This is a genomic window from Caballeronia temeraria (assembly GCF_001544795.2).
Taxonomy (GTDB): Bacteria; Pseudomonadota; Gammaproteobacteria; order Burkholderiales; family Burkholderiaceae; genus Caballeronia; species Caballeronia temeraria.
Map to the genome: position 1 here is coordinate 57,476 of NZ_FCOI02000018.1, position 98,663 is coordinate 156,138.

Here is a 98,663-nt window from a genome sequence, read left to right on the forward strand (position 1 = left end):
GAGGAGATAGAGAAGGGACCCATTCTCGACGCTGCTTTGATTGCAGCGGCGCAGAAGGTCGAGCACTACGAGATCGCGACCTACGGGACCTTGGCAGCACTTGCGAAAAAGCTCGGCTACACCGATGCGATGAATCTCTTGCTCGACACCTTAAAAGAGGAAAAGGCGACCGACGAGAAGTTGACGCTGCTGGCAGAGCAGGAAGTATCGGAAGAGCAGGCCGGCAAGCAAGGCACCAAGTAGTGCAGGGGCGCCACGGTCCATAACGGAACGCGGCGCGTCGGGACCGCCTTCGGACCCAGGCCAAATTATCGTCAGCGCAAGACCCACTGCAACTACTATGACGCCGCAGTTCGTTGCGCGATGTTGACCCTTCCGGCACCCGTGACCGCCCGCATGTCGAGGACGATTTCCTCGGGAATCGTGTATCGGACTATGTGGCCTGCTGCACGGGCGACGCTCACGTGCTATGGGATACATCGCGGTCAGCCGAAACGGAATGAGCGTCTGTACCGATCGGCATCCGAAGCCATCGGGCGCGGCGCATTCCTTGGCGGCGCAGGGGCAGCCGTCTGATGCAGCTGCGCAAGCGAGCGGTCCTGTTGCAATTCGTCGTTCATCAGCGAACGCTTGATTCCGCCGCACGAGAGTGCGCAAGGGAACCACGGCATCGTCCGGAAGGGCCACGGTAAGAGGGATCTTTGAATGGAGTACGTTATCCCATCTAGGGGTGAGCCGATAGAGGAAATTAATGCCTGCTATTCGACGATGCTGGCCGTTTGGGAAGAGCTGGCGGGAAGGTTTGATATTCCGCGGCTTTTAAACCTGCGCGCCGAGGCTGAGGCGATTTGCGAAGAAATCATCGCCCCCGCGGCTCATGCCGTTGATGGCAATGCGGCTTGGCCCCGGCGCATCATTGTCCGCGCTTAGACAGGCGGGACTCCCAGGCTTGAGCGTTCCGGCCAAGTTTGGCGGGCTCGGCGAGGGGACTACTTGGCTTGGTGACTATCACCGAAGCGCTGGGTGCCGCGTGCTCGTCGACGTCGATTGTGCTTTGGCATGCATTGCGTTGCCTCTGCGGTGATCGGCGCCAAGAGCAGCGCCCACTGCGACGAGAAGTATCAGCGGCCTATTGCAGAGGCGCGGCCCGGGTCCTGATCCCATAATACCGACGCTGACCAGCATGGCTTCGCCTGCGAGCCGTGACGCCGCTGTGCGCAAGTCAGGACATCGGTGGTGACCGCATGCGAGTCGCAGCTCAGCGGCGGGCTTTCGACTTCATGCGCGATGCGCGAATACAGGAGGCAAGTTCCATCGCGTAGGGCGCAACGCCGAAGAGCAGACAAAGCAAGAGCACCGTCGCGACGCGCAGCGGGGGAAGAGGCGGCTCATGCGGTGCCATTGCAAAGCTTGCGTTCGAGTGAGTCACGGAGGCCAACGCGTCTGGATGAGAGAGGCAGACAATCGCGAAACCCATGATCGGCGCCATCTCGAGCACGCTGTGCACCATCTGCTCGACGGGCGTGATGACGCGCTGTCCGCCCGCATATCTCAAGTCGAAGTATACGGTGAACTCGTGAGCGTCGATGAGCGCGGCCATCGTACAGATCGCGAACGCGTTGATGGTAAGAAATAGCGCACATAGCACGAGCCCGGCCCCCTCAGCGAGCTGCGCGACATGCATTAGCGACTCGCGTACGCCAGCGTTGTTCGGCAGATCGGACCATCGGTGGCAAAGTGCATCCGCGGTTCCAGCGGCGAGCCACAGTGGAAGAACGCAGTAGAGGAGGAACTGGCCTGCAATTTCCTGGTTCATGTTCGGTTACCCGCTGACGTTTTTCCGTGTGAAGCAATCATTGGGCGCAGTCCGACGGCATTTAGAGTTCGCCTTAGCGGCGCGTCTTTTTCAGGATGCGAAAGTAGGGAGCGGAACAGCGGGCCCTGCGCCCAACGCACATGGCGGCAAGATTTATGGCGGAAGGACGCTCATGATGACCGTCATGCTGCCAGTGAAAGGCGATGCCAGTGATAACGCGGCACGCTCGTTGCGCGTTGATATCTGGCGCGGTCTGCGCCAAATGACTGCGGAGAAGCCATGCCAACGAAGACATTGAATGACCTTTTTATCCACGCGCTTTCAGACGTATATAGCGCGGAAATACAACTGACCAAGGCTTTGCCGAAACTGGCGAAAGCTGCCACTAATCCGGAGCTAGCTGCGGCTTTTACTACCCATTTGGAGGAAACCCAAGGACAGATTCAACGGATTGACCAAGTTGTCGAAATCTCTGAGATCAGGTTGAAGCGAGTTAAGTGTGTGGCGATGGAAGGACTCGTCGAAGACGGCCAAGAGCAAATCGACGAAATTGAAAAAGGTCCGATCTTGGACGCCGCCATCATTGCCGCTGCCCAGAAGGTCGAGCACTATGAGATCGCGACCTACGGAACGTTGGCCACGCTCGCCAAGAAGCTTGGATATACGGAAGGCATGAATCTGCTGCTGGAGACCCTGCAAGAAGAAAAGGCGACCGACGAAAAGCTCACGATGCTTGCTAAGCAAGAGCTTTCCAAGGAACAGGTCGGAAAGTAAGCTCCACTATGTGAGTGTTGGGCGACGCAAGACGCCGGCATTTAACGACTTAAGGGGATAGGAACATGACTGACCCGAAAGAGCATCTTCTGGACTGGCTACGGGATGCGCATGCCATGGAGCAACAAGCTGAGCAAATGTTGCGCGCGCAATCCGGACGGCTCGAGCACTATCCGGAACTCAAGGCGAGAATTGACCAACACCTGGAAGAGACGCTCGGACAGCAGAAACTGGTGGCCAGGTGTATCGAGCGGTTGGGCGGGAGCACGTCGACGATCAAAGACATTGCTGCCAAAGTCATGGCTTTTGGCCAGGCCGCCGGTGGTATGGCCATGTCCGATGAGGTCGTTAAGGGAGCGATCTCTAGTTATGTGTTTGAAAATCTGGAAATCGCATCGTACACGTCGCTGATTGCGGCGGCCGAGGCGGTTGGGGACAGGGAAACGAAGGCCGCCTGCGAGCAAATCCTGCCACAGGAAGTTGCGATGGCGCAGTGGTTGTTAGAGCATGTTCCGGCCGTCACGCAAAAGTACCTCATGCGCGCCGCGACGCCCGGAGCAGAAGCAAAGAAATAGCAGCGCCTCGTTACCAATGTGTCTGTCAGGTGAAGCGGTGAAGGGTCGATCGATGAATGAAGAACCGCCCTCTAATTGAGCGTTACAGGGTCGACCCTGACCGACAGCACGCCTCTGACGGTAAGGAGCTGTTCAGCAAATATGCGTACCGCTCGGGGTTCGGCACTTCCGGCGAATCTTATATTGGAAGAGGTTGCCACGAGAGTTGTCAAAACGCACAAGCCACATTGCGTCGCGATCTGTTCGACCGCGTCCTTGGGTAGCGCTTCCGACGGGCGACACGTGATCGTGAAATCAAAGGTCAACATCACGGCTCCGCTGGAATTGGCGCGACTAGGCAAGAGTTCTGACTTCATCGCAATCGGCGGACCGCGTTCGCAGTTTTGGTTAGACCTGAATCAGTTGCAGCACCAAAGGGAGGCCAGATGTTCGATTAATACCATCCGGAGTTCGGCTTCGACCTGAGCTGGGACTTCGCCCGCTACGGACGGTTCCTGGACCCTGGAAGCGCTAACGCCGATGTGCTGGCCGGATACAGCGCGGGAAAAGCGCACTTTCGGGTGGCGCAGCACAAGCCAACCCGCTATCAGGCGAAGTGGGTTCGGTTGAGGCTTAGCGACATGCGGCGGCGTCGGATCGTGCATACTGATGTCACACCGGAATACCCTAAGCGGATCGACTGCGACAGATGTGTTGTGACCCTCGAGCCGTGAGCCATTCGGGTCGTGCTGGATTGGTCTATCGATCGTATCAACAACAACGGCGCCTGCGCGGCCGGTAATTTGATGGTGATCAGCACGCGTGCGAATCGCGCGACGGGCGCAAAGAGCTATGCCGAGGTGGCAGAATCAGCGCAGGCCACTTCAACGCCGACCGAGAAAGGCCTGAATTATGCCCAGTGGGCGCGCCTCGCCTGCGTGATGGTTGGTTCCGAAGAAACAGTCGACCCTCGTGCGACTCTCGCGCCACTTCTAACGCGCATCACGGAGGATAGCAGGGGCCGCTTTATTTTTCTGTTCCAGCAGTTCCTGCTGTTTGCGCGCGTCGAGCGGCGAACAGAAACCATTGCTCAAGGCCCTAAATGGCTTCCATCCGGACCGTTCTGAGCAAGAGCGGCTTAGGATTGAAGCTGAGCGGCTGGCGCTATTGCAGACCGTTGCATACCCGGATGGACGCGCTGAACGACAAGCAGATTCAAGGCGCCCGTCGTCATACAACGAGGAATTCATGGAAAGACGAGATATTGTCGTAGTCGCAGCCTCTACCGGCGGCCTGGAAGCGCTCAAGCAGTTGTTTGGTGCGTTACCAAGGGATATGCCGGCTACTGTGTTTGCGGTGATGCATATCGGTGCGCACCCCAGTATTCTGCCGGCTATCTTGCAGAGCACGTGCGATTTACCCGTGAGACACGCCTGCGACGGCGAGGTGTTTGCACAGTCGACGATCTACATAGCGCCTCCCGACCGCCACCTTTTGCTGTTCGACGGAAAGACGCTACTCTCGAACGGACCGAAAGAGAACTTTACCCGTCCTGCGGCAGACCCGCTTTTTCGTTCGGCCGCCGTTTTGCATGGGCGACGCGTCATCGGTGTTGTGTTGACAGGTGACCTCGACGACGGCGCCGCAGGACTCAAGGCAGTGCGGGCCTGTGGCGGATACGCGATCGTCCAGGATCCGACTGATTGTCGCTCGCCCAGTATGCCCATCAATGCGCTGCGGGCTACGACCGCAGACGTCGTCGCCCCAATCGCGGAGCTAGGGGCCGCCATCGTTAATGCGCTGGAGCCGACCATGAACAGTCCACAGCCGCGAAATCAAACGGACGTGTTAGTAGCGGAGACCGAAGACAGGATGATTCGCACGGGGAACATCGAGCTTGCTGAACTCGAGGCCATTGGCGCGCGAAGCGCGCTTACCTGTCCGGACTGCGGCGGCGTCATATGGCGAATCGGCAGCGGCTTTCCGCTGCGCTACCGCTGTCATACAGGTCACGCTTTTTCTGCTGTTTCGCTCGAAGATGAGCAACGCAGGCAGTCGGAGAACGCAATATGGCAGGCCATCCGGGGAATAGAGGAACGCATATTCCTTGCGAATGAGTTGCTCGAGCAAGGAAAACAGGTCCGCAACGACGTCTCTGACCTCGTTGCGCGAATCGCTACTCTGGAGGATGCAAAAGCATCGGTCATGCGCATCTTGCAAGACTGCTTGGCCGACAACGCTACCTGTGGGACGGGCGAGGCGGAGCGACGTTGAAGAGCTTATTTATCCTCGCCCATCCTGCACTGCTCGCATTCCGGTGTCGGCTTCATCCGAGTGTCGGGCGAAAAGATCAAGAGCCTGTGTGTGTTTGTGCTTTTGCGAGTCGACGCGCGATGTCTGAGGCGGCGCCAAAGTCCGTGTCGTGAGAAGCAGACTGTTGCGTGTTTTCCGAAGCGAGTTTCAGGTAAGCCGCCGCGAGCTTGCGAAGCTCCTGTTCTGACGCATCTTCGATGCCGATGAGCTGATTGTTTGCAGAGCGATGTGACGCGAGCAATTCATTGAGCTTGAGATGGACAGCAACACTATCCTTGTTGGCGCTTTGCTGAATAAGAAAGACCATCAGAAACGTAACGATCGTTGTTCCCGTGTTGATGACCAGCTGCCAGTTCTCGGAGTAGTGGAAGAACGGTCCCGAGACGAGCCAAACGACGACTGAGACGACTGCCAATCCAAAAGCGAGGGGCGAACCTGCCCATCGGGTTACAGCGCTGGCGAACGCATCAAAAGCCTTTGTAACGGGATGCGGATTCGCGTAGGCGGGCGTCGATGTCGCGGGTACGGTATCAATCGCGTCGGTTTCTGGGAAACGACTCTCTTCACTCATCTTTTTCTCCAACAACGGAACCTTCACTTTAACCCGGCGAACTTTCGACCAACCTACAGCTGTAGCGTAATCGAGGGCGCGCCGCTCTCCGTTGGCCGGTGGCGCTTTATGCAAAAGGCGCGGAGCCATGGTGAGAGGGTGTGCCGTTCGTCACCGAGGAGCGAGATGCCGCCAGCAGGCTTGGTGCAACGCTGAGTCGAGCAATGGGGCGAGAAGTCCGAGACGAGCCTTCGTCCCTTTGCCTGCGCAAGACTATAAGGACCCTTAGATCGAGAACGAATGCTCTTCGTCGTTGTGACCGTTCAGATGGATGATGGCCGACGGTCCACCACGTTAGTCACATCGCAAAGGACAGCCTGCAGCTGATCGAGGGAGTAAGGTTTGGCGAGTTGAAACCATGCAAAATTTCGCGAATTGTCGTTGTCGATCGGCGCGCCTGAGGCGAAAATCACACTCAAGCCTGGGCAAAAAGCGCTCGCCTGCGCGGCAAGCTCAAGGCCAGACATATCGGGCAGATGAACGTCAGTAAATAGCACGTCAAATGGATGCCGAGCGATTTCGCCAAAAGCCTCAGTCGCGGTTCCTACCGCCAGCGGGTGATGACCCAGCGCCGACAGAAGCTCTGTGACCGCATCGCGCGCCAGATCGTTATCTTCGACGACCAGGATGTTGAGCTCGACAATCTTGCCCGGGTGCCGTAGCGGATGTTCGTTGTTGGATGGCGATAGCGTACGACCGGGCGTCCCAAGGACTTGCCGAACCTTGTGTGACAAATCAGCGCGGCTATAGGGTTTGCTGAGAAGTTCGACACCCTCGTCTAGCCGCCCGGCGTGCACGATGGCGTTTTGGGTGTAACCGGAGGTGAAAAGCACTTTCAAGTGCGGCTGAAGCCTCACGGCCTGTCGCGCCATCTCAGGGCTTTTGAGTGAGCCTGGCATGACGACGTCAGTGAAGAGAAGATCGATATGCACGCCGCTGCTGAGAACGGCTAACGCTAGCTCCGCGTTGTCTGCCTTCAGCACGCCATACCCGAATCCGGCTAGCATCTCGATTACGGTTGCCTGGACGTTAAGGTCGTCCTCGACTACCAAGACGGTCTCGCTACCACCCATGAGATCAGCGCTTGCCCGAGTTACAGGCGTGGAGGCTTCCGTAGACGATTTCGGTAAGTAGATACGCACGGTAGTCCCGTGCCCGACTTCGCTGTAGATCCGGATATGACCGCCGCTTTGCTTAACGAAACCGTAGGCCATGCTCAGACCCAAGCCACTGCCTGCACCCTCCGGCTTCGTGGTGAAAAACGGATCGAATGCGCGCTCGATGACGTCCTGCGACATTCCGCTCCCGGTGTCGGTGACGCCTAACATCACGTACTGACCGGCGGGCACATCGGACAGAGCGCGAACGTAGCGGTCGTCGAGCATCGAATTGGAGAGCTCAAGCGTCAGTTTCCCACCATCGGGCATCGCATCGCGCGCGTTGATGGCCAAGTTCAACAAGACGTTTTCGAGTTGATGCGTGTCCACCATGGCGTTCCATAAACCACCTGATATCACGGTCTCAACAAGGATGGTCTCGCCGAGCGCACGGCGAAGGAGATCGTCCATCCCGCGAATCATGGCCGCGAGGTTAACCGATACCGGGCGCAGCGCCTGCCGGCGACCAAACGCGAGCAGCTGCGAGGCGAGCTTGGCGCCTCGGTCAACCGCTGCGAGGGCGCTGAGAAGTCGGTTCATGAGCCACTCCTCGCGCGAGTAGCGGCTGGTCACGAGTTCAAGATTGCCGCGCAGGATCTGCAAGACGTTGTTGAAGTCGTGCGCGACACCGCCGGTAAGCTTGCCGATAGCCTCCATTTTCTGCGACTGCAAGAGGGCCGCCCGAATTTGATCGAGCGTTTCGGCCGCTTCGTGCTTTTCGGTTACATCGCGCGTGATCTTGGCGAAGCCTATTAGCGAGCCGGCTTCATCATGGATCGCATCAATGATCACATGCGCCCGAAAACGTGAGCCGTCGCGACGCAGGCGCCAGCCTTCCGCTTCAAAGCGTCCTTCGCTGGCGGCAGTGCTCAACGCCCGCACTGGCACGCCGGCCGATATGTCCTCCGGCGCATAAAATCGAGAAAAGTGGGAGCCGAGAATCTCCTCAGCGGCATAGCCCTTAATGCGTTGAGCACCCAAATTCCAGCTGGTCACGCGTCCTTCGGGTGACAGCATGAAGATCGCATAGTCGGTTACGCCTTGCACAAGCAATCTGAAGTTGCGCTCGCTTTCGATAACGGCGTCGTGCGCTCGACGCTTTTCCGTCTCATCACGCACAATCTTCACGAATCCGCCCGGTTCACCGTTCTCCTCTAAAAGCACAGATGTGACGACACTTGCCCAAAAAACCGATCCGTCTTTGCGCTTGCGCCACCCTTCAATCGCACAACTGCCGCGCTCGCGAGCGCGGTCAAGCTCAGCGTCGACCACCGGCATGCCGTCGCCCACTGCTCCATCGAGAAAGAGAACCGAGTAGTGTTGGCCGACGATTTCTTCCGCTTTGTAGCCATACATTAAGGCGCCGCCGGAATTCCAGGAAGCAATCGTTCCGTCTGGCGTCAGGGAAAGCACCGCAAGGTCGAGCGTGTTTTGAGCCCAATCTGTGGGCGACCTTGCGCGTGTTTTTCGGGTTTTTTTACTTGTGCTGCTGTCCATGAGAATGTATCCGTCGTTTTTTCTCTTCTAGAGCTTGTGCCGTATTGTTCGCCGCGATTTTAGCGGCTTGCTGGTGTTTTGATTTGAGGCATTATGCTTGCGCAGCAGAGGTTGAAAACGCTGCTGATGGTAAGGCAGCGTTTGAGAGAGCGGCGAACGGGCGCCCGGACGGGATGTAAGAACTTCTGGCGCGCCTACATGCGCTGGCTCACATTCCGCTGATTGCAATGAGCGCTTTGAAGCGCGATCATCTCGCGCTTCGGGCGTTTTTTTGCGGAAGCCGTTTCCAGTTCTCGCCATGCCTGCCTTCATACGACAGGCTATCTGCAAAACGAGCGAGACATGCTCCGCAACTGTGGGAATCGCCATCAGCGGCATGTTGAGATCGGACACAATGACGTGGTCCAAATGTGATTGGCCTATGCGGTCCCCGTATCGATGTCCTCGGCGACCTCGTGCCGCTGACCGCTGCGCGTCTGTCTAAGAAGGATCGCGGCAATCCCTTTGGTTGGAATACTCGCTGCGGCACGCAATAAATCGGTGGGCAGCATCCAGCAACAACGCACGATCTCGTTTGACGGTATCGCTTCGTCTAACCTTCCGACGAGCGCAAGAAAGACATAGTGCCGCGTTCGTAATCCGCGGAATTGAAAGGCATAGCAAATACCTTTCGGGTCGAGGCCGGTTTCCTCTCGAAGTTCACGCCGTGCAGTTTCGCCAATGTCTTCTCCGCGCTTCTGCCGTCCGCCAGGGAATGCCCAACGTCCTTGCTCCCGCGCGACCAGCAGAACTTTGCCGTCGCGTTCACAAATGACTGTGGCTCTGCGCTTCATCGATGACGCTCCTGTCAGTGCCCGGGCGTGCCTTGCATGTAGCCGACCTTGCGCCATGGTCGGCCGCTCACATCGGCGCGCAGTCAATTGCATAACGCTTACTATCAACCTTATCACCAACCTTACTATCGACTTCGCGAGAATGGTGATGCGCCGCCGGTGATGTTCGAGTCGCAAGAGCCGTGTGGGTGATGACTTGTCCGCTGGCGCGCACGCATGCTACACCGTACCGGTAGCTCGTCTTCCGCTGGAGGTCACGATGCGAGCACGTTCCGCCGTGAAGGTTTTTTTCCTCACGCTTCTTTCGCTGGCAGCGCTGGTTGCCACATGGTCCACGCGCGTCGTTGCCGCAATCTGGCTAACGGCTGGGGTAATTGTCATTGGCCATCGATCGCTTGACAGGTTTCCGTCACTCGGACTTGGTCCGGTCTGGCGGGAGGGTCCACGGTCTGTATTTGTTTTGATATCCGCGACTGTGGGTGTATCGAAGGAGGAAGTGGAGGTGCTGCAAGCAATGACAGCGCGCACCGCTTCAGATCCGACATCAGACCCGACGACCGGCGCGGACCTCGGCGCAGGTCAGGCCCCCGATAGAGGCCCATCCATGGCCCGTCGGATTGATGCAGAAGAACTTGACGGGTGTTTTGATTACGGCCGTCTACGGCGATCGACCCAGGAGAAATCCCATGGCTGTAAAGACCTTAAACGACCTTGAAATTACCCACATCTCTATCAGAAATTCTGTTAACCTTTTAATAGGTAGTATACCTACATGAATAGATGAAAAAACGAGATCAAGCAGATGATCAATCGTGGTTGGATCCCGAGATTGCAGGGAGCGAATTTAGGGACGTCCGGCTTCGAAAACGGTTTGGAATGGTGCTAGAGCAATTATGGAAGGGTATGGGGCAGACCATCCCTCTTGCCTGCCAGGACTGGGCCAATACCAAGGCAGCTTATCGCTTCATGGACAACGATCGCGTAAGTGAGCATGACATTCTGAGTGGACATTTCCGGGCAACTGCGCAGCGTTTTTCCATGACCGATGGACCTATTCTTGTACTCCAGGACACCACCACGTTTTCATACGAAAGGGACCGTCCTGAGCTCGTTGGTTACGCTGGTACCGCGATAACTTCAGCCGAGCGACGAGGCCAGGCGAAACCGAGCTCGCAATGCGGCATCCTGATGCATTCAAGTCTCGCCGTCACAACTGAAGGTCTGCCGCTCGGACTGACAGCCATAAAGTTCTGGAGCCGAAAGGAGTTCAAAGACACCGCGACGATGCGGAGCAAAGTCAATTTCACACGCATACCGATCGAGAAAAAGGAAAGCTTTCGCTGGATTGAGAATCTGCGGCAGTCAACGACTCGACTCGGCGATCCGGATCGCTGTGTGCATATCGGTGACCGGGAAAGCGACATCTTTGAACTGTTTTGTGCCGCTTGTGAGCTTGGAACGCATTTTCTGGTGCGTACCTGCTCTAACCGGTTAGCCGGCGACGACGGCGAGCAAACCGTTGCAGATGAAATGTCAGAGGTACGGGTGAAGGGCTTGCATCGGATCGAATTTCGCGACGCCAAAGGACACCCCCAGCAGGCGCTTCTGGAGATCAGATATCGACGCCTCACGGTTTGGCCGCCCCTCGCAAAGCAGCGGCACTACCCGGCGCTCAGACTGACTGTCATCCATGCCACTAGCGCGGCGCGCCCGCGGACCGACCACGCATCGAATGGAAGCTGCTCACCGATCTGCCGGTGAACTCACGTGTGGACGCGATCGAAAAGATCGATTGGTACGCGATGCGCTGGAAAATTGAGACGTTTCACAAAAACCTGAAGTCCGGCTGCAAGGCCGAAGAGTCGCAATTGCGCACAGCCAGCCGGTTGACCAATCTGATCGCCATCTTCTGCATTCTTGCCTGGCGAGTATTCTGGCTGACCGAGATCAATCGCTCTGCACCACAAGCCCCACCGGAGGTGGCGCTTACCGCAACCGAGCTGACGCTTCTTGACGAGCTCGTCAAAGATACGGCGCGCACCGCACAGGCGCCTCCCCTGTCTCGCAGCCTCATCAAGCTCGCCCAACTGGGCGGCTATCTCGCACGCGCCAACGATTCCCCGCCGGGCAATAAGGTCATCTGGCGCGGCATGCATCGTCTTATCGACATTGAACTCGGATACCGCCTGGGCCGTGGAAAATATGGGTAATTTCAAGCTTAAACGACTTGTTTACCCACGCCTTGTCGGACGTGTTAGCGCAGAGAAGCAATTGACCAAGGCGCTTCCGAAGCTGGCTCGAGCGGCAACCAATCCGGATCTTGCTGCCGCCTTCACGACCCACCTAGAGGAAACGCAGGGACAGATTGAACGGATCGATCAGGCGGTCGAAAGCACCAACGTGAAACTCAAGCGCATTAAATGCGTTGCAATGGAAGGGCTTGTCGAGGAAGGGCAGGAACAGATCGAAGAGATTGAAAAGGGCCCTATTCTCGATGCTGCGCTGATCGCAGCGGCCCAGAAAGTCGAGCATTATGAGATTGCCACGTATGGAACACTGGCGGCGCTCGCCAAAAAGCTTGGCTACACCGCCGCGACGCAACTGCTTCTTGAGACCCTGAAGGAAGAGAAGGCAACAGACGAAAAGTTGACGTTGTTAGCTGAACAAGAAGTTTCCAAAGAGCAAGCCGGGAAGAAGGTAACTAGCTAGCAGAAGAGCGCGCCGCTAACCTCTGTGGGACGCGGCGCGGTTTGATCTTCTGTAGCCTCGCCAGAACTACGCCGCCGCAATGGTCGGTTGGTAGTTCACCATCTTCACGCAATGTGCGACCGATCCGTCAGCTGGCTGAAGGCAGCGTGAACATGACGAGAGCTTCGACGGTATTCGCCGCCGGTGAAACGGAGCGACGTATGATTCGGTTAATACTGATCGTCGCCTCGATACCGTCTTGGGTAAGAACGCCGTGGCGTCGAATTTGCCGTAGCCCATACCGCACCCAACAAGAATCCCAATCCCGCGGCTACAGCAAGTGCGCTGAACGGACTCTCAACCGTCTTGCCTCGGACAATTTCCGTCGTGTCCGCGCAGAGTTGTTGTGCCTTGCCGCCAAGTTCGCGCGCCTTGCCAGCCGCCTGCGTGCCCGTTGCCCCCAGTAATTCACCGGCGGCGTCCTGCATCTTTCCCGCCATTTCTTTGATGTTTCCCTCTGCTGCATACGAGTCCATTTCGTCCCCCTGATCAGGTTTGAGAGATGCAGGATGTTCGGTTGCGCGTTGAGTTGCGGGGCGGCCATCCCGTCGTTTCTAGTGCAAATTGTATTCCTGTAGGGAAGCCGGCGGAGCGGCGCAGACCGGCAGACTTGTCGAGCAACTGCCACGAGCCCAACGCTTATCCTCAGATCGTTCGAGAACGCTTATGACGCACACGTTTTGCAATAGACGCTCGCTTGCACGCGTTAGCTTTGTGTCGTCGTTCCTGGCCTAGAGGGCGGGAGGCCGGCTGCACGGCGTTTTACACGGGCACAATGGTCTTATGGCTTGCCTCGGCCCTTCGGTGTTGGACTTGTTTCTGGTATTCACGTCGAAGTGGCACTTGATAAACGCCGGTGAGGTGCGAACGACTGGGGCAAACGACGCTGCACTGATGCTGACTGGGGCCGAACGATCGAACGATCGAGACTCGGGGAAGAGGCGCCCGCGGCTGGAAAAATGGCTGCGCACGAGCGCGATTATCGGGGAGGACTGAAGGCGGCGCTACCGCGTGGCGAATTGGCAAGCGTCGAGCCGCTGGCGCTTATCGCACCATCAACACAAGTCAGTTGCGCAGCGCATCAAGTACGTTTCCGACCACCCGATGGGTCGATGCGCCCAGTCCTGCTCCGACTGCCGTCTGCACCGTGCGACGGAGCCCGAGGATGCAGATGCCGACGAGCGCAAGCGCAATCAATTCGGCGTTGGGTGTGCGCAGGAACCACGGTGCGGCACGGGTGCTGCCCGGCAATGTGCGCGGCGCGCGAGTGACCCTTGCGGGTTCGCTTGCGATTCGCGCGGCCACCAGTTCGGCGCGTGATTCCGCCATGCGCGCGAGAAGCGCTCCCTGAGCTTCAGCGTGCTTCATTGCGCCGCCTCTCTGATGGCATCGGCGTCGTGACGCAACTCGTCGCGCAGTAGGCGAAAGGGCTCAGCGGGCTTGCGCGTCAACATGACGATTAAAGCAATCACTGCCACAGCCAGCCAAACACCCGCCACGCACCACGCCGTCAGCACGAGATACGGCGTGCCGGCTGCTGTTACGATCACCGCGATCGAGACGAATGACAGCGTGAACAGCAGGCCAATCGTCAGCGCGATGAGCGCGACAACTTCGTGCAGCATGCGCTTCTTCGTCTCAACCAGTTCGATAGGAATCAGCTCGCCGTAATCGATGAGCCGTCCCGCGCAGAAATGGCTGATCTTGCGCCAAGTGGCGATTCTTCCCTGGATTGTCATCCTTCCTCCAGCGCGTCTCAGTCGAGAGGTGGTGCTATGCGATGACTCTTAGGAGCAGCGTGCGTGCCAGCGCCTGACTGCGCCGCAGTCTTTGATAAACCGACCATCCTCCGTATCTATCTACCAAACGCCGGAAGGCTCATGGGCAGGCGGCTGATGATCGGCAGCGAAGATCTTGGGTGGATTGCTGGACGCGTCTCTCGTTCGGAGGAGCACCGAGTCGCCGCGCTCGCCGTCGCCCAAGGCGACGCCGCGCCCCATCGACCGACGAGCTGTCTCACAACCCGCATGCGTCAGATATCCCATCTCTCCGCTTCAATCTTCGAGCTTGAGCGACCACTTTCTGCGCACACGAATGATGGTCTGTCGTGCGACGCCATACTGTCGCGCGAGCTCAGTGACAGTGCGGCCGCTCGAGAGTGCGCGGACGACCGCCTCTTGTTGAGCAAAACTCAAGCTACAAGCGCGTCCGATGCGCAGGCCTTGTCGCACAGCCGCGTCCGACGCCTCCTTGGCTCGCTTTTGACGCACAACATGATCGAGTTCGGCGACCAGTTCAAGACTTTTCATCAGAAGCTCGTCATCTAGAGGCGCGGCGTCTTTGCGCTCGTAGACCAGGCAGACGACGGTCGCGCCGGCTTTCTTCACTGAGCGAAGCGTAGTAAGAGCGTCGAGAGCGCTGTTACCGAGCGAGGACACTGAATTGATGACCAACAGGTCTCCCGACCGCAGCCCGCGGAGCGTCCGCTGCAGTATTGGGCGCTCCGGCGCAGGTAGCGTGCACTTTTCTTCGTCTATGCACACATTGTTTTCTTCACAAGGGATACCGTTCGCGCTCAGCGCTTCCAAGGTTTCCTTTTTGCTCGCCGTCGCGACTTCGACTATGACGTAAACAGACATCGATATCGCTTTCCGAATGCCAACACAACGGCACACTCGTCCTCGACAGGAAGGCCAGCCCAGCAGGTCCGTAGTGTTGAGACAAGCCCAGGCGTTTCGCTCAGCCTTCGCGACTCGTAACCAAGCCATGACAATGTTGGGCGGCGGCGCACCCGCATAGACCCGTCGTTGCGCAATCTCAACCGATACGCCGCGTACAGCTACGTTAATGAAGCAGCCAACGAAAAGTTTAAAGCTTTGCAACAGAGCCAACGCCGTCATGCGGAAGGATAGCTCAACGCCCGTCCGCCTCTTCAACGACTTTCCGAATGACGGCATGAAGCTCTTCAACCGTGTAGGGCTTCTGCAGCTCGAACCATGCGAAGCTGCGTGTTTCGTCCCTCTCAACGGGCTCACCGGAGGCAAAATCACACTCAGTCCGGGGCAAAATGAGCTGGCCTGCGCGGCAAGCTCAATCCCTGACAGGTCGGGCAGATTGATGTCAGTGAGCAGCACATCGAAAGGGTGGCGCGCGACGTCCGCGAGCGCCTGAGTCTGTCCCTGCCGCCACGGGACGATGACCGAGCATCAGCAGCAGTTCACACACCGCTTCGCGCGCGAGTTCGTTGTCTTCGACTACCAGGATATTCAGTTCGGCCGCCTTGCCTTGGTGTTCTGCCGGGCGCGCACTGTTGAAAGATGATAGCGCTCGACCGGTGTACCCAAGACGTGTCGAACTTTGGCGGCCAGATCAGCGCGGCTATATGGTTTGCTAAGAAGCTCGACACCATCATCCAGCTTCCCGCGTGAACGATCGCATCCTGTGTGTAGCCCGAGGTAAAAAGGACTTTCAAGTCAGGTTGAAGCAACATGGCTCGGCGGACCATCTCCGGGCACTTGAGTGAACCCGGCATCACGACATCGGTGAAGAGGAGATCGATGTGCGCGCCGCTGCGTGCCTTCTGGCGTCAAAGCGATTACCGCAAGGTCAACGGTGGCTTGTGCCCAGAGGGCAGTCCACTTGGTCGAGGCCAAGTCTTTCCTAAGTCCACCACCATCCATGAGTGTCGACCCTCGCGGTTTTGCTGCCCGCCAAGATGGGCGAACATCGTTGCTCGTCGCAGAATTTTAGCGGCTCGGCTCGGCTCGGCTCGGCTCGGCTCGGCGCGACGCGGAGGTTTTGCACTCGGTACACTCAGTTGGCAGCGTGCTCGAGGCGGTTGCGGCTTGCTCTTAGCGCCACCGGTCGCCGTCCCCGCCGTCCCTTGTGTGATTAGCACCATCGAAGCACCTCACCCGGCCGGGAATGCCAGACAACGAAGTTGTCCCGCGCGACAATGAGCATGAAGGCTAGGCACTTGCGCCGCGACGTTGCTCAATGCCGCCTTCTTAGAGCTGAGACGGGCAACGCGCTGTACACGTCTCGGCGTTCGATTGACAAAACGCCCGCACGGCTTCGGTCTTCGCGGTCGTCAGCGTGTCGTGACTGTCGCCAAAATCACGTGGAGACGCCGAATGAAAAGTTCCTGGTTCCTCAAGTTCTCGAATACGCTCGCGAAACTGGCTGGCCGGGCTTCGACCTTCGTCATTGCGGTGGTCCTCGTGATCGTCTGGGGCCTGTCCGGGCCATTGTTTCACTTCAGCGATACATGGCAGTTGGTTATCAACACGTCGACGACCATCGTCACATTCCTCATGGTCTTTCTAATCCAGAACACGCAGAACCGCGATACGGCCGCAATGCAGATCAAGCTGGACGAGATCATCCGGGCGATCGACACTGCGCATAACGCGCTGCTCGATCTGGAGGAGCTCGATCAAAAGGAACTTGGCAATTTCCGCAAGCGTTACGAGAAGCTTGCACAAGAGGCGCGTGACAACCTGCGTTCGGAAGATCGGGACATTGACGTGTCCCCATTGCGCGACGATCGCGCCGGAGGCGGCGAGCGCAGACGCTAGTTTTTTGAAGAAGGGAAGACGTCGCGCAGGGCTCCGTTCATCGCAGGTACTACAGCAATTTTTTGAGCGCCGGCTTCGTACAGAGCCGGTCCTGGTCTGGTTGTTCGGCCGCCGAGCCTTCGCACGAGCCTCAGTAGTAGCGAGGTTAGTTCGTGAGCTCCCAGCACGGGAACCCGCGTCGAGGGGGTGGTCGCCTCCATCGGTATGGTGATTGCTGCCCTTGCTTACCCCATACCTTCAGGGAGAAAATTATGCTTACGCAAAAGACGAAGGACATTGTCAAAGCGACGGCGCCCGTGCTGGCCGAGCACGGATACCCGATTATCAAGCGGTTTTATACGAGACTTTTCGAAGCTCATCCGGAGCTCAGGAACGTCTTCAACATGACGCATCAGGAGCGAGGCGAGCAGCAGCAAGCGCTCGCTCGTGCGGTCTACGCCTACGCCGAGAACATCGAAAATCCGGAGAGCCTGGCGGCGGTCTTGAAGAACATTGCCAACAAGCACGCCAGCCTCGATGTGCGGCCGGAGCATTACCCCATTGTGGGTGAGCACCTCCTGGGCGCTATCAAGGACGTGCTGGGCGACGCTGCAACGGAGGAGATCATCTCGGCGTGGGCACAAGCCTACGGAAATCTCGCTGACCTCCTCATGGGTATGGAGAGCGAACTGCGCGAGCGCTCTGGAGGTTTACTGGGCGGCTGGAACGGATGGCGAGCGTTCGTCGTCAAGGAAAAACGCCCCGAAAGCAGCGTCATTACCTCGTTCATTCTGGAGCCTGTCGACGGGCAGCCCGTGCCCAACTTCGAGCCGGGGCAGTACATCAGTATCGCCGTGAATGTGCCCGCACTTGGCCTGCAACAGATCCGTCAATACAGCCTCTCCGATATGCCCAATGGGCGCAGCTACCGAATCTCGGTTAAACGGGAAGAGGGCGATGCAACGCGCCCGCCCGGTCAGGTCTCCTCCCTGCTGCACGAGCACGTCAACATAGGCGATGAAGTCAAGCTGGCCGCGCCTTATGGGACCTTCTACATCGACGTGAATGCGACAACCCCGCTGGTGTTGATCAGCGGCGGCGTCGGTTTGACGCCAATGGTCAGCATGCTCAAGCGCGCCATCCTGAACCCGCAACGACAGGTCGTTTTCATTCATGGCGCCCGCAACAGTAACGTTCATGCGATGCGCGACCGACTCAAACAGACCGTCGCAACCTATCCCAACTTTAAGGCTGTTGTGTACTACGATGATCCGCTGGCGGGTGATGTACAAGGCGTTGATTTCGATCGCAAGGGATTTATCAACCTCGGCGAAATCAAAAACATCATATTGTTACCGGATGCCGACTACTATGTGTGCGGTCCGATTCCCTTCATGCGCGTGCAGCATGACGCCTTGAGGCAGCTAGACGTTCCTGAATCGAGAATCCATTATGAGGTTTTCGGTCCGGATCTTTTCGCTGAATAGACAGCGGCATCTCTGCATAGTGCGCGGTCACGGTGCCGGCACGGGCCGTGACGCACGGCGGGCGCCTTGAGCGGCGCTCCGCTTTTTTGTTCGGATCGCAGGACTTCGACCCTCGCAGCGCGACATGGACGCGCAACCTTGCATCATTTGCGGACGCACGCGATCACCGGGATGAATTCTCGACTCGACACATGCTCGCAGGGTGGCGGTGATGCAACGCAGGCAAAAAATTGATTCGCTCCAGTAGCACGTCCCGGTGTTGAACGCTGGCGTACCGGGAGTCATGGATCACTTGCAATACCCGCACGGTCAACGTAATGTCCAAGCCGTCCGCGCCAATTCATCGATGCGCTTCGCCTGTTGCCGAATGCGCCCGTCCGCAGCCTCGACGTTTGCGGTCGCTCTCTCGAGAGCCCGTCGAATTTCCTTAAATTTCGTCTTCGTAGTTTGCATTTTCGGATTTGTGAGGAAGTTGCGCACCGCTTCACTTTAGACCCGCGACGCCATAGAGACGCTGTCACTAATGCAAGCATATCGGTCGGTCTCTAACCCTCTAATCGATTGCTAGGCATGCACACTCTCGGTCTTCTTCAGTGACTGTGAGCAATTCTGGCGGCCGACACTGCGGCTGAGAACGACTTGGCGCCTCCCGATACCGACGCACGAATGCTCACGCCTCAGAGGCAGGACCCGGTCAGTCCCTTCAGAATTGGCTTTTCCCGCCGTAAATGGCGAGGAGCGCTTCCTTCAATAGCGAGCCCGGGTCGCCAGTCGACTGGCCGGTCAGCACGGGCGGCAGCATCACGATTGAACAACCTGAGAGAGCAAAGTGACAATAAAAGACTTAACCATTAAGGCGAAGCTGACTGTTGGATTTGGCGTCTTGACGATGCTGGTGGCGCTTGTAGCCGGCATGTCCCTGTACGCGCTGTCGACGGCGAAGAACGGGTTTGCGCACTACGTGAACGGCATCAACGCGCGAGCCGACGTAGCTAGTCAGATCCGCGCGGCGGTCGACCGTCGCGCCATCGCGGCACGCAACCTCGTGCTCGTCACCAAGCCGGCCGATGTCGATCTTGAGAAGTCTGAGGTGACGCGTGCGCACGAGGACGTGCAGGCGCGTCTGAAACAACTGCACGACATGCTCGCTACCGCGACCGACACGAGCGAGAAAGCAAAGAGCCTCGCGGCCGAGATGGCGCGCGTCGAGGCGCTGTACGGGCCGGTCGCGACGAAGATCGTCGAGCTTGCGCTCGCGGCCAGGCACGAGGAGGCGGTGCAGGCGCTCGACGATGAATGCCGCCCGCTGCTCGCGCAGTTGGTGAAGGCCACTGACGACTACGCGACCTACACGGCTGCGCGTCGCGAAGACATCGTGCGCGAGCACGAAGCCAGCTATCGAATGCAGCGCGCCGCGCTGATCGCCCTGTGCGCGGTGGCGGCACTGTTCGCGATCGGCGCAGGTGTGACCGTCACGCGTTCAATCACGCGGCCGATCGGCGAGGCGGTCGGCATTGCGCAGACGGTGGCGCGCGGCGATCTGACGAGCCGCATCGTCGCCGGGACGAAGGACGAAACCGGCGACCTGCTGCGCGCGCTCGCTACGATGAACGCGCGCCTCACCGAAATCGTCAGCCGCGTGCGTGAAAGCAGTGGGGCGGTGGGCGGGGCGGCCAAGGAGCTCGCGACCGGCAATACCGATTTAAGCCAGCGCACCGAGGAACAGGCCGCGTCGCTTCAGGAGACGGCGGCGAGCATGGAGGAACTGACGTCCACGGTGCGTCAGAACGCCGAAAACGCGCAGCAGGCGAGTACCCTTGCATCGAACGCTTCGGAGATTGCGAGAAAAGGTAGCGATGTGGTCGGCCGCGTCGTCGACACGATGAACGGCATCAGCGAAAGCTCGGACAAAATCGCGGAGATCACCGGGATCATCGAAGGCATCGCGTTCCAGACCAACATTCTCGCGCTCAACGCGGCGGTCGAGGCCGCGCGGGCGGGCGAGCAGGGCCGAGGCTTCGCGGTCGTGGCGGGCGAAGTGCGTAGCCTCGCGCAGCGCTCATCGACGGCGGCGAAGGAAATCAAGGAACTGATTGCCGACTCCACTAACAAGGTGCGCGGCGGCTCCGTGCTCGCGGGCGAAGCCGGAACGACGATGGCCGCAGTCATGCACGCCGTCGCGCGCGTGACGGACATCATGCAGGACATCTCGGCGGCGTCGGCGGAACAGGGACGCGGCATCGAGCAGGTGAATCAGGCAATCACACAGATGGACGAAGTCACGCAGCAAAACGCTGCACTCGTCGAAGAAGCGGCGGCTGCCGCGCAGTCCCTCGAACAGCAGGGACGGAACTTGAATCAGGCCGTCGCATTCTTTTGTGTTTAGTCGAGTTCGGGACGTTTGTGTGGTAAGTGCGCTACAGAATGGGCGCGGAAGTCGGTGCAAATTGGGTGTGGTGGCGGGCGACTGAGATTCGAGACCGTCGCCCGGTGACGGTGGCAGGTGCCGAAGAGCTCTTGAAGATGCTGCGGCTTCGAACGCCGCAGCGTGAATCGTCACCGCGCAGCAGTTGAGAAGTTGAGAAGGGTGAGCTGATCGCGTATTCTGTGGGACCTACCCGAACACCGGGGCGACATGCTCAATGAGATCGAGCAGCGGGCGGATCGAGGTACCTTTCCGACAAAAGGCGTCGATTTGTGCTTGCTTGCCACGGTCGACGACGTCCGCCTCGGGCAGAGAGGTATAGGCGATGATGGGTGTGTTCGCAAATCGGCTCGAGCCGCGCATGGCCGAAGCCACCGCGTACCCGTCGCACCCGGGCATCTCTATGTCGAGGATCACAACATGTGGCGTCCAGGCTGCCGGCGTCTCGAAAGCGGCCTCGCCCCCAGCTACGACCGTCGCTCGGTAACCCTCAATGACAAGCACCGCGGCTAATGCCTGCGCACCCGCAGGGTCGTCGTCGACAATGAGCACGACAACCGGCGGCGAAACACTCGCGAAAGAACGATCGATCCAGAGACCAGGCATTGAGAACATGACGTGGTTTAACAGAGTCATGTTCAGCTTTTAGGCTTTTAGCAACGGGTATGCCCTTACCTCTATGGGTGCACGAGGGATTTGATGTAGTGGACGGGTAACGCCCGTGCTGCGTCGTGCCGTGCGGCTGCTTCCGTGGGAAACCCTCGGGCAGACTGTCCGACCACGAGCGTTGAACCCTCCGTATGCAAAAGCGCGGCCCAGACCCAGCCGCCCGGTTGGCGTTCCAGTGCGATTTCGAATAATTGCGACATCTCGCACCTCCTATCTACAGAATAGACGACCCGATGCTCATTAAAACTGCCATCTAGAAAGAGACAGCCATGAATCAGACCTCGTACCTTTTAAGCGCTCTCCTTCTCACGGTAAGTGCGGCCGCGGCCGCGCAGAACACTCAGACCGCGCCAACACCAGCGACCCAGCACGGCGCGTCTGCCGCGGACCAGACAAGCGGAGGTGCTTCCGCGGGGGCAAGCAGCCCGAGCGGGCCCACGCTGATGCAAAAACGAGAGAAAGGAATGGCGCCAGACGGGAAGACTGGCGTGAATGGAAAGGCGACTGGAAAAATGAAGCAGAACTAGAGCGACGTTGCGTCGAACTCGTCCCGTGAGGATTGACGACCGCGCTTGTCTAGGCCAATGCGAGCGCGCCCATTCTTTGCCGAAAACCGGATGGCGGGAACTGCGCCAAAGTTCCCGCACATCGCAACGTTATTTCAAAGAGGAGGCTGCTTGGCCGGTGGGACGACGGAACCATCCCCCGAACCCACCGTTCTTTCCACGTCAACCTCAGTCCCCCGCACCGTATCGTTGATGGTTTCCGTTCTGGTCGAGGCTTCCTTACCCACCACGACCTCTTCGACGACCCGCGCAGTTTTGGCAACCACGGGTTGCTCTTGTGTCTCGCGGATTTCCACAGAGCCTTCCTTGAGATCGGCGGCTGTTGCCGGACGGTCCACGGCCTTGCGCTCGATGGTCGCGTGTTCTTCGCGTAGATTGACGGTTTCGCTGACCGGTGTCTCCGTCACGCGCGAGTAGATCCGGACGCCGCCTGTCTGCACTTCGCGCTTGCCGACTTCCAGCGACTCCTGAACCACTGGAAACGCCTTGCGCTCCGCCGCTATTTCGTCGGCAGTGTAGGCCGGTGCGTTTCGGTCATAGCCGGTGTATCCGGTGCTGCGCCACTGCGCGACACGGGAGTCAATGTCAACCGCGCCCGCGGCATAGAGTGAGTCCCTCACGCGCTCGAGGGCTGTCTCGTCATTGACGTCCACGGAAAGCAATGCGCCGCCGCGACGAACTGCTTCATGATAGTGACCGGCTTCTTCAGGCTCGTCGCTGCTGCCGAACAACCTCTTGAAGAAGTGCTCGATGCCGCCAACGACTCCTTCGTGAGGGCGGTCTCCCGCTGTCTCACTCGTAACGGACCGCGTCGTCGCATCGTCGCTTAGGCCGGGCGTGTCGCCGCTATTCGAGCTATGTACTTGCATATCTGTGCGCGCGATGCCTTCTGTTTCCAAGCGACTTTGAGCGCGCTGCGCATCCTCGAACGAATTAAATACACCGATGACTGTCTGTACCATTTTAATTCTCCGAAACGGGCATAAACGATTAATGGGAGCCTGCGCAAGCGCATGACGCGATGAGTGTTCCGGGTCTCCGTTCAGGGCTTGTCAGTGCGGTCCCGCTTCCACGGACCGTCCCGGCCTTCGCGGCGCTCGACAACAAGCTCTTTCGAGTTCGTCAGCACCTGATGGATCACGTCTTCTTGAACCTCGGTCGTCTTCACGTGCACTTCCTCCTTCAAGGTCAGTTGCATTCGTACGACGGGAACGTACTCGTAGATCGGGATGATGAGCGTGTCGCCTGCGCGCCGCGGCTCCTTGCGCTCATCCACCGGCCGGTTCACCGGAATGCGTTTAACCTCGACCTGCTGATCGCGCACGCGCAGCGGGATAGCGTGCATTTCTTCATGGACGACTTTGCGCACCCGCACGGCGCCGGTTTCAACTGTTTTGACATCGACCGCGATCTCTTCCTTGACCGCCGACACGCGCACTGCGTCGGACGGATCGGTCGTGGATGCGGCATTAAACGGCTCTTGGTCACGCATTTTGTTCCCCTCAGCGAGACACGTCCGGACGCGGCCGGGTGGCGGAAAGCGGCTCAATCAAAGACGACCACGTTCCGGCACTGCCCGGCTGCGCACCGGCGGGGAATCGCCGCCTGTTGCCGTACCGCCGCTTTCCTCAAAGGGCGGCTGGTGGCGAAAGCCTGCACCGCCCGAGACGATGGCGATGATCGCTCCGACAATGAGCGCGGCGAAAGAGAACCAGCTCGCTCGTGCGACGCCTCGTGCCGCACTATCCGCCGCTTCGCGCGCCGTCTGCTCGGCCTGCGGAGTTGAAGCGGCCGACGCTGCGGAGGCGACTGCCGCTTGGACCTGCTGCTTGGCGGAGTCCACGATGGACGGGGTCGTGCCCGATTGATTTGCGGCCGTTGCGCTGACCTGTGCGGTCGTCGCGGCGACGCTTCCCGCAGTGCTGACCGCTCCGGTGATGAGGGACGTCATGCCGTACACAACGAGCAGCGTCATCACCGCCCACGACAACAGACCGTGCAGCCATCCAAGCACTGGCGCACAGCGGCCTGCGTAATATGAGCCGACAAACACCGCCAAGACGGTAGTAACGATGACCCAAACCCCGGACCCGAAGCCGAACCCGTGCAATGGATCGGGCTTTGACATCGGCGATAGCAGTGATGCGCCAATGGCCGTGCCGAGCACGCTCATAATCAGGTAGACAATCATCGAAAGAATGACGCCGGCGATGATCGCCCCCCACGAAAGCCGGGGCAGTCCATCGCGAGTAGTGAGCAGCTTCATGGGATCATCCTAAAAGAGACGAGAACGCGCGCGCGTAGGCAGGCGGCTTCCCGTAATGCGCAACCTCTGTGCCTATCTGGCAGCGGGTAAGAACACGACCGAACGTTCATCGGCGGCTACGGCTTGACGCTTATTAAATGAAAATCACTTTGTTGCCGACAAATTGGTTTGGAATGCTTTATACATATCCGACCCGATGAGCGGCCCTCTTCCCGCGTTTTCCCTTAACCCTCGTAGGCGTCTTCCTACTGATTCAGCGGATGCGAGAAACGGGCGTGCTGCCCGATTGCGAAGTCCAAGGCGGGTGCATGCGAAGACGAACCGACGGTGACACGTCGCGTCCGTTATACGCGACGTCCGACTGTCATCAAGCAGCATTCGGAGGAAAGCGCGACCCTGTCAGTCTGTTAGCCAGCCGCTGCCAATGCATAGCGACGACAGTGTTCGAGGTAACCGACCTCGTGACTCCCGACTAATTCAAGGATGCTGCTCCAAAGCCACATCGGCGCATCCATCGATTTCGTTCTGGTGCGTTTCATTTCCGAGAGCCAGTTGCGGCGCGTTTCCTTGTCCATCTGCCGCGCATGTGCCCGTCCAACAATGAGGGCAAGATAACGGGCGACGCTCATCGCCTCGGTTTCCCCGACTTGCTCGATCTCGAGCTTAAGGTCCTGAGGCAACAGCTCACGCAGGATGACGGGGCGGCCTTGCAGGGTTGCCGATCTCATCCGCTCGCCCAGGTGAGGGGAGAGGTTGCGCGCGCCTTCCACGACGCGCTCCGCATTGTCACGCGGCATCACGACATCGGGATAACGTGGCGCTGCCGCCTTAACGCCTTCCTTGATGTCGATCAGGCACAAATCATCGCCGTCGATGACGCCCCCATCAACGTCAAGCAACACCGCATACCGGAGTCGTCCGAGGGAACTGCAGCCCTTCACCCAATAAGCAGCATCCAGTACGGTGACATCGCCCGTGTTCGGGCGACCGCGCAGGCTTGTAGCCAGGCTCGCGATCGTATCCTTTTCAAACAGCGCTTCAATCTCCGCGCGCTCGTCGCTGCTGATGGGCCAGAAGCGATCGCCCAAAGGAATGGTGGGCTGGATGTCCTCAAGCCGTTCACGCGCCAGGTGCTTCCAGGAGCGCCGTACCGCCTCACGCATCACGACACGCGCGACCTCGGGTCTCTTCGCCGCGTCCGCTTCCTGTGCCGATTGATCATCAAATGCTTCCGCGTAGCCGGCGAACAGCGCCTCGATCATGTTGATCGTCTTGACGCCAGGCAGAGCCGAGCCGCGAGCCGCGGTCGCAAGCGATAGTCCGAGCCGGATAAGGTCGTGCGCTGGGTCGCCAATAACGGTCTGATCCAGATCGCGAATTTGGATTTCAATGCGGCCTTTGGCGTCGGCGATGGGGCCGAGATTTCCGGTATGACAGTCGCCGCAAATCCAGGTAGCGGGTCCATGGGGCAAGCTACGTATTTCCGCTTTTTCGAGCCAATCATAAAATTGGATCGTATTGCCCCGGACGTAAGCATGCGTGGAGCGGGCCATCTTCGCATTACGTTTAGCTGTCAGTAGATCCTGGCGGCTTTCAACTCCGGGGATCTTGAGCTTTCGTTTCTTGGGCATGGAGTCTATGTGCAGTTGGTTCAAGACCGACTTCAACCGCTGCTTGTAGGCGTTCGTCGTCGTAGGCATGACAACGCATGCTATGTGCCCATGCCCTGAAGAGGAGCCGACCTATCGTCTCGTCACGCCGCAGACGGGCTCGTGAACTGAGAGTCGCCCTGACGAGCTTGATTGTGACGCCCGGCCGTAACAAGCCGGTGGAATATCGAGGTATTCAAACCGTGGAAACCGTGGAGCGTACGCATGAATCAAGGTAGCAGTCGGCGTCCGAAGCTCGTTGTCTATCCAGCGCGCAACGCGTCGCCGATCCCCGGTTCCAGCCCAGCTGATTACCAGATTTATGCGTCTTACTACGGCTCGGCCGGAGGTGGGTTCTTTGGCAAATTGAAAGTCGTCCGGCAGACCGACGGCAGACTGCTGTATCCCTACGACGGCTCGGACACGATCGGGCCGTTTGCGACGACGGCGCAAGCCGTAGCTGCCGCACGAGCGCGGGGCGAAGAGATCATAAATGGCGATCTGCTTTCGCCTGAACTTTGATGCCTTCGACTACCGAGCGATAGATAGACGAGTAAGTTCGGGCGGAATTAAGAATCTTTTCCACGCGGTGCCGTCACTAACGTTTTAGCCGTTCTCCGCAGCGTTTCGCCCTCTGGAACGACGCAAGAAGGTGCCTCGGAAACGCTCACAACGGTGCCCCAACAGCGCGTGCATGCTGGCCGGTCGTCGAAGCATGCCCAGCGCTCAAGTCGCGCATTCCGATTGCGCTATCAAGACAGCACGAACGCTGCGACCGTGTTCCGACCAGCGGTTTTCGCGTTATACAGCGCCTCATCCGCAGCCCGGATGACAGTACTGACGTCGCTATCCTGCTCCGGAATGCAGCTCGCGGTACCGATGCTCGCGGTGACGCGCCCGTATTCGCTGCCTGCGTGCTCGATCGCAAGTTCGCTGATGGCTACGCGGATCCTCTCGGCGATCTGCACGGCGCCGGTCCGCGATGTGTCGGGCAGGACGACGACGAATTCCTCGCCGCCGTAACGGGCTGCTGTGTCCGCGGGCCGTCGCAGGTTGCCGCTGATGCACTGGGCGACGGCGGCGAGCGCATCGTCGCCGGCCTGGTGGCCATAGGTGTCGTTGTATGCCTTAAACCGGTCGATGTCGACGAACAGCAGGGAAAATGTGCTGCGCGTTCGACGCGCCCGGCGCCACTCCTGCTCAAGGATCTCGCCGAGGGTACGGCGATTGTTGAGACCCGTCAGACCGTCTGTTCTTGCGAGCATCTGCAGTTGCGACTCCGCGCGCATCCGGCGTCGCAGCTGTAAACTGAGCAGAATTGATAGCAGGACCAAGCCCAGGCCGAGTGCCCCCGTTAGTGAACCGATGACCAGCGCGCGAGTGCGCCACGCGGCATAAATATCCTGTTCCGCCTCGGCCACCATGATGATCAGCGGCACGTCGGGAAGGTTCTTGAAATAGTAGAGCCGTCGCACGCCGTCGATTGACGCCGTCTCAGAAAACGAGCCCTCGGGCGCACTACGGAACCGTCGAAAAGTTGCGGCCTGGCTAATGTTGCGGCCAATAATACGCATGTCGAATGGCTGGCGCATGATCATAATGCCGTCCTTGCTGATCAGGGACATCGAGCCATGCGGACCCAGCTTCAGACCGGCGAACAGCTGGTGGAAATAGTCGAGGTTGATTGCGATCACCACGATGCCGCCAAACGAGCCATCCGGGTTTGAGATCCGGCGAGTGAGCGCGATGCTGGGTGTGCCGCCGCGAAGCCGGGACGCGAACGGATCGCTGACATACAGCCCGACGTCCGGGTGGTCCCGATGCACTGTGAAGTAGGCGCGATCGGCAAAATTCCCTTTGCGCGGCAGATCGTTGATCGAATCCAGGATTACATTGCCGGCTGCGTCCATCACAAGCATGGAGCCAAGGAATTGGGCCGTCATCGCATGGTCGAACAGCACACCGCGCCGCAACGCTGGAGGTGCGGCCATCACGTCGGGTCGTTGCAGCCCCTGAATCACCGCTTGCAACGAGAGGTCATAGAGTTCGAAATTGCGTTTGATATCACGCTCGGCCACGAGACCAAGATTGCGCGAGGTTTCGCGGGCTCGGTCGAGCGCGTCCTGACGGCTTTCGTAGAGTACAGTTGCGCACAGGCTAACTAGCAGCAGCGCGATGATCGTCCCACCGAGGACGATTGCATGCGGCGCTGATAACGCATATTGTGCAAAACTGCCCGCCCGCCAGAGAAGGTTTCTGTCTTGCTTTTCCACTGATCCTCCGGGGTTGGTTGGCCATTAACGGCATATGACATCCCCGCGCGGGAGGCCGGACGATTTAGAAAAATTGAACATGCGGGGCCCAGCAGTTTCCCCACTATTCGCACTAGTTCGTCCACTGACCGTAATACAGCGCCGGAAAGTAGGCTTCTTACGTTGCGCCGCACTGGTTAACGTGATGTCCGAGGTCACCGGCGGGAAGCACCAGTGTCGGCAAACGGTCTTTCTCCGTTTATCGACCAGACCAAGACAGACTTGAGCTCCGCGGAACGCTGCAACGCGACGGCGGCGTCAACCGTCGGCTCCTTATTTACTGCCTGACAGACGTCCCGGCCGTTGCACCGGTCTGCGGCGAGCCCCCCGTCGAGCCGCATCGATCAGCCGTTCTTCGTTTGGCTCTTCTCGGCCGACATCTCGGGCGACTGCGGATCTATTCGCGCCTCATTCAATTCACGTTCCCACATCTCCCACATTTTTTTATCGCTGCCACGATCGAGCAAAAACGCCACGAGCCAGATGCCAAGAAGCAGCAAAAGAGCGGTCGTCACTAGCATCGTCAACCCCTTACGAAGTCTTCCTTAAAGCGTTCTTCAAAAACGGCGGGTGAAATGGCGTAAGACCTTGCGATAATGGTAGCAAGTGTTGCTCCACGACGTGAGGCGTTGACGATTGTTTTCAACTCAACGGGGACGTAGCAGCCTGTCCTGCTCGCTTCATCCGCGCCTCGCGTTTGCCGTTTAGGAAACCAGATTGGGAATTTGAGCAATGTCGTCGTCAAAGCGAAAACCGGGAAGCCGTGCAGGACACTCGCAGCTGCGCTCAAAGGTTATGCTGTTACCGATGCCTCAAAAGGACGCGGACGAGATGGGACTTCAGTCTCGCCTCGCGTTCGAAGCAGTGCTTCACGGGAAAGCTTCGCGGCGCGATGTGCTCGGGGTGGTGCAGGCCACCCTATTGACCGGATTTATCACGGAAGCTGGGCATGGTTTGCTCGAGCTGGGCTTCATTCGCCAAGTCGAAGACGAGGTCTTGTCGATCCTTCACAGCGGCGAGAAGGATGCCACGTGGGAATTCTCCGAAGCGCTATTGACATCGCTCAGGCAGATCATCAACGAGCATGACCGCCAGCTTCGCGAAACCCGCCTGGGGATAGTGATCGCGGCGGTCCAAAAGCTCGACAGGCGTATCGCGTCTTCGTCGTCCAAGTTGTCCGCTGCCTAAAGCAATAAAAAGCTTTCTTAGCAGTGTTGGACGATCGCAGGCGACGCCACCGAAGCACCAGTCCGTCGACGGCCCACCGTGCCCTGTTTCCGAACCGACCTGTCATAAGATAAAGCCGCAGAGACGGACGATGAATTCCTCGAAGATGAAGCAAGGCGAGGCGCCTGCCGAGACGCGGGGACGAGTGTGACGGACCTGGGAGGGCTGCCCTTTCGCCCGGCAGCCAGCTGTCTGGGCTCAGACGGACGCTACCTGCGTCTCGGCAGCTCCCCGGCGTTCGGCCTATCGGTTGCGAATGGTATAGCGAACTGTCGCAAGTCTACAAGAGCAACTGCTCGAGTTCGTCCATACGCGGGGGCTTTAGAAGCCAGGCATCAATGCATCGCCGCTCTTTGTCGATGAGCTCATTACTTCCGGTAAGTGCGATTATACGAGCCGACTGTGAACGGCCTTTTCGGATCTCCAGGCATACAGCGATGCCATCTGTATCCGGCAGCATAAGATCCAGAAAAACTATATCGTAGGTGTCTTCTGCGGCCTGACTTACTGCAGATTCACCGTTATAGGCGACGGCGCATGTGTGCCCAAGTGCTGACCCGAAAGCGCACAGCGCATCGGCGGTATCCTTTGAGTCGTCGACAAATAGAATCTTTTTCATTCCGTGCCTCAATACCATGCTGTCGGACGCAACGCATAGCGTGCGGTCGGGCGAGCGTTGAGTTCCCGCGGGTATAAGTGTAGTGCCTTTCCCGCCGGCTCAGAGGCGGAATCGAGTTCGACTTCGATGTCTGTCAGCGACGTGGGAACGGAAAACACCCGGATCGTCCCGTCTGAGCGCTGGCGACCGCTAACTGGCCTTTACGGCGCGCACTGAGGGCACGTCACGCGTGAGCCTTGCAAGAAGCATCATCAACGGTTGGAGCAAGTGACCCTTCTGGCAATAGGCGTCGAAGTCCGTTTCGGAAGCTTTTCGCCGAACAAAGTCATCGTCGTGCGCCGTCAACGCAACGATGATTGTCTCAGCCGTTCGAGAATCGTTTCGGAGGATCCTCGCGACCTGAAAACCGTCGATCTGCGGCATCGAGATATCGAGAAGCACGACGTCTGGCTGCCAGTCGCCTGCGGCCGCGACCGCGGCGCCGCCGCCGTACACGGGTTTTACTTCGAGCTCACAGAGTGCAAGGTATGCAGCTAGTGCGTCGGCTGCGTTACGGTTGTCGTCAACGATCAGAACGCGGGGGTCTCGGCCTATTACGGTCGTCGTCCGAGACGTCCAACGTCGCGCAAGTGGAGGAAGCGAGGGCACGGCGATCCTAAGTAAACTGCTAAACCATGCATCGAGTTTACCTCATTTCCTGACGTTCAGTTTTCGGACCTCAGTGGTTAGCCGCTCACAAGTTGGCACTTGGCGGGCTGGGTTCCAGGAGGGAATGATCAGGGCCAGCATCGGTCCGGACACCGGGCGTGCGCCATTGTGAGCTGGCTACGCAAGCAGCAGGCATCACTGCAACTAACGATCGAAGTCGACGCCGCCTCCAAGAGCCGAGCGCGCCGTCGCGACCTTGACCTTATGGTAGATGGCATATACAATTTGTATATACGTAGGGAGGTGCGACTGTGCCGATTTCATCGCCATCGACGCGGCCCAAAGAGGCCAAGCTTTTCCGCAATAATCGCAGCCAAGCGGTGCGTATTCCCGTCGAGTTCGAGTTGCCGGGTGATCGTGTTTTGATTCATCGTGAGGGCGACAAGCTCATCATCGAACCGGTGAAAACGCCCGCGAACATTCTGGAATTATTGGCCGAGTGGAGACAGGAGCCACCGCTTGGGCCCGAAGATCAGTTTCCGGAAATCGACGACATGCCTGCTCGCCCCGAGGATATATTTTGAGCGGCTATCTGCTGGACACGAACATCATCAGCGACATGATCCGTAATCCTTTCGGGCAAGTTGCAAGTCATATCGAACAAATTGATCCAAAGACGATATGCACGAGCATCATCGTTGCGGCGGAATTGCGCTATGGATGCGCTAAAAAAGGCTCCGCGAAGTTGCTTGCCAAGGTAGACGCTGTCCTCGCAAGAATTCCGGTATTGCCGCTAGATGCCCCCGCCGACGCAGAATATGGCGGCGTCCGGGCCGAGTTGGAGGCGGCAGGCCAACCGATAGGCGGTAACGATCTCTTGATTAGCGCTCACGCCCGTGCCTTGCGGCTCATACTCGTGACCGACAATACCAAAGAGTTCAGCCGTATTCGAGGACTCACGATTGAGAACTGGCTGGAACGATAGCTGACTTCAGGGTCTCCTTAGCACAACCACCCGCCGGGGGCGCGAGTCAAGGGCCTGACCTAACGCCGACGTGTCGATCGCGCGGTTGCAGAAGCAACGTGAGAATGTCGGTGTTCGACATTTAAAAAAGCCTCGCACGCGGCACACGACGGCGCTCGAAGATTGTGGGCCGCGATCTCGGTCGCCCGAGCTCCACGCCTCGAACCATGTCGCACTTGATCGTTTGCCAGACGATCGCGTGCGGCCATGTGTGGCCTTTCGGGCACGTGTTCACATTCCTTCTTGAGAGGCTGCTGAGGGATGCGCAATGAGCCGATCGACCCTGCGGCCCAACCGCGTATGAATCCAATGCGATGGGCGGCTGCAGGGCAATGTTTTTTCGGTCAGCGCGTCCCTAACGTCGCTATGAGTTTTAGCAAGTCTGTGCCCGCGAAGGGTTTGACCAGAAAGTGCACACCGCCCGCGTTCGCTACCGCGAGGCGCGTCGTCTCGTTGTCGTGCGATGTGACGAAGATCGCCGGAGGGCGCGGTTCGCGGAGTTGTGCGTACAGAGTCGGCCCCGAAGCTCCGGGAAGCTGGACGTCCAGGACAAGGCACCCAGCGCGCTCTATACCACTTGCCGCGTCGAGGGCTTCAGCGCTCTCGTAAGCAAGCGCGTTGTATCCCGCTAGTGTTAGCAGCCGCTCTAGCGCACGCCGCATGCCGTCATTGTCTTCGACAATAACGATCGTCTGTTTGGTATCGCTCATGGCCGGCCACGGGGAGATACCTCAAGTGTGCTACCGGGGGAGCTGCCTGACTATCGGGATGAGGGGCAACGGAGTTGCCCTTGCGGGCAAGCCAAGTTCATCTACACATCCGCCGCGCGGGTAATCGGTCCCGCGCGTCGAATGAGGTCTGCAAGTGAGTGTGCGTCAAATTTGCGCATGAGGTCGGCTCGGCAAGATTTGATTGTTCTTTCGCTTAGACCGAGTTCCGCGGCAATCTGTTTATTCAATTTGCCGGCGATGATGCCGCGTAACACGACTTGCTCGCGCTCGCTGAGCACAGCATCACTAGGCAACGGTGATTCATGTTCCACAGTAGCGCCGTCGGCTGCGGCGAGCGCGCTTTCGATAGCCGCGAGCAACGCTTGCGAATCGATGGGTTTCAAAAGAAAGTCGCTGGCACCAGCTTTTATAGCGAGGACCGTTTTTGGAATGTCCTGATAGGCGCTGATGAAAACGATCGGAATCGCGTGCTTCCTGCGTTGCAGCGCGTGCTGCAATTCTAGACCGCTGGGACCGGGAAGTTCCAAGTCCAAGAGTAGGCAGCCCGGAAGCGGATCGGGTTCTACCACGAAGAAGTCGCCCGCGCTCGCATAGGCTTGCACCGCATAGCCGGCGTTCTTCAAGAGCCGCGACAAGGCGGTGCGCATGGCTTCGTCGTCATCCACGATGTGGACGACCGCTTCGGCATGATTGATCAACTCTCGCGTCCTCGTATTGTCGCCATTTTCGTACCATGTCCGATCACGCTCGGAACTCACCGATTCGGCGCACCGCGTGTGTTGTTGCGTCATCCCACACTCACACAGATACCACAAGTTTGGGCGAGGCTGTGCGCCTCTCCGATGCCGCCACGGACTGGGATCGAAGCCGCAGTCGCTATCAGGTTTTGCGGTTTCACCGTATCCGTCAGCGCATCCCGTGTTGACAGGCCTTCAATCAGATATCGAGGATTTTCCTCAATAGACCGTACGAGACGCGCCAGTGTCCTTCGGAGTCTGTCACGGCGATCGACGCCGTTTTGGAGTTCAACCTGACGACGGTGCCAACACGCTCGTTCAGATGCTTGTCGGTGAATCCCACGGTGTCGCCGATGAAGAACTCTTCGGGGCGCGGGCGAGGTGGCGGTGCTTCCTTTTGAGTTGGGGCTGCGGTGGCATCGAGGAGAATCGCCGCATACAACACTGCCCATCGGCGGCGAGTCGCGTTGTCCTGTACGACCGCTTGCGTATGTCGCAGCTCGGTGACAGTGCCTTCCAAAGGCGGTCCCAACGGATTGTCACCGATGTATCTGACGGTCATCCCAATGTGCAGTCGTTGACGGACTTCGAGAATGCGTCGCGGGTCATCTAGCATTTTACCGATGGTCAGATAGAGGCGATATAACTCAGCGCTGGGCGCCTGCCGAAGGGAGTCCAGGATGTCCATGAATGTCGGGGTAGTTAGCGGGCAAGCGGCAGCAGTTCGTGCACGCGATTGACGGGATACGACGGCAACTTCTCTAGTGTTTCCTTCAGCCATGCATACGGTTCGAAACCGTTTAAGCGAGCCGTCCCGAGCAATGAATACATGGTGGCCGTCGCACGAGCGCCTCGCGGTGAGCCCGCGAACGTCCAGTTGACTCTTCCAAGCGCGATCGGCCGGATTTGCCGTTCCAACGCGTTGTTGTCGGGTAACAGAACACCGCTCTCTGTGTAGCGTATCAGCGCTTGCCAATGACGTAACGCGTAGCCGAACGCTTTGGCGAGCGGTGCCTGAGTCGGCAAACCCATGACGTTTCCTTCCAACCATTGCCGGAACTGCGCTAATACCGGCAAGGTCTCCGCTTGCCGCGCCGCATATTTGCGGTCAGGGGTCTGGTGGTTGATTCGCGACTCAATGGCGTATAGCTGGGCGATCCACTGCAGCGCCTGTGCCGCAAGTCCCGGCTTGCTTTGGGTCTTGGCGATTTCAAAGAACCGACGGCGGCAATGCGCCCAACAACCGACCGCGATGATGTCGCCGGTCTCATAAAGGGCCTCGTGCCCGCTGTATGCGTCGGCCTGCAAGTAGCCCTTGTAAGTTTTTAGGTAACCTTGCGGATGCGAGCCCGCGCGCGATTCAGCGAACTGGAACACGACCGCCGGAGGGTGATCGACCCAAACGCCGTTCTCCTCGCGTTGGCCCGCGCCCAGATAGCCCCATAATCGAGCAGTGCGGGTGGTCTTGCGGCCCTTCTCAAGCAAAGGCAGCGTCGTGTCGTCGACGTGCATGCGCGGCGCCTGCAACTGGTGCGCACGCAGCGGTGGCAGAAGCGCAGCGAGCAATTCTGCTGCGGCCAGCTTCCATTCGCACAGCGTGGCCCGCGGCAGGTGAATACCACGGCGCGCATAGCGCATCTCTTGCCGATTCAACGGCAGATGATCGACGTAGGTGCTCACCAGGATGTTTGCGAGCAGACTCGCGCTCGCGTTACTCTTGGGCAGCGGCGAGGGCTGAGCGCTCGCCGTCACGATGGTCGACTCGCCATCCTTCTTCGCCGCATACTTGAAGCGAATATGTTCGATGACCGTGAGCCTTGACGGCTCGTAATGCAGCGTCTCGCTACGCTCTTCGCCGATGCGCTCAAGCGCGTCGAATGCGGCCTTCTGTTCGTCGCTCAGGTCATATTCGATGCGCGTGCGTGGCAAGTCCTTTGGCAGCGCGGGGCGTCCCTTGCGGCTGTGCCCTGTGACTTGAACCTTCGCCGGCTCGGGAGGAACGGGAATATCTATGGCGGCGTCAAACAGCTCGGCCTGACCCGCCAGGCGCTCAGAGCTCGCGCCGAAGCGTGCGCGATTGAGTTGTGCAATCTGATGCTGAAGGCTTTCCAGTTGCTCCCACAACACGCACGCGAGCCGGTTCTGTTCGAGTGCAAAGGCTTGCAGAGCCTCGAGCTCCAGTGGCAGATCCCCGGCAGTGACGGCGGCGGGCAGCATGTCAACCATGATGCCCAACATGCGCGACGTTTACAAGCTTCGTAAGCGCTGCGCGCGATTCCGGGCAGCGCTTAAGCCACGCGCGTCACGGCGACGGCGCGATGAGGTTCGCGCGCTGGAATCTCTATACCTTCGAGCCATGCATTGAGCTCCGCGAGCGTGAATCCACGTTGCGCCAGCGCTGCGGGTGATGGGAAATGCCCATGTTCAAGCCGCTTGTACCAGAGCGCGAACCCCGTTCGATCCCAATACAGGCACTTCACCTTCGTGCGGTCCCGGCCGACGAACACGAACAGGTTGCCCGAAGCCGGCTTCTGAGCAAGAAGCGGTTCGACCAGATAAGACAGCGTGTCGATCGACTTGCGCATGTCGACCGGCTCGCGGCAGATGTAGGCTCGGACGTCAGCGGCGATCAGCACCGTGCACCGCCAAGCTGTCCGAGCACGAAGCGCACAATGCGCTCAGCATGCACGCCACTCATTTCGATGCGAACGCCGGCAATCGATAACGTCACGCGATCACGCGTCGATGACGATGACGACGGCGTATCGGCGGAAGCAGATGATGGTGTCGCCGCAGGCTCACCTTCCAGGCGAGCAATGACGAACGCGGCGTCGGCCGTCACGGCCAGCGGACTCGTTGCAGGCGTCTCGCCCGCAAACTTCTTGCGCCACAATCCAAAAGTGCTGACGGCAAGACCTTGTTCGCGACAGAAGCGCCGAGTGCCAACGCCGCTCATCTTCCATGCGGCGACCATCTCGCGCCAGAATGCTTCGCCTTGGCGAGGGCGCCGAGCCCCCGTTCGCACGACAGCTCGCCCCATCACGTCGTCGTCCATCGCATCACTCCCATCACTACGATGGCGAAACCTTCGCATCATGCACCCTGACACTCAAGACGGGATGCGCTGACAGATACTTTCCTTCAGCCATGCATACGGTTCGAAACCGTTTAAGCGAGCCGTCCCGAGCAATGAATACATGGTGGCCGTCGCACGAGCGCCTCGCGGTGAGCCCGCGAACGTCCAGTTGACTCTTCCAAGCGCGATCGGCCGGATTTGCCGTTCCAACGCGTTGTTGTCGGGTAACAGAACACCGCTCTCTGTGTAGCGTATCAGCGCTTGCCAATGACGTAACGCGTAGCCGAACGCTTTGGCGAGCGGTGCCTGAGTCGGCAAACCCATGACGTTTCCTTCCAACCATTGCCGGAACTGCGCTAATACCGGCAAGGTCTCCGCTTGCCGCGCCGCATATTTGCGGTCAGGGGTCTGGTGGTTGATTCGCGACTCAATGGCGTATAGCTGGGCGATCCACTGCAGCGCCTGTGCCGCAAGTCCCGGCTTGCTTTGGGTCTTGGCGATTTCAAAGAACCGACGGCGGCAATGCGCCCAACAACCGACCGCGATGATGTCGCCGGTCTCATAAAGGGCCTCGTGCCCGCTGTATGCGTCGGCCTGCAAGTAGCCCTTGTAAGTTTTTAGGTAACCTTGCGGATGCGAGCCCGCGCGCGATTCAGCGAACTGGAACACGACCGCCGGAGGGTGATCGACCCAAACGCCGTTCTCCTCGCGTTGGCCCGCGCCCAGATAGCCCCATAATCGAGCAGTGCGGGTGGTCTTGCGGCCCTTCTCAAGCAAAGGCAGCGTCGTGTCGTCGACGTGCATGCGCGGCGCCTGCAACTGGTGCGCACGCAGCGGTGGCAGAAGCGCAGCGAGCAATTCTGCTGCGGCCAGCTTCCATTCGCACAGCGTGGCCCGCGGCAGGTGAATACCACGGCGCGCATAGCGCATCTCTTGCCGATTCAACGGCAGATGATCGACGTAGGTGCTCACCAGGATGTTTGCGAGCAGACTCGCGCTCGCGTTACTCTTGGGCAGCGGCGAGGGCTGAGCGCTCGCCGTCACGATGGTCGACTCGCCATCCTTCTTCGCCGCATACTTGAAGCGAATATGTTCGATGACCGTGAGCCTTGACGGCTCGTAATGCAGCGTCTCGCTACGCTCTTCGCCGATGCGCTCAAGCGCGTCGAATGCGGCCTTCTGTTCGTCGCTCAGGTCATATTCGATGCGCGTGCGTGGCAAGTCCTTTGGCAGCGCGGGGCGTCCCTTGCGGCTGTGCCCTGTGACTTGAACCTTCGCCGGCTCGGGAGGAACGGGAATATCTATGGCGGCGTCAAACAGCTCGGCCTGACCCGCCAGGCGCTCAGAGCTCGCGCCGAAGCGTGCGCGATTGAGTTGTGCAATCTGATGCTGAAGGCTTTCCAGTTGCTCCCACAACACGCACGCGAGCCGGTTCTGTTCGAGTGCAAAGGCTTGCAGAGCCTCGAGCTCCAGTGGCAGATCCCCGGCAGTGACGGCGGCGGGCAGCATGTCAACCATGATGCCCAACATGCGCGACGTTTACAAGCTTCGTAAGCGCTGCGCGCGATTCCGGGCAGCGCTTAAGCCACGCGCGTCACGGCGACGGCGCGATGAGGTTCGCGCGCTGGAATCTCTATACCTTCGAGCCATGCATTGAGCTCCGCGAGCGTGAATCCACGTTGCGCCAGCGCTGCGGGTGATGGGAAATGCCCATGTTCAAGCCGCTTGTACCAGAGCGCGAACCCCGTTCGATCCCAATACAGGCACTTCACCTTCGTGCGGTCCCGGCCGACGAACACGAACAGGTTGCCCGAAGCCGGCTTCTGAGCAAGAAGCGGTTCGACCAGATAAGACAGCGCGTCGATCGACTTGCGCATGTCGACCGGCTCGCGGCAGATGTAGGCTCGGACGTCAGCGGCGATCAGCACCGTGCACCGCCAAGCTGTCCGAGCACGAAGCGCACAATGCGCTCAGCATGCACGCCACTCATTTCGATGCGAACGCCGGCAATCGATAACGTCACGCGATCACGCGTCGATGACGATGACGACGGCGTATCGGCGGAAGCAGATGATGGTGTCGCCGCAGGCTCACCTTCCAGGCGAGCAATGACGAACGCGGCGTCGGCCGTCACGGCCAGCGGACTCGTTGCAGGCGTCTCGCCCGCAAACTTCTTGCGCCACAATCCAAAAGTGCTGACGGCAAGACCTTGTTCGCGACAGAAGCGCCGAGTGCCAACGCCGCTCATCTTCCATGCGGCGACCATCTCGCGCCAGAATGCTTCGCCTTGGCGAGGGCGCCGAGCCCCCGTTCGCACGACAGCTCGCCCCATCACGTCGTCGTCCATCGCATCACTCCCATCACTACGATGGCGAAACCTTCGCATCATGCACCCTGACACTCAAGACGGGATGCGCTGACAGATACGTTTCACCCGGATGAGGCCGTTTCGCGGGCTATCAATGTCAGCGATGAGTGTGAACGAAATCGAAACATTCAACGGCATGATCATGAGGAAGCGTCTCCCCGGTCTTGAACTCCGCGTGCCGTATCCGATCAGGACGTTGCAGAAGAAACCGATGATGACCATGAGCGCCCATGCCAAGGCCGGGATATGGTTCCACCAGGCAGCTTGTGTATAGCCCTGCGTATTGATGACATCGTTCATTCCGGCGGTCGCCAGTGCGGTGAGCGGACTTGGTTGCGCGTTCGCGCCGGAGCGCGCGGCCGTCCAAAGTTTCGATTGCAACTGAGCCGTCGTCGTATTGATGCTGAAGTTCATCGCCGTCACCGGTCTGATAAAACTTGATTCGCTGAGCGATATGCGCTCCAAGAAGCGTACGGATCTCCGAAGCCTGGGCTGTCGGGAGGAGTTCGGCACGCAGCAACTCCGTCCCGATCGCATTCGCTTCCTCTTCTTCTAGGTTTTTCCGCTGATCGTAGCGTCCCACCGCCATCGAAAGGCTGAAGCCGATGACCAGAGCGAGAAGGGTTAAAGCCGCCGACTGCACAACCCCGAAGTCCTCACGCATGTCGTCTGCCATCGGTCGCGCTCGGCGTAATACCGAGCCGAGGTAGGCAGCTACGGACATCAGGAACAAAGTGAGCACGAGAAAGGTAATTGGATGGCTAACCAGCTTTGGCACGTTCGGCTCCTTCCGGGTCTGTCGCAGGTAGCGCTCAAAGAAGCGCCTTCACAATTTTTCCGATCACGGCGGGAAGGGGAAACTGCATGACGGCTATGAAGAGCATGGGTGCCGAGGCAGGCGCCACAATGGCCAGCAACCCGAGCTTGGTAAACGGAAAGGGCTTGATGCGACGGACCGCCTCATAGATGCTGTGCACGTCGGCGACGGGGCCGAGCTCCGGTGCGTCGAGGATCTCTGGCGACCCAATATCCTCGCCGGTAGTCCAGCGCCGGTGTACAAGCCGACCGTGCCGTCCGACCAAAGACCCATACTCGAGCGTGGCGCGATGTTCAAGCCGCGTGAGCATGAGAACAAGCGGCGCGAACGGAAGCAAAAGGACGATCGAGACCAGAGCGGCGGCGCCCAACAACAAGCCCTTCATGGTCATCGGATCGACGCCATGGTAGACAACGTCGTGGGCGAACGCCGCAGCGACGACCGCGGAGACTGCGAAGGCGACAGGACTAAACACGAAGGCCAGTCGTTCAACGAAGGCAAGTCCCCCGGCCCGATCGGGATGGGTCGGGACGAGCGAGAGCGGAAGTCTCGCCAGATTCAGCATCAGGATGAAGACGATGCAGGCCCGCCAGATCCACGCCAACACAAGAGCGGTGAAGATTGGGCGGACAACGAGGATGAACCACCAACCCGCAAACGGTATTCGGTCGGACGTATTGATCCAGCCAACGTCCTCGTTGGGGGAAAGGAGAACGCCGGCACTAGCCCACGCGACGACACAACCCAGAATTAAGACCCACGGCAAGACGCGACGCTTAAGCCGAACGACGCCCGCAATGGCCCCGTCGAATTTGGGCATGTCGGCAGGTAAGACAAGGCCCGTCTCCAGGAAGTATCGTAGGAACGGCCGAAATGATCGTTGCGCCGTTTGCTCGGCGATGATGAGCAGCGGGATCGCGATAAGGCAGCGGACATGAATACCGAAGTGTGAAGCAAGCGAGTCCTCGCCATGAGTCAGTGACGCGCGGCCAGTCGCAAGAGCCCATAGAGCGATGGGAAGCCAGCAAATGGCGGCCAGGAAAAGCGCGCGCCTAGCGACGCCTAAACCTTCAGACGGTATCAGGCCGATTCGTCGCTGGAAGCGAAAGGCGGCATCGTCGCCGACGATCGAGAACGCCAACGAGGGATGCTCAGATCCCGCACTCAAAGCGCCATTCGGATGTTCGTCTGATGCGCGCATCTCCGACTCTCCATGAACGGTTTGTCGTGGAATATGGCATCAGACGGTCGACCAATGCTATTGGGATGACGGGCAATGCCATTGCCCTTAGGGGCAGTTCGTTTCTCGGTGGGTAGCCATTGCCCCGAGGGGCAATGCCGTTGCCCAATATCCCTATGGTGCTCCCCAGCGTTGGCGTGAATGATTCTTAACGTCGTTCTTTCCAACAGGGGTAGAACATGTCCATGAAACGTAGCTGGCTGGCCGCTCTTGCCATCTTGGCTTTCAACGCGACTGTGACCGTGACGAGCGCCGCGCCCAACCCGGCGACCGACGCCACACGCAAGGCCAACCAGGCAGTCGCCGACTACCTGCCGTTTTCGAACACCCAGGACCTCGAGGACGTGCGGCGCGGCTTCATTGCCGATTTGCCGAGTGCAGTGATCAAAGGCAGCGCCGGCAACACCGTTATCGATCTCTCCCAATATGATTTTCTGCACCAGAGCGGCCCCGCTCCGGCCACGGTGAATCCCAGCCTATGGCGGCAGTCGGAACTGCTGTCGACGCGCGGACTCTTCAAGGTGATCGATGGTATCTATCAGGTGCGCAACATCGACCTCGCGAACATGACCTTCATTCGCGGAAAGACGGGCTGGGTCGTCATCGATCCGCTGACGTCGACCGAGACCGCGAAGGCCGCGCTCGATTTGGTCAACGACAAGGTTGAGCGTTTGCCCGTGACCGGCGTCATCTTCACGCATTCGCACGTCGATCACTTCGCGGGTATTCGGGCGGTCGTCGACGAAGCGGACGCGCGCTCAGGCAAGATACCGGTCGTCGCGCCCGAAGGTTTCATGGAAGAAGCCGTCAGCGAAAACGTCTTCGCCGGCAACGTGATGAGTCGGCGCGCGTCGTACATGTACGGCAATCTGCTGCCGAAGAATCCCGAAGGCACAGTCGGCGGTGGTCTCGGACTCACGACCGCGGCGGGCACCATCACGCTGTTCCCGCCGAACAAGATCATCGACAAGACCGGCGAGAAGATGACCATCGACGGCATCGACATCGTCTTCCAGATGGCGCCCGGCACCGAAGCACCCGCCGAGATGCTGTTCTACTTCCCGCAGTTCAAGGCAATCGACCTGGCCGAGGATGCCAATCACACGCTGCACAACCTCCTGACGCTGCGCGGCGCGAAAGTGCGCAGCGCGCAGAAATGGACGAGCACGCTCGACGAAACCATCGACATGTGGGGCAGCGACGCCGTCGTGTCTTTCGGCAGTCACCACTGGCCGCAGTGGGGCAATCAGCGCGTCGTCGAACATCTGGAGAAGCAGCGCGACCTATACAAGTACATCAACGACCAGGTGTTGCGCATGGCCAACCAGGGCTTGACGATGAACGAGATCGCCGAGCAGTTCAAGCTGCCCGACAGCCTCGCCAAGGAGTTCTACAACCGCGGCTATTACGGTGATCTCAAGCACAACGTACGCGCGACATACCAACTGTATCTCGGTTTCTGGGACGGCAACCCGGCGAACTTCAACCCGTATCCGCCGGCGGAAGAGGCCAAGAAGTACGTCGCCATGGTTGGCGCGGCCAAAATGATCGACACCGCGAAGGCCGCATACAGGCAAGGAGATTACCGCTGGGCTGCGACCGTTGCAAACGAGGTTGTCTTCGCCGATCCGCAGAATCGTGAGGCGCGCAGCGTCGAAGCAGACGCGCTGGAACAACTGGGCTATCAGGCGGAATCGGGACCGGCGCGCAACTTTTATCTATCGGGCGCGCAGGAGTTGCGCGGCGGTGTACAGAAGGCGGCGACCCCCAACACGAGTTCGCCCGACATCATTCGCGGCATGACGACGGATATGTTCCTCGACTTCCTGGCCATTCACCTCAACGGACCGCGAGCGGGCAACAAGTCATATGTCTACAATCTGAGCTTCCCTGACACGAAAGAGCAGTACGTGTTGACAGTGAAAAATGGGGTGATGAACTATCGAAAGAACAAGCAACTCGACAAGACGGACGGCACCGTCACGTTGAATCGCACAACGCTTGACGACATTGCCCTCGGAAAAATCAAGCTTGGCAATCTCGCCGAGAGCGGTCAGGTTAAGATCGATGGCGACTCGGCGAAGTTCAAGGACATGCTCGGAAACTTCGACAAGTTTGATTTCTGGTTCACGATCGCCGAGCCTTGATACGCGGGTGGTGTACTCCGCATTCGTGGGTCACGTTTCACGCGCCGCATTACGAAGATGCAGATGCCGCGCGTGAGAACCACTTCGTCTTGCACACGGCAGCCATACGAGAAATGCGCTGCCGCCGCCCTCTCTGGATTGAGATGTGATGGTACCCCCATGACTCTCGACGATCGTCCGCGCGATCGAAAGCCCCAGCCCCATGCCATGTGCTTTGGTCGTGAAAAAGGAGTCGAAAAGCTTCGATCGCATTGCTTCGGGGATGCCGTGACCGCGATCTGCGACCGTCAGTTTGACGCCGTGATCGGCAGACTGCGTCATTATCGTGAGAATGCGCTTCGAGTTTTCCGTTTCATGCATTGCGTCCATCGCATTCACTGAGAGATTCAGAAGCACCTGCTGAAGCTGAACCCGATCGCCGACGATACCAGGACACGCTGTGCCAAGCTCCGATTGGATCGCGATACGGCGGCGCCGAGCTTCAGGCGCCAACAATGTCAGGGTTTCGTCGACTGTCAGATTCAAGTTCAATTCGGCGAACTCGACGGGCTGCTTTCTCAGCAAATCGCGCAAGCGTTGTACAACCTGACTCGCGCGCACGGCATCACGGCGCACATCGGCGAGAATCTGCTGTAGCTCGAGCACTTCGGGCTCGCGATGCTCCAGAATGAAACCAGCCGCATCGGCGTTGCTCAGAATGGCACCTAGCGGTTGACCGACTTCGTGCGCAATCGAGGCGCTCAACTCACCGGCAGACGAGATGCGTGCGGCTCTGGCGAGTTCGTTGGCACGTACCGTTGCGGCTTCTTCGGCAACTCTTCGCTTGCGATGCTGCCAGAGCAAGGCGGCAATTGTTAAGGCTTGCAGCGCCACCACAGCAGCCACGAAGAGAACAGTGCCTCGATACTGATTCCAGAGAGACCGAGGCACATTGAGTTGTTCACAGTCCTCTGGAATCAGGGAAGGGCGAACCGCCAACCTGTCGGCCTGGCCCCTGTCCACGATGCAATGAGAACGTTCCGTCGGCAAAGTCGCGCCGTGGGGCGAGACCTTGCCAAGCAAGATGGATGCGGCGAGCTCGCCGGCGCGACGTCCGTTGTCCTCGTAGCTTATGACCGCACCGCCTAGCAGACCTTGATTCAGGTAAGTCGGATACCACCCGTAAATCGGAGCACGCGATGCACGTGCAATCGGAGCAACAACCTCGAACGGGAAGAAGGTTCGACCCTCGCGGTCGCGATACATCGTCGTGTAGAGGACCGCCGCGGCGAACGGATCAAGGTCACCCAGCCGGGTTTGCAGTTCCTTTAGGGTCAGTCCGCTCCATACGTTGACGTCCCATTTCCGGGATCGGCGGGAGCGAGCCGTCTGTTCGGCCAACCGTGCGGTGAAGTCGTCGAAAGCGCTGCTTCCTGCCACGATCACCAGGTGCGTCGCTTGCGGCTGGAGCGCTTCTGCAAGTGCGATTGTATTGTCCGCGTCAAAATGCCAGGCGATATAAGCGAAATCTGGAGGCATTCGAGCGACACGGCTTTCGTCGATGCTTGTGATCAGGATGGATGCCTTGGGCCAGATGTCCTTGTGATATCGCGTGGTGAACTCGAGCGCGAAGTCGGCGATGCCAATCACCAGATCGATTCGTTTGTTCTCGTACTTCTTTTTAAGGAGCGCGAGAAACTGCGGAGTCAAGTCGTTACGGTCGAATCGCAACTCGTCAAGAGAGTCGGTATAAAACTCGACGCCATCCGGTGCGGCTGCGGTCAGCGCGCTACGCAGCGCTCGAATTTGGATGGCTACCGCTGGCTGCGTAGGGTCGGCACCCGGAAGAATAACGACTCGCCACCGCTCGCCGGTATGGACGGCCGGGGAGAACAAGCCAAGAAGTAGAACTAGGCAGTACAGGCTCCAACGTCGCTGCAATTGTGCGGGGCAAAGCGAAGCAACGCGCCGTGTCGCAGTTCCCTCTGGCATATCAACTCCGAAAGTTGGCGAGCCGATTCGGTCGTACGCACAATCGGAGCAGCCTGCGGTTTTTTCATGTCCGATGATCGTACGACGTCCAATATAGCAAGAAGCTTACATTGACATACCAAGGAACGGGCCGTTGTCGAGGGCTGCGAAACCGTCATCGTCGATCGAGGCAGCGGCATGAATATCGGTTAGTCTTACTTGGTCGGGAATCGATTGTCGCAAAATTCCCACAAAGAACCGGGAGCTTTCAAAACGTCAACCGTAGAATCGAAGCACTTCGCCCAGTCACATGACCTCATGTCCGGTTCTTACAGTCTCCCCTTAGTCTTTCTATCGATCTTGCTGGCGACCGCGATGTCGTTCGTCGCTTTGCGCATGGTCGACGCGCGGTCTTCGCAGGTTCACGGGACCAACGCGGTTTGGGTCGCGGTCATCGCGCTGGTATTGGGCACGGGGATATGGTCGATGCATTTTGTCGGCATGCTGGCGTTCCGGTTGCCGGTACCCGTGGGCTTTGGCTTCACGACGACTTTGGCCTCGTGGGCGGCGGCGGTGCTCGTCTGCTGGCTAGGACTGACTTTTGTCACGCCACCCAATCCTTCGGGCGGTTCGGTGTTGGTCGGCGCGATGCTGATGGGCGTCGGCATCGCCGTCATGCATTATTCCGGCATGTCGGCCATGCAGATGAGCCCTCCAATTCGTTATAGGCCGGTCCTCGCCGCACTGTCCGTGATCATCGGGATGGCCGCGTCCTATGTGGCGCTTCGAATGGTCACGCAGTTGCGGGCGACCGAGCATGCCAAACGCGTGAAGCAAGTTGGCGCTGCGTGCGTGATGGGACTGGCGGTGTCCGGTTTGCACTATACGGCGATGGCCGCCGCGATATTCGCGCCCAACTGCATTAGCCGGGCCGCAACGGATTTCGACGAACGCGGCTTTGTATTCGAGATCTTCATCGCCATTCTTGCGGTGCTTGGCCTGGCGTTGATGGCGGCGCTGGTCCAGACCCGTAAGGAAGCGCGTATTCGTCAAAACGAGCAGTCGCGCGAACTGTCGCTGAGGTCAAACCAGTTGATGGCGAGCGAGCAGCGCTTCAAGGCAGCGCAGGAAGTCGCGGTTGATCCTTTTGTGATTTTGAAGGCCGTCCGTGCGGGAACCACCGTCGCAGATTTTTCATTCGACTATGCCAATCCCGCCGCACTTCGCTTTTGGGGCGTCACCGAGCGCGACGTTATCGGGCAGCGGTTCCTTAGCCGCTTCCCGAGCACACTGGCAAATGGTCTCTTTGCCGTCTATGCGCGTGTGCTGGCGGACGGCGTGCCGACGACGGTTGAACAGGAATACGTCGGGGACGGTATCTCAGGGTGGTTTCGCATCACCTGCGTCAGACTTTTCGACGGTGTTGCCATCACGTTTGCCGATATCACGGAGCGAAAGGCATTTGAAAAGCTCACCGCGATCATGCTTGACGAGCAAAGTCGGGCCCGTGAGCTTGCCGAGAAGGAAAATGTGACCAAAGACGCCTTCATTGCGGCAGTCAGCCACGAACTGCGTAATCCGCTCAATGTCGTTTTGTCGTGGGTAGAAGTGCTGAAGCGCACCGCGGCGAGCTCGCCCTCGACGATCGACAATGCGCTCCGAAGAATCGAAGACAGCACGAGGGCGCAAGCCCGTCTGGTGAACGACCTGCTGGACGCGTCTGCGGTAGCCCAAGGCAAAGTGCATCTGGCGACGCAGCCAGTAAATTTGGCGGAACTGGTTCGACTGAGCGTCGCGGACGCGGCGACCCTCGCCTCGAAGAACGGCATCACGGTGCGTCTTGAAACTGCGCACACCTGCGTGGTGGCGGGCGATGAACAGCGTCTTCGGCAGGTCTTGGCCAACGTGCTTCAAAACGCGGTGAAATTCTCGAATCACGGCGACGCTGTGACGGCGAGTGTCGAATGTCACGCGACACAGGCTACGATCGAGGTGAAGGACAACGGGATGGGCGTCGATGCCGCGGCGCTCCCGCACATCTTCGAGCGCTTCGCACAGGCAGACACGGCCGACCAAGGCAGATTTCGTGGCGGAGTAGGACTGGGTCTGGCAATCAGCAAGCGCCTCGTGGAGGCGCATGGTGGCACAATCGAGGCTTTCAGCAAAGGGCTGGGAATGGGCACAACGGTGAGAATTTCGTTGCCCGTCGCCGCGGACAGCCACGTCGGGGAAAAAGAGCGTTCCGCCAATTATTTTTAGGAGCGACGCTAGCCATCGCGGCTGCCAATCAGTCGTCGATAACTTTCGATTGCGATCAGCGGGGCGAGACCGTTGATGACCTGTGAATCACGGCGCGCCTGAACAGAATAGAGCTCTCGCTTACGCTGCAGCGAGCATCACCAGCGCGCAGTGGAAAAGCAGGCTTCGCGAATGCAATTCCGCGCGGTCGAATGCCTCTTCTTCGGTGCAGTAGGACCCAGCGCCTCGGAGGATGCAGGCCTCGGTCGGCGGTCGGAACGATTGCCTTTGCCGCGTAACCTCCGGATTCCGCCCAGACAAGCTGAGGTGGTTTCATGAGATTTTTTTTGGCACAGAACAGGCAACGCGAGGGGTCAGTCAGGAGTGAAGACGCGTCCGATGAGCTCATCGAAGGTTCTTCCGTCAGCAGCGGCGATCGCGACCACCATTTCCATGAATGCGGTCGTAGGAGCGAGTTCCCGGGCGAGCACGCGTGCCGTCCGAAGTGAGATCGAAGTGATCCTCGCCCCGTTTTCGTCGACGAGCTCGAATACGAATCGATGCAACTCGTCGGTCGATGATTCAGGGTCCGCCTCGTGCAAAATGATCCTTGCTGTAACATCCACGCGATTCCCCGGCGGTCTCTTTCGTTAGTCCGCGGTGCAAAAAATATTCCACTTGGAATTTGCGTTCATAAAATGCGGATCGGAATGAAAGAACTGAGCGATCCCCGCCTCAAAAATGAAAGCCGCCGTGCATCGATGCGATGATGAGTCGTCCCCGAGCAAACTTTCTGCTCGACGCTTTTAACCCTCGTTGGCGATTTTAGTTTTTTCGTTTCACGAGAAGTCGAGGGGAACCCCGACAGCGGGACGCGTCGTATTGCCGTTCTTTAGCATGTAGTTGCGCAAGGCGCGCAATAGGAGGTCCTTAATGACCTGATCACTCGCGCCGTCACCGGCTTTCAAAAACAGGTCGGAGAGGGCTGCGTCGGTGAGGGTGCCGATGCCCACGTGGCTATTCAAACGAAAGCCGAAGAGAATCCAGTCCCCTGCGGTTCTTTCATTAACAAGCCAGACGTCGTCCATTTCGTTCATAGCTGCTGCTCACACCGGACGAATATTTGGGCGTTGTGCGTCGTTGTCAGTTGCCGGTGGCTAGAACTGACCCCACGAAGCCTTCAAACGGTGCAGGGGTCGTTGTCGTTGACCAAATCTTTTAGACGAGATGCCCGTGCAGCAGCAGAGAAAACATCGCAGTATCAAGACGCTGCGACTTTGTTCCGGCCAGCGGCCTTCGCGCTGTACAGCGCCTCATCGGCGGCTCGGATCACGGTACTGACATCGCCTTCCTGCTCCGGTACCCAACTCGCGGTTCCAATGCTGGCGGTAACGCGCCCATATTCGCTAGCTGCGTGTTCGATCGCCAGTTCGCTGATCGCCGTGCGGATCGTCTCAGCAATCTGCACAGCGCCAGCGGGCGAGGTGTCGGGCAGCACAACCACGAATTCTTCGCCGCCGTAACGGGCCGCCGTATCAGCGGGCCGCCGGAGATTCCCGCTGATGCATCGCGCGATCGCGGCCAGCGCATCGTCGCCGGCCTGGTGGCCGTAGGTGTCGTTGTAGGCCTTGAACCGGTCGATGTCGACAAACAGCAGTGAGAGGGTACTGCGCGTGCGGCGCGCCCGGCGCCACTCCTGCTCAAGGATCTCACCGAGGGTGCGACGATTATTGAGGCCGGTCAGCCCGTCCGTTCTCGCGAGCATCTGCAGTTGTGACTCGGCGCGCATTCGGCGCCGCAACTGTGCTCCGAGCAGGACTGAAAGCAAGACGAATCCCAGACCGAGTGCGCCCGTCAGTGAGCCGATGATCAGCGCGCGCGTCCGCCACGCAGCATAAATATCCTGCTCGGCCTCGGCGACCATGATGATCAGCGGCACATCGGGCAGGTTCTTGAAATAGTAGAGCCGGCGCACGCCGTCGATCGACGCCGTTTCGGGAAACGTACCCTCCGGCGCGATGCGGAATCGCCGGAACGTCGCAGCCTGGCTGATGTCCCGGCCAATAATGCGCGCGTCGAACGGCTGGCGCATGACCATGATGCCGTCCTTGCCGATCAGCGACATCGAACCATGGGGCCCAAGCTTCAGACCGGCGAACAACTCGTGGAAATACTCAAGGTTAATGGCGATTACCACGATGCCGGCGAACGAGCCGTCCGGATTCGAGATGCGGCGCGTCAGCGCGATGCTAGCTGTGTTGCCGCGCAGGCGTGATGCGTACGGATCGCTCACGTACAGCCCGACGTTCGGGTGGTCGCGGTGGATCGTGAAGTATTCGCGATCGGCGAAGTTCCCATGTCGCGGCACGTCGCTCGCCGAATCCAGGACGACATTGCCTGCCGCATCCAACACCAGCATCGAGCCGAGAAACTGGGCTGTCATCGCGTGGTCGAACAGCACGCCGCGTCGCAAAGCTGGGGCTGCGGCCATGACGTCGGGGCGTTGCAGGCCTTGGATCACCGCCTGCAACGACAGGTCATACAACTCAAAATTGCGTTTGATGTCGCGCTCGGCGATGAGCCCCAGATTGCGTGAGGTTTCACGAGCGCGGTCAAGCGCATCCTGCCGACTTTGGTACAGCACCGTCGCGCACAGGCCAACCAGCAGCAGCGCGATGAGGGTTCCGCCAAGGACGATGGCATGGGGCGCTGATAACGCGTATTGAGTGAATCTGCTCGCTTGCCAGAGACGTTTCCTGTCTTCCTTCTCCACCGATTCTCCATGTCTCGGTCGACGTACGGACGGCTGCCCCCCAGTTCCGCCCATGATCGTCAGAGCACTGCCCAAGTACCAATGCGGCATCGACCGAAGTGCCGACCCGACGCCGCAATGGTGACTCGACATCCGCTGCGAGCCAAAAGCGTAAAGCACGGCACGCCACCGGATGGCCTCTCTCCGTTTATCGGCCTCGGTACAACGGACTTAACCCCGCAAAGCGGGGCTGCGTCGTGATACGAGCCAAAGCCTTAGCACATATTACCGACAGCCGTTGCCGGTCATGTCACTCAACCGGTGCGGCACGCTTAGGTCGCACCCAACAGGTTGCCGATGCCCGATGCGACGCCCATGGATAGCGCGCTCCAGAACATGACCCTGAGCATGCCCGGCATCAACGGTGCGCCGCCGGCCCGCGCTGCCAAGCCGCCCAGGGTCGCGAGAAAAAGCAACGAGGTTCCCGCGATGGCCGGAACGGTCCACCGATCCGGCGATATCGTCGTCACAACGAGGGGTAAGGACGCGCCCACTGCAAAACTGGATGCGGAAGAAAGCGCCGCCTGCAAAGGCTTAGCTGTGGTGATCTCAGTTATGCCGAGTTCGTCGCGGGCATGCGCGCCAAGCGCGTCGTGCGCCATCAGTGCGTGGGCGACCTCGTCGGCAAGCCCTCGCTCGAGCCCTCGCCGCTCGTATATTGCCGCCAGCTCACGATGCTCGTGGGGGCCATCGTTTTCGAGCTCTGCCTTTTCCTCAGCCAGCGCGGCCCTCTCGGTGTCGGCTTGTGACGATACTGAAACGTATTCACCGGTCGCCATCGACATTGCTCCAGCGATAAGTCCTGCCACGCCGGTAAGCAATAAATTTCCGTGAGAAGCGTGCGCCGATGCGACACCGATGATCAGGCTGGCCGTCGAAATGATGCCGTCATTCGCACCAAGGACCGCCGCTCGGAGCCAACCGATTGACTTTATCTTGTGAGATTCCCGATGTCCTCTCGTCATGTTTCCGGATCTGTGTTAGTTGTCGACTCGTGGTTCACGTGCTGTGCTCAGGGTAACATTCGACGCACCACGCCATCGCGGAGAACAAAGTGATGGAACAATGTCGCCGCAACATGAAGGCAGATGAGCCCGGCAGCATCCATGCGAGGATGCCATGGACGTCTCCCATCCGGTGACCAAATGGCGAGCCAGTTGCGGAAAGGCTCGGATAGGGACGATCTATCCCTGCCGATCTGACAGTCCACGGCGATAATGCATTGATCCATCCCAGCAGCAGGACTGCCACGAGCGCTGCATAAAGCAAAAAATGAGTGGTTGTGCCGAGCGGATAGCCCGCGTTATTGACGAGCGGTGGGCTGGCGGCTAGCGGACGTTTTGGACAATCATCGGAGGGCGTTCAGCCCCACGCGGCATCGAACAGCCCAATCTGGACGTAAGTCAGATGGACAAAGTCACGCAGCAAGACGCCGCGATTGTCGAACAGGCCTCGGCGGCGGCGCACGTCGGCGGGGAGGATATTGGCTCTTTCGACGGATACGAGAGCCCTGAGGCTCTAGAGGAGGCCGCGCGGGAAACGGGCACGTACCCGGACCGTGGAAGTGTATTAGGCCGTCCAAGTCGAGCACGAGGAGGAATAATGGAACAAGAAAAAGACCAGCCGGTGATCCTGCGTATATACCGCCTCCCGAGCGGCCTATGGGGCGGTCGGCTCTCGGCGGGGGAAGATGACATTGGCGAGTTAGGGGCTTTTCCGTCCACGAAGGAGGTCGAGCAGGCCGCCGCGGATACCGGCCTTTACCCCGATCGTGTAGAGATAGAAGAGGACTAGTACACCTGCCCCCCACCACAGCAAATCGGCTCGCCTCCAGGCTCGTTTGACGTTGCCATAACGCCGTCGTGTCGCTCCAACGTTTTTCTGAATGGCGCCTGCGTAGTAGTGGACGGCCTTTTAATAAGGTCACGAAGAGTCCGTCATCCCGTCATCCCGTCATCTGGCAGGTGCGACCGTTGTGTATGCGTCCTGCGTGAGACGCTACCTGCTTCGCAAAATGCGCGAAAACGCACTTCGAAGAGCGCAGGTAGCATTCATGGTTCACGCCGCTACGCGATGCTTCCGGATGAGTTGAACAGCCACTGCAGCGGTGCAGGCAACCACAACAGCGCTGACGAGGAAAACGGCGCGAAGGCCGGCGTGGCCGCCCACCCATCCGAGAGCGGGACTGCCAACGGCCATCGCGACATCGAGAAAAACGGTGTAGACGCCCATCGCCATGCCGCGGTTTTTGGGCGTAATCCCTCGGACCGCTTCGACGCCTAGCCCCGGATAGACGAGCGAATAGCCGAAGCCTGCAAGCGCTGCCCCTGCGGAGGCCAGCAACGTGGTCTGCGCCAACCACATGAGCAGCAAGCCCGTCGCCTGAACGATGACGAATATCGCAGCAACTCTCGCCCCTCCAAACCGGTCAGGAAGATGCCCTGCCGTCGCGCGTGCCGCGATCAGTGCGACACCGAAGGCGGTAAAGGCCATCCACACCGGCTGCCAGTGCATGTCGGTGAAAAAAAGCGAGCCGAACGCCAGGATCGCGCAGTAACCAATACTCGCGAGCGCTGCTCCCAGACCGTCCTGCGACGACACCGACGACGAACGGGCTAAACCCCAAATCGTTGATGACATGCAAGGGCAGTACGGGGAGCGCGACGCCAATGATAATGAAGCCGGCGAGAACGGCGGTCATCACCGGAATCAGCGTCGCAACAACGGAATGCACGGCAGCTTCCGCCGGCGGTGACTTGGACAAGGGCCTACATCCTGTAGCCGGGTTGCTTGTACAGCGTTTCAGGCCGTGCCTCGATGTCCGGTCCATAAACTTCATCCTTCCATCGGTCCGACATGACTTCTTCGAAGCCCACTGAGACGGACTCCTCTCCATAGCCGAGAATGTCCATCACATCGCGAGTGATGGACTCGGCCAGCCGACGCTTTTGCTGCTCCGTCTTCCCAGGCCACGCTTTGACGATGACATGAGGCATGATTTTTCTCTCCAATGGTCGAACCGACCGGGCAGGCGAGAAGTGCGCGCCGGGTCGACAGCGCTCAATACGCTTGACTGGTAGGGCGGAAGAGCACTTCGTTGATGTCCACGTCTTCGGGCTGGCCAATCGCAAAGGCGATCACGCGCGCAAACGAGCTGGCCGGAATCGCCTTTTCATACGTCTTGGCCATACCCGCGGCGATGTCCTGGTCGGTGATCGTGTCGATCAGTTCAGTCGCGACCGCTCCAGGCGAAACGATGGTCGTGCGGATGTTCCAGGGTTTGACTTCCTGGCGAAGTCCTTCCGAAATCGCCCGTACTGCCCACTTCGTACCGGCGTAGACTGCGCCTCCTGGGCCGACCTTATGGCCAGCGACAGACGAGACGTTGATGATCTGGCCGCCTTTCTGCGCCTGCATGTGGGGCAGCGCAGCGCCGATACCGTACAGCACGCCCTTGATATTGACGTCGATCATCCGGTCCCACTCGTCGATCTTCAGCTTGTCGAGCATTGAGCTCGGCATCAGACCGGCGTTGTTGAGAAGAACGTCGATGCGGCCGTGCAGTTCGACCGCGCGATCGACCAGCGCCTTGACCTGATTGCGATCGGTCACGTCGGTCTGCAGGATGGCCTTTTCATCGAGTCCCAGTTCGCTCGCCAATCCCTTGAGTCGATCAAGGCGACGCGCGCCGAGGACAACCGTGGCGCCTTCCTTTGCGAGATGACGCGCGGTCTCTGCACCGAGCCCGCTGCTGGCGCCGGTAATGACGACCACTTTGCCGTTGATGTTTTCACTCATCGCTATTTCCTCGTGAGATTCTGATGATGTCGATCATGTTGCTCGCTTCGAAAATACATCCTTGAACACGGGCATCGCGGAGAAGACGTTCGGCCAGCCCGCGTAAAAAGCGAGCTGCGTGAGGACCTCGGACGCCCCATCCTTGGTGAGCCCGTTGTCCATCGCGCGGTTGAGGTGATACGGGATCTGCGCGACCTGACCGTTCGCCACGAGGGCGCTTACCGTCACAAGACTTCGGTCGCGCGGTGCAAGTCCCGGACGCAGCCACAGGTCCCGGAAGAGGGCGTCAGTCGTGTACTGAACAACGCCCGGGGCGACGGAGCCAAAATTATCATTGACCGTCTTCGCACGCTGTTGCTCTGCGGCTTCGTTCAGCGGCAGCGGTGCAACGTCGGCGGACGACAATTGGTCCGCACCGATGCCACGTTCATCGAAGACTTGCTTGACGGCCGTTGACGCGGCGGTGGCATTCGCCCATCCCGAATAGAAAGCGAGATGCGCGATCATTTCGGAGATCTCCGCTGGCTTCACGCCGTTGTCGAGCGCGCGTCGAAGGTGGAACGGCGTCTCGATGGTCTGGTTGCGGGCGATGAGCACGGCGAGCGTCACGATGCTCCGGTCGCGCGGGGAGAGTTGCGGCCGCTTCCAGAGACCGTCGAGCACGATTTGGCTCGTGTAACGCTCGAAAGCCGGAGAAACCGACTTGAGCTCGTTGGGTGATAGCGGTTCTTGCATAGATTCCTCCCTTTCATGCGCACAAGCGGACATGAGCAGCGCTGCGCACGTAACTGCCACTGCGCACGTAACTGCACCTACACGCGCAAAACGGCGCGTCTTCAGGTCACGGTTTGCAATATTGCTCATCGGTGACCTGTTCAAGCCAGTTGACGTTTTTACTATCGAGAGCCTCTTGGAGCGCGATGTGCGTCATTCCGGTGGTGGACGTGGCGCCATGCCAATGCTTCACACCCGCCGGGATCGACACCACGTCGCCTGCGGCGATCTCCTGCCTTTCGTCGCCCCACGCTTGTATCCATCCCCTGCCGGACGTGACAATCAAGGTCTGTCCAAGCGGATGGGTGTGCCACGCTGTCCGCGCGCCTTGCTCAAACGTCACCCGTCCCCCGGACACGCGCGATGGCGCTTTGGGCTGAAAGAGAGGATCGATGCGTACCTGACCAGCGAAGCGTTGGGTGCTTCCGGACACCGATGGCTGCGAGCCGCTATGCGCGATCGTGATCGGCTCAGAGCCGCTGTCAGCGGCGCGGGCTGCCAATGACAAAGAGACGACGACCGAGGCGATGAGTGCGGCGCGCCACATTACTTCTCGCCGCTGCCGAGGTATTGCTTGTCGGTCACCTTTTCCAGCCACTCAACGTTTTTGCCATCGAGCGCTTCCTGAATCGCGATATGCGTCATCGCGGTCGTCGACGTGGCGCCGTGCCAGTGCTTGTGGCCCGGCGGGCACCAGATCACGTCGCCAGCACGAATTTCCACGCGCGACTCGCCCTCGCATTGTGTCCACCCGCATCCCGCCGTCACCACTAACGTCTGGCCGAGCGGGTGCGTATGCCACGCCGTGCGCGCACCAGGTTCGAACGTCACGCTTGCGCACGAGACCCGCGCGGGAGGCGGCGGAGCGTTCAGCGGATCAATCCGCACCGTGCCCGTGAACCATTCGTCCGGCCCCTTCATTGAAGGCTGAGAGCCTGCGCGCTTCAGTTCCATGGTCGTTCCTTGTCGAAGTCGTTAAGGCATATGCCCACCGACGTTAATCTACTCGCTGGCCATTGATGCGACTAGATGGCAATATCGGGATGCCCTTATGCATGGGAGCATGAATTGAAGGAAGATTTCAACGATCTGGTCGGTTTCATGACGGTCGCCCGCGAGCGCAACTTCACGCGGGCGGCGGCGCAGTTGGGCGTCTCGCAATCAGCATTGAGTCGTACAGTAGCCGCCCTTGAAAAACGGATGGGCCTGCAGTTGTTGATGCGCACAACTCGCAGCGTAGCTCCGACAGACGCGGGCGAGCGGTTGCTTTCGGCGATCGCACCTCGCTTTGAAGAGATTGCGGCAGAGGTGGACTCGTTGCGCGCGATGACGAATCGGCCTGCGGGAACAGTGAGAATCACCACCACGGACTACGCGGCGAACGCGCATGTATGGCCTCGGTTGCAGCCGCTGCTGCGCCAGTATCCGGAACTGCACATTGAACTGGTGAACGATTACGGATTAGCTGACATCGTTGCAGACCGATATGACATCGGCGTGCGGCTCGGCGACCAGGTCGCCAAAGACATGGTCGCAGTGCGTATTGCGCCCGATATGACGATGGCGATCGTCGCGTCACCGTCATATTTGGAAGCAAGGCCGCCCGCCAAAACACCACAGGAGCTCACGCTGCACAACTGCATCAATCTCAGGTTGCCGACAAGGAACGCCCTGCTTCCTTGGGAATTGCGAAAGGGACGGCGCGAATTGCAGGTTTGGGTGGAAGGGCAACTCACCTTCAATAACGTCTATCAGATGGTCGACGCATCGCTTGCCGGCTTTGGGCTCGCCTACGTGCCCCAGGACCTTGTCGAGGAGCATGTGCGTGGAGGGCGTCTTCGATGGGTGTTGGAAGACTGGTTTCCTACATTCGTCGGGCATCACGTCTATTACCCGAGTCGCCGCAAATCCTCGCGGGCGGTTGAGCTTGTTGTCGACGCATTGAAGACGGGTTATCAGCCGCGAGTGCGATGACCGACCGATACCTCGGAACCGGCCTATGGCCGCAAGTCGTCTCCGCCCGCTTGCCAGCAGCGTCCGCCGAGAATCCACCAACCACCCACAGCCAACATCGCGGCGTCAACAGCGTGACGAAGGCCGTGCCGGCCAGTCAGTTGCCGCTCACGCGAGCGGCCGAACGCGGCGCGAGGTCGCCGCGCTTACGAACGGTTAGTCGCTGATCACTTGCTCGATCCGTTCCGGATGGACCGAACATCGGCCCGACCGCTGCGAGCATCGATGCCTCAGTCGGCCAGCGACGCGCTATCAATGACGAAGCGATACTTCACATCGCCTTTTAGCATGCGCTCGTAGGCGTCGTTGATCTCGTCCGCGCGGATCATCTCGATGTCCGAGACGATGCCGTGCTCGGCGCAGAAATCGAGCATCTCCTGCGTCTCAGGGATGCCGCCGATCATTGAACCGGCGAGGCTTCGCCGTTTCATAATCAGGTTGAAGACCTGCGGGGACGGGTGCGGTGAAGCTGGCGCACCCACCAACGTCATGCTGCCGTCGCGCTTCAAAAGCGCAAGAAACGCATCAAGATCATGCGGCGCTGCAACCGTGTTAAGGATGAAGTCGAGGCTCGCTGCATGCGCGGCCAATTCATCGGCGTTGCGCGACACCACCGCCTCATGCGCGCCGAGCGCTCTCGCTGCGTCCCGCTTCGACTCCGAAGTGGTGAATGCCACCACATGCGCGCCCATTGCATTGGCCAGTTTAATGCCCATATGGCCGAGCCCGCCGATACCGACGATGCCGACCTTGTGCCCCGGTCCGACTTTCCAATGGCGCAACGGGGACCAGGTCGTTATACCCGCGCATAGCAGCGGCGCGACCGCGGCGAGTTGCGCTGCGTTGTGCCGGATCCGCAGAACGTAGCGTTCATGCACCACAATCTGTTGCGAATAGCCGCCCAGCGTATGGCCGGGAGCGTCGGCCGTCGGTCCGTTATAAGTGGGGACCATGTGGTCGCAATAATTTTCCAGCCCTTCATTGCAATCCGCGCAGTGCTGGCAGCTGTCCACCATGCAACCGACCCCGACCAGATCACCTTCCTTGAAGCCGGAAACATGTTCGCCGACCGCCGACACCCGGCCGACGATTTCATGTCCTGGCACACAAGGAAACAGCGTGCCGGCCCACTCGGCGCGTACCTGATGAATGTCCGAATGGCAAACGCCACAATAGGCGATGTCGATCTTCACATCGTGCGGGCCCGCTATGCGACGGACGATGTCCATCGATTCGAGAGGTTTGTCGCCGGCATAGGCGCCATATGCTTTTACAGTCACGTTGAATCCTTGAGAGCGATTGTTTACTCGGACGAAGTCGTGTCGGAGGGAGGAGAGGATCGCGGTCTGGACCGTCGCGCCGCGCGCCTTTAGCGCATGATGAATCCGCCATCCACCGAAATCGACTGCCCCGTCACGTAGCTTGCCGCCGAGCTGCACAGCCACAGCACTGCGTCGGCGATCTCATCCGGGCGGCCATGTCGGCGCATTGGGATGCCTTCTACCATTGCGTCCAGTGCTTCCTTCTGGCCAGAGTCAGCCATTTGTTGCGCCATCGGGGTCCAGATCAGGCCAGGGCACACAGCGTTGACGCGGATGCCCCGCGTGGCGTATTCCAGTGCCGCACTCTTGGTCAGGCCGAGAACGCCATGCTTGGCCGCGTGATACGTGCCTCGCTCAGCACCACCCACCAGGCCGCCAAGCGAAGAGCAGTTGACAATGGCGCCGCTGCCCTGCTGACGCATGTGTGTCAGCTCGTACTTCATACAGGCCCAGGTACCGCGCAGGTTGACCGAGTTCACGCGGTCAAAGTCCTCGGGTGTGGCGTCAGCGGTTTCCGCGAGGGCATTCTGGATACCGGCGTTGTTGAAGGCCACATCAAGGCGACCGAACGCGGAAACCGTTTCCTTGACCATCGCCTCGACCTGCTCGAGTTCTGCCACGTTGCAACCGATACCAATGGCCTTGTATCCGGCCGCTACGATCTCATCTGCGGCTGCCCGCGCACCGTCCTTGTTCACATCCGCCAAAGCGACAGCAGCGCCTGACTGCGCGAATGCCTTGGCGGTCGCGAGGCCAATGCCCGACGCGGCGCCGGTCACGAGTGCGACCTGGTTCTCGAAGGAGATTTTCATGATGTCATTTCCGTAGTAAGAGGAATGGTCTGGATACCGATGGCCCACGGCCAGGCTTTCTTTTCCGAGCCTCGCCTATTGGTTGTACGGGCAGACGATTTGCCGACTTGGCATGTCAGGCACTTTAGATGGCCGTGCGAACGTGCGGTAGGCGGCAGAATTGGCATGGCACCATAAAATGTGTTCATGAATGCGGCAGGATGCGCTGCCGACCGTACAATATGGGAAGCCCCATAAATCGGTCTCATCAATGCCGCGCGACAGTTTCAGCGATCTTCTGGCCTTCATCGCCGTTGCCCGCGCACGCAGCTTCACGCGCGCGGCGGCCCGGCTTCGGGTGACACAACCCGCCTTGAGCTTCACGGTCCGGGCGTTGGAAGAAAGGCTGGGCGTCAGCCTGCTCGTCAGGAGCACGCGCGGCGTCTCGCCGACCGAGGCAGGCCAACGTCTGCTGAGTCGTCTGGCTCCCGAGTTCGACGGGATTGAGTCCGAGATTCAAGCGCTTGCTGAACTTCGGGACGAGCCCATGGGAACGATCCGGATCAGCGCCATCGATTACGCCATCAGGAGCACGCTTTGGCCCAAACTAGCGACGTTCCTTCCCAGGTTCCCCAAGATCAAGGTCGAGTTGACCAACGAATATGAGCGCGTCGATATTGTCGAGCGCGGCTACGACGCCGGTGTCCGGTTCGGCCAGGAACTGGCTCAGGACATGATTTCAGTGCAGATCGGCCCGGACGTTCGCAACACGGTCGTGGGATCGAAGTCGTACTTCGCAGGGCGGTCGCGACCCAGGACACCCGGCGACCTCACAGAACACGTCTGCATTAATTTGCGAACGTCCACGTATGGCGGCCTCTACGAATGGGAGTTCTCAAAGGGAAAGCGCAGGCTGAATGCCCGGGTGGAGGGAACGGTCACCTTCAACAACGCCTATGACATCTTCGAGGCGGCCAAGGGGGGCTTCGGGTTAGCCTATTTGCCAGAAGACATGGTCCGGCCCCGCGTCTCGGATGGGCAGCTTATCTCCGTACTGGAGGATTGGTGCCCGGTGTGGCCCGGATTCCATCTTTATTATCCGAACCGGCGCCAGCCTTCACGCGCGATGACTTTGTTGGTCGAAGCGTTGCGCTATCGACCATAACGGCGGAGTCCCTTGCATGTCTGGTGACAAAATCAGCGACATACAGGCTTTTCTCCAAGTCGCCCGGGAACGTAGCTTTACCCGCGCAGCCGCTCAACTCGGCGTATCTCAATCAGCGCTTAGCCATACCATTCGAGCCCTGGAGGCGCGGCTAGGGCTGCGTCTATTAACACGCACCACCCGGAGTGTAGCGCCGACGGAGGCAGGAGAACGCTTGATTCAGAGAGTAGTCCCTCGATTTGAGGCGATCGCAGAGGAGCTGGCGTCGTTCGAAGAGCTACGCGACAAACCCGCTGGAACTGTACGCATCACAACCCCTGATTTCGCTGCAAACACGATTCTTTGGCCTAAGCTGTCCAAGCTTCAACCGAAGTATCCCAAACTCAAGATCGAGGTTGCGATTGAGCCCGGACTCACCGACATTGTGGCTGATCGCTTTGATGCGGGCGTTCGTTTCGGCGATCAGATATCCAAGGGCATGACGGCGGTTCGTATCTCGCCGGACATTCGCATGGTGATTGTCGGTGCGCCTTCCTACCTGAAAGGGCGTCCGCTGCCGAGGACCCCGTCGGACCTGACCGCGCACGAGTGCATCAACATGCGCTTCTCGGTGCGTGGCGGGGAGTACGCGTGGGAACTCAAGAAGGGCAAACGAAACCTGCAGGTGCGGGTTCAAGGTCCGTGGACTTTCAACAGCATCTACCCGGTTATTGACGCCGCGCTGGCGGGATTCGGCCTCGCATATATGCCCGAAGAACTTGCGCTGCCCCACATCCGGAGCGGCCGGCTTCAAACCGTACTTAAAGACTGGTGCCCGACCTTCCCAGGCCTCCATTTGTTCTTCGCCAGCCAGCGTCAATCGTCGCCGGCACTTTCGCTCGTCGTTGAGGCGCTCCGCTATCGACGCTAAGTCGGACGGATACAGCAAGAACTGCAGAGAGGACGCGATGAAACTGTTGTGGGAGCAAGCTCCGCCAGCCTGCGGCTCGGTTGACGTGCGGTACTCTGTGACCGCTTCGGGCCGAGCGTGGGAGTTGGGCGATAGCAAAGCGCCACTCCATGACTCCGGTCCGCCGATGTCCGTAGTCAGTCAGGATGCTGACGCACGTTCGAGCGCGTAAGCTCCGTTTTGGTCGCTATTTGCCGGTCGTCGAAGTCGACACTGTTACCCTTTAGCAGAAGTCCTTGCTAACCGTTGTCAACCCACCAAGCAGATGCGACATATCGACGAGTCGTTGGGCCACCAGGTGACGGACTTCCCCTTCGCATTGCCATGTGCCGTACACCGCGAGCAAGGCCGCGCCCAACGCTTCCCGTCGTTGCTTCTCGAGCAACGACGGCCATACGATGACGTTGACGTTGCCCGTCTCATCCTCGAGCGTGACGAACATGACGCCTTTCGCGGTGCCGGGCCGCTGCCGTACGGTCACAAGCCCACAGCCCCGTGCAAGACGGCCGTTTCGATATGTTCGCAAGGTCGAAGCCGGCATGAGCCGTTGTTCAAGCAGCGCCGGCCGCAAGAGCGACAGCGGATGGCGTCCGAGTGTCAGTCCCGCCGTGTTGTAGTCGCTCACGATCTCCTGCGCTTCCGACGGGGCACCGAGCGTCGGCGTTTCATCGTCGATTCGCGTGTCGGCCAGGATGTCGCGGTCGGGCACCGCGGCCGCAGACTGCCACAACGCTTCACGACGGTTTCCTGCAAGTGACCGAAGCGCGTTCGCTGCCGCGAGCACCTGCAGGTCGCGGTGATCGAGCTGCGCGCGGCGTGCTAAATCGCTCACGCTTGCGAACGGCTTCACGGCGCGTGCCGTTTCGATCCGCTCGGCGGCGCCCTCGCGCATGCCCTTGAGCAACGAAAGGCCGAGTCTGACGAGCGGCTGGTCGTGGCCGGATCGCTTCTCGAGCACAGAATCCCATCCGCTCACGGTCACGTCGATCGGCGCCATTTCGACGCCGTGACGCCGCGCGTCCTGCACGAGTTGAGAGGGCGAGTAAAAGCCCATCGGCTGAGAGTTGAGCATGGCGGCCAGAAACGCGGCGGGCTCATGGCACTTGAGCCAGCTGCTCGCATAGACGAGGAGCGCAAAGCTCGCCGCATGACTCTCCGGAAAGCCATACTCACCGAATCCCTTGATCTGCTCGAAGATGGCTTCCGCGAAGGCCTTGTCGTAACCGCGCGCCTGCATGCCGTTGACGATGCGATCGTAGTATTGCTGCAGCCCGCCCTTGCGCTTCCATGCCGCCATCGCGCGCCGTAGCTGATCGGCTTCGCCCGGTGTGAAGCCTGCGGCCAGGATCGCCACCTGCATTACCTGCTCCTGGAAGATCGGCACGCCGAGCGTGCGGCCCAGCGCGATTTCCAGTTCCTTGCTGGGATACGTAACCGGTTCCAGTTTCTGACGCCGCCGCAGATAGGGGTGGACGGCGCCGCCCTGAATCGGCCCCGGCCGCACGATCGCGACCTCGATCACGAGATCGTAAAACTCTCTGGGCTGCATGCGCGGCAGCATGCTCATCTGGGCGCGCGACTCGATCTGAAAGACACCGACCGTGTCGGCGCGGGAGATCATCTCGTAGGTGGCCGCATCCTCCGCCGGGATGTCCTGCATTTCGAAACGCTCGCCGCGTTGCTCAGAGACGATATCGAGCGTGCGTCGAATCGCCGACAGCATGCCGAGCGCGAGCACGTCGATTTTCAGCAAACCAAGCGCTTCGAGGTCGTCCTTATCCCACTGGATGGCGCTGCGGTCCGGCATTGCCGCGTTCTCGACCGGCACGAGTCGCGTGAGCTTGCCACGACTGATGACAAAGCCCCCGGAGTGCTGCGACAGATGCCGCGGAAAGTTGAGGATCTGCGCCGCCAAGTTCGCCCACATGGCAATCAGCGGATTGGCAGGATCGAGCCCCGATTCTTCGAAGCGACGCAGCAGATCCTGCGAGTGATCGAACCACTGATGGCTCTTCGCGACCTTGTCGATGATCTGCGGATCGATGCCGAGCGCCTTGCCGGTTTCCCGAAGTGCGCCCCGCGGACGGTAGGTCGAGACCGCCGCGGCGATAGCCGCGCGGTCACGCCCGTACTTCCAGTAAATGTACTGGATGACCTCTTCGCGCCGTTGATGTTCGAAGTCGACATCGATGTCGGGCGGCTCACCGCGCTCCTTGCTGATGAAGCGCTCGAACAGCATGTTGCCGCGCGATGGATCGACTTCTGTTACGCCCAAGCAATAACACACCGCGCTGTTCGCCGCCGATCCGCGGCCCTGACAGAGGATGTGCTGACTACGCGCGAAGCGCACGATGTCATAGACGGTGAGGAAGTACGCTTCGTAACGCAGCTCGCGAATGAGCTGCAGCTCATGCTCGATTTGTTGCTGCACGTTGTGTGGCACGCCAGCAGGGAAGCGCCGGTGTGCACCGATATAAGCCTCTTGTCGGAGATAGGCTTCGTGCGTGTAGCCGTCGGGGACCAGTTTGTCGGGATACTCGTAGCGCAGTTCATCAAGCGAAAAGGTGCAGCGCGCCAGCACCCTTAACGTCTCGGCAATCGCATGCGGCGGATACAGGTTAGCGAGCCGTAAGCGAGAACGCAGATGCTGCTCGGCATTGGGCGCAAGCTCATAGCCGCATTCGGCCACGGGCTTGCCGACGCGAATCGCCGTCATGGTGTCTTGCAGGGGCTTACGCGAGCGCACATGCATGACGACGTTGCCGGTCGCCACGACCGGGATGCCGGTCCGCAATGCGACCTGTTCAACGATGCCTCGATGGATGTCGTCCATCGCGCGCTGATGCAGCGTGACCCCGACCCACGCACGCGCCGGAAAGGTCTGGCGCAGCCAGTCGACCTGCGCAGTCAGCGTCTCTTCATTCGCCGGAAAGTCCGACACCAGGATCGCGAGGCAGTTTTGAACGCCCTCCAGATGCGCGTACTTCGGTTCGGGCCGTGCGAGATCGTCGGGTGTCAGCAGGTAGCTGCCCTTGGCCGCCCACATGCGCGCAAGCGTAATGAGTTCGCACAGGTTGCCGTAACCGTCACGGTTTTGGGCGAGCAAGATCAGGCCAAACGCGGGGCCAAGAGTGGGGCCAGATGCAGTACCAGCAGCGGGGCGGTTTTTGGGACCGCTATCCGCACCATGACACGCATGGACCAGACGAAAGTACGAACCGATGATGAGCGGCAGCTTCTCTTCCTTGGCCTGGACATGCGCGCGCACGACGCCCGCGACCGAACACTCGTCGGTGATGGCCAGTCCCGCGTAACCGAGTTGCGACGCACGCAGCACCAGCTCTTCGCCGTGCGACGCGCCGTGCAGGAAAGAGAAGTTGGTGAACGCGAAAAGCTCCGCGTAGTCAGGCAGGGCCGATGAGAGAAAGTCCACGGCAACACCTGCTTAACCGAACAGTCCGTGGAGAAACCAGCGCGTTTCCTCGGTCTTGACGCTCGGCCGTTCGCGATAGATCCAGTAGCAGCTTTTGTCATCGGCTTCCGCGACAAAATAATCGCGCGTCACCAGCGCGCCGTCATGCCATCCGGCCTCAATCCGTTCGCCGGTCGAAACGAGTTTGAGCGGCGATCCGTAGAACGGACGATGATTCTTGACCATCAACCGCAAGGGCGCCTGCAAGAGCCACGTCGGTCGCGGCAGATCATCAGGCGCGGGGGGCGTCTTCGGGTTGCTTTGCACGGGCACCCACTGATTGGCGTGTTCCGGGCGATGATCGGGCGCGGGCGCGGGCCGCAGAACATTTTCGGCGCCCAGGCGTGCCGCCAGCAGCTCCAGCAGCCGGTTATGGTCTTGCGCTGAGCCACCGGGCTCGGGAAATAGCGAATCGCTCGGCGGCTCGGCCGCTCGCACTTCTGAGGCCGTTAGCCGCACGGCGATGACCGCGGCTTCGAGTTCCGTGCGCCCGAGTCGCTCCTTCAAGAGACGCACCAGGTGCTCTTCGTGCCAGGTGGGCTCAGCGAGCGCGATCTCAATCAGCGTCGGTTCGATGGCCTGGCGTCCGCGTTCATGTTCGAGCGTGATCGTCGCGTGCGTGAGCGCGAGTTGCTGGGCGGTGAGCCACCCGCAGAGCTGCACGACGAGTCGTCGCGCGGAAAAGAGGATGGCTTCGGCGTGCTCGACGCGATCAGGCAGCTCAACGCGTGCGCTGAAGGTCGGCGGCAGTTCGAGCCATTCGTGCAGTTCAGGCGCCAGGCCATAGGCCCGGTCCAGGGAATCGAGTAGGTCCACGCCACATCTCTTCTTTAAACCTGCACGGGGCAGGCGTTGGATATCACTCAGGACGCGGCAGCCCAGTCCGTTAAACCAGTCGGCGAACGGGCGCAGCTCCGGCACGGCCATGAAGGGCAAGGCGCCCAGGTGACGTTCGAGCGAACGCATCTTGAGCACCCGCCGGCGGCCGGCCTTGGCGAGCAGCCACGCACCGCGGCCGGTGGGCGCGACGCTCATGCGCGCGGTAACGCCAATGATCTTGACGACGTCCTTGATGGTCCTGCACACGCGCAGGATGCCGCCGAAGAGTCGCAAGCTCGCGGTGACGTCCACAACGATGGTTTCTTCTTCGCACACCGCCACCTGTGGCGAGAAACGCAGCAGCGCGATCGCCACCTCGCGCTGCATCTCGTGTTCGCGTGCGGCGCTCCGGTCGAACATCAGCGCCTGCGGCGCGAGCGTCGTGACCCCGCCGCGTTTCATCCCCACTCGCACGCCCGCGTCTGCCGCCGCCGCATCGAGCACGATGACTTTATCGCGCTCGAGTACCACGCACCCGTGCTCAAAAGGAGGTGACCACCTCGGTCTGAACATCTCCAGCGAAAGCCGGGGCAAGTGAATGGCGACGAACACGGCCATAGGGACTCAGCAAGATCGGCGACGGTTGTAGGGTGACGGTCAATGGCTCCGTGCGGTTGGGGCCGCGTCGTTTAATCACGTCGACCGCGATCCCGCCCTCTGCCGGTCTCACGCCAAGCCGTAGGGTCGCCGGCGACGCATCCTGGGCGCTGGCAAGCGGCCGCAGCAGAATCAGCAACGTCTCGGTCGCCTGAGCGGCCAGATGCAAGCGTCGCAATGCCTCGGAGCGGATGTGCTGTTGCCAAAAGAGCAGGGCGCCGCAACTTCCGGCCTGCAGCACGCGCTCCGCGGACCACAAGGCGTCCGCCGTTTTCGAGGCGCGCAGCCACATCAGCTTGTCCAGCGGTACGCCCAGGTACGAGAACGCCAGCGCATTCGGGACATGCGGCGCCTGCAGCAGCACGACGGGCCGCCGAGCGTCTTGCGCCACGCGGGCAAGCGCCGGACGCATCAGACGCATTTCGCCAATGCCCGGCTGCTGAACCAGCAGTTCCACGAGCGCGCCGAGCGGCCAGCCACCGCCGGGCAGTTCCGCTGACAACGCCGCGTAACCGGTGTCGACGGTCTTCCCGGAGGCACGGGCCAACTGCGAACCGAGCCACAACCCCGGATGAATGGCTTCGACATGTTTGGGCAGGGCGGCCATTTTGCATAAGTACTGTATGTATGTACAGTACTTTACCTTGAAATTCGCATCGCGGTATCGCGCCCTTTTTCGGCGCCGTGGGCGGGGCGGCCGATGATGCTGCCGGCGATGCCTTGAGAAAATAGACGCACAAGCAGGGCGGATCGGTAACAAATCCGTGGGCGGCCCACTCACCCCGCGGGCCGAATGCGAAGAACATGTTGATTCCGGCGTCTGCGTCCGCAAGTGCTGTGGTGTAGGCGTGAGCGCTACGGCGGCGAGATTTTGCGCGGAGGCCACCGCTGAAAGCGGTATTGCTAGCCGAGCTCTCGCGGCACTGCTCGTGCGGGCCAGTCTATGAAGCTTTGCGAGCAAGATAGGTAGTTGCGTTTGAATGATGGATCGTATCGGGCGTACGCTCGAAGTCGCGACCCGTTCCCTACCGTTGGCTGCCAAGTGCCGGTGGGTGCCGAGCACTGCGCAACGCGTTACGAAACAGAGCAAAGGGCGAAACAAAACGACGTATGACCGGATCTGATATCAACGAAGTGTCGAATGCATCGGACGCACGCGCGGAACTGCTGTGCTTCCTGGTCGCGACCGTGGCGGCTTCCCATTCGCTGACATGCGAATGGCGCGTCGATAATCTCGTGGAAAGCTGCCGCATCTGGCTGCGACGCAATCGCCTGTGGATGGACTGGCTCGAGCGCGTGCGCCTCGGCCAGCTAGCGCTCAAGATCGCCCAACGCGACCTGAAGGGCGCCGGCATCGCGGTGCGCCAGTCGAATGTCCAGGCGCTTTTTACGGGCGACATGCAACTGAACTATTCGTGCACCGTCATCAAGAAGATGCTGGCGCTGTGCAAAGAAGCGCTCTGACGTCCTGCGCCTTATGCCTGTGCCGCCGTCATGAAACGAAGGGGAACCCAACGCATGTGTTACTCCGCGCAGATCCAGGCCGACTATCGCCGCTACGTGAAGATGTTCGGCGCACAGATCGATATTCGCGAGTTCGCGCGATTGTTTTGGGAGCGCGCCGAGGGCAGCAAGGCAAAAATCCCGAAGGCGATGGAAGACGCCTTCCGTGAGCCTCAGACCGATGACGAACGGCAGATCAAGACCTTCATTGATCGGTACACCGCGGAAGAGGCGACCAAGGTCGAGCAGGAGCTTTTCAAGCAACGCACGCGACTGGCCGATGCTGAGCGCACGCTGCAGACGAAGACGACCAAAGCGGCGACCGAAAGCAAGCGCATCGCGACGGACAAGATCGATGCGGCGTTACGGCGCCTGACCGACTTCGGTCGCACTGAACAAGAGCCGCGGGACTCACGCATCTTTCCCGGCTACTACGCGCCCGTGCTCGTGGTCGAAGACGGCCAGTATGTCATCAAGCCAATGCGTTACCAGTGTCGCATCGCGGGGAAGCCGGAAAACTATGATGTTAAGTACCCCGGAACATATAATGCTCGTCGCGATAGTCTGGAGAAATTCTGGAAGCCGTGCTTCGGCTACACGCATGGCCTCATGCTGGTTGACGTCTTCTATGAGAACGTCGCGAGGGCAAAGTGCGAAAACACGCTGTTCGAGACGCATGACGGACTGCAGGCGCCTGGCGAAAACGTCGTCCTGGAGTTTCGACCCAACAACGGTCAGCTGCTGATGGTGGCGTGTCTCTGGTCTAAGTGGACCGCCCCCGGTCAACCGGATCTCCTATCGTTTGCCGCCATCACGGACGAGCCGCCGGCCGAGGTGGAAGCAGCAGGACACGACCGATGCATCGTCCCAATCAAGCGAGAGAACGTCGACGCCTGGTTGAATCCGCAGGCGTCCGACCTTGCCGCACTCGATGCAATTCTCGAGGATCGAGACCGGCCTTACTACGAGCATCGGCTTGCCGCGTGAATGGGTGCTAGTCGCAGATATGCCCGGGTGATCGCGTGCAGAGGGAGCCGCTCGCCGGAAACGATTCGGAACGCACCTTGCTGAGCTGTTTTTATTTTCTAACTGAGGAGGTGCAACGATGGCAGGCGACAACTCGTATAAGCCCGGTGAGATCGTCAAGGTGTCCGGCATCTATTCCGTCGTTCATGACGATGGCAAAGATACGTTCGAAGTCACGTGTGTCGAGGGCGAACATTTTCCTCCGACAAGAAGCGGCAAGGGCGCCCATTTCGAACTTAAATATGCGGCGACCCATTCGCACAAACACGGTGAACTGAAGGGCACCGAGGCGCGTGGGTAAAATGGCTAAGGTCTGGTAATCGGTTCGATCGGCATGAGGTGCTGCTCGTCTAGCGCTTCATGCCGACCGCGCGGCGCATCGCGGCCGTGATGCCTTGCCGTGTGCGCCAGTAGCCTTCCCACGGGTCCGCTGTGAGCGTGCGCTGTCGCTGGACGGCCTGTGTCATGGTCCACTGGTCGCCGCTTTTTACGCCCTTCAACTCATCCCACGATATCGGCATCGATACCGCCATACCTGGGCGAGCGCGCACCGAAAAGGCCGCCACCGTACTGGCACTTCGACCATTGCGTAGATAGTCGATGAAGATTTTGCCGACTCGATTTTTTGGGCCCAGCACGGCCGAGAATCGCTGCGGCACGACGCGCGTCATGTGCTGGGCGACCGCTTGGGAGAAAAGCTTCACTTCTTCCCACCCCTGTCGGCGCATGAGTGGCACGACGATGTGAAATCCCTTGCCGCCGCTCGTTTTCGCAAACGAGCGCAGGCCGAGCTCATCCAGCACGACTTTGACGAGCGATGCGGCTTCCAACATGGCTGACCAGGGCAAAGCGGGATCGGGATCGAGGTCAAAGATGACGCGATCGGGGTGTTCCAGATCGGGCGCGACGCCATTCCAGGAGTGGATTTCGACGACGCTCATCTGAGCGAGCCCGACCAATGCGTCTGCCGTATTGCAACCAGTAGTGGCTTGTGTCCCTGGTACAGGCTCGCGGGCAACTCTTCCACGCCGGGAATCCGCGCGCGCTCGGAGTGCTTTTGGAAGAACAGTTCGCCCGCGATACCGTCGGGCGCGCGCACGAGTGCAAGGGGCCGGGCATTCAGATAGGGCAGCGCCCACTCCGCGATCGCGTCGTAGTACCGCACGATGTCGAGCTTGCTTCGGCCTGAGGCCTGATCCATCACGCGCTGCGGGTTGCTGATCCTGATGTCCCCCACGAAGACTGTTCCGCGAGGACCGGGGCGTTCGCGGGTCGAGCCGGCCTGCCCTACTTGTGGGTCGTCAACGACCTTTTCTTCCGTGACCGCCCGTGCAGGCTTGTCTTCGCGCAGGGCGTGGAATACGGGATGCCGGATTTCGCCATTGGGCGTCCACTCCAGGAACGACACCTCCGCCACGATGTCGGGCGCGAGCCAATGAAACTCGCGATCGCGCTCGGGTTGGGGTGCGTTGTAGAAGACGGGCTGAGCCTGAAATAAGGTTTGGGCGCGCTTGCTGAATGCGGCACCGCGTGAGGGCGTCAAATGAGGCGCAACATGGCCTGCGTATCTCAACGTGCCGTCTTGCTCGTACACGCCCAGCAACAACGAACGCACGCCCGTCTTGGCGCCTTTTACACGCGAGAAGCCGCCGATCACGAACTCTTGCCTGAGGCTGCATTTGAGCTTTTGCGGGCGTTTCCAAGCAAATGTAATTAGCGACCGGGTACGATGCGTGGCGCTGTTTATTTTCTATTTACATCTTTTTTGTGACTCCATATCCTCCGGCGATCGAGGCACTTATGAGAATGTTAATAGATGGCCGAACGTTACACGGTCAGGACCGCAGTCTTCGCATCTGGCGAGCGCTTACCGATTCTCGTAAATGTCAGCACTGGCGTTCCGTTGTTCGATCCAACCGTCTTCACCCTTTCTCAAATCCGCGCTCGGAATCGTGCGAGCGCCACGATCGAGGTGGTGCTGCGCGCATTGATGGTGTTGCAGCTATTCTGCGATCAACATCAAATCGACTTGACTGAACGCATGCGGGCGGGACGATTGCTCGAGCTGGGTGAGCTCGATGCTCTGGTGCGACTGTGTCGTCTTCCGACGAGCGCTATCGTAGCGCGGGGTGATCCGAACCGAACTGGCTTCCGTCGGGCACCGGTTACCCTTGAGGGTTACCGGGCCCGTGCAAAGAATGTCATCGAGGAAGTTGATAGTGATTTCGCAGGCGTGCGCATAAGGTATATCCGGAATTTCATTGAATGGCTAGCCGACAGGCTTCTTCTCACCATGGATGTACAGCATCCGATGCGAGCGGCGCTTCTCGACGTTAAGAGGCTCGTCGTCTCGGGACTCACGACGCGAATCCCGAGTGCCAAAGCGCGGAACAACGCTCAAAGCCGGAAAGCGCTAGACGAGTCGGCCCAAGCGCGGCTTTGGAACATTATCGACGTTCGCTCGACCGAAAATCCTTGGGAGGGCCGGCACGCGAAGGTTCGCAACGAACTCATCGTGCGATGGTTCCTGGGTCTTGGCATTCGTCGCGGAGAGCTTCTTGGTGTCAGGGTTAGCGACGTGAACATAAGAACGAGAGAAGTGTTCATCGCTCGACGGGCAGACGATTCTGGCGACCCACGCCCCTACCAGCCCAATACAAAGACACACGACCGCACTCTGCCCCTCAACAATGATTTGGCGCAGCGGACTCTTCAGTACATTGTTGGGGAGCGCCGACGCTATCCAGCCGCTCGGAAGCATCCGTTCCTCTTCGTGGCCAACGGCGGGGCGCCTCTCTCTTTGCGCGGGCTGAACGAAATATTCGTTGCGCTCAGAAAGGTGCGCTCCGATCTTCCAGTCGTCCATCCGCATATTCTTCGGCACACCAACAACTACAACTTTTCGAACCTCGCCGACGAAAGGGGCATGGATCCCGAAATCGAAAAAAAGATCCGCTCTCAGATGATGGGCTGGTCGGAGACATCCGGTACAGCGGAACGTTATACCCGGCGAGAAACAGAGCGCAAGGCTCGCGACGCCTCGTTGCAACTGCAGGACAGGATGGTGAAACCAATCAATGAACAAGAATAACCTCGGCAGCCTGCCCGTCGCCGCAGGATATCTGGTCGCCGTGCCAGCCGTCGTGACCGCCAAGCAAGGCTACCGGTTCGATCCGCACGAGGACACCTGGGTCCTCCGGGAGCTGACGCACGAAATCTGGTTGCGATTCAGCAAGATGCCTCCTCTCCAAAGCGACTTCAAGGCCGCACTCAAAACTGTTCTTGTTTGGTACGCAGAAAATCATTCGGTTGGGTACGTGAAGAGCCAGTACAACTGCATCCGACACCTGTTTCTGCATAAGACAAAGATCCACGGGATGCCCATCGCCGAAATAACGAGCGTCGACATTTTGAATTACAGGGCTCACATTGGGAAAGCCAGTGAGTGGCGTCTCGCGGCTCTGTCAGGGTTTCTCAGACGGTGGCACGGACTCGGCTATTTGGGGATATCGAACGATGCGGTCGCGCTACTGAATCAGCTTCGACTCAAGGGCGCAACAAGTGGTGTCGCGGTGGCGACGATGGATCCGATAAGAGGGCCGTTCACGGCGCTTGAGCATGAGGCGCTCCAATACGCATTGAACGCAGCATACGCTCGGAACGAAGTTACGCTCCGCGAATACATACTTTGCTGGATGTTTTTCGCACTTGGGATGCGACCGACCCAGTATGCACGCTTAAAAGTGTGCGATGTCGTGCGATTGCACTCGAGGGATGGGTCTTCATGCTATTCAGTGAGAATTCCTCGCGCGAAGCAAAAGGGCGCTGGCAACGCGCGGAGCCAGTTCAAGGACCGTTTGCTCACCCCCCAAATTGGCAAGCTGGTCTTCGATTTCGCCCGCCAGGTGCAGGCGCGGTTCACCGGAATTATTGACGACGCGACTCAGGCTCCGCTCTTTAGCGACGAACGGTTTGCACGTGGAGCAAATGCCGACCTCTACCACCTGCAGGCGGATGACTTGGGGAGGAGGCTCACTGCGATTATGAGCCGGCTGAACGTAATTTCCGAACGTACGGGAAAGCCTCTCAAGATCCACGCGAAGAGGTTCCGGTCCACAATTGGAACGCGAGCCGCCGAAGAGGGCCACGGGGAACTGGTGATAGCCGAACTGCTGGATCATTCCAACACCGCGAACGTTGGTGTATGCGTGCGCTCAACGCCGGCGATCGTCGAGCGTATTGATCGCGCTCTTGCCATGCAACTCGCACCACTTGCACAAGCGTTCGCGGGCACGCTCATCAACGGCCCGTCAGAAGCATCACGACGTGAAAGTGAGACAAACCAAATCCGGGCGCCAGGGATTGTCGGGAAGTTCGATGCAATATCGAGTTGCGGCAAAGATGGATTCTGCGGTTTCCTTAAGCCGATTGCCTGTTATAGCTGTAGCAATTTTGAGCCGTGGCTGGATGGACCGCACGAGCAGGTTCTCGCTCACCTCCTCGGCGAACGGGAGCGGTTAATGGATGCGGGCGACATGCGCATTGCCGCGATCAATGACAGAGCCATCCTTGCTGTCGCTGAGGTCATTCGGCGCTGCGCGGCAGCGCAGGCTAAGGCGAGCTCAGTCTGTGGCTGACATTATTGCTTTCGTCCCACAGTCTCATCTGGACGCTCAAGCCAACCTGGCTGGCTTCATTGAGTTGTGTCGAACAAAGCTCACTTCGTTCGGCGCGTCGCTTGTCTTCGACGCCGACCGCTGGGAGGTGTCAGAACACATCCAACGCAAGGGCAGGCATAACGCCTTCGGGCTGGTGTTCAGTAAGCAAGCGATATCGAGCAAAAGGCAGTCCTTAATGATGGACGAGCCGTTCCGGTCGTTCGCGAAAGCATATATCCGGTATCAGCATGGCATGCGGCCGACAATCAGTCTGACAAACCGTATGACTGCGCTCCGAGCACTCGAAGCGGCGCTGCTCGAAACGGGGCCGGCAGACGTTGTGCGGACGAACGCCCACGTTCTGAATCGCGCGGCACAATTGCTCGCCGAGCGGCTCGCATCTAGCAGTGCATACGTCGCGGCCAACCAACTGGAGATGGTCGCCGAATTCTTGTGCGATAACCGCCTCGTGGCGGTTCCGACGAAGTGGGTCAATCCGCTTCAGACACCGTACGACCATCGGACACGGATTGGAAAGTCGGCGGATGAACGCCGGGCGGCGAAAATGCCCAGTCGAGCGGCGCTTGACGCGCTGCCCAAGGTGTTTCTTATGGCCACAGATCCGATCGATGTCATGGTGTCGTCGATCACAGCAATTCTCTGCGCAGCGCCGGATCGTATCAGTGAAATACTCTGCCTGCCAGGCGATTGCGAAATCAGGCAGAAAAGCGATCGCTCAGATGAAGATGTCTACGGCCTGAGATGGTGGCCGGTCAAGGGAGCCGCGCCGATGGTGAAATGGATTATTCCCTCGATGGCCTCTGTCGTTAAAGCGGCCGTCGGGAAAGTCCGCGGGCTCACCGACGAGGCGCGCGAGATTGCTCGCTGGTACGAGCAAAACCCGACTCGGCTTTACCTGGCTCCAGAGATGGAGTATTTCCGTGCCAAAGAATGGCTGAGTTTGGAAGAGATGGCAGCGATTGTGTTCGCTGAGTCCGTGTCGCCGGAATTGCCGGTCAGATGGTGCAGCAAGAATGGTGTTCTCAGGGAGCGTCGCGGAAGGAGAGCATACCTGCGTTTCGCCGACGTGGAAGCGGCCGTGCTGCGACAACTGCCGCCCGGCTTCCCTATCGCTGATAGGACCACGGGACTCACGTACGGCGACGCGCTTTTCGTGACGCAGCGCAATGCGCTGCATTCTTCCAAGCCACGGTTTCGCTGTGTCATCGAACCGGTGAGGTACAACCAAATCCGTCATCGGCTGGGTGCCCCGTCCGAATCCGGCCGCTACTCCATCTTCGAACGCTGCGGCTTTTATGAGCCGGACGGAGAGCCGATTCGTACCAACACTCATCAGTTCCGCCACTACCTCAACACACTGGCACAAGCAGGTGGTCTGAGCCAACTTGACATCGCAAAGTGGTCCGGTCGCAAGGACGTGCGGCAGAATAGGTACTACGACCACGAGACACCCGATGCCGTTGTTGCGCGCATTCGCACCGCCGTCGGCGACGACACGCGCTTCTTTGGCCCGTTGGCCACCGGGCAGCAGGCGACGCTCATCACGCGGGACGAATTTGCCCAGTTGAAGGTGCCGACAGCGCACTCGACCGACTTCGGATATTGCATTCACGACTATGTGATGTCGCCGTGCGAAATGCATCGCGACTGCCTGAACTGCGGCGAGCAGGTTTGCGTGAAGGGCGAGGCTGAGAAGGAAACGCGATTACGACAAGCCCATGCCGAAGCGTCGCGCTTGCTAACGATGGCCGAGCAAGCGGAAGCCGAAGGGGAATTCGGAGCAAGGGAGTGGGCCAACGATCACCGAGCCTATCATGCCCGGATCACGGCGCTCCTCGAAGTTCTGGATGATCCGGCCGTTCCTCATGGAGCAGTCATCCAGCTTGACATCGCGGAGATTCCGTCCCGACTCGAGAACGCGAAACAAGCGCGCGCGCTGCTGCGGTCGCCCACCGCCGACGGCGCATCACTGCGCCCGGGGAAGGCCACATGACTCGCGTGAGGGAGAGAAACCTTGACGACACGATCGTTGCGCTCATCGTTGAGGTGCTGGACGGCTGGAGTGGCCGGCTGAGTTGGGAAGCGCTGATTGAAGCGATCGCGCGGCGTGCGGGCCTTAGCTACACAAGACAGACGCTACACCGTCACGAACGGATTCGATTGGCCTTTGCAGTACGGAAGAAGGCGCTGTCGGGACAAATCGAACAGCCCCGTGAGTGGCTTCCTCCAGAGTTGCAGGTGGCGCTAGACCGGATTGCCCGTCTAGAAGCGGAAAACCAGCGACTCCTGGCCGAGAACCACAACCTGCTCGAGCAGTTCGCTCGCTGGGCCTCAACGCGCAGACCCGGAACCTCACCAAGGAGTTCCTCAATGAACCGCTTCCCGGCGTGGACCGTGAGCAGAGCGGGCGTCCTTGTTCGCCTGGCAAGCCGCGTCCTTAATCGGTAGGCGAGTCGCGGCAGGCACCGCGGAGCGCGATACGGGTTTACCTGTAAACCTCATACTTGTAGACAGCGCTGCGCACGCTTTCTGTGGACAAATAGGACCTTCTCCATAGCCCAGCTTCAAAAGACGTACCACATCTGCACAATGGCGAACCGTCGCCTCTCGGTCCGAGGGGCGCAGCTTCACCAAGTGTCAGATTCCGCCTTATACTTCCGTATATACTGTTTGTACAGTTTATCGAATCGTAGGCAACCATGACGCGCCGGGCCGCTAAGAAGAAGGTAGAGGCAGTGAAGCCTACGGTAGCTGGGCAACTGACTAAAAAGAAAGACCGAAGGAAGTGCCCGGTCCATCTTGAGTTGGCTGCCGTTGCCGTCGAGCCGAAGAAGGAGCGCGTCAAGAAGGAAAAGGTCGTACGCGATACCTTCACCATGCCGCGATCCGACTACGAGAAGATCAAGAAGCTGACACAGAGATGTCTTGATGAGGGTGTACTGGTGAATAAGAGTGAGCTTCTACGGGCCGGTCTTGGCCTGCTTGAGGCGGCTTCGCCGGAACAGTTGCGTGCTGCCGCTTCGGCCGTCGAAAAAGTTAAGACGGGCAGGCCGCCGAAATCCCGTTAGGTCGGCCTGATAGTTGTACATGCTTGGACACGCCCAAGCGTAGACATCAGGATTCTCCCGTTGGGTCAGGAGCAAATTCCCATGGCAGACAAGCATACCTCCAGCCAGTTCGACGCTGACCTCCATCGCATTATGTCCAAGGTGCTTGAAATGGGCGGGATCGTCGAATCACAACTGATCAACGCCACGGAGGCCCTCAATCGCTTTGACCTGGAACTGGTCGACAAGGTCATCGAAGAAGAGCGTCGACTCAATGCGATGGAAGTTGAAATCGATGCTGAGTGCGGCAACGTCATCGCACGGCGTCAGCCTACTGCGTCAGATCTCCGTTTGCTGATGGCGAGTTCAAAAGCCGTCACAAATCTCGAGCGCGCCGGCGATGAAGCACGCAAGATCGCGAAGCGAACCCGGCGGCTTGCAAATGACGAGGCACGGAAGATCATCAACACCGCAGAAATCCGGTCTTCTGGTCAAATGGCGACAGCCATCCTTCATCGAGCACTCGATGCCTTCGCTCGACTTGATGTCGTTGCTGCTGCCCAGATCGTCCGCGAGGACGAAGCAATCGACGCGCAATACCGCGCGTTCATGCGCAAACTCACGACCGCCATGACCGAAAATCCTCGCGTCATTTCCTCGGGCCTCGACTATCTGTCTATTGCATCGGCCATAGAGCGTATCGGAGATCATGCGACGAATCTGGCAGAACTCGTCATCTATATCGCTAAGGGCACCGATGTGCGGCACCTTTCCAAAGACCAACTTGAGCGCGAAGCCTTGCGTGGTTGAGAGCCGGGCACGAAGGCAACGTCTTCACTCGAATGGGCGTGCATGCAGTACTGCAAAGCAATAGACCGGAATCGCGGTAGCAGTGGCCATCGTTTTGATGCGGTTAAGACCGGGGACACCGACTGCTCGAGTGCGCCACGGCCTTGTTTCGTTGGCGGATTGCTGAGCATCAGACGTAGTCCCGGCTGTCCGGCCGAGGAGATATTTGATGAATCGTACATACCAGTACCACGGCTTCAGCATCGAGGTTGGCGTTGAGACCAACTTCGATCAACGGAGGACGAGCGGTCTCGACGTTCACGTCGGGTATGTCGCTACAGTTACGATCCTTCGCCCCGGCTTGCCCGTGGCGGTATTTTCGCCCTTGCGATTCGGCGATACGCTCGGTCACGCGTTCTCATCGGAGGTCGATGCACTTTCGGGAGGTCGCGGCGCCGGCCAGCGACTGGTCGACGACCTCTGCGGCCACCGTGAGCAGGAGTAGCGCATGCACTCGTGACCTAGCAAGTGACGGGGGTAGTCTGATGCGAATGTTTCGAAGATTGCGGTCTCAAGAGGCAGGGCCGATTTGGGGTCTCATTTTCGGCCTGTTGTTGACTTGCATCGGCATTAGCCTATGGTGCTACACGGAGCTTGTGCGCTCTTCTGGCGCATTTGATGAAGCGCTCGGAGCAGGGGCGTTGCTCGTCGGTCTGCTTTCGACGTTCTATGCAGGACGCGAGCTTCGCCATTCACGCCGGTAGGGCCTGCCCATCAATTCGATGACATAAGACGCCCCCGACATCGGTCTCGACGCACAAGAAATGTAAATATCTGGTCCGAACGAACGAAATTAGCGACATCGCAATCGCGCACAAACGTCGAAGGCCTTGGTTTGACGGGCGTCGGGGCCTATCGACAACGAAAAATGCCCGTAAGAGCTTGATCCAGTCATTCGAGCGACCCGACCGATACGGTGCGTCCGCGCGCTTGCCGATGATGCCTTCAAGTTTCATCTTGCAGGCGGAGGCCACGAGCGATACCGGATCCTCGGCGAAGTCGTCGGAATAGCGAAGGAGAGGACTCTCGACGCTTTGCATTAATTCGTGAAGCAGGGCGCGACGCGACCGCAATGGCTGCTCGCGGACGTCAGTGCCGTTAAGCCATAACAAGTCGAAGACATACAGGACGATGTCTGCCGTACTGCGCCGGTCGAACGCGTTCTGCAGCGAATTGAAGTCCGGCTTGCCGCTAGCGTCCAGCACGACTGCCTCCCCGTCAATCCAGGCACTATCGGCCGGCAGGTCCGTCAGCGCAGCTCGCAGCCGCGGCATGCGCTCTGTCCAATCGTGTCCGTTGCGAGTGATCAGCTTGACCTCGCCCGATTCGATGCGAGTGAGCATTCGATAGCCGTCGAACTTGATCTCGTAGGACCATTCGCCTTCCGGAGGATGACGGTCGATCAGCGTCGCCAGTTGAGGCTCAATAAGGACCGGCATTTCGCCGGGCGCAGTCTCGGGCGCGCGTACGCGCGTCGCGCGCGAACCGTTCCAACGCCCCATGTCATTCGCTCGCGTCCGGTGGCACGCCGTCGCCCCGGTCGAGCATCGGCGGACGAAGCGGCTGCTGCGTGACGCCCGCTAGCTGGAGCGCCGCGTCGATGCGATGAAGCTCAGCCTTGACATTGACGCGCCACCGCGTGGGTGGTTCGTCATCGCCTAACAGCGTCATGCCGTCGTGGATGACGAGTGCATAGCGCGCAACGAGAAGCGCATCGACGAGCTGCGCTTCTCGTTTCGCTTGTTCCAAGAATGCGGTCACTTTCATGGCGGCACCTCCCGCCGCCAAAGGCGCAAACTCTGCGCCCGGAACCAGGCATACGGGGGCGGCGAGGGGCACTACAGGATGGCCGTGCAATTCAGAGATAAGGGTTTATACTGACTCTGTCTCGTCCATGTCCACCGATATGGATTCAGCCCGCTCAATCGAGCGGGTTTTTCTTTTACGCGAAAGATTTGTGTTCAGCCGAGTCGGGTCACAGCCGCGCTGCTGGACGGGCCTTATCGGCTGAACAACTGCTCATGATTCGCGGCCGCCAATGCGGTAATCCTTTGCCACTGTGCCTCGATCGCTACCGGCATTCACAATCGCCGGGCGCACCCACGTCACCTTGTTCTCGAGCCGTCGGATATGGCCGCGACGTAGATGTGTGCGTGGGGCCAAATGCGAGCCCGAACCTTTCTCGCCGGTGGCTACCTTGCCGGCAGCTAGCTGCAACACCTTGTACGTGAAGAAGGGCGACTTCCCGCTCACGACCGCGTTGCTTTATGGTGGCGGCCCGGCACTGACAAATTCGGCCGGCGTGCCGTGGACAGCAGCGTACATCGACACGATCGGCGAGCCGACGGCGGACCTGCGTTCGAACATTGCCGCCGAAGCGCGCGCGAAGATCGTCTACGAGCGGCTCATCAACGTGACCGACGACCCCGGCATCAAGGAAGCGCTGGGCTTTCTGATGACGCGGGAGATCGCGCACCAGAAGTCGTTCGAAAAGGCGCTGCATTCGATCCAGCCGAACTTTCCGCAAGGTAAGCTACCCGGCATACCGGAGTTCGCGAGTGTCTACTACAACATGTCGTCCGGTAACGACGCCCGCGGACCTTGGAATTCGGGCGACGACTGGGAATTTGTGGAGGAGCCGCAGCCGGCAGTGGATGGCGGAGACGGCCTGGCGACGGTCGGGGTCGACGACGCGGATGCGCAGGCGCTAAAAGCAATGGCTTCACGCACCGCGTCGGACGTGAGTTCCGACCCGACAACGGGCGCCGATTTGGGCTCCGGTCAGTCAGTGTAGCTGAAGAGGGTTCCCAGACTGCTCACCCTGGAAACCCAGTATCGGGTTGTCATGGCGGCTGTTCGCATGTTCACGCCAAGCGATCTTAATGACGCCGCTCGTGCCGACCTGTTCAATTCGGCCGACATTACACGTAAGACGCCGATATGCAGCAAAATTCGAGGAAGCCGAAGCTAGTGCTTTATTCGACGAAGAAAATATAGCCGACCGGCCAAGGCTGACACCGGATGATTTTGCCATTTACGCTTCATATCGCATAGGCACTGCGACAGAGTATTACGGTACCTTGAAGGTCGTGCGCAGGACGGACACTCGACTGCTTTATCCTTTTGACGGCGCTCCAACGCTCGGGCCGTTCATAAGCAGCGAGGAAGCCATTTGCGCTACCCGCAACTTCGGCAACGCGATTGTTGAGGGTGATCTCCTCCGTCCCGAATAGTCAACGCAGAACGCGCAACGCCGCTATCCCGCTCATGCCACCTTCGCGAACCTAGCAGATCGGCCTGTCCGATCATCAACAAAATGGCCTGAGGTCTGCAGTGACCAGGAGGCCGGCAGCGTGAGCTCGCACTGACTGCCGCCAAAATACTCGGCCAACCGCAGCAAACCTCGCGTGCTTTGGCAGGGCAGCGACGTGAACCAGTTTACTAGGACGCCCTGAATCTGCTTGTCGTTCAGCGCGTCGTACGGGTATGCGACGGTCTTCTGCAATAGCGCCAGCCGTTCAGCTGCCAACCTTAGCCGCTCTTGCTGAAAACGGTGCGGATGCAACCCATTTAAAGCCTTGAGCATATGGTTTCTGTTCGCCGCTCGACGCACGGCAAACAACAGGAACTGCTGGAACAGAAAATAAAGCGGCGCCCTGCTATCTTCCGGAATGCGCGTGAGAAGTGGCGCAAGAGTCGCATGAGGGTCGACTGTTTCCTCGGAACCAACCATCACGCAAGCGAGGCGCGCCCACTCGGCGCAAGTCAGGCCGCTCTCGGTCGGCGTTGAAGTAGCCTGCGCTAATTTCGCCACCTCGGCATAGGTCTTTGCGCCCTTCGCGCGATTCGCGCGCGTGCTGATCACCATCAAATTACCGGCCGCGTAGGCGCCGTCGTTGTTGATACGATCGACAGACCAATCCGTTTCAGCGCGTGCGGAATGGCTCATTGAGTCAAGGGTCACGACACATCTGTCGCAGTCGATCCGCTTAAGGTATTCCGGTGTGACATCAGCATGCACGATCCGGCGCCGCCGCATGGCGCTCAGCCTCAACTGAAGCCATTTCGCCTGATAGCGGGTTGGCTTGTGCTGTGCCACTTGAAAGTGCGCTTTCCCCGTGGTGTATCCGGCGAGCACATCGGCGTTAGCGCTTCCCGGGTCCAGGAACCGTCCGTAGCGGGCGAAGTCCCAGCCTAGGTCGAAGCCGAGCTCCGGATGGTATTGATCGAACATCCCGCCTCCCTCTGTTGCAGCAATTCAGTCAGGTCAACCAAAGCAGCGGGCGCGGTCCGCCGATTGCGGTGAAGTCAGAACGCTTGCCTAGTCGCGGCAATTCCATCGGAGCCGTGATGTTGACCTTCGATTTCACGATAGCGTGTCGCCCGTCGGAAGTGCTACCCAGGGGCACGGTCGAACAGATCGCGACGCAATGTGGCTTGTGCGTTTTGACAACCCTCGTGGCAACCTCTTCCAATATAAAATTTGCCGCAAGTGCCGAACCTCGAGCAGTACGCATCTTTGCTGAGCAGATCGTTACCGTCAGAGGCGTGCTGTCGGTTAGGGTCGACCCTGTAACGATCAATTAGAGTGAAGTTCATCGATCGCCCCGACCTGACGCACACATTGGTTACCACGCGCTGCTATTTCTTTGCTTCAACCCCGGGCGTTGCGGCGCGCGCGAGGTACTTTTGCGTGACGGCCGGAACATGCTCTAACAACCACTGCGCCATCGCGACTTCCTGTGGCAAGATTTGCTCGCAGGCGGCCTGCGTTTCGCGGTCTCCAACCGCCTCGGCCGCCGCAATCAGCGACGTGTAGGAGGCGATTTCCAGATTCTCAAATACATAACTTGAGATCGCGCCCTTGACCACCTCATCGGACATGGCCATACCACCGGCGGCTTGACCGAAGGCCATGACCTTTGCGGCTACGTCTTTGATCGTCGACGTGCTCCCGCCCAACCGCTCGATACACTTCGCGACCAGTTTCTGCTGACCCAGCGTCTCTTCCAGGTGCTGGTCAATTCTCGCCTTGAGTTCTGGATAGTGCTCGAGCCGCCCAGACTGCGCGCGCAACATTTGTTCAGCTTGTTGCTCCATGGCGTGCGCGTCTCGGAGCCAGTCCAGGAGGTGCTCTTTTGGATCGGTCATGTCCGTCTCCATTAAGTCGTTAATGCGGGGCGTCCCAGCTAACGCCCCGGCGTCAGAACACTCACGATAGTTGGACCTACTTGCCGACCTGTTGCTCGGAAAGCTCTTGCTTGGCGAGGAGGGTGAGCTTTTCGTCGGTCGCCTTTTCTTCTTGCAGGGTCTCCAACAGCAATTTCATGCCTTCCGTGTATCCGAGCTTCTTGGCGAGCGTGGCCAACGTTCCGTAAGTCGCGATCTCATAGTGCTCGACCTTCTGAGCAGCGGCAATGAGGGCAGCATCCAAGATCGGGCCTTTTTCAATTTCATCGATTTGCTCTTGGCCTTCTTCGACGAGTCCTTCCATTGCCACGCACTTCACGCGCTTCAATCTGATCTGCGAGGTTTCGACCACTTGGTCAATTCGCTGAATCTGTCCTTGGGTTTCCTCCAAATGAAGAGTAAAAGCCGCAGCCAGGTCCGGATTGGTGGCAGCTCTCGCCAGTTTCGGCAAAGCCTTGGTCAGTTGTTTTTCCGCGCTATATACGTCGGAAAGCGCGTGGATAAAAAGGTCGTTCAATGTCTGCGTTGGCATGGCTTCTCCGAGGTGAAATGGCGCGGCACGCGCCACCTATCAACGCGCAATGAGTGTGCCGCATTACACTGGCATCGCCGCCCGCGCCCCGCGCCATTCACGCGCACGCGAGCGGTCGGCGCACTGCACTTGCGGCGCGCGGCCGCCATGAGCGCCGCGCTTTCGGCGCCAACGTCGTGCGGACCAGCCAAGGCACTTGTTATCGCTTCGGTCATGCCTCGCCGCCGGGTATGGCGATGCAACGCCCGGCCCTTTGTTCGGCAGCCGCTTTCGCACCACAAAAAATCTCGCGTTAAAGCGAACTTAAATATGCGGTCGGCTGTGCCCAATGATTGCTATACGGAGAAGGACGTCAGCAGAGTAAATAAACATGAACCAGGAAATTGCCGGCCAGTTCCTTCTCTACTGCATTCTGCCGCTGTGGCTCGGCGCCGGAGCCGCGGATGCGCTGTGCCACCGGTGGTCCGATCTGCCAAACAACGCCGGCATACGCGAGTCGCTTATGCATATCGCCCAACTCGCTGAGGGGGCGGCGATCGTGTTATGTGCGCTGTTTCTTACCATCAACGCGTTCGCGATCTGCACGATGGCCGCGCTCATCGTCGTTCACGAGTTCACCGTGTACTTCGACTTGCGATATGCCGGCGGCCAGCGCGTCATCACACCCGTCGAGCAGATGGTGCACAGCGTCCTTGAGATGGCACCGATCATGGGTTTTGCGATCGTCTGCCTCGCTTATCCGGACGCGTTGGCGTCCGTGACTCGTTCGACCGCAAGCTTTGCACTGGCGCTGCGTGAGCCGCCTCTTCCCCTGTTGGGGGTCGCGACGGTGCTCTTGCTTTGTTTGCTCTTCGGCGTTGCGCCCTACGCAATGGAACTTGCCTCCTGTATTCGCGCATCGCGCGTGAAGTTGAACGCCCGCCGCTGAGCGTCATGGGAAGCCGGCACCCGCCATGCTTATGGCGCCCGACGCGAGGGGCGCAGGTTGTAACCGTATTCTTCGTATACCAGGGGCGAAATCCGACGCGTTCGAGTTCGTCCTTTTCACACGGAGGCGCTGACGGCTTGTCAGTTGCGGCGCCGTCGTGTGGCCCAGCGCCCTGGTTGCATGGCTAACAGGAGCGAACTGCAGGCGGCTCCCGCCGCGTCGTGCTGAAGAAGGCCTACGGCACTCCGCCAGCTTGAATGCGTTGGCGCGTCGGCAATGGAGGCGGTCTGATGGGCATCCATGCCGATCCTTTCATCATACTGAGTGACAGCCGCCGCGGTCCTCTACAGCCCGTCCAGCAGACATCCACGCGTGAACGTCAACGCTCACGTACGCCAGCGGCTGCACGCAAAAGCTCCACCAGTCTCTCATTTTCCTGTATGCGTGCCTGCTCAAGCGCCACGTCCACCTCGCGGCCTACGCGCTGTGCCCATTGCTTTCGCTCACGCGCGAAGATCATCCGTTCATGTACGGCACGGATCGCGCCCCAGATCGCATCATCGGCCCCCTGTGCGCTTGCTTCCTCAAGCGACAGTGCCGAAAACGCGTGCCCCGTATGACAGCGGTAGCGCAACGGGCGCTCGTCACGCATCCGCCAGAGGGCGCCGTTGCAGCTTGGGCAGGTAAGCGCTGAGCGCTCACCGATCTCGTCGAGTTCGTGAGGCGCGACGAGTCCGCTCTCGGCGATCTGTGCCTCACGGTCGAGGTCGGGCCGGTTCGTCATGTGATGCTCCTCGCGCCGTCTCGCACCCTTGACAGCTGCATGAAGGACCTCCGGGAGATCGTCCAGCGTCGCGACAGCGTCGGGTCCAGCGGCGGCGATCGCGCTTCGTGGCATCGACGGCGCTTCACAGTCAGCAGGGTCCTGCACGACAGCGTAGCCGCCGCGCGCGCGGATGGCTGCCAGACCCGCGGCGCCGTCGTCCAGATCGCCACTGAGTACCACACCGACGACCCGCGTCCGATACTCGGCGGCCGCGGATCTGAAGAGCGGGTCCGCGGCTGGGCGCGCGAAGTTTTCGGTAGCGGTGTCGAGCAGACGCAATGTTCCATCATGCAAAACCATGTGGCGGTCCGGCGGCGCCACGTAGATTCTGCCGCGTTGCACCGCCTCCCCATTCGCCGGGTGGCTCGCTTTCAGCGGACCCCATCCCGACAACAGATCGGGCAATATGCTGCGATGTCGGCCAATGTGCAGCACAATAAAGACGGTGGCTGCCAGATCCGGGGCGAAACTTGCCACGAGCAGTTTGAGGACGGGAAATGCGCCTCGGGATGCAGCAATAACAACGATGTCCCGATGTGCCATAGAGCCTCCTGGTGAGGAAGCCGCAAGTTTTGAACCCGGCGCATGCCTCCTGGACTTGCGTCGGCCGCCACGAGCGCACTGCAGCGCGCAAGGAGGAAAGGTGGTGTCTTTATCAGCAGAACTCGACCACTTGCGTCAGGCCGACGTCCACATTGCCGATGCAGTTCACCGCATCGCGCTCCAGCAATCGCTGATCGCCTCGATGCCGGCAGGCAGCGCTCAGCGGGCGAGGGCAGAGACACTGCTGTTGACCATGCAAACGACGCTCACGCAGTTCACGGTTCATCGCGCTGCCATCGTCGAAAGTATCGCGCGTCTGCGGGAACAGGGTACGGACGAGGCCCGATAGGCTGCAGCGGTACTTCAAGCACGGGCGCGTCGGGCATTCGCCCGCGCCATCCCAGCGCTGGCGCCGGCCGACACCCGGATCGCCACTTCCGCTAGAGTGACCCTCACGTAGATCCGGTGCGTCAATTCGCTGCTTTTGTGCCCACGTCCGGCGCCAATCCGCCCAACGCGTCCAGCAACTGCTGGAAATCGAGCGGCTTCGCCAGATGTCGGTCGAACCCTGCATCCCGTGCTGCCTGAATGTCGTCCTCCCTGCCGTGCCCGGTCAGGGCCACTGCTCGGACGCCAGTCCATCTGGCGTCGGCCCTGATCCTGCGCATCAGTTCGAAACCGTCCATGTCCGGCAGGCCGATGTCCGATACGATCGCGTCAGTCGGCTCGTCCGGCAGGATCTGCAGCGCTTCCAGACCATTTGCGGCTGCCGTGACCCGCGCACCCTCAAGTTCGAGCAGCGCGGCCAGCGAAGCGACTGTGTCCCGGTCATCTTCAACCAGGAGTATCCGCACGCCGGCAATACTCCGATTCGTTCCGGCGGTATCTCCAGAGGACGCGCGCTCATCCGTTGCCGCCGGCAGCCACACCGTCATCCTTGTGCCCTGACCGGGGCCTTGCGACTCTGCCTTGATCCGGCCGCCGTGCATCTCGACAAGCTGTTTGACGAGAGCCAAGCCTATACCGAGACCGCCGCGGGTCCGGTCGCGAGGACCCTGACGGAACATATCGAAGACGTAGGGCAGCAATGCGCCGTCGATGCCCAGTCCATTGTCAGCGACGTCGATGCGCAGCATGCGGCCCTCATGCGAGAGATGCAGGTCGATCTGCCCGCTGGAGTCGGTGAACTTGAGCGCGTTGGACACCAGATTCCAGACTATCTGTTCGCAACGGACGGGATCGGCCAGCGTAACGGTCGGCTCCTGCGGCAAATGCGTTCGCATGACGATCCCCCGGGCAAGCGCGTCCTGCTCACAAGCGTCGGTGATGCTGCTCAGCATTGCGGCGAGATCGACGCGCGAGACTTCGAGCGCCATCTTGCCAGTCTGGACGCGTGACAGGTCGAGCAGATCGTCAATGATCTGCGCCTGGCTGCGCACCGCTTGCCGGATCGACGCGGCCGCATCGCGAACGGCGGCGATGTGGCGCACCTCCGGGAGGCGCGGAAGCATCTCCGCCTTCACGCCGATCAGATTGAGAGGGTGTTTCAGTTCGTGCGAGAGTACGGCGATAAACTCGTCCTTCAACTGGTTGGAACTTAACGCCTGCTCACGCGCGGCCTGCTCCCGGGCAAGCGCTTCGCGGTTCGCGTCCTCGCGCTGTTTGCGCGCGGTCAGGTCCCGCATAATCTTCGCGAAGCCACTGAACGAAGAATCGGCGATCGGTGTGAGCACGCCACTGCAATAGAGCCGGCGCCCTTCCTTCGTGCGGTGCCACCGTTCGTCATCGGCGCGCCCCTGCTTTGCGGCTGTATCGCGCTCGCGCGCCGGTACAAGCGCTTGCCGGTCGTTGGGTTCATAGATCAACTCAATGTCCTGCCCGATGACTTCGTCCTCAGAGTAGCCAAATATCCGTTCCGCGCCGGCATTCCAGCTCGCGATCAAGCCAGCGCGGTCCTGGATGATGATCGCGTAGTCCTTGGTCGACTGCGCGACCAGACGCAGGCGCTGTTCGCCTGCGCGGGCGGCCTCTTCGGCCCGATGACGATCCGTGATGTCGATCAGCGTGATCACTGCGCCATCGATATGATCATCCGCGGTGCGATACGGCAGGAGCCGCATTAGATACCACCGCCCGGCCTCGCTCTGGATCTCGCGCTCGGTGAGCCTGAGCGACTCGAACGACTGTCTCACGTCGTCCGCGAGAGTCGGGTAACGCAAGGAATGGGTAATGTGAAACAGCGAACGGCCAAGGTCCGTGTCGATCAGGTTGAAAATGGCCGTCGCGTTAGGCGTAAAGCGCTTGATCCTGATTTCCTTGTCGACGAAGACCGTGGCGATCTCGCTCGAAGCGATGATGTTGTGCAGATCGTCATTGGCCTTGGCCGTATCTTCGATCCTCGCCTGCATCTCGGCATTCGCGGTGGTCAACTCCTCGTTGACCGACTGCAGCTCTTCCTTGCTACTTTCGAGCTCCTCGCTCGTGGAGCGCAGTTCCTCGTTGATAGCCTGCAGTTCCTCATTGGAGGCCTTCAGCTCCTCAACCGACGTTTCGTACTGCTCGATAATTGTCGCAAGCTGCTCCCGACTATGCTGTAACTCGTGCTCGAGCTGGGCGAGAACGGGATCCTGCCCAGTGGTCTCAGTCTGCTCTTCGTCGGTCATGTGGCCGGCGACCTCATCGAACACCACCAGCAGAAATTCGGCGTTCGCGACCTGGTCGTGGAAGGGCCGCACGGTCATGTTGATCCATGAAACACGGGGCTCATGGACCCATTTGACCCTGCGCGCCTCGACACTCGTACCCGTCTGAAGCGCGCGAAAGATCGCCGTGCGCAGATCGAGCCGCAGGTCGGGTAGCACGAGCGTCATGATATTGCTGGAAAGCTCGCCTCCGGCGTGTCGCAGGAAGCGGCCAGCATTGTCCGACAGATGAACGACATTCGACTCGCGGTCGATAATGACGCTCGGTGGCGCGTAAGTTTCCAGTGCGCGCTGATGGAGCTCTGTCAGTGAGAAACTCCGCTGCGCAGGACTTGGCGGCGCTCGCAGGGGCACTTCCGGCACAGTTCGTTCGTTCAATGCGCCTCCTTCACCGCGAAGAAGCGACGGAAAGCCGACTGCCGGCTTGGCGCGGTGCGTGACAGCGCGCGCCCGGTAAATGCGACACTTTTTGTCCACCACGGCAAACAGATCGTCCGCGGCGTCGGCCGACTCTGCCGTGCCGAGAAACAGAAACCCGCCGGGGCGCAACGCGAAGTGGAAAAGTTCGAGAATCTGCCGCTGGACAGCCCGCTCGAGGTAGATGAGTACGTTCCGACAGGAGATCAGATCAACATGCGAGAACGGCGGGTCACGCAGCAGACTATGCGGCGCAAAAAGAATGCGCTCGCGCACCGCCTTGGCGATAACGTAATGCGCGCCTTCCCGCGCAAAATAACGCTGCAGGAGTGCGGGCGGCACATCGTTCGCGATGGAAAGCGGATACGAGCCTGTGCGCGCGCGCACGATCGCCGCTTCGTCAATGTCCGTGGCAAAAACCTGGATAGAGCGGCCCGAGGCCGCCGCATCACGAGCCTGCACCAGCTGCAGCGAGATGGAGTAGGCCTCTTCACCGGTGGCACAACCCGCAATCCATACCCGCACCTGCCCGTCGCCGGGTTCCTGCGCGAACAGCGTCGCGATTACGTCCCGGTCGAGGAAGTCGAATGCGTCGCGATCCCGGAAAAATTGGGTGACGCCAATCAGCATGTCGCCGAGCAATGCATTTGCCTCGTCGGATGTCGCGCGCAGGAAGTCGCGGTATCCAATCAGGTCGCGCTGGCCGTTCACCTGCATGCGCCGCTCGATACGCCGTAGAACCGTCGCCCGCTTGTAGAGCCGGAAGTCATGCCCGGTGCGCACGCGCAGATGCATCAAAATGTCAGACAAAGCGCGTTCGGAGTCATTGGCGGGCGGCCTCGCGCCGCTAAGCGCCGCATCCGCCGCCTCCAGGTTCTGCATCTCGATGCGCTGCGCACTGGCCCACAGCTCGAGTAGGCGCTGCGGCATATCGGCAACCGGGAGTACGATGTCGACTTGATTCGTGGCAATGGCGTGCAGAGGCATCTCCGGATGTTCGGCATCGCTCGGTGCCTGGGCCAGCGTGATACCGCCTCCCCCCTTGATGCGGCTGAGGCCTGCCGCGCCGTCCGACCCTGCACCCGACAGCACGATGCCGATCGCTGACCGGTCGTGGGTGTCGGCCAGCGTCCGGAAAAAATGATCGATCGTGAAGGCTGGCCCGGAAGACGGTTCCTGACCGGTCGCCCTTAGGCAGCCATCGGACATTTCGAGCCGCTTGCCGGGCGCGATCACGTAGATGTGGTTTTTTTCGATGGGCACGGTCGATGTCACCTGCTGCACCAACATGCCGGTTGTGCGTTGCACGATGTCGTCGACATGGCTTGCATGTTCGGCCGCCAGATGGACAACCACTACGAAGGCCATGTCCATGCCGGTCGGGGCATTCTCGAAGAACGTCTGTAGGGCGCTTACGCCGCCTGCAGACGCGCCGATACCCACCACGGGAAAATGCAGGTCACTCTTTACTGTGTGCGGCGAACCGGTCACCGTCTTGACTGTTTGCTTCTGCCGTGACATTGCGCTTCTCCTCGTTTGGCGCGCGAACAATTAGGCGCCGTGCAACCAGCCCGATATTCTTTCATGCGCGACAACTAGCCGCGCTCATTTTAGGGGCAACGACGCGCGCTGCCTCCTCGACGCGGCTGCCGACTGAAGACTGCGCCAGTTCCATCCCGCAGATGCTCGCGTCCGCCTCCGTGCCAGACGCATGAATGATCGTCCGGGTGATCGTCCACAGGAAGTGCGGTGGACCCGTTGCCGCTGGACAGTACATCGATTCGAAAAATGTCGCCGACCGGCTGACTCGACTGCGACGGGGGCGTGACCCGACGCCGGAGTGTCAATTCCTGTCTGGACGTCCCGACCAACACCTTGCGACGGGTCCTTCTCGTCTACAACCACTATGTTGTTCTCAAAGGGCTCTCCTTGCCGGATGTTGAGGCTTTACCCGTAGCGTCGCGCCGGAAGGCGGCGGTGGCGACCACGGTCCCAACAGCGGCGGCTTCGACCACGGGGATATGGGACGTTGACCTATACGCTTAAACGACGGCCGGTGTCTCCGGCGGTTATCGGGTAGTGGCTGGAGTAAACAGGACGCGGGAGTTCGAAAAGGCGGAAGGGCGCGGCAGAATCTGCAGTACATCGAGCGCCTGAAAGTCCTCCAGGCCGTTGATCTGCCCCACGGCCGCGTGGAGTCATCCGCGCGCCTTCGCGCGTTTCAATGAGCGTCTGACAGAATGGAAAAATGGCAGAGTAATACGCGCCATTGCCATAATCCTTCAAATCAATACGGCAGCCTAAAAGGAGCTTGGCAGCTATCAGTAGTGGGCCCGGTATGTGACGTCGCGTCTGCGAGTAAAGTCGGAGTCGTGGCCCTGCGTTCCGCAATTCTCGGAACCCTTGGCTCATCGCCTCAAGGTCTCCAATAACAGCTGCCGAAACCATCGGTTGCCTTCGTCCGACCCATAAAGCTCATGCCAGTGAATCGTCGATTCAAAATGCGGTAGGTCAATGGGCGGCGGGTACACCGCGAATTGATTTGCGTCGTTGAAGATATCAGCGACGCCGCGAGGCAGCGTTACCATCCAGTCGGTGCGCAAAAGTATTTCTGGCGTTACGTTGAAGTGAGACACGCGCAGCGCAATGCGGCGGTACAGCCCGCCGAGCCGCAAAGACTCCTCGATCAACACGTGACTTCGATCCAAAGATGCGACTGCAACGTGGGACATTTGCTGGAACTGTTCCGCAGTGAGTCGCTTGGCTGGCAAGCCGGAGCGCTTGCGGGTCATGCAAGCGTATTCGTCTTTGAACAGCAGCGCGTGCTCGGTCGTCGTCTTCAGCGATGGCAGGTTGCCGATGGCGAAATCGAGCTGTCCAAGCCGCATGCGTTCTTCAACTTCAGTCACAGGCACAGCTTCCGCTGCGATGCGAACGCGCGGCGCAAGTTCTTGAAGCTTCTCGCAAATGGACGGTAGGAAAGCCTGCTCGCCAACGTCCGACATCGAGACCCGGAATTCCCGCGTGCTCGTCGCCGGATCGAACGGTTCGCCGTGACGCAACGCCTCCCTTGCGGCCGCGAGGGCCCGGCCGATCGGATCCTTCAGCCGCTGTGCAACGGAGGTGGGCAACATGCCCTCCGGCGTGCGCACGAATAGTGGGTCATCGAACATTGCGCGAAGTCGTCCCAATGCGTAGCTCGTCGCCGGCTGGGAGAGGCCCAAGCGCTTGCCCGCATGGGTCAGGCTCCTTTCTTCCAGGACCGCTTGAAACACGCGAAGCAAGTTCAGGTCGACCTTATTGAAATCCGCCACGTTTATACCGCCCATATTATTTATGAATTTGACGGATAGTATAGGCAATCCTAGACTCGTTTCAAATTGGATGTGACGAGGCTGAGATTTATGAACACGTTGGTCGAACCACTGGTGATTGCAGGAGCGCATCGCACGCTGCCTGATTTGTTGCAAAGCCGCGCTGCTCGCAACGGTGATGCTCCGCTCTTTTCTGATCGCGAAACAACTTGGACGGCACGCGACGCCGTTGAGGCAGCATCGAGACGCGCCGGTGCATTAGCAGCTTACGGAATTAAGCGGGGTGACCGTGTCGCGATCCTCTGCGGAAACCGGATCGAGTTCATGGAAATGGTGCTCGGGTGCGGATGGCTTGGCGCGGTTGCCGTGCCAATTAACACCGCCTCGCGTGGCATGCAGTTACAGCACATCTTGCGGAACTCCGGCGCCCGCCTCCTGGTGGCAGAGTCAAACCTAATCGAAGCGGTCAGGGCGCTGGACGAGGATGAACTCTCCCTCGAAACGATCTGGGTCATCGGTGAACCGCATGACGTCTCTGGACCCTCGCCGTTTGCGCAAGTGGGGCTTCCCCCGGGCGGCGAGCCGGTCGAAGCGGCGGCGCTTAGCGACGGCGATCCGTTCGTTATTCTTTACACGTCAGGCACGTCCGGGTTATCCAAGGGCGTCGTATGTCCCCATGCGCAGTTCTTCTGGTGGGGCACGCATACAGGAGGCGACCTTGAAGTGCGCGCCGGCGATGTGCTCTATACGTGTCTTCCCCTCTTTCACACAAACGCTCTCAACAGTTTCTTCCAAGCTCTGATGCACGATGCACAGCTCATCGTCGAACGGCGTTTCTCGGCTAGCGGGTTCTTTGATTCGCTTGTCAGCACCGGCGCGACGGTCACGTACGTGCTGGGCGCAATGGTTCCAATTCTTCTCTCACGGCCACCGTCGCCCAAGGAGCGCGAACACCGTGTTCGCGTAGCGCTTGCACCCGGCGTGCCCCCGCAGTTTCAGAACGCATTCACAGAACGCTGCGGCATCGGTCTTGTCGACGGCTACGGCTCGACCGAGACGAATTCGGTCATCGGCGGCAAGCTGAACACACGCCGTGCGGGATTCATGGGCAAACTCGCGCACGGCTTCGACGCGCGCGTCGTCGATGAGAACGACCAGCCGGTGCCGGACGGCGAGGCAGGCGAGCTCGTCTTGCGTGCGGATCAACCCTTCGCGTTTGCGAGCGGCTATTTCGGCATGCCGGAGAAGACCGTTGAGGCGTGGCGCAACCTCTGGTTTCACACGGGCGATCGCGTCGTGCGTAGTGAGGATGGCTATTTCAGGTTCGTTGACCGACAGAAAGACGCGATCCGTCGACGCGGCGAGAACATTTCCTCGTTCGAGGTCGAGCAGGTCTTGCTCAGCCATCCCGCCGTCGAGCTGGCCGCAGTTTTTGCTGTGCAATCGTCTCTTGCAGAGGACGAAGTCATGGCCGCCATCGTTCTGCGCGAGGGCCGCACGCTCGATCCGCTCGAACTCATCAAGTTTTGCGAGCCGCGCATGCCTTACTTCGCCGTCCCACGCTATCTGGATTTCAGGCCCGATGTCCCAAAGACGGAGAACGGCAAGATCATGAAGTACAAGTTGCGCGAAACCGGCGTGACTTCGACGACGTGGGACCTTGAAGAGTCAGGCTATCGACTAAAGCGCTCCTAAATCGCGAACAGCTGCAACGCGAATATCGTTTCCCTCCCGTCGTCGGTCGACCCGATCCCAAGGGGGCGAACGCAACTCCATCGTCACCTTTCAGTGTCCTCGGGGCACACCCGGAGTAAGAGATGGCAAGCATGCAAACCCTGTCGGCCCAGGCCGCCCACTCAGACGGATCGACCGCCGAAGTAGCGGGCCATGTCGATCAAAAGTCGCTTCGACGTATCGTGATGGCATCGGTCGCGGGCAACGCGCTCGAGTGGTACGACTTCTTTCTCTATAGCACGGCTGCCGCGCTCGTCTTTGGCGAGCTCTTTTTCCCGAAAGGAACGGACCCGCTCATCGGCACGCTCGGTGCGTTCGCCGGCTTTGCAGTCGGCTTCGCTGCGCGCCCGCTTGGGGGCGTTATCTTCGGTCACATCGGAGACCGCTTCGGCCGGAAGGGGGCGTTGGTATGGACGCTCTCCATCATGGGGGGCGCGACCTTCCTGATCGGTGTCCTGCCAACGTATGCACACGTAGGCATGTGGGCGCCCGCGTTACTAATGGCGCTGCGCATTCTGCAAGGCGTCGCTGCAGGCGGCGAATGGGGCGGCGGTGTCCTGATGATCAGCGAGTCCGCTCCGCCCGAAAAGCGCGGCTTCTACGCATCGCTGAGCCAGATCGGCGTGGGCGGCGGTTTCGTGTTGTCTGCCGTAATATTTTTTATCGTGCAGATGTTGCCGAAGGACGCTTTCATGAGCTGGGGCTGGCGGGTGCCGTTCCTTCTCTCGATTCTGATTTTCGGCGTAGGTGTCTACATTCGCTCGAAGTTGCCCGAGAGCGCGGAGTTCACCAGTACACAGGCTGCGGGCAAGAAAACACACACGCCCGTGCTTGACGTCATCCGCAAGCACCCGCGCGAGATTCTGCTGGCAATGGGATTGCGCGTGGCCGAGAACGGTGGCTCTTACATCATGCTCGCCTTCGCGCTCGCCTATGGCAAGTTCATCGGTGTGTCGAGCCAGGTCATGCTCGCTGGGGTGATCGTCTCGATGAGCGTTGAACTTTTTGCGATGCTGCTGTGGGGGCGGCTGTCGGACCGAGTGGGCCGCAAGCCCGTCTACCTGATCGGCGCATTGGGGCTCGTTGCAATTGCCTTTCCCTTCTTTTGGCTCATTGACACCAAGGTTCCGGCGCTTATCTGGCTCGCGTTCCTGCTCGGAAATGCGATCTGTCATGGAGCGATGGTCGGCACGCAGCCAAGCCTGATGGGTGAGCTCTTCAGTACCGAGGTGCGTTATTCAGGCATGGCGCTGGGACATGAGGTGGCATCCGTATTCGCGGGTGGGCTTGCGCCGATGCTCGCGACTGCGTTGCTCGCGCATTACCACGCGGCATGGCCCGTCGCGCTGATGATGATGGGGATGGGTCTCATCACGGTCATCGCGCTCGTCTTCACGCGTGAAACCGTCGCCAAACGCGCTTGAGGAACGCCAACATGTCAGCATCCGATTTCGATGGGGTTGTCGTTGCGGCCGGCGTCGAGGTGCCTTACAGCCGGCAGCCGACGACCGGTTCAACTGGCGAGCTCCTCGCGCAAGCTTTCGGCTCGCTACTGCATGAATCTGGCTTCTCGGCGAAAGACATCGATGGTCTGGGAGTCGCTTCATTTACGCTTGGCCCCGATCACGGGATTGATCTAGCGTGGCGGCTCGGCCTGAGTCCTCGCTGGTGCATGGATGATTGCCACGGTGGTGCAAGCGGCATCAATCTGTTACAGCATGCGATTCGCGCGATTCAGCACGGTGACGCGAACGTCATCGCGCTGGTCTCAGGCGACCAGTTCCAGCCTAGTGATTTCAAGAATCTCGTCGAAAACTACAATCTGACGACCCGCACCTGGCTACGGCCCTTGAAAAATGGTGGGCCGAACAGCGTATTCGCGATGCTCACGCAGCGACATGCCAGGCGTCATGGCCTCACGCGCGCCGACTATGGCGCAATATGTGTCGCCCAACGCGAATGGGCGAGCCTGAATCCCAAGGCTGTTTATCGGACGCCGATGTCTCTCGACGATTACCTGGCGGCACCGCTCGTGGCTGATCCGCTCGGGCGCCTCGACTGTGTGCCCGTCGTGGGTGGTGCAAACGCCATCCTGGTCACTCGCAATGACCTCGCGCGTGGCCCGGGAGCCGTCCGCATGCGGGCCCTCAAATGCTTGTACAACGCCGACCATCAGATGGGCGATGGGCTTGAGACATCGCTCAAACAGGTGGCAGCGGATCTGTGGCGACAGGCGGGCGTAAGTCCTGAAGACATCGATTTGGTGTCCGTATATGACGATTATCCGGTGATGGTCCTTGCGCAGCTGAGCGACCTCGGCTTTGCCGCCGACGGCGATATGTGTGCGCTCATCGCGAGGATCGCCTCGCGTACCTTGCCTGTCAATACCTCGGGCGGGCAGCTGTCCGTCGGGCAGGCGGGCGCCGCCGGGGGCATGCACGGGCTGGTCGAAGCCATCGCGCAGCTCCAGGGCAAAGCGGGCGATCGGCAGGTCAAGCACGCGAAGCTCGCTGTGGTGAGCGGATACGGCATGGTCGAGTATCGCTACGGAATGTGCGCGAACGCCGTGGTGATGGAAAGAGCTTGAGGAGCGAACGATGAACCTCGACGTTACGCAATGCACGCAGTGCGGGTTGACGCTCTTTCCGGCTCGGTACTTTTGTCCGAGCTGTGGCAGCAACGCGTGGACGCGATGCACGGTTGAATCGGGAACGGTGATGGAATCGACCGTCGTACGGCACCGCGCGGGTGAACGCGACTCGCCCCCGATATATCTCGCGACCGTACGGACGGACGCGGGGCCTGTGGTGGTCGCGCGCCTGAACGCCGCGGTCCCGGACGGATCGGCGGTGCGGTTAGAGGTGCACGACGATCAATGCATCGTCGCCGTTGCAGTCTGACATTGTGCGAACCAGCAGCAGATCTTAAGAAAAAACGTCGCTTTATACCAGGGAGATCGTCGTGAGAATGTGCTTATTTGGGCTGTCGTTAGGATGCCTATTCGCATGCCAGGTTGCGCATGCTCAAAGTAGCGTGACGTTGTACGGGATCATCGACGACGGCCTGACCTGGTCGAGCAATCAAGGCGGTCACAGCGCGTGGCAGATGCAAGGGAGCATTTCGCAGGGCAACCGCTGGGGCTTGAGGGGACTCGAAGATCTCGGAGACGGCTGGTCCGCGCTATTCAAGCTGGAGAACGGCTTCAACGTGAACACGGGGACGTTGAGTCAGGGCGGGCGGCTCTTCGGCCGCCAGGCATACGTTGGTCTCTCGAGTACACGCTACGGTACGGTGACCATGGGTCGACAGGGCGAGGCCATTGGAGATTACATCGGCACGTTCTCGGCCAATGGCATGCTTCCGGGGGGCATTCTCTTTCCGCATCCAGGCGATCTCGATAACAATGGCATCGACTTTCGCCTGAACAACACCGTCAAATATGTGTCACCGACCATTGCCGGGCTTACCGGCGTGGCGATGTACAGCTTCGGTGGCGTCGCTGGTGACTTCGCCCGAACGAGCGCGAAATCTTTTGCACTGACATACGCATACGGCGGGTTCCAGTTCGCCGGCGCCTATACGTCGATCGATCATCCCGCCCAGGCTGTTCCTGAAGGACTTTGGACTGCGTCCAACACTGTGAACGGGAACTACGGTCTTGCTGCAGGCAGCTATAAGGTGATCGGCGTGGGTGCGGCCTACAACTTCGGTCGGGCAACGATCAGTGCCGACTGGACGCACACGCAGTTCGGCGATCTCGACCCAACCTTAGGCGCCAAGATCGGCGGCCACGCAACGTTCAACATCGGCGAAATCGTCGGGCTTTATAAGCTCACACCGAGTTTGCAACTAGGCGCGGCGTACAGCTACACGGCGGGCCGCGTGTCGCAGACGGGTTATGCACCGGGCTATCACGAGGGCGATGCAAGCATCGACTACCTGCTTTCGGTACGTACTGACGTTTACGCCAGCGCAACTTACATGCACGCGACTGGCGGTGCGGTAGCCAACCTCGCACCCGTGCTCGCAGCATCCAGTTCGCCGAATCAGGTCGCATTGCGAATAGGCATGCGTCACAAGTTCTGAGTGCGCGGGCGTTTTCGAGGACGAACATTCGTTGTAGCACGCCGGTAGAACTGACATCAGCAAAACAATAACGTTATCCGATGCGGAGGCACATATGGATTCGGTATTTCGGTCGCATCGATTGACATCGATGAGCGTTCTTTGCGGCGTCACGGCGCTGTTTCTGGCCGCTTGCTCGGGAGGCGACGGAGCATCTTCGGACCCGACGTCAGCGACAGTCGAGAGTGGCAAACTACGCGGCGCTGTTTCGGATAACGTACTTTCATTCAAGGGAATTCCGTACGCAGCGCCGCCCGTGGGCGATTTACGTTGGCGAGCGCCCCAGACAGCGGCTTCCTGGAGCGGTGTGCGCGATGCAAGCGCCTACGGACATGACTGTATGCAGCTACCCTTTGCGTCCGACGCTGCGCCTATCAGGACCACACCGTCGGAGGATTGCCTTGTTTTGAACGTGTGGCGTCCTGCCGCGAACTCAGGCGGGAACGAGGCGCAGAAGCTGCCTGTCATGGTATGGATACATGGTGGCGGCTATACGAACGGTGGCTCGTCGCCGGCGGTCTACGATGGAAGCCAGTTTGCGAAGCATGGGTTGGTATTTGTGAGCCTGAACTATCGATTAGGGCGATTCGGTTTCTTCGGACACCCCGCACTCACCGCCTCTCAGTCGGCCGAACCGCTTGGCAACTACGGTTACATGGACCAGATCGCTGCGTTGCAGTGGGTCCAGCGCAATATCGCGGCCTTCGGTGGAGACCCGAAGAACGTGACCATTTTCGGCGAGTCGGCCGGCGGCGAATCGGTGCACTCATTGATTACATCGCCTCTGGCGAAGGAGCTCTTCTCGAAAGCAATCATCGACTCGGGTAGTGGACGTGTCAACCAAACATATGGACGCTATCTCACCGCGACCGGATCGGGAAACGTCGCGTCGGGCGAGCAGCTCGGAACCGCCTTCGCGCAAAGCATGGGGATCTCCGGCAGTGATACAAGCGCGTTGGCCCAACTGCGCGCGCTGACGGCCGACCAGGTGGTGAACGGATTGAACCTCGGCTCCGCGTCTTCCGCGAGCGCAACCTGGTCGTCCGGCCCGATGATCGACGGCAAGCTGGTCACTGACGAACCGGGGAGGTTATACGCGAGTGGCCAGTTCAACTCCGTTTCGTTGCTGGTGGGCACCAATGATGCGGACCTTGCGATTCCCTTGCCCGCGAAGACCAAGGACGACGCGTATGCGATTTTTGGTTCACGCAATCTTGCCGCCGCGAGATCCGTCTTCGATCCAAACGGGACTGCAACTGTTCCGGACGTGGTAAGCGAAATTGCGCGGGTTGAACTGATGCATGAGCCCGCGCGTTTCGTGGCGCGCAGCGTCATTGCGCACGGATCGGCTGCCTATGTGTACCGATTCTCGTATGTCGCGCAATCCTTGAAAGGCAAGGTGAGCGGTGCCGTACACGCGGCCGAGATTCCGTACGTCTTCGACATGCTGACTGCGGCATACGGTAGCCAGGTCACGGACCAGGACGAGCGTGTCGCCCAGTTAGCGAATGCCTATTGGGCCGACTTCGCCAAAGCGGGAAATCCTAACAGGTTGCTGAAGTACCGAGGGTTCATGTCATCGTGGAAGTGCCCTGATGCGTTGATATTAGACCCCTTACTTG

96 protein-coding genes and 3 pseudogenes (1 of these 99 cut by a window edge) are annotated in these 98,663 nt (G+C 59.7%); 43 read left to right on the plus strand and 56 right to left on the minus strand.

All coding sequences use genetic code 11. From position 1 onward, the window contains the following. Window positions 1-243: the 3' portion of a YciE/YciF ferroxidase family protein gene (locus AWB76_RS23890; RefSeq protein ID WP_061162618.1), read on the plus strand. It extends 264 nt beyond the left edge of the window; only the last 243 of its 507 coding nucleotides appear in the window; the start codon falls outside the window, past its left edge; it ends in the stop codon at window positions 241-243. A 462-nt stretch (window positions 244-705) separates the two neighbouring features. Further along, window positions 706-930: a hypothetical protein gene (locus tag AWB76_RS23900; RefSeq protein WP_061162619.1), complete on the plus strand. Its 225-nt coding sequence runs from the start codon at window positions 706-708 to the stop codon at window positions 928-930. 328 nt (window positions 931-1,258) lie between these two features. On the opposite strand, the gene AWB76_RS23905 is transcribed toward AWB76_RS23900, so the two are convergent. Further along, window positions 1,259-1,816, minus strand: a complete 558-nt coding sequence (locus AWB76_RS23905) for a hypothetical protein (protein WP_061162620.1) — start codon at window positions 1,814-1,816, stop codon at window positions 1,259-1,261. A gap of 279 nt (window positions 1,817-2,095) precedes the next feature. Here AWB76_RS23905 and AWB76_RS23910 point away from each other — a divergent pair, with 279 nt between their 5' ends. From AWB76_RS23910 to AWB76_RS23925, 4 genes are all read left to right on the plus strand, one after another. Then, on the plus strand, window positions 2,096-2,590 hold the full coding sequence (locus AWB76_RS23910) for a YciE/YciF ferroxidase family protein (RefSeq protein WP_061162621.1): 495 nt from the start codon (window positions 2,096-2,098) through the stop codon (window positions 2,588-2,590). A 65-nt stretch (window positions 2,591-2,655) separates the two neighbouring features. Continuing rightward, complete coding sequence (locus tag AWB76_RS23915; protein WP_061162622.1) at window positions 2,656-3,165, plus strand: ferritin-like domain-containing protein; 510 nt, start codon at window positions 2,656-2,658, stop codon at window positions 3,163-3,165. A gap of 725 nt (window positions 3,166-3,890) precedes the next feature. Next, a complete protein-coding gene (locus AWB76_RS23920) occupies window positions 3,891-4,271 on the plus strand; it encodes a hypothetical protein (protein WP_157696194.1) in 381 nt (126 codons plus the stop codon). A 121-nt stretch (window positions 4,272-4,392) separates the two neighbouring features. Further along, entirely contained in the window at window positions 4,393-5,418 is a 1,026-nt protein-coding gene (locus AWB76_RS23925) for a chemotaxis protein CheB (protein WP_061162624.1), read from the plus strand. A 76-nt stretch (window positions 5,419-5,494) separates the two neighbouring features. Here AWB76_RS23925 and AWB76_RS23930 read toward each other — a convergent pair whose 3' ends face one another. The 4 genes from AWB76_RS23930 to AWB76_RS39345 form a co-directional block, all read right to left on the minus strand. After that, window positions 5,495-6,028, minus strand: a complete 534-nt coding sequence (locus AWB76_RS23930) for a low affinity iron permease family protein (protein ID WP_061162693.1) — start codon at window positions 6,026-6,028, stop codon at window positions 5,495-5,497. A 302-nt stretch (window positions 6,029-6,330) separates the two neighbouring features. Next, a complete protein-coding gene (locus AWB76_RS23935) occupies window positions 6,331-8,721 on the minus strand; it encodes a hybrid sensor histidine kinase/response regulator (protein WP_061162625.1) in 2,391 nt (796 codons plus the stop codon). Between the two features lie 27 nt (window positions 8,722-8,748). Further along, entirely contained in the window at window positions 8,749-9,114 is a 366-nt protein-coding gene (locus AWB76_RS41100; protein ID WP_157694871.1) for a hypothetical protein, read from the minus strand. Between the two features lie 26 nt (window positions 9,115-9,140). Continuing rightward, window positions 9,141-9,554, minus strand: coding sequence for an NUDIX hydrolase (locus tag AWB76_RS39345; protein WP_074168931.1), 414 nt, complete (start codon window positions 9,552-9,554; stop codon window positions 9,141-9,143). Window positions 9,555-10,334: 780 nt separating this feature from the next. Here AWB76_RS39345 and AWB76_RS39350 point away from each other — a divergent pair. The 3 genes and pseudogenes from AWB76_RS39350 (at window position 10,335) to AWB76_RS23950 (ending at window position 12,263) form a co-directional block, all read left to right on the plus strand. After that, complete coding sequence (locus AWB76_RS39350) at window positions 10,335-11,315, plus strand: IS4/Tn5 family transposase DNA-binding protein (protein WP_208606602.1); 981 nt, start codon at window positions 10,335-10,337, stop codon at window positions 11,313-11,315. 8 nt (window positions 11,316-11,323) lie between these two features. Then, entirely contained in the window at window positions 11,324-11,764 is a 441-nt protein-coding gene (locus AWB76_RS41855) for a hypothetical protein (protein ID WP_244173434.1), read from the plus strand. Continuing rightward, window positions 11,764-12,263 (plus strand): annotated as a pseudogene (locus tag AWB76_RS23950) (YciE/YciF ferroxidase family protein). The gene AWB76_RS41855 and the pseudogene AWB76_RS23950 overlap by 1 nt, the downstream one beginning before the upstream one ends. 209 nt (window positions 12,264-12,472) lie before the next feature. Here AWB76_RS23950 and AWB76_RS23955 read toward each other — a convergent pair. From AWB76_RS23955 to AWB76_RS40205, 4 genes are all read right to left on the minus strand, one after another. Continuing rightward, the gene (locus AWB76_RS23955) at window positions 12,473-12,778 is read right to left on the minus strand and encodes a CsbD family protein (RefSeq protein WP_061162626.1); all 306 of its coding nucleotides are present in this window, start codon (window positions 12,776-12,778) and stop codon (window positions 12,473-12,475) included. A gap of 589 nt (window positions 12,779-13,367) precedes the next feature. Next, the gene (locus AWB76_RS23965) at window positions 13,368-13,670 is read right to left on the minus strand and encodes a hypothetical protein (RefSeq protein WP_061162628.1); all 303 of its coding nucleotides are present in this window, start codon (window positions 13,668-13,670) and stop codon (window positions 13,368-13,370) included. After that, window positions 13,667-14,041, minus strand: coding sequence for a phage holin family protein (locus AWB76_RS23970; RefSeq protein ID WP_061136545.1), 375 nt, complete (start codon window positions 14,039-14,041; stop codon window positions 13,667-13,669). The genes AWB76_RS23965 and AWB76_RS23970 overlap by 4 nt, the downstream gene beginning before the upstream one ends. Window positions 14,042-14,356: 315 nt before the next feature. Further along, complete coding sequence (locus AWB76_RS40205; RefSeq protein WP_157696196.1) at window positions 14,357-15,259, minus strand: recombinase family protein; 903 nt, start codon at window positions 15,257-15,259, stop codon at window positions 14,357-14,359. Window positions 15,260-15,497: 238 nt separating this feature from the next. On the opposite strand from AWB76_RS40205, the gene AWB76_RS42760 reads away from it, so the two are divergent. The 4 genes from AWB76_RS42760 to AWB76_RS23995 all read left to right on the plus strand — a co-directional run bounded on the left by AWB76_RS42760 (window position 15,498) and on the right by AWB76_RS23995 (window position 20,731). Beyond that, complete coding sequence (locus AWB76_RS42760) at window positions 15,498-15,623, plus strand: hypothetical protein (RefSeq protein WP_279616450.1); 126 nt, start codon at window positions 15,498-15,500, stop codon at window positions 15,621-15,623. 812 nt (window positions 15,624-16,435) lie between these two features. Then, window positions 16,436-16,879, plus strand: coding sequence for a low affinity iron permease family protein (locus AWB76_RS23985; RefSeq protein WP_061162631.1), 444 nt, complete (start codon window positions 16,436-16,438; stop codon window positions 16,877-16,879). Between the two features lie 251 nt (window positions 16,880-17,130). Continuing rightward, window positions 17,131-18,345 carry an NO-inducible flavohemoprotein gene (gene hmpA, locus AWB76_RS23990; RefSeq protein WP_061162632.1) on the plus strand — a complete coding sequence of 405 codons (1,215 nt, stop codon included), beginning with the start codon at window positions 17,131-17,133 and terminating at the stop codon, window positions 18,343-18,345. Window positions 18,346-19,174: 829 nt separating this feature from the next. Continuing rightward, window positions 19,175-20,731, plus strand: a complete 1,557-nt coding sequence (locus tag AWB76_RS23995; RefSeq protein WP_074171403.1) for a methyl-accepting chemotaxis protein — start codon at window positions 19,175-19,177, stop codon at window positions 20,729-20,731. Window positions 20,732-20,959: 228 nt separating this feature from the next. Here AWB76_RS23995 and AWB76_RS24000 read toward each other — a convergent pair whose 3' ends face one another. The 5 genes from AWB76_RS24000 to AWB76_RS24025 all read right to left on the minus strand — a co-directional run bounded on the left by AWB76_RS24000 (window position 20,960) and on the right by AWB76_RS24025 (window position 25,902). Continuing rightward, complete coding sequence (locus AWB76_RS24000; RefSeq protein WP_082864515.1) at window positions 20,960-21,406, minus strand: response regulator; 447 nt, start codon at window positions 21,404-21,406, stop codon at window positions 20,960-20,962. Between the two features lie 694 nt (window positions 21,407-22,100). Continuing rightward, window positions 22,101-22,967 carry a YsnF/AvaK domain-containing protein gene (locus AWB76_RS24010; protein WP_061162635.1) on the minus strand — a complete coding sequence of 289 codons (867 nt, stop codon included), beginning with the start codon at window positions 22,965-22,967 and terminating at the stop codon, window positions 22,101-22,103. A gap of 80 nt (window positions 22,968-23,047) precedes the next feature. Beyond that, a complete protein-coding gene (locus AWB76_RS24015) occupies window positions 23,048-23,497 on the minus strand; it encodes a YsnF/AvaK domain-containing protein (protein WP_061162636.1) in 450 nt (149 codons plus the stop codon). A gap of 57 nt (window positions 23,498-23,554) precedes the next feature. After that, on the minus strand, window positions 23,555-24,271 hold the full coding sequence (locus AWB76_RS24020; protein WP_061162637.1) for a YrzE family protein: 717 nt from the start codon (window positions 24,269-24,271) through the stop codon (window positions 23,555-23,557). Window positions 24,272-24,678: 407 nt separating this feature from the next. After that, on the minus strand, window positions 24,679-25,902 hold the full coding sequence (locus AWB76_RS24025; protein ID WP_061162695.1) for a DUF2252 domain-containing protein: 1,224 nt from the start codon (window positions 25,900-25,902) through the stop codon (window positions 24,679-24,681). A 243-nt stretch (window positions 25,903-26,145) separates the two neighbouring features. Between AWB76_RS24025 and AWB76_RS24030 the strand changes: the two genes are divergently transcribed. Next, the gene (locus AWB76_RS24030; RefSeq protein WP_061162638.1) at window positions 26,146-26,442 is read left to right on the plus strand and encodes a DUF6723 family protein; all 297 of its coding nucleotides are present in this window, start codon (window positions 26,146-26,148) and stop codon (window positions 26,440-26,442) included. Between the two features lie 230 nt (window positions 26,443-26,672). Here AWB76_RS24030 and AWB76_RS24035 read toward each other — a convergent pair whose 3' ends face one another. Next, window positions 26,673-28,118: a sensor domain-containing diguanylate cyclase gene (locus AWB76_RS24035; RefSeq protein ID WP_374729948.1), complete on the minus strand. Its 1,446-nt coding sequence runs from the start codon at window positions 28,116-28,118 to the stop codon at window positions 26,673-26,675. A 458-nt stretch (window positions 28,119-28,576) separates the two neighbouring features. Continuing rightward, entirely contained in the window at window positions 28,577-28,753 is a 177-nt protein-coding gene (locus AWB76_RS41110) for a hypothetical protein (RefSeq protein ID WP_157696197.1), read from the minus strand. Between the two features lie 286 nt (window positions 28,754-29,039). On the opposite strand from AWB76_RS41110, the gene AWB76_RS24040 reads away from it, so the two are divergent. Further along, entirely contained in the window at window positions 29,040-29,420 is a 381-nt protein-coding gene (locus AWB76_RS24040; protein WP_063936396.1) for a hypothetical protein, read from the plus strand. Between the two features lie 319 nt (window positions 29,421-29,739). Here the strand turns inward: AWB76_RS24040 and AWB76_RS24045 are convergent, their stop codons facing one another. Further along, window positions 29,740-30,078: a response regulator transcription factor gene (locus AWB76_RS24045; protein WP_061162641.1), complete on the minus strand. Its 339-nt coding sequence runs from the start codon at window positions 30,076-30,078 to the stop codon at window positions 29,740-29,742. A gap of 189 nt (window positions 30,079-30,267) precedes the next feature. Beyond that, the gene (locus AWB76_RS43085; protein ID WP_074171404.1) at window positions 30,268-30,726 is read right to left on the minus strand and encodes a response regulator; all 459 of its coding nucleotides are present in this window, start codon (window positions 30,724-30,726) and stop codon (window positions 30,268-30,270) included. A 311-nt stretch (window positions 30,727-31,037) separates the two neighbouring features. Here AWB76_RS43085 and AWB76_RS24055 point away from each other — a divergent pair, with 311 nt between their 5' ends. Continuing rightward, window positions 31,038-31,310 carry an AbrB/MazE/SpoVT family DNA-binding domain-containing protein gene (locus tag AWB76_RS24055; protein ID WP_061162643.1) on the plus strand — a complete coding sequence of 91 codons (273 nt, stop codon included), beginning with the start codon at window positions 31,038-31,040 and terminating at the stop codon, window positions 31,308-31,310. After that, on the plus strand, window positions 31,307-31,711 hold the full coding sequence (locus AWB76_RS24060; protein ID WP_061162644.1) for a type II toxin-antitoxin system VapC family toxin: 405 nt from the start codon (window positions 31,307-31,309) through the stop codon (window positions 31,709-31,711). The genes AWB76_RS24055 and AWB76_RS24060 overlap by 4 nt, the downstream gene beginning before the upstream one ends. Before the next feature lie 383 nt (window positions 31,712-32,094). On the opposite strand, the gene AWB76_RS24065 is transcribed toward AWB76_RS24060, so the two are convergent. The 11 genes from AWB76_RS24065 to AWB76_RS24110 form a co-directional block, all read right to left on the minus strand. Further along, window positions 32,095-32,460, minus strand: coding sequence for a response regulator transcription factor (locus tag AWB76_RS24065; protein ID WP_061162645.1), 366 nt, complete (start codon window positions 32,458-32,460; stop codon window positions 32,095-32,097). A 101-nt stretch (window positions 32,461-32,561) separates the two neighbouring features. Beyond that, window positions 32,562-33,272 (minus strand): response regulator transcription factor, encoded by a 711-nt coding sequence (locus AWB76_RS24070; protein ID WP_167357781.1) that lies wholly within the window; start codon window positions 33,270-33,272, stop codon window positions 32,562-32,564. Window positions 33,273-33,417: 145 nt separating this feature from the next. After that, complete coding sequence (locus AWB76_RS24075; protein WP_061162646.1) at window positions 33,418-33,906, minus strand: hypothetical protein; 489 nt, start codon at window positions 33,904-33,906, stop codon at window positions 33,418-33,420. A 14-nt stretch (window positions 33,907-33,920) separates the two neighbouring features. Continuing rightward, window positions 33,921-35,456 carry an IS66 family transposase gene (gene tnpC, locus AWB76_RS24080; protein ID WP_082864517.1) on the minus strand — a complete coding sequence of 512 codons (1,536 nt, stop codon included), beginning with the start codon at window positions 35,454-35,456 and terminating at the stop codon, window positions 33,921-33,923. 50 nt (window positions 35,457-35,506) lie between these two features. Further along, entirely contained in the window at window positions 35,507-35,803 is a 297-nt protein-coding gene (gene tnpB, locus AWB76_RS24085; RefSeq protein WP_051154128.1) for an IS66 family insertion sequence element accessory protein TnpB, read from the minus strand. A 44-nt stretch (window positions 35,804-35,847) separates the two neighbouring features. Further along, window positions 35,848-36,273, minus strand: coding sequence for an IS66 family insertion sequence element accessory protein TnpA (gene tnpA, locus AWB76_RS42920; protein ID WP_061162647.1), 426 nt, complete (start codon window positions 36,271-36,273; stop codon window positions 35,848-35,850). Between the two features lie 54 nt (window positions 36,274-36,327). Continuing rightward, window positions 36,328-37,824: an IS66 family transposase gene (gene tnpC / locus AWB76_RS24095; RefSeq protein ID WP_061162648.1), complete on the minus strand. Its 1,497-nt coding sequence runs from the start codon at window positions 37,822-37,824 to the stop codon at window positions 36,328-36,330. A gap of 50 nt (window positions 37,825-37,874) precedes the next feature. Then, complete coding sequence (tnpB, locus tag AWB76_RS24100) at window positions 37,875-38,222, minus strand: IS66 family insertion sequence element accessory protein TnpB (RefSeq protein ID WP_157696198.1); 348 nt, start codon at window positions 38,220-38,222, stop codon at window positions 37,875-37,877. Continuing rightward, on the minus strand, window positions 38,216-38,641 hold the full coding sequence (gene tnpA / locus AWB76_RS41120; RefSeq protein ID WP_061162647.1) for an IS66 family insertion sequence element accessory protein TnpA: 426 nt from the start codon (window positions 38,639-38,641) through the stop codon (window positions 38,216-38,218). Before tnpA (AWB76_RS41120) ends, tnpB (AWB76_RS24100) begins: the two co-directional genes overlap by 7 nt. A gap of 118 nt (window positions 38,642-38,759) precedes the next feature. Beyond that, entirely contained in the window at window positions 38,760-39,440 is a 681-nt protein-coding gene (locus AWB76_RS39370) for a hypothetical protein (RefSeq protein ID WP_341845307.1), read from the minus strand. Between the two features lie 34 nt (window positions 39,441-39,474). Continuing rightward, the gene (locus AWB76_RS24110) at window positions 39,475-40,680 is read right to left on the minus strand and encodes a hypothetical protein (protein ID WP_157696199.1); all 1,206 of its coding nucleotides are present in this window, start codon (window positions 40,678-40,680) and stop codon (window positions 39,475-39,477) included. A gap of 218 nt (window positions 40,681-40,898) precedes the next feature. Between AWB76_RS24110 and AWB76_RS24115 the strand changes: the two genes are divergently transcribed. Beyond that, on the plus strand, window positions 40,899-42,866 hold the full coding sequence (locus tag AWB76_RS24115; RefSeq protein WP_061162650.1) for an alkyl/aryl-sulfatase: 1,968 nt from the start codon (window positions 40,899-40,901) through the stop codon (window positions 42,864-42,866). Between the two features lie 30 nt (window positions 42,867-42,896). Here the strand turns inward: AWB76_RS24115 and AWB76_RS24120 are convergent, their stop codons facing one another. Further along, window positions 42,897-44,837 (minus strand): sensor histidine kinase, encoded by a 1,941-nt coding sequence (locus AWB76_RS24120; protein WP_082864518.1) that lies wholly within the window; start codon window positions 44,835-44,837, stop codon window positions 42,897-42,899. Window positions 44,838-45,191: 354 nt separating this feature from the next. Between AWB76_RS24120 and AWB76_RS24125 the strand changes: the two genes are divergently transcribed. Further along, window positions 45,192-47,075 carry an MHYT domain-containing protein gene (locus AWB76_RS24125; protein WP_167357782.1) on the plus strand — a complete coding sequence of 628 codons (1,884 nt, stop codon included), beginning with the start codon at window positions 45,192-45,194 and terminating at the stop codon, window positions 47,073-47,075. 353 nt (window positions 47,076-47,428) lie between these two features. Here AWB76_RS24125 and AWB76_RS24130 read toward each other — a convergent pair whose 3' ends face one another. From AWB76_RS24130 to AWB76_RS42285, 5 genes and pseudogenes are all read right to left on the minus strand, one after another. Continuing rightward, window positions 47,429-47,680, minus strand: coding sequence for a hypothetical protein (locus AWB76_RS24130; RefSeq protein WP_061162653.1), 252 nt, complete (start codon window positions 47,678-47,680; stop codon window positions 47,429-47,431). A gap of 213 nt (window positions 47,681-47,893) precedes the next feature. Next, complete coding sequence (locus tag AWB76_RS24135) at window positions 47,894-48,151, minus strand: hypothetical protein (RefSeq protein ID WP_061162654.1); 258 nt, start codon at window positions 48,149-48,151, stop codon at window positions 47,894-47,896. 164 nt (window positions 48,152-48,315) lie between these two features. Further along, on the minus strand, window positions 48,316-49,752 hold the full coding sequence (locus tag AWB76_RS24140; protein ID WP_374729949.1) for a sensor domain-containing diguanylate cyclase: 1,437 nt from the start codon (window positions 49,750-49,752) through the stop codon (window positions 48,316-48,318). Window positions 49,753-50,138: 386 nt separating this feature from the next. Continuing rightward, window positions 50,139-50,831, minus strand: coding sequence for a VIT1/CCC1 transporter family protein (locus AWB76_RS24145; protein WP_061162656.1), 693 nt, complete (start codon window positions 50,829-50,831; stop codon window positions 50,139-50,141). A 47-nt stretch (window positions 50,832-50,878) separates the two neighbouring features. After that, a pseudogene (locus tag AWB76_RS42285) lies at window positions 50,879-51,156 on the minus strand (cytochrome b); the annotation flags it as partial. Between the two features lie 117 nt (window positions 51,157-51,273). Between AWB76_RS42285 and AWB76_RS43090 the strand changes: the two are divergent. Beyond that, window positions 51,274-51,660, plus strand: a complete 387-nt coding sequence (locus AWB76_RS43090) for a hypothetical protein (protein ID WP_061162657.1) — start codon at window positions 51,274-51,276, stop codon at window positions 51,658-51,660. Window positions 51,661-51,924: 264 nt separating this feature from the next. Here the strand turns inward: AWB76_RS43090 and AWB76_RS24155 are convergent, their stop codons facing one another. The 6 genes from AWB76_RS24155 to AWB76_RS24180 all read right to left on the minus strand — a co-directional run bounded on the left by AWB76_RS24155 (window position 51,925) and on the right by AWB76_RS24180 (window position 55,392). Continuing rightward, window positions 51,925-52,506: an MFS transporter gene (locus AWB76_RS24155; RefSeq protein WP_244173436.1), complete on the minus strand. Its 582-nt coding sequence runs from the start codon at window positions 52,504-52,506 to the stop codon at window positions 51,925-51,927. Window positions 52,507-52,634: 128 nt separating this feature from the next. Next, window positions 52,635-52,862 (minus strand): tautomerase family protein, encoded by a 228-nt coding sequence (locus AWB76_RS24160; protein WP_061162659.1) that lies wholly within the window; start codon window positions 52,860-52,862, stop codon window positions 52,635-52,637. A 64-nt stretch (window positions 52,863-52,926) separates the two neighbouring features. Next, entirely contained in the window at window positions 52,927-53,664 is a 738-nt protein-coding gene (locus AWB76_RS24165; protein ID WP_061162660.1) for an SDR family oxidoreductase, read from the minus strand. 33 nt (window positions 53,665-53,697) lie between these two features. After that, the gene (locus AWB76_RS24170; protein WP_244173437.1) at window positions 53,698-54,399 is read right to left on the minus strand and encodes a carboxymuconolactone decarboxylase family protein; all 702 of its coding nucleotides are present in this window, start codon (window positions 54,397-54,399) and stop codon (window positions 53,698-53,700) included. A gap of 106 nt (window positions 54,400-54,505) precedes the next feature. Continuing rightward, a complete protein-coding gene (locus tag AWB76_RS24175; RefSeq protein ID WP_061162662.1) occupies window positions 54,506-54,985 on the minus strand; it encodes a (R)-mandelonitrile lyase in 480 nt (159 codons plus the stop codon). After that, window positions 54,985-55,392 carry a (R)-mandelonitrile lyase gene (locus AWB76_RS24180; RefSeq protein ID WP_061162663.1) on the minus strand — a complete coding sequence of 136 codons (408 nt, stop codon included), beginning with the start codon at window positions 55,390-55,392 and terminating at the stop codon, window positions 54,985-54,987. Before AWB76_RS24180 ends, AWB76_RS24175 begins: the two co-directional genes overlap by 1 nt. 75 nt (window positions 55,393-55,467) lie before the next feature. On the opposite strand from AWB76_RS24180, the gene AWB76_RS24185 reads away from it, so the two are divergent. Continuing rightward, window positions 55,468-56,412 (plus strand): LysR family transcriptional regulator, encoded by a 945-nt coding sequence (locus AWB76_RS24185; protein WP_061162664.1) that lies wholly within the window; start codon window positions 55,468-55,470, stop codon window positions 56,410-56,412. A gap of 269 nt (window positions 56,413-56,681) precedes the next feature. Here the strand turns inward: AWB76_RS24185 and AWB76_RS24190 are convergent, their stop codons facing one another. Both AWB76_RS24190 and AWB76_RS24195 read right to left on the minus strand, forming a co-directional pair. After that, window positions 56,682-57,731, minus strand: a complete 1,050-nt coding sequence (locus AWB76_RS24190; protein WP_061162665.1) for an NAD(P)-dependent alcohol dehydrogenase — start codon at window positions 57,729-57,731, stop codon at window positions 56,682-56,684. Window positions 57,732-57,820: 89 nt separating this feature from the next. Then, window positions 57,821-58,585 carry an SDR family NAD(P)-dependent oxidoreductase gene (locus AWB76_RS24195; RefSeq protein WP_061162666.1) on the minus strand — a complete coding sequence of 255 codons (765 nt, stop codon included), beginning with the start codon at window positions 58,583-58,585 and terminating at the stop codon, window positions 57,821-57,823. Between the two features lie 250 nt (window positions 58,586-58,835). On the opposite strand from AWB76_RS24195, the gene AWB76_RS24200 reads away from it, so the two are divergent. Next, on the plus strand, window positions 58,836-59,729 hold the full coding sequence (locus tag AWB76_RS24200) for a LysR family transcriptional regulator (RefSeq protein ID WP_061162667.1): 894 nt from the start codon (window positions 58,836-58,838) through the stop codon (window positions 59,727-59,729). A gap of 16 nt (window positions 59,730-59,745) precedes the next feature. Continuing rightward, complete coding sequence (locus tag AWB76_RS24205) at window positions 59,746-60,639, plus strand: LysR family transcriptional regulator (RefSeq protein ID WP_061162668.1); 894 nt, start codon at window positions 59,746-59,748, stop codon at window positions 60,637-60,639. 262 nt (window positions 60,640-60,901) lie between these two features. Here AWB76_RS24205 and AWB76_RS24210 read toward each other — a convergent pair whose 3' ends face one another. The 3 genes from AWB76_RS24210 to imuA are packed head-to-tail and all read right to left on the minus strand — an operon-like array spanning window position 60,902 to window position 66,233. Continuing rightward, window positions 60,902-64,111: an error-prone DNA polymerase gene (locus AWB76_RS24210; protein ID WP_061162669.1), complete on the minus strand. Its 3,210-nt coding sequence runs from the start codon at window positions 64,109-64,111 to the stop codon at window positions 60,902-60,904. Between the two features lie 12 nt (window positions 64,112-64,123). Beyond that, on the minus strand, window positions 64,124-65,587 hold the full coding sequence (locus tag AWB76_RS24215; protein ID WP_208606603.1) for a Y-family DNA polymerase: 1,464 nt from the start codon (window positions 65,585-65,587) through the stop codon (window positions 64,124-64,126). After that, a complete protein-coding gene (imuA, locus tag AWB76_RS24220) occupies window positions 65,511-66,233 on the minus strand; it encodes a translesion DNA synthesis-associated protein ImuA (protein WP_061162670.1) in 723 nt (240 codons plus the stop codon). The genes AWB76_RS24215 and imuA overlap by 77 nt, the downstream gene beginning before the upstream one ends. A 503-nt stretch (window positions 66,234-66,736) precedes the next feature. Between imuA and AWB76_RS24225 the strand changes: the two genes are divergently transcribed. From AWB76_RS24225 to AWB76_RS24235, 3 genes are all read left to right on the plus strand, one after another. Further along, window positions 66,737-67,090: a hypothetical protein gene (locus AWB76_RS24225; protein WP_061162671.1), complete on the plus strand. Its 354-nt coding sequence runs from the start codon at window positions 66,737-66,739 to the stop codon at window positions 67,088-67,090. Between the two features lie 54 nt (window positions 67,091-67,144). Further along, entirely contained in the window at window positions 67,145-68,116 is a 972-nt protein-coding gene (locus tag AWB76_RS24230) for an SOS response-associated peptidase family protein (protein ID WP_061162672.1), read from the plus strand. A gap of 118 nt (window positions 68,117-68,234) precedes the next feature. Further along, window positions 68,235-68,456: a hypothetical protein gene (locus tag AWB76_RS24235; protein WP_061152680.1), complete on the plus strand. Its 222-nt coding sequence runs from the start codon at window positions 68,235-68,237 to the stop codon at window positions 68,454-68,456. Between the two features lie 49 nt (window positions 68,457-68,505). Here AWB76_RS24235 and ligD (AWB76_RS42925) read toward each other — a convergent pair whose 3' ends face one another. Continuing rightward, window positions 68,506-69,096 carry a non-homologous end-joining DNA ligase LigD gene (gene ligD / locus AWB76_RS42925; protein ID WP_061162673.1) on the minus strand — a complete coding sequence of 197 codons (591 nt, stop codon included), beginning with the start codon at window positions 69,094-69,096 and terminating at the stop codon, window positions 68,506-68,508. Next, window positions 69,093-69,812: a non-homologous end-joining DNA ligase LigD gene (gene ligD, locus AWB76_RS42930; protein ID WP_374729947.1), complete on the minus strand. Its 720-nt coding sequence runs from the start codon at window positions 69,810-69,812 to the stop codon at window positions 69,093-69,095. Before ligD (AWB76_RS42930) ends, ligD (AWB76_RS42925) begins: the two co-directional genes overlap by 4 nt. Before the next feature lie 159 nt (window positions 69,813-69,971). Here ligD (AWB76_RS42930) and AWB76_RS24250 point away from each other — a divergent pair, with 159 nt between their 5' ends. From AWB76_RS24250 to AWB76_RS24280, 7 genes are all read left to right on the plus strand, one after another. After that, window positions 69,972-71,246 carry a tyrosine-type recombinase/integrase gene (locus tag AWB76_RS24250; RefSeq protein ID WP_061162675.1) on the plus strand — a complete coding sequence of 425 codons (1,275 nt, stop codon included), beginning with the start codon at window positions 69,972-69,974 and terminating at the stop codon, window positions 71,244-71,246. After that, complete coding sequence (locus AWB76_RS24255; protein ID WP_063936388.1) at window positions 71,233-72,792, plus strand: site-specific integrase; 1,560 nt, start codon at window positions 71,233-71,235, stop codon at window positions 72,790-72,792. Before AWB76_RS24250 ends, AWB76_RS24255 begins: the two co-directional genes overlap by 14 nt. After that, entirely contained in the window at window positions 72,785-74,827 is a 2,043-nt protein-coding gene (locus tag AWB76_RS24260) for a hypothetical protein (RefSeq protein WP_063936389.1), read from the plus strand. The genes AWB76_RS24255 and AWB76_RS24260 overlap by 8 nt, the downstream gene beginning before the upstream one ends. Next, window positions 74,824-75,282, plus strand: a complete 459-nt coding sequence (locus AWB76_RS24265) for a hypothetical protein (protein WP_244173438.1) — start codon at window positions 74,824-74,826, stop codon at window positions 75,280-75,282. The genes AWB76_RS24260 and AWB76_RS24265 overlap by 4 nt, the downstream gene beginning before the upstream one ends. A 251-nt stretch (window positions 75,283-75,533) precedes the next feature. Then, complete coding sequence (locus tag AWB76_RS41860; protein WP_063936390.1) at window positions 75,534-75,902, plus strand: hypothetical protein; 369 nt, start codon at window positions 75,534-75,536, stop codon at window positions 75,900-75,902. A gap of 81 nt (window positions 75,903-75,983) precedes the next feature. Further along, window positions 75,984-76,691: a phosphate signaling complex protein PhoU gene (gene phoU / locus AWB76_RS24275; RefSeq protein WP_061162676.1), complete on the plus strand. Its 708-nt coding sequence runs from the start codon at window positions 75,984-75,986 to the stop codon at window positions 76,689-76,691. A gap of 208 nt (window positions 76,692-76,899) precedes the next feature. Continuing rightward, window positions 76,900-77,175: a hypothetical protein gene (locus AWB76_RS24280; RefSeq protein WP_061162703.1), complete on the plus strand. Its 276-nt coding sequence runs from the start codon at window positions 76,900-76,902 to the stop codon at window positions 77,173-77,175. A gap of 247 nt (window positions 77,176-77,422) precedes the next feature. Here AWB76_RS24280 and AWB76_RS24285 read toward each other — a convergent pair whose 3' ends face one another. Together AWB76_RS24285 and AWB76_RS24290 are read right to left on the minus strand one after the other, a co-directional pair. Continuing rightward, complete coding sequence (locus AWB76_RS24285; RefSeq protein WP_061162677.1) at window positions 77,423-78,232, minus strand: ATP-dependent DNA ligase; 810 nt, start codon at window positions 78,230-78,232, stop codon at window positions 77,423-77,425. Between the two features lies 1 nt (window position 78,233). After that, a complete protein-coding gene (locus AWB76_RS24290) occupies window positions 78,234-78,497 on the minus strand; it encodes a hypothetical protein (protein WP_061162678.1) in 264 nt (87 codons plus the stop codon). Window positions 78,498-78,981: 484 nt separating this feature from the next. On the opposite strand from AWB76_RS24290, the pseudogene AWB76_RS24295 reads away from it, so the two are divergent. Together AWB76_RS24295 and AWB76_RS42935 are read left to right on the plus strand one after the other, a co-directional pair. Then, window positions 78,982-79,524 (plus strand): annotated as a pseudogene (locus AWB76_RS24295) (manganese catalase family protein); the annotation flags it as partial. An 88-nt stretch (window positions 79,525-79,612) separates the two neighbouring features. Further along, on the plus strand, window positions 79,613-79,963 hold the full coding sequence (locus AWB76_RS42935; RefSeq protein ID WP_341845309.1) for a DUF6723 family protein: 351 nt from the start codon (window positions 79,613-79,615) through the stop codon (window positions 79,961-79,963). A gap of 32 nt (window positions 79,964-79,995) precedes the next feature. On the opposite strand, the gene AWB76_RS24300 is transcribed toward AWB76_RS42935, so the two are convergent. The 3 genes from AWB76_RS24300 to AWB76_RS24310 form a co-directional block, all read right to left on the minus strand. Next, window positions 79,996-80,964 carry a hypothetical protein gene (locus AWB76_RS24300; protein ID WP_061162679.1) on the minus strand — a complete coding sequence of 323 codons (969 nt, stop codon included), beginning with the start codon at window positions 80,962-80,964 and terminating at the stop codon, window positions 79,996-79,998. Window positions 80,965-81,371: 407 nt separating this feature from the next. Continuing rightward, a complete protein-coding gene (locus tag AWB76_RS24305; protein WP_061162704.1) occupies window positions 81,372-81,881 on the minus strand; it encodes a ferritin-like domain-containing protein in 510 nt (169 codons plus the stop codon). 76 nt (window positions 81,882-81,957) lie between these two features. Then, a complete protein-coding gene (locus AWB76_RS24310) occupies window positions 81,958-82,452 on the minus strand; it encodes a YciE/YciF ferroxidase family protein (protein WP_061162680.1) in 495 nt (164 codons plus the stop codon). A 370-nt stretch (window positions 82,453-82,822) separates the two neighbouring features. Here AWB76_RS24310 and AWB76_RS24315 point away from each other — a divergent pair, with 370 nt between their 5' ends. Then, a complete protein-coding gene (locus tag AWB76_RS24315; protein WP_061162681.1) occupies window positions 82,823-83,380 on the plus strand; it encodes a hypothetical protein in 558 nt (185 codons plus the stop codon). Between the two features lie 379 nt (window positions 83,381-83,759). On the opposite strand, the gene AWB76_RS24320 is transcribed toward AWB76_RS24315, so the two are convergent. Beyond that, a complete protein-coding gene (locus tag AWB76_RS24320) occupies window positions 83,760-84,689 on the minus strand; it encodes a chemotaxis protein CheB (protein WP_374729950.1) in 930 nt (309 codons plus the stop codon). 160 nt (window positions 84,690-84,849) lie between these two features. Between AWB76_RS24320 and AWB76_RS41685 the strand changes: the two genes are divergently transcribed. Next, window positions 84,850-85,098 carry a hypothetical protein gene (locus AWB76_RS41685; protein WP_244173439.1) on the plus strand — a complete coding sequence of 83 codons (249 nt, stop codon included), beginning with the start codon at window positions 84,850-84,852 and terminating at the stop codon, window positions 85,096-85,098. 121 nt (window positions 85,099-85,219) lie between these two features. On the opposite strand, the gene AWB76_RS24330 is transcribed toward AWB76_RS41685, so the two are convergent. Together AWB76_RS24330 and AWB76_RS24335 are read right to left on the minus strand one after the other, a co-directional pair. After that, window positions 85,220-89,389 carry a CheR family methyltransferase gene (locus AWB76_RS24330; protein ID WP_061162684.1) on the minus strand — a complete coding sequence of 1,390 codons (4,170 nt, stop codon included), beginning with the start codon at window positions 89,387-89,389 and terminating at the stop codon, window positions 85,220-85,222. An 887-nt stretch (window positions 89,390-90,276) separates the two neighbouring features. Next, window positions 90,277-91,182, minus strand: a complete 906-nt coding sequence (locus tag AWB76_RS24335; RefSeq protein ID WP_061162705.1) for a LysR family transcriptional regulator — start codon at window positions 91,180-91,182, stop codon at window positions 90,277-90,279. A gap of 90 nt (window positions 91,183-91,272) precedes the next feature. Here AWB76_RS24335 and AWB76_RS24340 point away from each other — a divergent pair, with 90 nt between their 5' ends. The 6 genes from AWB76_RS24340 to AWB76_RS24365 form a co-directional block, all read left to right on the plus strand. After that, window positions 91,273-92,877, plus strand: a complete 1,605-nt coding sequence (locus AWB76_RS24340; protein ID WP_061162685.1) for an ATP-dependent acyl-CoA ligase — start codon at window positions 91,273-91,275, stop codon at window positions 92,875-92,877. 122 nt (window positions 92,878-92,999) lie between these two features. Further along, window positions 93,000-94,340 (plus strand): MFS transporter, encoded by a 1,341-nt coding sequence (locus AWB76_RS24345; protein ID WP_061162686.1) that lies wholly within the window; start codon window positions 93,000-93,002, stop codon window positions 94,338-94,340. Between the two features lie 11 nt (window positions 94,341-94,351). After that, entirely contained in the window at window positions 94,352-95,503 is a 1,152-nt protein-coding gene (locus AWB76_RS24350) for a thiolase family protein (protein ID WP_061162706.1), read from the plus strand. A gap of 10 nt (window positions 95,504-95,513) precedes the next feature. Further along, window positions 95,514-95,816 carry a Zn-ribbon domain-containing OB-fold protein gene (locus AWB76_RS24355; RefSeq protein WP_061162687.1) on the plus strand — a complete coding sequence of 101 codons (303 nt, stop codon included), beginning with the start codon at window positions 95,514-95,516 and terminating at the stop codon, window positions 95,814-95,816. 133 nt (window positions 95,817-95,949) lie between these two features. Beyond that, the gene (locus tag AWB76_RS24360) at window positions 95,950-97,002 is read left to right on the plus strand and encodes a porin (protein ID WP_244173440.1); all 1,053 of its coding nucleotides are present in this window, start codon (window positions 95,950-95,952) and stop codon (window positions 97,000-97,002) included. A 130-nt stretch (window positions 97,003-97,132) separates the two neighbouring features. After that, a partial coding sequence (locus AWB76_RS24365) for a carboxylesterase/lipase family protein (protein WP_244173442.1) occupies window positions 97,133-98,663 on the plus strand: 1,531 nt, incomplete at its 3' end.

What these genes read in the sequence shown, in the direction of transcription:
- AWB76_RS23900 (WP_061162619.1), top strand. Translation starts at nt 706, where the DNA reads ATGGAGTACGTTATCCCATCTAGGGGTGAGCCGATAGAGGAAATTAAT.
- AWB76_RS23905 (WP_061162620.1), bottom strand. Translation starts at nt 1,816, where the DNA reads ATGAACCAGGAAATTGCAGGCCAGTTCCTCCTCTACTGCGTTCTTCCA.
- AWB76_RS23910 (WP_061162621.1), top strand. Translation starts at nt 2,096, where the DNA reads ATGCCAACGAAGACATTGAATGACCTTTTTATCCACGCGCTTTCAGAC.
- AWB76_RS23915 (WP_061162622.1), top strand. Translation starts at nt 2,656, where the DNA reads ATGACTGACCCGAAAGAGCATCTTCTGGACTGGCTACGGGATGCGCAT.
- AWB76_RS23925 (WP_061162624.1), top strand. Translation starts at nt 4,393, where the DNA reads ATGGAAAGACGAGATATTGTCGTAGTCGCAGCCTCTACCGGCGGCCTG.
- AWB76_RS23930 (WP_061162693.1), bottom strand. Translation starts at nt 6,028, where the DNA reads ATGAGTGAAGAGAGTCGTTTCCCAGAAACCGACGCGATTGATACCGTA.
- AWB76_RS23935 (WP_061162625.1), bottom strand. Translation starts at nt 8,721, where the DNA reads ATGGACAGCAGCACAAGTAAAAAAACCCGAAAAACACGCGCAAGGTCG.
- AWB76_RS39345 (WP_074168931.1), bottom strand. Translation starts at nt 9,554, where the DNA reads ATGAAGCGCAGAGCCACAGTCATTTGTGAACGCGACGGCAAAGTTCTG.
- AWB76_RS39350 (WP_208606602.1), top strand. Translation starts at nt 10,335, where the DNA reads ATGAAAAAACGAGATCAAGCAGATGATCAATCGTGGTTGGATCCCGAG.
- AWB76_RS23955 (WP_061162626.1), bottom strand. Translation starts at nt 12,778, where the DNA reads ATGGACTCGTATGCAGCAGAGGGAAACATCAAAGAAATGGCGGGAAAG.
- AWB76_RS23965 (WP_061162628.1), bottom strand. Translation starts at nt 13,670, where the DNA reads ATGAAGCACGCTGAAGCTCAGGGAGCGCTTCTCGCGCGCATGGCGGAA.
- AWB76_RS23970 (WP_061136545.1), bottom strand. Translation starts at nt 14,041, where the DNA reads ATGACAATCCAGGGAAGAATCGCCACTTGGCGCAAGATCAGCCATTTC.
- AWB76_RS40205 (WP_157696196.1), bottom strand. Translation starts at nt 15,259, where the DNA reads ATGCCGTCATTCGGAAAGTCGTTGAAGAGGCGGACGGGCGTTGAGCTA.
- AWB76_RS42760 (WP_279616450.1), top strand. Translation starts at nt 15,498, where the DNA reads ATGACCGAGCATCAGCAGCAGTTCACACACCGCTTCGCGCGCGAGTTC.
- AWB76_RS23985 (WP_061162631.1), top strand. Translation starts at nt 16,436, where the DNA reads ATGAAAAGTTCCTGGTTCCTCAAGTTCTCGAATACGCTCGCGAAACTG.
- hmpA (WP_061162632.1), top strand. Translation starts at nt 17,131, where the DNA reads ATGCTTACGCAAAAGACGAAGGACATTGTCAAAGCGACGGCGCCCGTG.
- AWB76_RS24000 (WP_082864515.1), bottom strand. Translation starts at nt 21,406, where the DNA reads ATGACTCTGTTAAACCACGTCATGTTCTCAATGCCTGGTCTCTGGATC.
- AWB76_RS24010 (WP_061162635.1), bottom strand. Translation starts at nt 22,967, where the DNA reads ATGGTACAGACAGTCATCGGTGTATTTAATTCGTTCGAGGATGCGCAG.
- AWB76_RS24015 (WP_061162636.1), bottom strand. Translation starts at nt 23,497, where the DNA reads ATGCGTGACCAAGAGCCGTTTAATGCCGCATCCACGACCGATCCGTCC.
- AWB76_RS24020 (WP_061162637.1), bottom strand. Translation starts at nt 24,271, where the DNA reads ATGAAGCTGCTCACTACTCGCGATGGACTGCCCCGGCTTTCGTGGGGG.
- AWB76_RS24025 (WP_061162695.1), bottom strand. Translation starts at nt 25,902, where the DNA reads ATGCCCAAGAAACGAAAGCTCAAGATCCCCGGAGTTGAAAGCCGCCAG.
- AWB76_RS24030 (WP_061162638.1), top strand. Translation starts at nt 26,146, where the DNA reads ATGAATCAAGGTAGCAGTCGGCGTCCGAAGCTCGTTGTCTATCCAGCG.
- AWB76_RS41110 (WP_157696197.1), bottom strand. Translation starts at nt 28,753, where the DNA reads ATGCTAGTGACGACCGCTCTTTTGCTGCTTCTTGGCATCTGGCTCGTG.
- AWB76_RS24040 (WP_063936396.1), top strand. Translation starts at nt 29,040, where the DNA reads ATGCCTCAAAAGGACGCGGACGAGATGGGACTTCAGTCTCGCCTCGCG.
- AWB76_RS24045 (WP_061162641.1), bottom strand. Translation starts at nt 30,078, where the DNA reads ATGAAAAAGATTCTATTTGTCGACGACTCAAAGGATACCGCCGATGCG.
- AWB76_RS24065 (WP_061162645.1), bottom strand. Translation starts at nt 32,460, where the DNA reads ATGAGCGATACCAAACAGACGATCGTTATTGTCGAAGACAATGACGGC.
- AWB76_RS24070 (WP_167357781.1), bottom strand. Translation starts at nt 33,272, where the DNA reads ATGACGCAACAACACACGCGGTGCGCCGAATCGGTGAGTTCCGAGCGT.
- AWB76_RS24075 (WP_061162646.1), bottom strand. Translation starts at nt 33,906, where the DNA reads ATGGACATCCTGGACTCCCTTCGGCAGGCGCCCAGCGCTGAGTTATAT.
- tnpC (WP_082864517.1), bottom strand. Translation starts at nt 35,456, where the DNA reads ATGTTGGGCATCATGGTTGACATGCTGCCCGCCGCCGTCACTGCCGGG.
- tnpB (WP_051154128.1), bottom strand. Translation starts at nt 35,803, where the DNA reads ATGCGCAAGTCGATCGACACGCTGTCTTATCTGGTCGAACCGCTTCTT.
- tnpA (WP_061162647.1), bottom strand. Translation starts at nt 36,273, where the DNA reads ATGGACGACGACGTGATGGGGCGAGCTGTCGTGCGAACGGGGGCTCGG.
- tnpC (WP_061162648.1), bottom strand. Translation starts at nt 37,824, where the DNA reads ATGTTGGGCATCATGGTTGACATGCTGCCCGCCGCCGTCACTGCCGGG.
- tnpA (WP_061162647.1), bottom strand. Translation starts at nt 38,641, where the DNA reads ATGGACGACGACGTGATGGGGCGAGCTGTCGTGCGAACGGGGGCTCGG.
- AWB76_RS24110 (WP_157696199.1), bottom strand. Translation starts at nt 40,680, where the DNA reads ATGCGCGCATCAGACGAACATCCGAATGGCGCTTTGAGTGCGGGATCT.
- AWB76_RS24115 (WP_061162650.1), top strand. Translation starts at nt 40,899, where the DNA reads ATGTCCATGAAACGTAGCTGGCTGGCCGCTCTTGCCATCTTGGCTTTC.
- AWB76_RS24120 (WP_082864518.1), bottom strand. Translation starts at nt 44,837, where the DNA reads ATGCCAGAGGGAACTGCGACACGGCGCGTTGCTTCGCTTTGCCCCGCA.
- AWB76_RS24125 (WP_167357782.1), top strand. Translation starts at nt 45,192, where the DNA reads ATGTCGTTCGTCGCTTTGCGCATGGTCGACGCGCGGTCTTCGCAGGTT.
- AWB76_RS24135 (WP_061162654.1), bottom strand. Translation starts at nt 48,151, where the DNA reads ATGAACGAAATGGACGACGTCTGGCTTGTTAATGAAAGAACCGCAGGG.
- AWB76_RS24145 (WP_061162656.1), bottom strand. Translation starts at nt 50,831, where the DNA reads ATGACGAGAGGACATCGGGAATCTCACAAGATAAAGTCAATCGGTTGG.
- AWB76_RS43090 (WP_061162657.1), top strand. Translation starts at nt 51,274, where the DNA reads ATGGACAAAGTCACGCAGCAAGACGCCGCGATTGTCGAACAGGCCTCG.
- AWB76_RS24155 (WP_244173436.1), bottom strand. Translation starts at nt 52,506, where the DNA reads ATGTCATCAACGATTTGGGGTTTAGCCCGTTCGTCGTCGGTGTCGTCG.
- AWB76_RS24160 (WP_061162659.1), bottom strand. Translation starts at nt 52,862, where the DNA reads ATGCCTCATGTCATCGTCAAAGCGTGGCCTGGGAAGACGGAGCAGCAA.
- AWB76_RS24165 (WP_061162660.1), bottom strand. Translation starts at nt 53,664, where the DNA reads ATGAGTGAAAACATCAACGGCAAAGTGGTCGTCATTACCGGCGCCAGC.
- AWB76_RS24170 (WP_244173437.1), bottom strand. Translation starts at nt 54,399, where the DNA reads ATGCAAGAACCGCTATCACCCAACGAGCTCAAGTCGGTTTCTCCGGCT.
- AWB76_RS24175 (WP_061162662.1), bottom strand. Translation starts at nt 54,985, where the DNA reads ATGTGGCGCGCCGCACTCATCGCCTCGGTCGTCGTCTCTTTGTCATTG.
- AWB76_RS24180 (WP_061162663.1), bottom strand. Translation starts at nt 55,392, where the DNA reads ATGGAACTGAAGCGCGCAGGCTCTCAGCCTTCAATGAAGGGGCCGGAC.
- AWB76_RS24185 (WP_061162664.1), top strand. Translation starts at nt 55,468, where the DNA reads ATGGCAATATCGGGATGCCCTTATGCATGGGAGCATGAATTGAAGGAA.
- AWB76_RS24195 (WP_061162666.1), bottom strand. Translation starts at nt 58,585, where the DNA reads ATGAAAATCTCCTTCGAGAACCAGGTCGCACTCGTGACCGGCGCCGCG.
- AWB76_RS24200 (WP_061162667.1), top strand. Translation starts at nt 58,836, where the DNA reads ATGCCGCGCGACAGTTTCAGCGATCTTCTGGCCTTCATCGCCGTTGCC.
- AWB76_RS24205 (WP_061162668.1), top strand. Translation starts at nt 59,746, where the DNA reads ATGTCTGGTGACAAAATCAGCGACATACAGGCTTTTCTCCAAGTCGCC.
- AWB76_RS24215 (WP_208606603.1), bottom strand. Translation starts at nt 65,587, where the DNA reads ATGGCCGTGTTCGTCGCCATTCACTTGCCCCGGCTTTCGCTGGAGATG.
- imuA (WP_061162670.1), bottom strand. Translation starts at nt 66,233, where the DNA reads ATGGCCGCCCTGCCCAAACATGTCGAAGCCATTCATCCGGGGTTGTGG.
- AWB76_RS24225 (WP_061162671.1), top strand. Translation starts at nt 66,737, where the DNA reads ATGACCGGATCTGATATCAACGAAGTGTCGAATGCATCGGACGCACGC.
- AWB76_RS24230 (WP_061162672.1), top strand. Translation starts at nt 67,145, where the DNA reads ATGTGTTACTCCGCGCAGATCCAGGCCGACTATCGCCGCTACGTGAAG.
- AWB76_RS24235 (WP_061152680.1), top strand. Translation starts at nt 68,235, where the DNA reads ATGGCAGGCGACAACTCGTATAAGCCCGGTGAGATCGTCAAGGTGTCC.
- ligD (WP_061162673.1), bottom strand. Translation starts at nt 69,096, where the DNA reads ATGAGCGTCGTCGAAATCCACTCCTGGAATGGCGTCGCGCCCGATCTG.
- AWB76_RS24250 (WP_061162675.1), top strand. Translation starts at nt 69,972, where the DNA reads ATGGCCGAACGTTACACGGTCAGGACCGCAGTCTTCGCATCTGGCGAG.
- AWB76_RS24255 (WP_063936388.1), top strand. Translation starts at nt 71,233, where the DNA reads ATGAACAAGAATAACCTCGGCAGCCTGCCCGTCGCCGCAGGATATCTG.
- AWB76_RS24265 (WP_244173438.1), top strand. Translation starts at nt 74,824, where the DNA reads ATGACTCGCGTGAGGGAGAGAAACCTTGACGACACGATCGTTGCGCTC.
- AWB76_RS41860 (WP_063936390.1), top strand. Translation starts at nt 75,534, where the DNA reads ATGACGCGCCGGGCCGCTAAGAAGAAGGTAGAGGCAGTGAAGCCTACG.
- phoU (WP_061162676.1), top strand. Translation starts at nt 75,984, where the DNA reads ATGGCAGACAAGCATACCTCCAGCCAGTTCGACGCTGACCTCCATCGC.
- AWB76_RS24280 (WP_061162703.1), top strand. Translation starts at nt 76,900, where the DNA reads ATGAATCGTACATACCAGTACCACGGCTTCAGCATCGAGGTTGGCGTT.
- AWB76_RS24285 (WP_061162677.1), bottom strand. Translation starts at nt 78,232, where the DNA reads ATGGGGCGTTGGAACGGTTCGCGCGCGACGCGCGTACGCGCGCCCGAG.
- AWB76_RS24290 (WP_061162678.1), bottom strand. Translation starts at nt 78,497, where the DNA reads ATGAAAGTGACCGCATTCTTGGAACAAGCGAAACGAGAAGCGCAGCTC.
- AWB76_RS42935 (WP_341845309.1), top strand. Translation starts at nt 79,613, where the DNA reads ATGACGCCGCTCGTGCCGACCTGTTCAATTCGGCCGACATTACACGTA.
- AWB76_RS24300 (WP_061162679.1), bottom strand. Translation starts at nt 80,964, where the DNA reads ATGTTCGATCAATACCATCCGGAGCTCGGCTTCGACCTAGGCTGGGAC.
- AWB76_RS24305 (WP_061162704.1), bottom strand. Translation starts at nt 81,881, where the DNA reads ATGACCGATCCAAAAGAGCACCTCCTGGACTGGCTCCGAGACGCGCAC.
- AWB76_RS24310 (WP_061162680.1), bottom strand. Translation starts at nt 82,452, where the DNA reads ATGCCAACGCAGACATTGAACGACCTTTTTATCCACGCGCTTTCCGAC.
- AWB76_RS24315 (WP_061162681.1), top strand. Translation starts at nt 82,823, where the DNA reads ATGAACCAGGAAATTGCCGGCCAGTTCCTTCTCTACTGCATTCTGCCG.
- AWB76_RS24330 (WP_061162684.1), bottom strand. Translation starts at nt 89,389, where the DNA reads ATGTCACGGCAGAAGCAAACAGTCAAGACGGTGACCGGTTCGCCGCAC.
- AWB76_RS24340 (WP_061162685.1), top strand. Translation starts at nt 91,273, where the DNA reads ATGAACACGTTGGTCGAACCACTGGTGATTGCAGGAGCGCATCGCACG.
- AWB76_RS24345 (WP_061162686.1), top strand. Translation starts at nt 93,000, where the DNA reads ATGGCAAGCATGCAAACCCTGTCGGCCCAGGCCGCCCACTCAGACGGA.
- AWB76_RS24350 (WP_061162706.1), top strand. Translation starts at nt 94,352, where the DNA reads ATGTCAGCATCCGATTTCGATGGGGTTGTCGTTGCGGCCGGCGTCGAG.
- AWB76_RS24355 (WP_061162687.1), top strand. Translation starts at nt 95,514, where the DNA reads ATGAACCTCGACGTTACGCAATGCACGCAGTGCGGGTTGACGCTCTTT.